105 protein-coding genes, 4 pseudogenes and 1 riboswitch (1 of these 110 running past the window's edge) are annotated in these 107,571 nt (G+C 39.9%); of the genes and pseudogenes, 62 read left to right on the forward strand and 47 right to left on the reverse strand.

Annotated features, from left to right (window positions below; translation table 11 throughout):
• From MTCD1_RS03085 to MTCD1_RS03100, 4 genes are all read left to right on the forward strand, one after another.
• A protein-coding gene (locus MTCD1_RS03085; protein ID WP_057179258.1) for a SapC family protein crosses the window boundary here: on the forward strand, positions 1 to 320 show its 3' end. It extends 460 nt beyond the left edge of the window; the window shows 320 of its 780 coding nt (coding positions 461–780); the start codon falls outside the window, past its left edge; the stop codon is at positions 318 to 320.
• Positions 321 to 456: 136 nt separating this feature from the next.
• Positions 457 to 1,941, forward strand: coding sequence for a hypothetical protein (locus MTCD1_RS03090; RefSeq protein WP_057179259.1), 1,485 nt, complete (start codon positions 457 to 459; stop codon positions 1,939 to 1,941).
• A 107-nt stretch (positions 1,942 to 2,048) separates the two neighbouring features.
• On the forward strand, positions 2,049 to 2,714 hold the full coding sequence (locus MTCD1_RS03095) for a YjaG family protein (RefSeq protein ID WP_057179260.1): 666 nt from the start codon (positions 2,049 to 2,051) through the stop codon (positions 2,712 to 2,714).
• Positions 2,715 to 2,790: 76 nt separating this feature from the next.
• Positions 2,791 to 4,383, forward strand: a complete 1,593-nt coding sequence (locus tag MTCD1_RS03100; RefSeq protein ID WP_057179261.1) for a serine hydrolase — start codon at positions 2,791 to 2,793, stop codon at positions 4,381 to 4,383.
• A 136-nt stretch (positions 4,384 to 4,519) separates the two neighbouring features.
• Here MTCD1_RS03100 and MTCD1_RS03105 read toward each other — a convergent pair whose 3' ends face one another.
• Both MTCD1_RS03105 and rsmD read right to left on the reverse strand, forming a co-directional pair.
• Positions 4,520 to 5,068, reverse strand: a complete 549-nt coding sequence (locus tag MTCD1_RS03105; protein WP_057179262.1) for a methylated-DNA--[protein]-cysteine S-methyltransferase — start codon at positions 5,066 to 5,068, stop codon at positions 4,520 to 4,522.
• A gap of 84 nt (positions 5,069 to 5,152) precedes the next feature.
• Entirely contained in the window at positions 5,153 to 5,776 is a 624-nt protein-coding gene (rsmD, locus tag MTCD1_RS03110) for a 16S rRNA (guanine(966)-N(2))-methyltransferase RsmD (protein WP_082606372.1), read from the reverse strand.
• 156 nt (positions 5,777 to 5,932) lie between these two features.
• On the opposite strand from rsmD, the gene ftsY reads away from it, so the two are divergent.
• The 12 genes from ftsY (at position 5,933) to hemB (ending at position 18,354) form a co-directional block, all read left to right on the forward strand.
• On the forward strand, positions 5,933 to 7,366 hold the full coding sequence (ftsY, locus tag MTCD1_RS03115; RefSeq protein ID WP_057179355.1) for a signal recognition particle-docking protein FtsY: 1,434 nt from the start codon (positions 5,933 to 5,935) through the stop codon (positions 7,364 to 7,366).
• Between the two features lie 135 nt (positions 7,367 to 7,501).
• The gene (gene ftsE, locus MTCD1_RS03120) at positions 7,502 to 8,194 is read left to right on the forward strand and encodes a cell division ATP-binding protein FtsE (protein ID WP_057179263.1); all 693 of its coding nucleotides are present in this window, start codon (positions 7,502 to 7,504) and stop codon (positions 8,192 to 8,194) included.
• Positions 8,194 to 9,168, forward strand: a complete 975-nt coding sequence (gene ftsX / locus MTCD1_RS03125) for a permease-like cell division protein FtsX (protein WP_057179264.1) — start codon at positions 8,194 to 8,196, stop codon at positions 9,166 to 9,168. Before ftsE ends, ftsX begins: the two co-directional genes overlap by 1 nt.
• Positions 9,169 to 9,420: 252 nt before the next feature.
• The gene (rpoH, locus tag MTCD1_RS03130) at positions 9,421 to 10,278 is read left to right on the forward strand and encodes an RNA polymerase sigma factor RpoH (RefSeq protein WP_057179265.1); all 858 of its coding nucleotides are present in this window, start codon (positions 9,421 to 9,423) and stop codon (positions 10,276 to 10,278) included.
• Between the two features lie 379 nt (positions 10,279 to 10,657).
• Complete coding sequence (locus MTCD1_RS03135) at positions 10,658 to 13,168, forward strand: TonB-dependent receptor (RefSeq protein ID WP_057179266.1); 2,511 nt, start codon at positions 10,658 to 10,660, stop codon at positions 13,166 to 13,168.
• 304 nt (positions 13,169 to 13,472) lie between these two features.
• Positions 13,473 to 13,742 carry a twin-arginine translocase TatA/TatE family subunit gene (gene tatA, locus MTCD1_RS03140; RefSeq protein ID WP_057179267.1) on the forward strand — a complete coding sequence of 90 codons (270 nt, stop codon included), beginning with the start codon at positions 13,473 to 13,475 and terminating at the stop codon, positions 13,740 to 13,742.
• Positions 13,743 to 13,745: 3 nt separating this feature from the next.
• On the forward strand, positions 13,746 to 14,243 hold the full coding sequence (gene tatB, locus MTCD1_RS03145; RefSeq protein WP_057179268.1) for a Sec-independent protein translocase protein TatB: 498 nt from the start codon (positions 13,746 to 13,748) through the stop codon (positions 14,241 to 14,243).
• Positions 14,240 to 15,004, forward strand: coding sequence for a twin-arginine translocase subunit TatC (gene tatC / locus MTCD1_RS03150; protein ID WP_057179269.1), 765 nt, complete (start codon positions 14,240 to 14,242; stop codon positions 15,002 to 15,004). The genes tatB and tatC overlap by 4 nt, the downstream gene beginning before the upstream one ends.
• Positions 15,001 to 15,510, forward strand: a complete 510-nt coding sequence (locus MTCD1_RS03155; RefSeq protein WP_057179270.1) for a hypothetical protein — start codon at positions 15,001 to 15,003, stop codon at positions 15,508 to 15,510. The genes tatC and MTCD1_RS03155 overlap by 4 nt, the downstream gene beginning before the upstream one ends.
• 90 nt (positions 15,511 to 15,600) lie before the next feature.
• Positions 15,601 to 16,404: a TatD family hydrolase gene (locus MTCD1_RS03160; protein WP_057179356.1), complete on the forward strand. Its 804-nt coding sequence runs from the start codon at positions 15,601 to 15,603 to the stop codon at positions 16,402 to 16,404.
• 6 nt (positions 16,405 to 16,410) lie between these two features.
• Complete coding sequence (locus MTCD1_RS03165; RefSeq protein ID WP_231732934.1) at positions 16,411 to 17,292, forward strand: GGDEF domain-containing protein; 882 nt, start codon at positions 16,411 to 16,413, stop codon at positions 17,290 to 17,292.
• Positions 17,293 to 17,307: 15 nt separating this feature from the next.
• Entirely contained in the window at positions 17,308 to 18,354 is a 1,047-nt protein-coding gene (gene hemB / locus MTCD1_RS03170) for a porphobilinogen synthase (RefSeq protein WP_057179271.1), read from the forward strand.
• 126 nt (positions 18,355 to 18,480) lie between these two features.
• Here hemB and MTCD1_RS03175 read toward each other — a convergent pair whose 3' ends face one another.
• Positions 18,481 to 19,137 (reverse strand): glutathione S-transferase family protein, encoded by a 657-nt coding sequence (locus tag MTCD1_RS03175; protein WP_057179272.1) that lies wholly within the window; start codon positions 19,135 to 19,137, stop codon positions 18,481 to 18,483.
• A 129-nt stretch (positions 19,138 to 19,266) separates the two neighbouring features.
• Here MTCD1_RS03175 and MTCD1_RS03180 point away from each other — a divergent pair, with 129 nt between their 5' ends.
• Positions 19,267 to 19,836, forward strand: coding sequence for a TetR/AcrR family transcriptional regulator (locus tag MTCD1_RS03180; protein ID WP_057179273.1), 570 nt, complete (start codon positions 19,267 to 19,269; stop codon positions 19,834 to 19,836).
• A 25-nt stretch (positions 19,837 to 19,861) separates the two neighbouring features.
• On the forward strand, positions 19,862 to 20,119 hold the full coding sequence (locus tag MTCD1_RS03185; RefSeq protein WP_231732935.1) for a hypothetical protein: 258 nt from the start codon (positions 19,862 to 19,864) through the stop codon (positions 20,117 to 20,119).
• Positions 20,120 to 20,154: 35 nt separating this feature from the next.
• On the opposite strand, the gene MTCD1_RS03190 is transcribed toward MTCD1_RS03185, so the two are convergent.
• Both MTCD1_RS03190 and rhlB read right to left on the reverse strand, forming a co-directional pair.
• Positions 20,155 to 21,135, reverse strand: a complete 981-nt coding sequence (locus tag MTCD1_RS03190; RefSeq protein WP_057179275.1) for a Ppx/GppA phosphatase family protein — start codon at positions 21,133 to 21,135, stop codon at positions 20,155 to 20,157.
• Between the two features lie 23 nt (positions 21,136 to 21,158).
• The gene (gene rhlB, locus MTCD1_RS03195; protein WP_057179276.1) at positions 21,159 to 22,460 is read right to left on the reverse strand and encodes an ATP-dependent RNA helicase RhlB; all 1,302 of its coding nucleotides are present in this window, start codon (positions 22,458 to 22,460) and stop codon (positions 21,159 to 21,161) included.
• Positions 22,461 to 22,646: 186 nt separating this feature from the next.
• Here rhlB and trxA point away from each other — a divergent pair, with 186 nt between their 5' ends.
• The 4 genes from trxA (at position 22,647) to fre (ending at position 26,888) form a co-directional block, all read left to right on the forward strand.
• Positions 22,647 to 22,973 carry a thioredoxin TrxA gene (gene trxA / locus MTCD1_RS03200; protein ID WP_057179277.1) on the forward strand — a complete coding sequence of 109 codons (327 nt, stop codon included), beginning with the start codon at positions 22,647 to 22,649 and terminating at the stop codon, positions 22,971 to 22,973.
• Between the two features lie 244 nt (positions 22,974 to 23,217).
• A complete protein-coding gene (gene rho / locus MTCD1_RS03205) occupies positions 23,218 to 24,477 on the forward strand; it encodes a transcription termination factor Rho (RefSeq protein ID WP_057179278.1) in 1,260 nt (419 codons plus the stop codon).
• A gap of 90 nt (positions 24,478 to 24,567) precedes the next feature.
• Entirely contained in the window at positions 24,568 to 26,049 is a 1,482-nt protein-coding gene (ubiD, locus tag MTCD1_RS03210; RefSeq protein ID WP_057179279.1) for a 4-hydroxy-3-polyprenylbenzoate decarboxylase, read from the forward strand.
• A gap of 119 nt (positions 26,050 to 26,168) precedes the next feature.
• Positions 26,169 to 26,888 (forward strand): NAD(P)H-flavin reductase, encoded by a 720-nt coding sequence (fre, locus tag MTCD1_RS03215; protein ID WP_057179280.1) that lies wholly within the window; start codon positions 26,169 to 26,171, stop codon positions 26,886 to 26,888.
• 115 nt (positions 26,889 to 27,003) lie between these two features.
• Here fre and MTCD1_RS03220 read toward each other — a convergent pair whose 3' ends face one another.
• Together MTCD1_RS03220 and MTCD1_RS03225 are read right to left on the reverse strand one after the other, a co-directional pair.
• Positions 27,004 to 27,654, reverse strand: coding sequence for a response regulator transcription factor (locus MTCD1_RS03220; RefSeq protein WP_082606373.1), 651 nt, complete (start codon positions 27,652 to 27,654; stop codon positions 27,004 to 27,006).
• A gap of 442 nt (positions 27,655 to 28,096) precedes the next feature.
• Complete coding sequence (locus MTCD1_RS03225; RefSeq protein WP_307188492.1) at positions 28,097 to 28,666, reverse strand: extracellular solute-binding protein; 570 nt, start codon at positions 28,664 to 28,666, stop codon at positions 28,097 to 28,099.
• On the opposite strand from MTCD1_RS03225, the gene MTCD1_RS22100 reads away from it, so the two are divergent.
• The 3 genes from MTCD1_RS22100 (at position 28,648) to MTCD1_RS22665 (ending at position 29,666) form a co-directional block, all read left to right on the forward strand.
• Entirely contained in the window at positions 28,648 to 28,866 is a 219-nt protein-coding gene (locus MTCD1_RS22100) for an EAL domain-containing protein (RefSeq protein WP_082606374.1), read from the forward strand. The two genes, MTCD1_RS03225 and MTCD1_RS22100, sit on opposite strands and share 19 nt — an antisense overlap.
• A gap of 28 nt (positions 28,867 to 28,894) precedes the next feature.
• Complete coding sequence (locus MTCD1_RS03235; RefSeq protein ID WP_082606375.1) at positions 28,895 to 29,359, forward strand: EAL domain-containing protein; 465 nt, start codon at positions 28,895 to 28,897, stop codon at positions 29,357 to 29,359.
• Between the two features lie 202 nt (positions 29,360 to 29,561).
• Positions 29,562 to 29,666 carry a diguanylate cyclase domain-containing protein gene (locus tag MTCD1_RS22665; RefSeq protein ID WP_369007701.1) on the forward strand — a complete coding sequence of 35 codons (105 nt, stop codon included), beginning with the start codon at positions 29,562 to 29,564 and terminating at the stop codon, positions 29,664 to 29,666.
• Between the two features lie 225 nt (positions 29,667 to 29,891).
• Here the strand turns inward: MTCD1_RS22665 and MTCD1_RS03245 are convergent, their stop codons facing one another.
• The 3 genes from MTCD1_RS03245 to coaBC all read right to left on the reverse strand — a co-directional run bounded on the left by MTCD1_RS03245 (position 29,892) and on the right by coaBC (position 33,330).
• Positions 29,892 to 31,355 (reverse strand): aminoacyl-histidine dipeptidase, encoded by a 1,464-nt coding sequence (locus MTCD1_RS03245; RefSeq protein ID WP_057179284.1) that lies wholly within the window; start codon positions 31,353 to 31,355, stop codon positions 29,892 to 29,894.
• 96 nt (positions 31,356 to 31,451) lie between these two features.
• Entirely contained in the window at positions 31,452 to 32,048 is a 597-nt protein-coding gene (gene slmA / locus MTCD1_RS03250; protein ID WP_057179285.1) for a nucleoid occlusion factor SlmA, read from the reverse strand.
• A 70-nt stretch (positions 32,049 to 32,118) separates the two neighbouring features.
• Positions 32,119 to 33,330: a bifunctional phosphopantothenoylcysteine decarboxylase/phosphopantothenate--cysteine ligase CoaBC gene (gene coaBC, locus MTCD1_RS03255; RefSeq protein WP_057179286.1), complete on the reverse strand. Its 1,212-nt coding sequence runs from the start codon at positions 33,328 to 33,330 to the stop codon at positions 32,119 to 32,121.
• A gap of 134 nt (positions 33,331 to 33,464) precedes the next feature.
• Here coaBC and radC point away from each other — a divergent pair, with 134 nt between their 5' ends.
• From radC to mutM, 8 genes are all read left to right on the forward strand, one after another.
• Positions 33,465 to 34,217 (forward strand): RadC family protein, encoded by a 753-nt coding sequence (radC, locus tag MTCD1_RS03260; RefSeq protein WP_082606376.1) that lies wholly within the window; start codon positions 33,465 to 33,467, stop codon positions 34,215 to 34,217.
• 86 nt (positions 34,218 to 34,303) lie between these two features.
• On the forward strand, positions 34,304 to 34,615 hold the full coding sequence (locus MTCD1_RS03265; protein ID WP_057179287.1) for a PilZ domain-containing protein: 312 nt from the start codon (positions 34,304 to 34,306) through the stop codon (positions 34,613 to 34,615).
• 97 nt (positions 34,616 to 34,712) lie between these two features.
• A complete protein-coding gene (locus MTCD1_RS03270; RefSeq protein ID WP_057179288.1) occupies positions 34,713 to 35,381 on the forward strand; it encodes an AAA family ATPase in 669 nt (222 codons plus the stop codon).
• Positions 35,368 to 35,802, forward strand: a complete 435-nt coding sequence (locus MTCD1_RS03275; protein ID WP_057179289.1) for a hypothetical protein — start codon at positions 35,368 to 35,370, stop codon at positions 35,800 to 35,802. The genes MTCD1_RS03270 and MTCD1_RS03275 overlap by 14 nt, the downstream gene beginning before the upstream one ends.
• 270 nt (positions 35,803 to 36,072) lie before the next feature.
• Positions 36,073 to 36,309, forward strand: a complete 237-nt coding sequence (gene rpmB, locus MTCD1_RS03280; RefSeq protein ID WP_019029297.1) for a 50S ribosomal protein L28 — start codon at positions 36,073 to 36,075, stop codon at positions 36,307 to 36,309.
• A 27-nt stretch (positions 36,310 to 36,336) separates the two neighbouring features.
• On the forward strand, positions 36,337 to 36,492 hold the full coding sequence (rpmG, locus tag MTCD1_RS03285; protein ID WP_057179290.1) for a 50S ribosomal protein L33: 156 nt from the start codon (positions 36,337 to 36,339) through the stop codon (positions 36,490 to 36,492).
• Positions 36,493 to 36,647: 155 nt separating this feature from the next.
• A complete protein-coding gene (locus MTCD1_RS03290) occupies positions 36,648 to 37,148 on the forward strand; it encodes a hypothetical protein (protein ID WP_057179291.1) in 501 nt (166 codons plus the stop codon).
• 48 nt (positions 37,149 to 37,196) lie between these two features.
• The gene (gene mutM / locus MTCD1_RS03295; RefSeq protein WP_057179292.1) at positions 37,197 to 38,012 is read left to right on the forward strand and encodes a bifunctional DNA-formamidopyrimidine glycosylase/DNA-(apurinic or apyrimidinic site) lyase; all 816 of its coding nucleotides are present in this window, start codon (positions 37,197 to 37,199) and stop codon (positions 38,010 to 38,012) included.
• Here mutM and coaD read toward each other — a convergent pair.
• Positions 38,009 to 38,482, reverse strand: a complete 474-nt coding sequence (gene coaD, locus MTCD1_RS03300) for a pantetheine-phosphate adenylyltransferase (RefSeq protein WP_057179293.1) — start codon at positions 38,480 to 38,482, stop codon at positions 38,009 to 38,011. The genes mutM and coaD overlap by 4 nt on opposite strands.
• Positions 38,483 to 38,717: 235 nt before the next feature.
• Between coaD and MTCD1_RS03305 the strand changes: the two genes are divergently transcribed.
• Positions 38,718 to 39,374 carry a TetR/AcrR family transcriptional regulator gene (locus MTCD1_RS03305; RefSeq protein ID WP_057179294.1) on the forward strand — a complete coding sequence of 219 codons (657 nt, stop codon included), beginning with the start codon at positions 38,718 to 38,720 and terminating at the stop codon, positions 39,372 to 39,374.
• A gap of 107 nt (positions 39,375 to 39,481) precedes the next feature.
• On the opposite strand, the gene MTCD1_RS03310 is transcribed toward MTCD1_RS03305, so the two are convergent.
• The 3 genes from MTCD1_RS03310 to bioH all read right to left on the reverse strand — a co-directional run bounded on the left by MTCD1_RS03310 (position 39,482) and on the right by bioH (position 41,810).
• Complete coding sequence (locus MTCD1_RS03310; protein ID WP_057179295.1) at positions 39,482 to 40,492, reverse strand: putative metalloprotease CJM1_0395 family protein; 1,011 nt, start codon at positions 40,490 to 40,492, stop codon at positions 39,482 to 39,484.
• A gap of 48 nt (positions 40,493 to 40,540) precedes the next feature.
• On the reverse strand, positions 40,541 to 40,843 hold the full coding sequence (locus MTCD1_RS03315; protein WP_057179296.1) for a hypothetical protein: 303 nt from the start codon (positions 40,841 to 40,843) through the stop codon (positions 40,541 to 40,543).
• A 130-nt stretch (positions 40,844 to 40,973) separates the two neighbouring features.
• On the reverse strand, positions 40,974 to 41,810 hold the full coding sequence (gene bioH, locus MTCD1_RS03320; protein WP_057179297.1) for a pimeloyl-ACP methyl ester esterase BioH: 837 nt from the start codon (positions 41,808 to 41,810) through the stop codon (positions 40,974 to 40,976).
• Positions 41,811 to 41,881: 71 nt separating this feature from the next.
• Here bioH and MTCD1_RS03325 point away from each other — a divergent pair, with 71 nt between their 5' ends.
• Entirely contained in the window at positions 41,882 to 42,643 is a 762-nt protein-coding gene (locus MTCD1_RS03325) for a ComF family protein (protein ID WP_057179298.1), read from the forward strand.
• A gap of 11 nt (positions 42,644 to 42,654) precedes the next feature.
• On the opposite strand, the gene MTCD1_RS03330 is transcribed toward MTCD1_RS03325, so the two are convergent.
• Positions 42,655 to 45,231, reverse strand: coding sequence for a M14 family zinc carboxypeptidase (locus MTCD1_RS03330; protein ID WP_057179299.1), 2,577 nt, complete (start codon positions 45,229 to 45,231; stop codon positions 42,655 to 42,657).
• Between the two features lie 173 nt (positions 45,232 to 45,404).
• Between MTCD1_RS03330 and nfuA the strand changes: the two genes are divergently transcribed.
• Genes nfuA through MTCD1_RS03345 form a run of 3 tightly spaced genes read left to right on the forward strand, consistent with a single transcriptional unit; the run spans position 45,405 to position 46,631 of the window.
• On the forward strand, positions 45,405 to 45,983 hold the full coding sequence (gene nfuA, locus MTCD1_RS03335; protein WP_057179300.1) for a Fe-S biogenesis protein NfuA: 579 nt from the start codon (positions 45,405 to 45,407) through the stop codon (positions 45,981 to 45,983).
• 12 nt (positions 45,984 to 45,995) lie between these two features.
• Positions 45,996 to 46,247 carry a hypothetical protein gene (locus tag MTCD1_RS03340; protein WP_057179301.1) on the forward strand — a complete coding sequence of 84 codons (252 nt, stop codon included), beginning with the start codon at positions 45,996 to 45,998 and terminating at the stop codon, positions 46,245 to 46,247.
• Between the two features lie 27 nt (positions 46,248 to 46,274).
• Positions 46,275 to 46,631 (forward strand): VanZ family protein, encoded by a 357-nt coding sequence (locus MTCD1_RS03345; RefSeq protein WP_231732936.1) that lies wholly within the window; start codon positions 46,275 to 46,277, stop codon positions 46,629 to 46,631.
• 83 nt (positions 46,632 to 46,714) lie between these two features.
• On the opposite strand, the gene MTCD1_RS21145 is transcribed toward MTCD1_RS03345, so the two are convergent.
• On the reverse strand, positions 46,715 to 46,891 hold the full coding sequence (locus MTCD1_RS21145) for a hypothetical protein (RefSeq protein WP_157447779.1): 177 nt from the start codon (positions 46,889 to 46,891) through the stop codon (positions 46,715 to 46,717).
• Between the two features lie 70 nt (positions 46,892 to 46,961).
• On the opposite strand from MTCD1_RS21145, the gene MTCD1_RS03350 reads away from it, so the two are divergent.
• Positions 46,962 to 48,035, forward strand: a complete 1,074-nt coding sequence (locus tag MTCD1_RS03350) for a polysaccharide deacetylase family protein (protein WP_057179303.1) — start codon at positions 46,962 to 46,964, stop codon at positions 48,033 to 48,035.
• A gap of 49 nt (positions 48,036 to 48,084) precedes the next feature.
• Here the strand turns inward: MTCD1_RS03350 and MTCD1_RS03355 are convergent, their stop codons facing one another.
• From MTCD1_RS03355 to MTCD1_RS03405, 11 genes are all read right to left on the reverse strand, one after another.
• On the reverse strand, positions 48,085 to 48,750 hold the full coding sequence (locus tag MTCD1_RS03355) for an SCO family protein (protein ID WP_057179304.1): 666 nt from the start codon (positions 48,748 to 48,750) through the stop codon (positions 48,085 to 48,087).
• Positions 48,751 to 48,807: 57 nt separating this feature from the next.
• On the reverse strand, positions 48,808 to 49,728 hold the full coding sequence (gene cyoE / locus MTCD1_RS03360; protein WP_057179359.1) for a heme o synthase: 921 nt from the start codon (positions 49,726 to 49,728) through the stop codon (positions 48,808 to 48,810).
• A 28-nt stretch (positions 49,729 to 49,756) separates the two neighbouring features.
• Positions 49,757 to 50,818 (reverse strand): COX15/CtaA family protein, encoded by a 1,062-nt coding sequence (locus tag MTCD1_RS03365; protein WP_057179305.1) that lies wholly within the window; start codon positions 50,816 to 50,818, stop codon positions 49,757 to 49,759.
• A gap of 4 nt (positions 50,819 to 50,822) precedes the next feature.
• Entirely contained in the window at positions 50,823 to 51,446 is a 624-nt protein-coding gene (locus MTCD1_RS03370) for a redox-active disulfide-containing membrane protein (protein ID WP_057179306.1), read from the reverse strand.
• Positions 51,439 to 52,341: an SURF1 family protein gene (locus tag MTCD1_RS03375; RefSeq protein WP_082606377.1), complete on the reverse strand. Its 903-nt coding sequence runs from the start codon at positions 52,339 to 52,341 to the stop codon at positions 51,439 to 51,441. Before MTCD1_RS03375 ends, MTCD1_RS03370 begins: the two co-directional genes overlap by 8 nt.
• An 11-nt stretch (positions 52,342 to 52,352) precedes the next feature.
• Positions 52,353 to 53,237: a cytochrome c oxidase subunit 3 gene (locus tag MTCD1_RS03380; protein WP_057179307.1), complete on the reverse strand. Its 885-nt coding sequence runs from the start codon at positions 53,235 to 53,237 to the stop codon at positions 52,353 to 52,355.
• 24 nt (positions 53,238 to 53,261) lie between these two features.
• A complete protein-coding gene (locus MTCD1_RS03385) occupies positions 53,262 to 53,825 on the reverse strand; it encodes a cytochrome c oxidase assembly protein (protein WP_057179308.1) in 564 nt (187 codons plus the stop codon).
• Position 53,826: 1 nt separating this feature from the next.
• The gene (gene ctaD / locus MTCD1_RS03390; RefSeq protein WP_057179309.1) at positions 53,827 to 55,452 is read right to left on the reverse strand and encodes a cytochrome c oxidase subunit I; all 1,626 of its coding nucleotides are present in this window, start codon (positions 55,450 to 55,452) and stop codon (positions 53,827 to 53,829) included.
• A 10-nt stretch (positions 55,453 to 55,462) separates the two neighbouring features.
• Positions 55,463 to 56,968: a cytochrome c oxidase subunit II gene (gene coxB, locus MTCD1_RS03395; RefSeq protein WP_231732940.1), complete on the reverse strand. Its 1,506-nt coding sequence runs from the start codon at positions 56,966 to 56,968 to the stop codon at positions 55,463 to 55,465.
• 926 nt (positions 56,969 to 57,894) lie between these two features.
• The gene (gene lexA / locus MTCD1_RS03400; protein WP_057179310.1) at positions 57,895 to 58,530 is read right to left on the reverse strand and encodes a transcriptional repressor LexA; all 636 of its coding nucleotides are present in this window, start codon (positions 58,528 to 58,530) and stop codon (positions 57,895 to 57,897) included.
• A gap of 53 nt (positions 58,531 to 58,583) precedes the next feature.
• A complete protein-coding gene (locus tag MTCD1_RS03405) occupies positions 58,584 to 59,189 on the reverse strand; it encodes a HutD/Ves family protein (protein ID WP_057179311.1) in 606 nt (201 codons plus the stop codon).
• Positions 59,190 to 59,706: 517 nt separating this feature from the next.
• Positions 59,707 to 59,804: riboswitch (TPP riboswitch) on the forward strand.
• Positions 59,805 to 59,918: 114 nt separating this feature from the next.
• On the opposite strand from MTCD1_RS03405, the gene thiC reads away from it, so the two are divergent.
• The 6 genes from thiC to MTCD1_RS03435 all read left to right on the forward strand — a co-directional run bounded on the left by thiC (position 59,919) and on the right by MTCD1_RS03435 (position 67,448).
• On the forward strand, positions 59,919 to 61,895 hold the full coding sequence (thiC, locus tag MTCD1_RS03410; protein ID WP_057179312.1) for a phosphomethylpyrimidine synthase ThiC: 1,977 nt from the start codon (positions 59,919 to 59,921) through the stop codon (positions 61,893 to 61,895).
• Between the two features lie 115 nt (positions 61,896 to 62,010).
• Positions 62,011 to 63,195, forward strand: coding sequence for an FAD-dependent oxidoreductase (locus tag MTCD1_RS03415; protein ID WP_057179313.1), 1,185 nt, complete (start codon positions 62,011 to 62,013; stop codon positions 63,193 to 63,195).
• A gap of 60 nt (positions 63,196 to 63,255) precedes the next feature.
• Positions 63,256 to 63,468, forward strand: coding sequence for a sulfur carrier protein ThiS (gene thiS / locus MTCD1_RS03420; protein WP_057179314.1), 213 nt, complete (start codon positions 63,256 to 63,258; stop codon positions 63,466 to 63,468).
• A 5-nt stretch (positions 63,469 to 63,473) separates the two neighbouring features.
• Positions 63,474 to 64,268, forward strand: coding sequence for a thiazole synthase (locus tag MTCD1_RS03425; protein ID WP_057179315.1), 795 nt, complete (start codon positions 63,474 to 63,476; stop codon positions 64,266 to 64,268).
• Positions 64,269 to 64,591: 323 nt separating this feature from the next.
• Entirely contained in the window at positions 64,592 to 66,211 is a 1,620-nt protein-coding gene (thiE, locus tag MTCD1_RS03430; RefSeq protein ID WP_057179316.1) for a thiamine phosphate synthase, read from the forward strand.
• Between the two features lie 130 nt (positions 66,212 to 66,341).
• Positions 66,342 to 67,448 carry a multicopper oxidase domain-containing protein gene (locus MTCD1_RS03435; protein ID WP_057179317.1) on the forward strand — a complete coding sequence of 369 codons (1,107 nt, stop codon included), beginning with the start codon at positions 66,342 to 66,344 and terminating at the stop codon, positions 67,446 to 67,448.
• 326 nt (positions 67,449 to 67,774) lie between these two features.
• Here MTCD1_RS03435 and MTCD1_RS03440 read toward each other — a convergent pair whose 3' ends face one another.
• A complete protein-coding gene (locus tag MTCD1_RS03440; protein WP_057179318.1) occupies positions 67,775 to 68,440 on the reverse strand; it encodes a PEP-CTERM sorting domain-containing protein in 666 nt (221 codons plus the stop codon).
• A gap of 339 nt (positions 68,441 to 68,779) precedes the next feature.
• Between MTCD1_RS03440 and MTCD1_RS03445 the strand changes: the two genes are divergently transcribed.
• Positions 68,780 to 69,238, forward strand: a complete 459-nt coding sequence (locus tag MTCD1_RS03445) for a methyltransferase family protein (RefSeq protein ID WP_057179319.1) — start codon at positions 68,780 to 68,782, stop codon at positions 69,236 to 69,238.
• Between the two features lie 123 nt (positions 69,239 to 69,361).
• Here MTCD1_RS03445 and MTCD1_RS03450 read toward each other — a convergent pair whose 3' ends face one another.
• The gene (locus MTCD1_RS03450; protein WP_057179320.1) at positions 69,362 to 70,213 is read right to left on the reverse strand and encodes a delta-class carbonic anhydrase; all 852 of its coding nucleotides are present in this window, start codon (positions 70,211 to 70,213) and stop codon (positions 69,362 to 69,364) included.
• Between the two features lie 505 nt (positions 70,214 to 70,718).
• Between MTCD1_RS03450 and MTCD1_RS03455 the strand changes: the two genes are divergently transcribed.
• Together MTCD1_RS03455 and MTCD1_RS03460 are read left to right on the forward strand one after the other, a co-directional pair.
• The gene (locus tag MTCD1_RS03455; protein ID WP_057179321.1) at positions 70,719 to 70,925 is read left to right on the forward strand and encodes an AbrB/MazE/SpoVT family DNA-binding domain-containing protein; all 207 of its coding nucleotides are present in this window, start codon (positions 70,719 to 70,721) and stop codon (positions 70,923 to 70,925) included.
• A gap of 44 nt (positions 70,926 to 70,969) precedes the next feature.
• Positions 70,970 to 71,677, forward strand: coding sequence for a lipoate--protein ligase family protein (locus MTCD1_RS03460; RefSeq protein WP_057179322.1), 708 nt, complete (start codon positions 70,970 to 70,972; stop codon positions 71,675 to 71,677).
• A 78-nt stretch (positions 71,678 to 71,755) separates the two neighbouring features.
• Here MTCD1_RS03460 and prsT read toward each other — a convergent pair whose 3' ends face one another.
• Positions 71,756 to 74,551 (reverse strand): XrtA/PEP-CTERM system TPR-repeat protein PrsT, encoded by a 2,796-nt coding sequence (prsT, locus tag MTCD1_RS03465; protein ID WP_057179323.1) that lies wholly within the window; start codon positions 74,549 to 74,551, stop codon positions 71,756 to 71,758.
• A 381-nt stretch (positions 74,552 to 74,932) separates the two neighbouring features.
• Between prsT and MTCD1_RS03470 the strand changes: the two genes are divergently transcribed.
• The 3 genes from MTCD1_RS03470 to MTCD1_RS03480 all read left to right on the forward strand — a co-directional run bounded on the left by MTCD1_RS03470 (position 74,933) and on the right by MTCD1_RS03480 (position 77,751).
• Entirely contained in the window at positions 74,933 to 75,739 is an 807-nt protein-coding gene (locus MTCD1_RS03470) for a PEP-CTERM sorting domain-containing protein (protein ID WP_057179324.1), read from the forward strand.
• A gap of 175 nt (positions 75,740 to 75,914) precedes the next feature.
• A complete protein-coding gene (locus MTCD1_RS03475; protein ID WP_082606379.1) occupies positions 75,915 to 76,130 on the forward strand; it encodes a cysteine-rich CWC family protein in 216 nt (71 codons plus the stop codon).
• Between the two features lie 136 nt (positions 76,131 to 76,266).
• Positions 76,267 to 77,751 (forward strand): FAD-dependent oxidoreductase, encoded by a 1,485-nt coding sequence (locus MTCD1_RS03480; protein ID WP_057179325.1) that lies wholly within the window; start codon positions 76,267 to 76,269, stop codon positions 77,749 to 77,751.
• A gap of 48 nt (positions 77,752 to 77,799) precedes the next feature.
• On the opposite strand, the gene MTCD1_RS03485 is transcribed toward MTCD1_RS03480, so the two are convergent.
• Complete coding sequence (locus MTCD1_RS03485) at positions 77,800 to 78,480, reverse strand: phosphoglycolate phosphatase (RefSeq protein WP_057179326.1); 681 nt, start codon at positions 78,478 to 78,480, stop codon at positions 77,800 to 77,802.
• Positions 78,481 to 78,699: 219 nt separating this feature from the next.
• Here MTCD1_RS03485 and MTCD1_RS03490 point away from each other — a divergent pair, with 219 nt between their 5' ends.
• The 5 genes from MTCD1_RS03490 to MTCD1_RS03510 all read left to right on the forward strand — a co-directional run bounded on the left by MTCD1_RS03490 (position 78,700) and on the right by MTCD1_RS03510 (position 84,414).
• Positions 78,700 to 79,020, forward strand: a complete 321-nt coding sequence (locus MTCD1_RS03490) for a DUF3649 domain-containing protein (RefSeq protein WP_057179327.1) — start codon at positions 78,700 to 78,702, stop codon at positions 79,018 to 79,020.
• Positions 79,020 to 80,684: a PepSY-associated TM helix domain-containing protein gene (locus MTCD1_RS03495; protein ID WP_057179328.1), complete on the forward strand. Its 1,665-nt coding sequence runs from the start codon at positions 79,020 to 79,022 to the stop codon at positions 80,682 to 80,684. Before MTCD1_RS03490 ends, MTCD1_RS03495 begins: the two co-directional genes overlap by 1 nt.
• Positions 80,684 to 81,007, forward strand: coding sequence for a DUF3325 domain-containing protein (locus tag MTCD1_RS03500; protein WP_057179329.1), 324 nt, complete (start codon positions 80,684 to 80,686; stop codon positions 81,005 to 81,007). The genes MTCD1_RS03495 and MTCD1_RS03500 overlap by 1 nt, the downstream gene beginning before the upstream one ends.
• Before the next feature lie 320 nt (positions 81,008 to 81,327).
• Complete coding sequence (locus MTCD1_RS03505) at positions 81,328 to 83,229, forward strand: methyl-accepting chemotaxis protein (RefSeq protein ID WP_057179330.1); 1,902 nt, start codon at positions 81,328 to 81,330, stop codon at positions 83,227 to 83,229.
• 426 nt (positions 83,230 to 83,655) lie between these two features.
• Entirely contained in the window at positions 83,656 to 84,414 is a 759-nt protein-coding gene (locus tag MTCD1_RS03510) for a TSUP family transporter (protein WP_057179331.1), read from the forward strand.
• 17 nt (positions 84,415 to 84,431) lie between these two features.
• On the opposite strand, the gene MTCD1_RS03515 is transcribed toward MTCD1_RS03510, so the two are convergent.
• On the reverse strand, positions 84,432 to 86,882 hold the full coding sequence (locus MTCD1_RS03515) for a cation:proton antiporter (RefSeq protein ID WP_057179332.1): 2,451 nt from the start codon (positions 86,880 to 86,882) through the stop codon (positions 84,432 to 84,434).
• 187 nt (positions 86,883 to 87,069) lie between these two features.
• On the opposite strand from MTCD1_RS03515, the gene MTCD1_RS03520 reads away from it, so the two are divergent.
• Positions 87,070 to 87,555 carry a hypothetical protein gene (locus tag MTCD1_RS03520; protein WP_057179333.1) on the forward strand — a complete coding sequence of 162 codons (486 nt, stop codon included), beginning with the start codon at positions 87,070 to 87,072 and terminating at the stop codon, positions 87,553 to 87,555.
• Positions 87,556 to 87,616: 61 nt separating this feature from the next.
• Positions 87,617 to 87,862, forward strand: a complete 246-nt coding sequence (locus tag MTCD1_RS03525; protein WP_057179334.1) for a helix-turn-helix transcriptional regulator — start codon at positions 87,617 to 87,619, stop codon at positions 87,860 to 87,862.
• A 69-nt stretch (positions 87,863 to 87,931) separates the two neighbouring features.
• Here MTCD1_RS03525 and MTCD1_RS03530 read toward each other — a convergent pair whose 3' ends face one another.
• The 3 genes and pseudogenes from MTCD1_RS03530 to MTCD1_RS03540 form a co-directional block, all read right to left on the reverse strand.
• The gene (locus MTCD1_RS03530; protein ID WP_082606380.1) at positions 87,932 to 88,330 is read right to left on the reverse strand and encodes a FixG Ig-like domain-containing protein; all 399 of its coding nucleotides are present in this window, start codon (positions 88,328 to 88,330) and stop codon (positions 87,932 to 87,934) included.
• A pseudogene (locus tag MTCD1_RS22380) lies at positions 88,330 to 88,876 on the reverse strand (sigma 54-interacting transcriptional regulator); the annotation flags it as partial. The pseudogene MTCD1_RS22380 and the gene MTCD1_RS03530, both read right to left, overlap by 1 nt.
• A 48-nt stretch (positions 88,877 to 88,924) precedes the next feature.
• A complete protein-coding gene (locus MTCD1_RS03540) occupies positions 88,925 to 89,899 on the reverse strand; it encodes a methylenetetrahydrofolate reductase (RefSeq protein ID WP_057179337.1) in 975 nt (324 codons plus the stop codon).
• 251 nt (positions 89,900 to 90,150) lie between these two features.
• Between MTCD1_RS03540 and MTCD1_RS03545 the strand changes: the two genes are divergently transcribed.
• Positions 90,151 to 90,510 carry a hypothetical protein gene (locus MTCD1_RS03545; protein WP_057179338.1) on the forward strand — a complete coding sequence of 120 codons (360 nt, stop codon included), beginning with the start codon at positions 90,151 to 90,153 and terminating at the stop codon, positions 90,508 to 90,510.
• Between the two features lie 181 nt (positions 90,511 to 90,691).
• On the opposite strand, the gene MTCD1_RS03550 is transcribed toward MTCD1_RS03545, so the two are convergent.
• The 9 genes and pseudogenes from MTCD1_RS03550 to MTCD1_RS23275 all read right to left on the reverse strand — a co-directional run.
• Positions 90,692 to 92,944: a xanthine dehydrogenase family protein molybdopterin-binding subunit gene (locus MTCD1_RS03550; RefSeq protein ID WP_057179339.1), complete on the reverse strand. Its 2,253-nt coding sequence runs from the start codon at positions 92,942 to 92,944 to the stop codon at positions 90,692 to 90,694.
• Positions 92,945 to 92,946: 2 nt separating this feature from the next.
• On the reverse strand, positions 92,947 to 93,447 hold the full coding sequence (locus MTCD1_RS03555) for a (2Fe-2S)-binding protein (RefSeq protein ID WP_057179340.1): 501 nt from the start codon (positions 93,445 to 93,447) through the stop codon (positions 92,947 to 92,949).
• A 23-nt stretch (positions 93,448 to 93,470) separates the two neighbouring features.
• The gene (locus MTCD1_RS03560; protein WP_057179341.1) at positions 93,471 to 94,133 is read right to left on the reverse strand and encodes a nucleotidyltransferase family protein; all 663 of its coding nucleotides are present in this window, start codon (positions 94,131 to 94,133) and stop codon (positions 93,471 to 93,473) included.
• Positions 94,123 to 95,166, reverse strand: a complete 1,044-nt coding sequence (locus MTCD1_RS03565) for an XdhC family protein (RefSeq protein ID WP_057179342.1) — start codon at positions 95,164 to 95,166, stop codon at positions 94,123 to 94,125. The genes MTCD1_RS03560 and MTCD1_RS03565 overlap by 11 nt, the downstream gene beginning before the upstream one ends.
• A 108-nt stretch (positions 95,167 to 95,274) precedes the next feature.
• Complete coding sequence (locus MTCD1_RS03570) at positions 95,275 to 98,358, reverse strand: PqiB family protein (RefSeq protein ID WP_057179343.1); 3,084 nt, start codon at positions 98,356 to 98,358, stop codon at positions 95,275 to 95,277.
• A gap of 2 nt (positions 98,359 to 98,360) precedes the next feature.
• Positions 98,361 to 99,047, reverse strand: a complete 687-nt coding sequence (locus MTCD1_RS03575; protein WP_057179344.1) for a paraquat-inducible protein A — start codon at positions 99,045 to 99,047, stop codon at positions 98,361 to 98,363.
• Positions 99,034 to 99,681: a paraquat-inducible protein A gene (locus MTCD1_RS03580; RefSeq protein ID WP_057179345.1), complete on the reverse strand. Its 648-nt coding sequence runs from the start codon at positions 99,679 to 99,681 to the stop codon at positions 99,034 to 99,036. The genes MTCD1_RS03575 and MTCD1_RS03580 overlap by 14 nt, the downstream gene beginning before the upstream one ends.
• Before the next feature lie 132 nt (positions 99,682 to 99,813).
• Complete coding sequence (locus MTCD1_RS23270) at positions 99,814 to 100,356, reverse strand: c-type cytochrome (protein WP_438819274.1); 543 nt, start codon at positions 100,354 to 100,356, stop codon at positions 99,814 to 99,816.
• Positions 100,357 to 100,500: 144 nt separating this feature from the next.
• Positions 100,501 to 100,770: pseudogene (locus MTCD1_RS23275) on the reverse strand (c-type cytochrome); the annotation flags it as partial.
• A gap of 244 nt (positions 100,771 to 101,014) precedes the next feature.
• Between MTCD1_RS23275 and yihA the strand changes: the two are divergent.
• Entirely contained in the window at positions 101,015 to 101,701 is a 687-nt protein-coding gene (yihA, locus tag MTCD1_RS03590) for a ribosome biogenesis GTP-binding protein YihA/YsxC (protein WP_057179361.1), read from the forward strand.
• A gap of 104 nt (positions 101,702 to 101,805) precedes the next feature.
• On the opposite strand, the gene MTCD1_RS03595 is transcribed toward yihA, so the two are convergent.
• Positions 101,806 to 103,611, reverse strand: coding sequence for an ABC transporter ATP-binding protein/permease (locus tag MTCD1_RS03595; RefSeq protein ID WP_057179347.1), 1,806 nt, complete (start codon positions 103,609 to 103,611; stop codon positions 101,806 to 101,808).
• A 1,162-nt stretch (positions 103,612 to 104,773) separates the two neighbouring features.
• Between MTCD1_RS03595 and MTCD1_RS21455 the strand changes: the two genes are divergently transcribed.
• Together MTCD1_RS21455 and MTCD1_RS03605 are read left to right on the forward strand one after the other, a co-directional pair.
• Positions 104,774 to 105,109, forward strand: coding sequence for a helix-turn-helix domain-containing protein (locus MTCD1_RS21455; protein WP_197410232.1), 336 nt, complete (start codon positions 104,774 to 104,776; stop codon positions 105,107 to 105,109).
• Positions 105,106 to 106,380, forward strand: coding sequence for a HipA domain-containing protein (locus MTCD1_RS03605; protein ID WP_057179348.1), 1,275 nt, complete (start codon positions 105,106 to 105,108; stop codon positions 106,378 to 106,380). The genes MTCD1_RS21455 and MTCD1_RS03605 overlap by 4 nt, the downstream gene beginning before the upstream one ends.
• 44 nt (positions 106,381 to 106,424) lie before the next feature.
• On the opposite strand, the pseudogene MTCD1_RS03610 reads toward MTCD1_RS03605, so the two are convergent.
• Positions 106,425 to 106,704 (reverse strand): annotated as a pseudogene (locus MTCD1_RS03610) (IS66 family transposase); the annotation flags it as partial.
• A gap of 391 nt (positions 106,705 to 107,095) precedes the next feature.
• Positions 107,096 to 107,571, reverse strand: a pseudogene (locus MTCD1_RS03615) (transposase); the annotation flags it as partial.

Consider the following 107,571-nt stretch of genomic DNA (forward strand, 5'->3'; position numbering starts at 1 on the left):
AGAACTTTATCAAAGAATTAGAAGACAATGATCTTTTACAAGAGCTTGAATTAAAAATTGACTTAAGTAGTGGTGAAAAGAAAAAACTTACCGGTCTTTTTACTATTAATGAAGATAAAGTGAAATCATTAGCCGATGATAAAGTGTTAGATTTCCACAAACGTGGTTTATTTGTACCAATCTATGCCATGTTAGGCTCTTTAGGACAAATGAACCGTTTAGTGCAACTTCGCAATCTTACGGGTAAAAATAAAATTGCCGGTATCCAAATTGCGCCATTAGCTAAACAAGAAGTGAAAGAAGAAGTTACTGAGAGTTAATCAACGGTCGAATAGTGGCTTAAATATTTTTAGAAAATGATAAAAGGGGCTTCGGCCTCTTTTTTGTTTCTTTTTGTTAAAAAAAGTTACTTTCATATTCCGGTGCTGGTGTACCTGTGGTAATTTAGGGACAGTGGTGATTTATAATAATGAGAATAATATGGTCGATAAGAGTACACTTTCTAAGGATATAGAAGAGCAAATACAAAGCCTAGCAAGTGATGTTTACATTCAAGTTGAAGAGAAATTAACTAGCTTGATAACTGCTGCAGTGAATAAGGAAATTAGCAAAAGTACCGATCAACAGAGTGAAAATCTATCAGCACAAGAGCAATCATTACAGCAAGATTTTTCTGAAAAACTAAAGCGGCAAGAACAAGAGCTTACCCAAATTAAACAAGTGTTAGCAGAAGAACAAGCTGATGCCGAGACAACTAAACAGAATTTCCAAGTAGAGTTCACGCAAAATAGCATTAACTTTAGCGAGACCATAGAGCGTCTAGAAAAAGAAGTCTCTAACTTAAAGCAGCACAGCACTCAGCAGCATGATGAAAAGCAAAGTAGCGATGATAAGTTAGAAGAGAAACTACTCGAAGTTGAACAAGATTTAAATGATAAAACTCAAAAAATTGATGGCTTAAATGGCCGTATCATGGTGCTAACAGAGCAAGAGCAAAGTCTAACTAAAAAATTGATTCAAGCAAAAGAGCAAGCGGAGACGGCTGTAGTACAACAAGTTGCGGCACTTAATGAAGCTAAAAAGCAAATAAACGCCGTTGCGCAAAAGCAAATAGATGTCTTGACGGAAAAGCTTCAGCAGGCTCATAGTGAAATTAGCCATGTTAAAACTGAAGCACTACAGAGTAATGATAAGGTCGTAGAGGGGTTACAGCAAAAAAATGCCCTGCTGACCGAGCAAGTTCGACAAGAACAAAACGGCAAGGCCGAATTACAACAACAGTTATCAGTCCAGCAAAAATCTATTGATACCGAGCAAGATAAAAACAAGCAAGCAGAGCAAAAAACATCCGATTATCAGGCGCAAGTTATTAAGTTAGCAGAGCAAGCTGAGCAAAACAGCTCAGACCATCAGGGGCAGATAGCTAAGTTAGTAGAGCAAACTGAACAACAACGCTCAGACCATCAGGGACAAATTACTAGCCTAAATGAACAAAATGCTAGTGAGAGACAGGCCCAGCTTGATGAAATAAAGCTAATGAATGAAGCGGCTGTACAAGCAGAACAATTACAAGAAATGGCGCAACAAAAAATTATCGAATTAGATAAAGCTAATGAGCTACTTAGTAAGCAAGTTACCACCGAGCAAGATGATATAAAATTATATCAGCAGGAAGTTGTTGTACTTAATGAGCAAGTTAAGGTCGCGCAAGAGGGGCAAGAAAATATCTTAAAGCGCTTTAATAGTAATCGTGATAAACAAGAATTAGAAAATGATAAAGTGAGAGAAGCCATTAAGTTTTTGCGTGATGAAAATCATGATCTGCTTGGCGCTAATACTGAGCAAGCCACTAAATTCACCGAAGAAATTAATGCGGTAGAACATAAGTTAACCGAATATCGTTTGAAATTCGAGTATGCCCAAAAACAATTAACCAGTTAATTGTTCTGCTAAAAATATAAAATTACCGCCATCAAGCCAAGCTTATTCGCATTTTGAATAAGCTTGGGTATAATCCAGTTAATTATCGCAACTGAGTATAAGTATAAGTGGCTATTTACCTTCCCTTTGTCAAATTAAGTCAATGGCAACAAATTGCTTTTTCCGCGGCGCTACTTGAGCGTATGTTACCTAATTATAAAATGTTTAGTGAGGCCGTTGATTTTGGTGATGCTAAAATATTGCGCAATCAACTCGATATTATTTGGCAATGGCTTGCCAATCGTAATACGGTAAAAATTAATATTGATGCCCAACTACTCAAGTTGGAGGCTGAAATACCTGATCCCGAAGCATTTGATTCTTTTGGTGTCTTCCCCGCACTGGATGCTTGCATGGCGTTAACCGCGTTATGGCAATTAATGCAAAGTAAGCCGCTAAAAAAATCGATAGTGTCAGAAGTGGATCTAGATGATATTAAAAGTATTAGTCGCTTATCCCATAATAGCGTCAGTTATTATGTTGAGCTGCTTTTACTTGAAGAGGCTGCAGACGTGACAGCGACTAATGCAACCACTCCGCAGCCTATTACCGACGAGCTTGTGATCACGGATGAACAAATGAATGAACATCCATTAATGCAGTGGGAAAAAGATAGCCAAAATGAGCTGTTCGACTTTCTAAAGTTTGCGGCTGAAGATAAGCGTAGCTGTCAATTAGCTAAGCAGATGAGCCTATCTGAAGGTTTATCGAATTTGGGTATAGAAATCTCTTAGTTTAATAGTGGCTAAGTAAAGCAAAGCTTAACCTAGCGCTTAAATAAAAATAATAATGTTAATAATAGGAAGAAAAATGAAGTTACTCAGTAACACATTGTTTTCAATCACCTTGATTTTCACCTTAACCTTGTTAGTGGCTACACCGCTGCAAGCAAGTAGTATGGTAGAGAAAAACACTAAGATTGAACAAGCCATTAGCCAAGCCATGAATACCTTTCAAGTGCCAGGTGTAGCGGTCGCTATTATCAAAGATAACCAGGTGGTGATGAGCAAAGGTTTTGGTGTTATTGAACAGGGTAAATCGGCCAAGGTCACTGCTGATACTTTATTTGGTATTGCCTCAAATACTAAAGCGATGACGGTGGCGTTATTAGCCAATTTGGTGGATGAAGGAAAATTAACTTGGCAAACCAAGGTGATTGATATCATTCCTGAGTTTCAAATGCCTAATGCTTATGTGACTAGCGAATTTACTATTACTGACTTATTAGCCCATAACTCAGGTTTAGGTTTAGGTGCGGGTGATTTGATGATTTGGCCGCATACTACTCTAACAAATGATGATGTTATTAAGGGTATTAAACATCTACCTGTGATATCTAGTTTTCGTAGTGAATTTGCTTATGATAATTTATTATATATTGTTGCCGGTGAAGTGATTGCACGTGTTACTGGCCAGTCTTGGAATGAGGTTGTTCAACAGCGTATATTTAGCCCGTTAGGTATGAAAAATACCCGTGCAACTTTCTCACAAATTGACAAACAGAACAAAAATGTTGCTAGAGCGCATGTGCCACTTAACGGCAAGTTAAATGTTATTGGCGGTAACTTCATCGAAAGATTTGGTGCCGCGGCTTCAGTAGCTTCAAGCGTTAATGATATGAGCTTGTGGTTACAGGCTCAATTAAATCAAGGTGTATACGGTAGCAAAACTGATGACAAATTACCTCGTCTATTTTCAGCCAAACAAAGCCGTAAGATGTGGCAGGCGCAAACATTACTGTCGGTTTCTGAACAAGCGACCCAGCAAGATAAAACCCATTTTTCTGCCTATGGTTTAGGCTGGTTTATGAAAGACTACCATGGGGTGAAATTAATTCATCACAGTGGTGGCATCTTAGGCATGGTGTCAAAAGTGGTGTTAGTGCCAGAAGAAAATTTGGCTATGGTGATTCTGACTAATCAGCAATCGGGTTATGCTCTTAATGCTATCTACCACGAAATCTTAAATGAGTACCTTGAGTTAGAAGAAAAAGATTGGATCGCTTACTATCACGCGAAACAGCAAAAAAATATAGCCAAAGAGAAAAAGCGCTTAGCTAAAATAGCGGATTCAGTTAATAAAAACTCAGCACATTCGTTGCCACTACGTGATTACGCACAAAGCTATGTTGATAGCTGGTACGGTGAAATTGATATTAGTTTTAAAAACAATAAGCTGCATATGCAATTTGCTAATACCGCAGCGTTACAAGGCACACTAGAGCACTACCAGCATAATACTTTTATTGTCCGCTGGCATGATAGAACCCTTGAGGCTGATGCCTTTGTGAATTTCAATTTAAATGAAGAGGGTGGTATTAACTACGTCACCATGAAAGCGGTATCGTTGGCGACCGATTTTAGCTTTGATTTTCATGACTTGAGGCTAGTACCGAAAAAATAACTCACTAAGCTGAACTCTGGATAATGGCTGATTGCTCCTCAGTGCAGCTTAACGAGTTTACTAATGAAAAAGGAGTGCTAATCTGGCACTCCTTTTTTGTTTTTAGCCAATAAGCTAATCCAATTCAGCGTGGATATTAGCGGAGAAATTGTGTTTTTGCTTGTCGTTTATGAATAACATTATTGATATCTAGCTGACTGTTGTCATCAGAGACTTTAACGCTGACCCCTTCATGCTTTAATAACCAGAGTTTACGTTCAATACCTCCGGCATAACCTGTTAAAGCGCCATCAGCACCAATAACGCGATGACAAGGTACTATTAAAGTAATAGGATTTCTGCCATTAGCGCCACCAACCGCCTGGGCAGCTTTTGGCTTATTGAGCATCTTGGCTATGTCGCCATAGGATTTTACTTGCCCAAAAGGAATTTCTGTTAGACAACGCCACACCGATTGTTGAAATGATGTTCCTAGTGGCGCCAACGGCAGGGTAAATACTTGCCGCTCACCGGCAAAGTATTCTGTTAATTGCTGTTTGCACAGTGCCGTGATGTCATTAGTTTTGCCTTGCGCTGGTTCACCACCACAAACTTTATCACCACAAAAAATAGCTTGGCAAATTCCTTGCTCGGAGGCCATAAATTCAAATAAGCCTAATGGCGTGTCGAGATAGTCGGTATACATACTTGTTGTTGCCAAAAGTTGCCTCCAGTGCTGTAAGTTATTATTTCAAGTTATGACTTCAAATTATTGTTAGCAATAGCGAAATTAGGCTTGATATTGATAGAGCTGATAGACAACCTGACCGGCGGTTTTTTCTTTCAATAATTGCCAGTTTGTTGGCATAAGCTGTTTACTTTCGACTTCCATTTCGACATAAATGAGTGCTTGCTCAGCTAAACCATATTGATTTAATAGCGCTGCCGCTTGCTCTACTAGCTGTTTTCTAAAAGGAGGGTCGAGAAAAACCAAATCAAAGGGCTTGTGGCTACTTGCCGTTTGCTCCGACTTAAGAAAAGCAAGTGCATCACGGTTAATCACCATGACATTGTCAGCTTTAAGTAGCTCTTTATTGGCTTGTAGTTGTTTAGCCGCTGCTTTGTTTAATTCCACTAAGGTAACTTGAGCAGCGCCACGTGATAATGCTTCAAAACCTAAGCCACCAGAGCCAGCAAAGCAATCTAAGCAATTAGCTTGATTAATGTAAGGCATTAGCCAGTTAAAGACGGTTTCTTTTACTCTATCTGTTGTTGGCCTTAGACCATCAGCCATTAATACCGGTAACTTCCTGCCTCTATATTTTCCGGCAATAATGCGGATCTTACCGGTAGATTTCCCCTGAGTCATCCCAGCAGGAGATTTTCTATTAAGTTGTTTTTTTGCTTGTTTCATATCACTGACAATTTTGCTATTAAGTGCTAATATAGCGCCAATTTTATCCTTGTTTGGCCTTTATACCAAGTAGATTAATTAATCCCATTGGTATTATCGCAAACAAATTCATACTGTAATATATTTAGGTAGCTAAAAGTGTCGAAAAAAAAAGGTATGTTGTCTTGGTTAGGCTTTGGCAAAAAAGCCAAGCAAGCAAGCGCTGAAAAAAGCACAGCAGAAAGTTCAACAGAGCATCTTCCCGATGCTAAGCTTGCACCAGCGCCCGTAGTTGAGCCACTTGTCGAACCGATAAGCGAACCGACCAGTGAGCAAGCCGCTGAACCAGAGAAAATTGTCCCAGTAGTTAATGACGCTAGCAGTGTCGAACATGAAAGTGTCGAAGAGCAAAAAGTCGAGCATGGCATTAATGTTGCTGAACCAGTCGCTGACGTTGTCGACAGCATTATTACTCTAGCTGATGAAGTGCTACCCGAGGAAAAATTATTAGCTGAAATGACCGCTAGTGAGCAAGGTGAAGAAACAGCTGCAGCTGAGCCTGCTAATGAGCCAGTGCCAAATGAAACCGTACCAGTAGACAGCACAACCACGCTTGAGCCGAGTGACATCAAGACCCTTGTTGGCCAAGATGAAGCAAAAACTGAAGCAAAAACTGAAACAAAGGCGGCAGCTAAGCTGGGTTTCTTTGCTCGCTTAAAGCAAGGTTTAAGTAAAACTAGGCAAAATTTAGGTGGCGGCTTAATTGATTTATTTCGTGGTAAACAAATTGACGATGACTTATTTGAAGAGTTAGAAACCCATTTGTTATTGGCCGATGTTGGTATTGAAACCACCATGAAAATTATCGATTCATTAACGAAAAGTGCTAGTCGAAAGCAGCTAAAAGATGCTTCAGCCTTGTATGACTTACTGAAAATAGAATTAAAGAAAATCATTGCAGATGTTAGCCAGCCTCTAGTTATCCCAGAGAGTGATGGACCCTTTGTTATACTGATGGTTGGCGTAAATGGTGTTGGTAAAACCACCACCATAGGTAAACTGGCTAAGCAATTTCAAGCTGAGGGTAAGTCGGTAATGCTTGCTGCAGGGGATACTTTTAGAGCCGCAGCCGTTGAGCAATTGCAAGTTTGGGGGGAGCGTAATAATGTCCCTGTTATTGCGCAACATACCGGTGCTGATAGTGCTTCGGTTATTTTTGATGCCATTAGTGCCGCAAAAGCGCGTAAAGTTGATGTCCTCATTGCTGATACTGCCGGTCGTTTACAAAATAAAGCCCACTTGATGGAAGAGTTGAAAAAAATCGTGCGGGTAATGAAAAAATTAGACATTAATGCCCCACATGAAGTGATGCTTACCCTCGATGCGGGCACTGGACAAAATGCTTTAAGTCAAACTAAGTTGTTTGATGAAGCGGTCGGTTTAACGGGGTTAATTGTGACTAAGCTAGATGGTACCGCCAAAGGTGGTGTTCTTTTTGCTATTGCCGATAAACATAATATTCCTATTCGTTATTTAGGTGTGGGTGAAGGCATCGATGATTTAAGACCCTTTAATGGTGATGACTTTATCGAGGCCCTTTTTAGCAAATAAATAAGCAAAGCCTCAAACGACGGCAAAACAGATTATTGCTTGGTGATGCTAAATAAGCATTTTAACGTCGTTTGAGTATATTGTGGGGAACTGTGCTAAGTTATCCTGCTAACCAGGGCAAAATATAAAAATAATATGATTAATTTCAATAAGGTAAATAAAACCTATCCCGGTGGGTTTTTGGCATTAAAACAAGTGAGTTTTAGCTTGGCAAGCGGTGAAATGGCGTTTTTAACGGGCCATTCAGGCGCTGGTAAAAGTACTTTATTAAAATTAATCTCACTGATGGAAAAGCCTAGCTCTGGCAGTATTCAAGTAAATCATACCGAGCTAGCTGACATTAAATATAAGCAGGTTCCTTATGTGCGCCGTGGTATTGGCATGATTTTTCAAAGTCATAATTTACTTAAAGACCGCACAGTTTTTGATAATGTCGCCTTACCTTTAATTATTGAAGGTGTCAGCCATAAAGAAATTAAAAAACGGGTTGCTACTGCATTGGACAAGGTGCATTTAGCCGCCAAATTAAAATGTTACCCACATATGCTTTCGGGAGGTGAACAACAGCGTGTTGGTATTGCCCGCGCCATTGTTAACAAACCGCCTATTCTGCTTGCCGATGAGCCAACAGGTAATTTAGATCCCAAGTTATCGCTAGATATTATTCGTTTATTTGAGGAGTTTAATGCCGCAGGTGTCACTGTGTTAATTGCTACTCATGACCTAGGTTTAATTGCCCGCATGAAATATCGTACCCTGACGCTAAAAGAGGGGACCATGATTAATGATGGTATTGTTGATGGCTTGCAAGTGCAGGGGGGGAGTTGATGAGTAATATTCATAGCAGTGGTTTAAAAGCACGTTCAAGCTTATTAACACGCATTTTAACCTTACCCATACGACATGTTCAGCAAGCCATAGGTAGCTTAGGTAATTTATGGCGTACACCTTTTACTACCGTGATGACTATTTTTGTTTTAGGGGTCAGTTTGGCCTTGCCCGCAACCTTGCATCTTTTTGTTAAGAATGCACAGCAAGTAAGTGAAAAATGGGATAGCGCTGCGCAAATCACCCTATTTTTAAAACTATCAACCAGTGAAAAGAGCACACAAAACCTGATAAAACGTATCAGCCTTTATAATGAAGTCGCCGAAGTTCGATATATTTCGGCCGAACAAGCATTAAAAGAGTTTAAAATTTTATCCGGTTTTGGCCAGTCACTTGAATATTTAGAGACCAACCCATTACCAGCGACATTGCTGGTGACACCAACACAAAGAGCCAGCCAAGCGCAAGCAGCGAATGCCTTATTAGCAAAACTGAATAAAGAGCGCGAAGTCGACCAAGGTAAGCTAGATTTAGAATGGTTAACACGTTTAGATGCCATAGCACGTTTAATTGAAGATATTGTTCTTGGTGTCGCCTTATTATTATGTTTATCTGTGGTGCTTATTGTCGGTAATACCATTCGCTTAGCTATTTTAAATGAAAAAGATGCTATCGCTATTATGAAATTGGTGGGTGCAACCGATAGTTTTATTCAGCGACCCTTTTTATATTCGGGTATTTGGTACGGTATTTTTGGCGGTATACTTTCATGTATTGCCGTTACCTTACTTGCTTGGTATCTAGGTTATGCGATAAGTGATCTAACAGCGCTTTATCAAAGTAATTTTCAACTACAGGGTCTTACTGGCAGTGAAGCCTTAATGCTTATTGCTTTTGCTGTGGTACTATCTTTACTGGGTAGTTACATCTCGGTAAGCCAACATATCAAGGCAATAGAGCCCAATGCGGACTAACAACGAAAAAATAACCGTACTTTCAATTAATTGTTGGCATGGTTCTATAATTAGTTATCTGTTTGTTTCTTCGCTTGTTTAAAGTTGAAAAGTAAAGCCACTTACAAAGTGTCACATTTAATTCATCAATAATTTGAAAGATCGCCTTGTGCCCCTCTTTCTATTAGGCTAATGTTCATGTCCCCGCTATCGTAAAGAGTGTCGAACTATGTTATTATCGCGGGCGAATCAAAGAGAGAAAGGAGAGTTATTATGAGTCAAACAATGCAACTTACCCTACCAAAAAGTGGTAGCATCGAAGCCTATATGCAATCAGCGTATAATATTCCTATGCTTACGGCTGAAAAAGAGCATGATCTGGCTACTCGTCTTTATAACGACAATGATTTATCAGCGGCACAAGAGTTAATTATGTCGCACTTACGTTTTGTTATTCATGTGGCTAAAGGTTATGCAGGTTATGGTTTACCTCATGCTGATCTAGTGCAAGAAGGCAACGTCGGTTTAATGAAAGCGGTTAAACGCTTTAACCCCGAAGTAGGTGTACGTTTAGTGTCTTTTGCTGTTCATTGGATTAAAGCAGAAATTCATGAATATGTGCTTAAAAATTGGCGCATTGTCAAAGTTGCCACCACTAAAGCGCAACGTAAATTATTTTTCAATCTACGTAAAAATAAAAAACGTTTAGGCTGGTTCAGCACCGAAGAAGTAAATACGGTAGCAGAGAATCTTGGTGTAACCACTAAAGACGTTATGGAAATGGAATCTCGTATGAGTAGCCATGACCAATCGTTTGAATTATCAAAAGACGATGATGATAATATTGGTGCTGGTAGTTTTTCACCTGCGCAATACTTGGAAGATAAACAATCAGATTTAGCCGTTGAAGTTGAAAATGATAATTGGGAACGTCATGCCAATCAGCGTTTATCAACCGCACTGGTGACACTGGATGACCGTAGCCAAGATATTATTAAGACACGTTGGTTAACAGAAGATAAAACCACCTTGCAAGAGCTAGCTAATAAATATCAGATATCAGCAGAGCGGGTAAGGCAGTTAGAAAAAAATGCTTTATCTAAATTAAAAAATACCATGGTATTTGATTAAGCCTTATATAAGCTTAAAAAAACCTATGTAAATAAGCCGACTTGATGTCGGTTTTTTTATGGCTAAATTTTACGGCATTGTCATATTATCAAATTATGCCCACCTTACTCGCTAGTCATTATCCCATTAGAGCGATATTTATCTTGCAAGCAGCTAAAAAATAGCCAATCTAATCACATTTAATCACATCCTACTCGTCAGAAATCACCACTTCATTACAGTCTTAACTAAATTACCACACTTGAAAACGAACTTTTTCAAATAGATCGCGCAGTATTGATGGCAATTGATTAATACCCGCTCCCATTGAAATCCTGCACTTTGAATAGGAACGGGTATATATCAGTTCCCAATAATTTACGATAAAAAGGTAGAAGTAATGAGCCTAAGAACAGCCAGAAAGAATATTGTCAGCCGTGGAGTAATGTTTGCCCTTGCCGCCACGTCTGTCACTTCAGTACAAGCAATTGCCGAAGAAGGCGCAGAAGAAATTGAACGTATTGCCGTAACCGGTTCTCGTATTAGCAGAACAGATATCGAAACCGCAAGTCCAGTCACAGTGATTTCTTCAGATTTTATTGCTAAAAGTGGTTTTACCTCAGTACAAGAAATATTAGCGATGCAACCTGCAGCTGCGGGTATGAGCTTAGGTGCCACCTCGAATAATGGCTCTGGCGGCTCTGCCACAGTTAACTTACGTGGTATGGGCAGTCAACGTACGTTAGTGTTATTAAATGGTCGTCGTATGGTGGCTTCAGGTACGGGAGCTGATTCTTCCGTAGATTTAAATACTATTCCGGTATCAATGATCCAATCCATTGAAATCTTAAAAGATGGTGCTTCTGCGATATATGGCTCAGATGCTATCGCTGGTGTAATAAACATCATCACTAAAAAAGACTTTGAAGGTACAGAAATTACCGCTGATGGCAGCATTACCGACAAAGGTGATGGTGAAAGTGGTGGTTTTAGCATTTTACACGGCAGTGAATTTGCCGGTGGTAACTTAGTACTTGGTGTACAGTACTCAAAGCGTGGTGAAGTGATTCAGTCGGATCGTGATTTTGTGCCGGCAGGGGAGTCATCATTCATTCCAGGTGGTAGTTTAGGTGGCATGATGCCAGATGGTAATGGTGACTTTAAACCACGTGACGAAAGTTATGATTACACCACTTCTAGCTATGCACAAACACCGAATGAGTTATTAAGTTTATTTACTAGCTTTAACAGTGAAATTGCTGACGATACCGAGCTTAGTATTGATCTTATGTATACCCGTCGTGAGTCAAATCAGCAAATGGCACCACAACCAGCAAATATCGATTTAATCACAAGTAAGATAGACCCGACATACATAAAGGGTATTCAAGATGTTTATGATGAGCTAAATTCAGACATTGCTGATTCTGACGATCATTATGTCATTGGTGATACCATTAACTATAGGCGTCGTATGACAGATGCTGGTCCACGTATTTATGGTCAAGAAACTGATACTTACCGTGCTTCTGTTGCTCTAACTGGTTATTTGAGTAATGATGCACAGTGGGATATGTCAGCGACCTATGGCCGTAATGATTCAAAAGACAGTGTTGCTAACTCTATCCATGCCGGTAATATGGAAAAAAGTATCTACGCCAATCCAGATGATTGGTTCAGTGGCAAGCCCATGGATAATGACTTCTTAGCAAGTGAAAAAATTATGTACACCGAAGAAAATCAAGGTGGTAACGAGCAATTTATTTTAGCCGCTGGTTATAGTGGCATTAGTGAATCGGATATTGGTTATGCTGTTGGTGTTGAAAGCCGTTTTGAAAGTGGTTACTACACCCCTGATTTAATTACTCAAGCTGGTGACAGTACTGCGGCACAACAAGCCCCAACTGAAGGTAACTATTCAGTACAATCTATTTATGGTGAGATTTCAGTACCAGTAACTGATTCCTTTACGGTAGAAGCCGCGACTCGTTACGATAACTACTCAACTTTTGGTGGCGCAGCCACGTGGAAGTTAGGTGCTACTTATACCATTATCGACGGTTTAATGTTTAGAGCAGTAGCGGCAACAGGCTTTAGAGCGCCAAATGTCAGTGAATTATACGGCGGCAACACCGGTTCATTCGATTATCTAGATGACCCTTGGGGTAACGAACTAGACCAACAAATCAAAGTTAATTATACAAGTGATGCCGATTTACAACCAGAAGAGAGTGAGTCCTTTACTGCCGGTGTAGTGTGGGAAATCGCTGACGGTTTATCTACTACCATGGATTACTGGTCGTTTGATATTACCAATGCTATTAGCCGGGTAAATGTGCAAGCTGAAATGAATAAGTGTAAAAAAGGTGACGCTGTTGCTTGTGCGACTATTAATATTAACATTATCTCAGAGGGTGATTTGTCGAACATGACGGCAATGCTAACCAATATTGGTCATCAAAAAACCTCAGGTATAGATTGGAATGTTAGCTACACTGCCGGCATATTTAGAGTAACCCTTGATACTACCTACTTACTTGAGTTTGTCGAAGATGATATCAGCTATGAAGGCACTATTGATGGCAATATGGGTGGTTACTCGCAGTTAAAGTCTAACCTAAGTATTAGTGCTGATATCAGTGAAGATTGGAACCTGCTTTATACCGCTAATTATATCCAAGGCATGGACGGTGTTAACTACGGAGACGAATTCACCACGGATGATGTGGTCTACCATAATATTTCAACGGCTTACCATGTTAATGATGCTTGGCAGGTAACTGGTGGTATCAAGAACTTATTTGATACTGAGCCAGAAGAAGTACCAAATGGTAATGACATGAATACAGTACCCAACATTTATGATGTGGTCGGTCGTATTTTCTTTGTTAATACTTCCTATAAATTCTAGCAGCTATTAATTGCTGATATTCATTATGGTGAATATCAGTCACTCAAACTCAAGGCGACGGTAAAGTCGCCTTTTTTGATCCATTTATTCGACGGCATGACTGCTATTTTGACTGGTTATTTGAGCGATTATTATCGAAACTGACTTACCGACAAAATAAATGTTGTTTTAGCTTATCATTTAGCCATTCATTTACCGCTTTTACTCGTTTCCCAGTATTATTTAGGTATATAATGTTGATACAAAAAGCATGAACTAGGCTATTGCTTAGTCATGTGAACATCAATAGCAGGAGTAATTTATTATGGGTGGCATCGGAATTTGGCAACTAGTTATTATTGCCGTGATTGTCGTGTTATTATTTGGCACTAAAAAGCTGCGTAATTTAGGTGGTGATTTGGGCTCAGCGATTAAAGGTTTCAAAAGTGCTATCGGTGAAGACAAAGAGCAAAATACTAAGGTCGAAAAGACCAGCGCCGAAAAAACATCAGATAGTTTAGCCGATAACTCTAGCAGCGCAACAGCAGAAAGTAGTAAAGCTAGCAGCAAAACTAAAGAAACTGATCAGGCTTAATTTATGTTTGATGTTGGCTTTTGGGAATTAATTCTTATTGCAATTATGGGCTTGGTAATTTTAGGTCCTGAGCGCTTACCGGTAGCAATACGTACACTGCGTGGCTGGATAACAGGGGCACGTAAATTTAGCGATACAGTGAAAGCTGAGCTAACCGAAGAGTTACGTATACATGAGTTGCATGCCAACTTAAAAAAAGCAGAAGAAAGCGGTTTGAAAAACTTAAGTCCGGAAGTCGCCGAGTCATTAAAAACATTACAAGAGGCGGCAGCCTCGGTCACTGAACCCTTTAAAAAAGTGGATAATCAAGCTTTAGATGCCATGACTTCCTCTTCATTGGCATCCTCAGCTAATACTAAAGCTGAGCAAGACGATAGTGCCGATAATGCAACGGTAGCCGAAACAAGTTCTGCAGCACAATCAGCTGAACAATCAGCTGAACAATCAGCTGAACAATCAACAAAAGTAGCTAACCCAGAAAGTGATAAACGCCAATCATGAGCACAGCCCCAGCACCTAGTGCCAGCCTATTTGATCACCTGTTAGAATTACGTAATCGTTTATTACGCGCTATTTTAGCGGTGTTAATTGTCTTTTGTTGCTTGGTATACTTTGCCCAAGATATTTACCAATATGTGGCACAGCCATTGTTAGCAACTATGCCAGAGGGCTCACAAATGATAGCAACCGATGTTGCTTCGCCATTTTTTGCCCCCTTTAAATTAACCTTAGTATTATCACTCTTTATTGCTATGCCCTTTGTCTTATATCAAATTTGGTCATTTGTGGCACCGGGTTTATACAGCAATGAAAAACGTTTGATTGTGCCGTTAATGTTTGGCTCAACCCTACTGTTTTATAGCGGTATTGCTTTTGCTTACTTTATCGTTTTTCCGGTAGTGTTTACTTTTTTTGCTTCTGTAGTACCAGAAGGGGTGATGATTGCCACAGATATCAGTAGTTATCTGGACTTCATTTTAAAGCTCTTTTTTGCTTTTGGCGCGGCATTTGAGATCCCCATTGTTATTATTTTGCTGTGTTGGACGGGTATGACGACACCTGATAGTTTAAGAGAAAAACGAGCCTATGTCGTTGTTGGTGCTTTTATTGTTGGTATGTTATTAACACCGCCTGATATTATTTCACAGACTATGTTGGCTGTGCCTATGCTGCTATTGTTTGAAGTGGGTATTATTATTGCTTCGTTTTATCATAAAGAAGACGAAGATAATTCAATTGATGGAAAAGAGAGTAAAGAATGACAGCGATGAATTTATTAACCTGTACCGCACTTATCAGCGGCTTAGTATTTCCCCTATTAGCGCAAGGTCAGACGACTAATCTCGCTGCTGACATTAAGGTTTGTCGACAAATAAGCCAGGATCAAGCAAGATTAACTTGTTTTGATGCACTTAGTCAGCAAAAACTATCAGTAAGCAAGCTAGCAAGTACCTCGGTAACCGCTGGACAAGTGGCTTTAACGGCAGAGCAAATTGATGCTTTTGCTAAAGAGCAGGTAAAAAAAACCACGGAAGAATTAGCTAATGAAATAAATAGCATTAGCCTAACCATTAGTAAATTAACGAAAACACCACGAGGAAAATGGAATATATTTTTTGAAAATGGTCAAAAATGGCAGCAAAAAGATACTATTAAGTTTAAGTTAAAAGTCGGCCAACAGGTGATTTTAACCAAAGGTGCACTTAGTGCGGTATTTTTACAAAAAGAAAATACCAATACTCGTATTAAAGTAAAAAGATTAAAATAGAGCGAGACTATTTTGAATATCGACTTATTAAAAAGTAATAATTCAAAAGCTAAGACCTCAGCAGCTAAGGCCTCATCAAGCAATGCCTTAATAGATGTAGGTGTTAATTTAACCAATAAACGCTTTGATAAAGATCGTGAAGAGGTGATTGCTCGCGCACAATCGGCAGCGCTCAGTGGCTTGCTGATCACGGGTACCAGTGTTGCCGAAAGCAAAAAAGCCTTAGCACTGTGCCAGCAATACCAAACAGATTTCCCTAACTTTTTATACAGCACAGCCGGTGTTCACCCGCACGATGCTGACCATGTTGCCGTTGACTATATAGCGCAGCTCAAACAATTAGCCATGCACACACAGGTCAAAGCTATTGGGGAATGTGGTCTGGATTTTAATCGCAATTTTTCAACACCCGCCCAGCAAAAAATAGTTTTTAGCGAGCAGGTTGCTTTAGCGGCTGAATTACAAATGCCGTTATTTTTACATCAAAGAGATGCTTTTGCACCCTGGTTTAATATTCTATCGCCATACTTAGGTAAAGTACCTGCCATGGTCGCTCACTGTTTTACCGGTTCGAAAAATGAATTAATGCAATGTATTAACGCTGATATGTATATTGGCATTACCGGTTGGCTATGTGATGAGCGCCGCGGTCAAACCCTTCGTGACATTGTCAGTTTGATCCCGTTAAATCGTTTGTTAATTGAAACGGATGCGCCCTATTTAACGCCTAGAACGATCCGACCAAAACCGAAAAGTAGCCGCAACGAACCCAGTTATTTACCTTACATACTGAAAGAAATTACTAGCATTACCGGGCTTGACCAAGAACAGATAGCTTGGCAAACTAGTCGTAATGCCGAAAAGGTGTTTAATTTTCCTACAAAAAGGAATTAATTCAAAATGAAGCCAGTCGTTATCGCTAAAATTACAGGTTATGCAGCTTTATTGATCTTGTATACTCCTGTGGCTATGGCGGTTACCGCAGAGAGTAGCGAACCGCTATATTTTACTATGGGGTTTTTTTTTGGCAGCGTCATAACCGCCATCATTACTTGTTATTTAAGTCGGCATTTTCACAAAAAATATCAACAAATGTTATTGCAGCTTAAGTTAGCAAAAAATAATAACAAAATAGCCGAGCAAACCATGAAAATCTTGACTGAAGAGCAACAAGACAGTCAAGATTTATTAGAAGAAAGGGTACAAGAGCGTACGCTAGAGCTTAATATAGCCTTACAAGAATTAGAAAGTGCTAACCAAGAGCTTGAACGAAAAAATGTCCTAGATGAACTTACCGGCTTACATAACCGACGATTTTACGATCAAAAAATATTAGCCGAGTATCGCCGTAGTCGCCGTAATCTTACCCCCTTAAGTTTAGTGTTAATTGATATTGATCACTTTAAATTAGTGAATGATAATTATGGTCATTTAGCCGGAGATCAGTGTCTTATTTGGCTATCGAAACATATTAAGCAAAGCTTGAAGCGTAGCGCTGATAAAGCATTTCGTTATGGTGGTGAGGAATTTTGTCTCATTCTCCCTAATACCGATGTAGAAGGTGCACTACTCTTGGCTGAACAATTACGCTTGTTGTTAAATGAACAAGTTTTCATTTTCCAAGAAATCGAGATAGCGCTAACGATTAGTTGTGGTATTTGTACTTACCAGCAAGAAGTGGATATTGGCCCCGAACAAATTTTCTCTGGCGCTGATAAAGCGCTATACCAAGCAAAGAATAATGGTCGCAATCAAACGCAACAATATATTTTAACAGAATAATTTTTAGGAATTTTTATGTCTCTCAATGGTAGTTTGGCTTTTGGCCAATATCCTGCTCGTCGACTGCGCCGTATGCGTGTCGATGATCATACCCGTCGTTTAATGGCAGAATCTCAGTTAACGGTTAATGATCTTATTTACCCGGTTTTTGTACTTGAAGGGGAGAATCAGCGAGAGGCTATTGCTTCCATGCCGGGGGTCGAGCGTAAAAGTCTTGATCTCTTATTAGTAGAAGCACAAGAGTTGGTTGATTTAGGTATACCGGCCATTGCAATTTTCCCGGTAACGCCCAATGATAAAAAATCACTCATGGCTGAAGAAGCATATAACCCTGAAGGCTTGGCGCAACGTACAGTGCGTGCCCTTAAAGCTAATTTTCCACAACTCGCCGTTATCACTGATGTTGCGCTTGACCCTTTTACCACTCATGGACAGGACGGTATTATAAGTGATAGTGATGACAATAAAGCCGGTAAAACTGGCTATGTTTTAAATGATATCACCACAGATATTTTAACAAAACAGGCGCTATCACATGCCCAAGCCGGGGCAGATATTGTCGCACCATCTGATATGATGGATGGCCGTGTTGGCGCGATCAGGCAAGTATTAGAAGAAAATGGTTTTGTTAATACCAAAATTTTAGCTTATTCAGCAAAGTATGCCTCTAATTACTATGGCCCATTTCGTGATGCGGTCGGCTCAGCAGGCAACATTAAAGGTGGCAATAAACATAGTTATCAAATGGATCCTGCTAATAGTAATGAGGCTATGCATGAAGTTGCCCAAGACTTGGCCGAGGGTGCTGATATGGTAATGATAAAACCGGGTATGCCTTATTTAGACATAGTCCGTCGCGTTAAAGACACCTTTCAGGTACCTACTTATGCCTATCAAGTCAGTGGTGAATATGCCATGCATATGGCCGCTATTCAAAATGGCTGGTTAGAGGAGAAACCTTGTGTGATGGAAGGTTTGCTCGCTTTTAAACGAGCGGGAGCCGATGGGATTTTAACCTATTTTGCCAAGAAAGCTGCCCGCTGGTTAAAAGAAGACGCTTAAGCTTTACATTAAAACTTAACTTAAAATTTAATATAAAACTTAACTTAAAACTTAATATAAATGCGCGATTTATTCGCGCTTTTCTTTGGCTAGCATTTGATTAAACGGGATTTATTTACGCTATTATTATAATTTTTTTGCAATTAATACTTTTTGACAAGACGGTCTGGTCATTAAGTCAGCTAAATATTGCTCTATTTTCGGATAATCCGCTATCAGGTTAAAACCTGTCGGTAGGCAAGAGATATAATGCAACATGGGTGCTAATAAGGCATCAGCAATGGTGAACTCTGCAGCAGCGAGAGCTGTTTCTTCGCCTAACATCTTTTCAATGATAGCTAAAGTAGCTGCCGCTTTAGGTTGTAGCTCTTTAACTAGGTCAAATCGTACGCTGTTGTTTTCTCCTTTTGGAAAGGCAAACTCCAGCAGATATTCGCGTATCAGTACCCTATCAATATCTATAGAAATTAGCGCACACAGAGCATCGTGTCGGGCAAAAGCAAAACTATCATCGGGCTGCAACGTCTTGTCTTTATCAAGATATCGACAAATACTGGTTGTTTCTGGCAGAACTAAGCCACCTTGAAGCGGGTTACCTGCAAGTAATACCGGTATTTTACCAAAAGGGTGCCAAATGTGGTGCTGTTCGCCTTTAAAGGTTGTTTTTTTGCCATCCACCTCAATGCCAACGGTATATGCAAGCTGCTTTTCTTCACACACTAGCATCACCGTGCGAACGAAATTAGAAAAACTTGGCCCGTAGATGTGTATTGCTGCTGTCATTTTATTATCCTTTATGTAAAATATTCACTGTATAGACAATAATCTACTCATAATGAAAATATGTTCAAGAACATATTTTAAAAATATGAAATACTATCTTTAAAATATGCAAGCAAGTGGAGCTTAGCCATGGCATGGCAAGAAACTCATAAAGAACAGTCCAAAGAAAGAATTTTAACCAGTGCAGCTATGCTCTTTACCCATCATGGTTTTGAACAGATTTCCATTGATCAAGTGATGAAAAAAGCAGAGTTAACCCGAGGTGCTTTTTATAGTCACTTTAAATCTAAGAGTGATTTATACGCCCAAGCAATCAGTAAAGCGGCCACTGTCGCTTACCAGCGTAAGCCTGAAAATTGTCCGCAGACCATGAAAAATTTTGCTCAATATTATTTAAGTACCGAGCATAGAGATGATCAAAATGAACAGGCATGCCCGTTAGCCTTTTTGCTATCAGATATAAGCCAAAAAGATGAGCAAGTAAAAGAGACTTACACCAAGACCCTACAAGCCTTTATCGGCCAAGCTCAAGCCTTAACTCCAAGCCGAAAACAAGCGCTACAAAGCGTGGTCCTGATGATTGGTGGCTTGGCTTTATCTAGAGCATTAGCTGATAAAGGCTTAAGTAATGAACTCTTAGCGGCTTGCCAAGTAGGGATTAGATCGCTAACAAGTAATGAGGAAAATGATGTCGGCTGAATTCAGTATAATATTAGTAAACGCAGTGATTATACTGATTGCTTATGTCTCTGTGTACCCGAAATTGGCCGGTAAAAACCTTAATAAAGTAGCACTATTTGATTGCGTGGCTTCTTGCTTAGCCTTGGTTATTGTGGCAAGTAAATACTGGGGCACAAGTGTTGAGTTTGATTTTTTAATGGTTGAGCTAAACTGGTTTTGGTTTACCCTACTAAGTTATAGCGTTATTGAAATACCGGTAGCCTTGTGGTATTTCAAAGCTTCATTTACTAAAGGCAGTTAAAGCTAAATAAGGCTACCAGCAAGATGAAAAGTTGTTTAGATAATTTTAGCATCGGGGACTAATTCAAAAAGTAAGCCCTCACGAAGTGCGCCGCTGGATAGAGTTAAGGTTTCAATATGCAGACACTCGAATAGGGCAATTAAAATAGCTAGGCCACTGGCTAATACCGCTTTACGATCAGCTCTCAGCCCCGGAATATCGATATTATCTATGGTCTGGCAACTTATTAGTGTTTGTTGCATTTCATTAAGAAAGGTTAAGGTGATTATAGGTGTTTGCTGACGTTGCTTAAGTATCTCTATCAAGGCTTGCATGGTGCCTGATCTGCCTACAGCAGACTGCCAACCAAGTTGCATAAAGTCTTTACTCACTGCGGTAATAACATTTGCCGCCGCGGCAATACCATGAGTAAAATTCTGCTGGTTAAGTATGCCAGCAGTAAAGTATTTTCTCATAAAGCTAACGCAGCCAATATTTAAACTCACTACTTTTTTTGCCGTACAGCCAGCGCCGACGATAATTTCAGTACTAGCACCGCCAATATCAAGGACTAATTTCTTAGCATGTGCTTGTTGGTTAATGGTGGTACAAGTGTGAGCAACCCCAGCATATATTGTTTTAGCTTCTTGCTCTCCGCTCAGTAATTTAATGTCTTTGGGCAATATTTTCTTAGCGGCATCAAAAAACAGCTGATTATTTTCGGCAATACGTAATGCTGCTGTTGCGACAATAATAATATTGTTTACTGGAATACTTTGTAGGTATAAGGAGAAGTTTTTAAGACAATCAAGGCCACGTGAAATGGCATCATCGCTGAGCAGGTTATTACTATCTAATCCTGAGGCTAAGCGAACTTTTTGCTTAACTTTATTGACGATTTTTATTGATTTACCCCTTGGTTCGGTAACCAAGCAGGTAATAAGTAGGTGGAAACTATTAGAGCCTAAATCAACCACAGCGTAATGGTTATCATCATACTGTGGTATTACCTGATTTTGGCTCACTAAGTTAGTCAATGTGCATTTATATCTAGGGGAAGTTAGCTGCGGGTGCTGCGATTAGTATTACCACTGCGGTTTCCTGGTCTAGTATTAGCGCGTCCGCCTTGTCTATTACCACCTGTTCTTGAGGTATTAGTTCTATGACGGCGTTGACGAGGTTTAGGTCTAGGTAAGTCAGTCAGTAAGGCCTCATGATCATACTTAGATACTGGTAGCTCATGTTCAATATAGCTTTCAATTTCAGGTAAATTAAAGACATATTGCTCACAGGCTAAACTGATGGCATGACCGCTTTCGCCCGCACGACCAGTACGACCGATGCGATGGACATAGTCTTCGCAATCATCAGGTAGGTCATAGTTGAAAACATGCGTTACGCTGGGGATATGTAAACCTCGGGCAGCAACATCAGTTGCCACGAGAATATCTATTGTACCTTCAGTAAATTGCTCTAATATTTTCAAACGCTTTTTCTGTGGCACATCACCGGTTAATAAACCAACACGTATTTTATCGGCACTCAGATGGTCATAAACTTTTTCACAAACATGTTTGGTATTTGCAAAAATAATGGCTTTTTCAGGCCAATCTTCTTCAATCAATGTTTGTAACAAAGCCATCTTATCCTCGTTAGAGGGATAGAAAAGCTCTTCACTGATGCGAATGTTGGTTTTTTGCTCAGGGGCAATTTCAACACTGGTTGGATCATTCATATGATCGAAGGCTAATTCTTTAACACGGAATGATAAGGTTGCCGAAAACAGCATGCTTAAACGTTCAGTAGCAGCAGGCATTTTATCAAACATATAACGAATATCTTTAATAAAGCCTAAATCAAACATTCTATCGGCTTCATCAAGTACGATGACTTCGATGTTGCTAAGGTTGTAAATGCCTTGTTTCAAGTAATCTATTAAGCGACCACAAGTACCAATAAGAATATCAACACCTTGTTCAAGTTCTAAACGTTGACTTTCATAACCTTCACCCCCATATACCACACCAAGTCGTAGGCCAGTGCTTTTTGCCATTTCTTTAGCATCACGGTGAATTTGTATCGCTAATTCACGTGTTGGCGCCATTATCAAGGCTCTAGGTTGGTTATGTGTTGGCGCTTCTTTTTGTAGCAGATGATGAAAAGTAGCGGCTAGAAAGGCAAGGGTTTTACCTTCACCAGTTTGTGCTTGGCCAGCTATATCAGTGCCTTTTAGTAAAACGGGTAAAGACATCGCCTGAATAGGCGTACAATATTCGAAGCCCATGGCTTCTAATCCGGTCACTACTTGCGGAGCAAGATTTAGGTCAGCGAATTTTGTTTCAGTTAAGTGTGTTTTTTTCATGGCGCAAGCTTAACATTTTTGATTGCTAAATAGTGGCTTAAAAATTAATTAATTAGATTTTAGGGCATTACTAGTTAATTTATCCCAATGAAACATAAAACAGTATTGGCAAAGTAGTGAATCACGGTATAATTACCTCAGATTAATTACCACAAAGGCGTTTTCGCCATAACAACGGAGAATATGATGAGCGATAAAATTGTTCAGCTAACTGATGATAGTTTTGAAGCAGATGTATTAAAAGCATCGGGTTTAGTATTAGTTGATTTTTGGGCTGAATGGTGTGGTCCATGTAAAATGATTGCCCCAGTACTTGATGATATTGCCAAAGAATACGATGGCAAAGTGACTGTTGGTAAATTGAACATAGACCAGAACTCAGTGACACCACCTAAATATGGTGTCCGTGGTATTCCAACCTTATTACTGTTTAAAGACGGTGAAGTCGCTGACACTAAAGTGGGCGCATTATCAAAAACTCAATTAAAAGAATTTTTAGATAAAAATTTGTAATTTTAAAAGTTAAAAAGCCTGACAACTACTAGCTAAGTAGCAGGCTTTTTGTTTTTAACAGAAAAATGTTCACTTACATCTTCATTCAGCCTTTACCTAATCAGATTTTAGTGCTAAATTTAGCCCCTGAGTACAAAATTACATCTCTTTATCTCTATTCTTATTGTAACAAATACATTTAATATACACTTGTGCCGGCAATCGCCTAAGACACTATCACTTAAAATAGTTTAAGAAACCCCCTATGAACCTTACCGAACTAAAAGAAAAAACCATTAATGAATTGGTTGAGCTTGCTGAGTCAATGAAGCTTGAAAACCTAGCTAGAACACGCAAGCAAGACATAATTTTTGCTATTTTAAAAGCACATGCTGAAGGTGATAATGACATTTTTGGCGGCGGTGTTTTAGAGATTTTACAAGATGGTTTTGGCTTTTTACGCTCAGCAGACTCGTCATACTTAGCAGGGCCGGATGATATTTATGTATCACCAAGCCAAATTCGCCGTTTTAGTATGCGAACAGGTGATACCATCCAAGGTAAAATTCGTTCGCCGAAAAAAGGCGAACGTTACTTTGCCTTATTAAAAGTAACTGAAATTAACTTTGATCGCCCTGAAAATGCACGTAATAAAATTTTATTTGAAAACTTAACACCGATTCACCCAACACATCGTTTTGGCATGGAGCGTGGTAATGGTTCTACAGAAGATATTACTGCACGTATTATTGATCTGGCCTCACCCATTGGTAAAGGCCAGCGTGGTTTAATTGTTGCACCGCCAAAAGCCGGTAAAACCTTATTATTGCAAAATATCGCCCAAAGCATTGCTCATAATTATCCGGATGCCGAGCTAATGGTATTACTAATTGATGAGCGTCCAGAAGAAGTAACTGAAATGCAGCGTTTGGTGAAAGGTGAAGTTATTGCTTCTACCTTTGATGAACCAGCAAGTCGTCACGTACAAGTGGCAGAAATGGTCATTGAGAAAGCCAAACGTTTAGTTGAACATAAAAAAGATGTGATCATTTTATTAGATTCAATTACCCGTTTAGCCCGTGCCTACAACACAGTTATTCCTTCGTCAGGTAAAATTCTATCTGGTGGTATTGATGCCAATGCACTACATCGTCCAAAACGTTTCTTTGGTGCAGCACGTAATATCGAAGAGGGTGGTAGCTTAACTATTATTGCTACCGCGCTAGTCGAAACTGGTTCTAAAATGGATGAAGTTATCTACGAAGAATTTAAAGGTACAGGTAATATGGAATTGCACCTGTCACGTAAAATTTCTGAAAAACGTGTTTTCCCTGCTATTAATATTAATCGTAGTGGTACACGTCGTGAAGAACTCATTACTAGACCCGATGAATTACAAAAAATGTGGATTTTGAGAAAAATAGTCCACGAAATGGATGAAGTAGGTGCGATTGAATTCCTAATCGGCAAACTAGCCATGACCAAAACCAATGATGAGTTTTTTGATTCAATGAAGCGTAAATAATCGCAGCATTAATTACTCAGCCATAATTTATGAAAACCAGTCCTAATGACTGGTTTTTTTATTTTACCTTACCTCTTACTGGTAACTTAGATGAAATATAGTGATTTAAGAGACTTTATCAGTCAACTTGAAAAAATAGGCCAACTTAAGCGTATTACTCAGCCTATATCAACTCATTTAGCAATGACTGAAATCAGTGATAGAACGCTAAAAGCAGAAGGGCCAGCGTTACTTTTTGAAAATGCGGTTAATGAAAAGGGTGAACCCTATGCTATGCCTGTGCTTACCAACCTTTTTGGTACCACAGACAGAGTTGCCTTAGCCATGGGGCAAAAAAGCTTTGGTGATTTGCGCGATGTTGGTAAGTTACTGGCTATGTTAAAAGAGCCTGAGCCTCCCAAAGGTTTTCGTGATGCGTTAGGCAAAATACCTGTGTATAAACAAGTATTGAATATGCCAGTAAAGGTCATCAAAAAGCCATTATGCCAACAAATAGTGTTATCGGGTGATGACGTTGATTTAACTAAACTACCGATACAAACTTGTTGGCCTGATGATGTCGCGCCATTAATTACCTGGGGGCTTACTATTACTAGAGGGCCTCACAAAGAGCGCCAAAATCTCGGTATTTACCGCCAGCAAGTACTCAGTAAAAACAAAGTCATCATGCGTTGGTTATCACATCGTGGCGGCGCCCTTGATTTTCAAGAATTCAAAAAAGAAAATCCAGGTGAGAGATACCCAGTATCTGTTGCTTTAGGTGCTGATCCTGCCACCATTTTAGGTGCGGTAACGCCAGTACCCGATACGCTATCTGAATATGCTTTTGCCGGTTTATTACGTGGCGCTAGAACACAAGTTGCTAAATCCATCAGTAATGATTTAGAAGTGCCAGCTAGCGCTGAAATCATTTTGGAGGGCTATTTAGATCCAGATGAAACGGCGCCAGAAGGTCCTTATGGTGATCATACTGGTTATTATAATGAAGTAGATGTCTTCCCTGTATTTACCGTTACTCATATTACCATGCGCAAAGATGCTATTTATCACAGTACCTATACCGGTCGTCCGCCAGATGAACCTGCGATTCTAGGTGTTGCTCTTAATGAAGTATTCGTGCCTATTTTGCAAAAGCAATTCCCTGAAATTCAGGACTTTTATTTACCGCCAGAAGGTTGCTCTTATCGCCTTGCTATTGTCACTATTAAAAAGCAATATGCCGGTCACGCTAAGGTAGTAATGATGGGGGTTTGGTCATTCTTACGGCAGTTTATGTATACCAAGTTTGTCATAGTCTGTGATGATGATATTAATGCCAGAGATTGGAAAGACGTTATCTGGGCGATGACCACTCGGATGGATCCTAGTCGTGATACTGTTTTGATAGAAAATACGCCCATTGATTACCTTGATTTTGCCTCACCTGTTTCAGGGTTAGGCTCTAAAATGGGCCTAGATGCCACGAACAAATGGCCAGGTGAAACAGATCGTGAATGGGGCAAACCCATTGAAATGACACAGAAAATAAAAGACCAAGTTGATGAGATTTGGGATGAATTAGATATTATTTAACTATTATATAAAGTTTGCTGACTATACTTAAATACAGTCGAAATTTTATCTTATTACCTCTTGGTAAAGACTATTAATTTGCCAAGAGAAATTACTAATAAAGTAGAAAAGGTTAAAGAATGAAGACAGTTAGTTGTCAAATAGCGTCGTTAACATCGTTAACTTCACACGTCTATAAAGTACTTTTAAAGCCCAGTGAAAAAGTAGATTTTATTCCGGGGCAGTATTTAAACTTTGTTATGAGTGAGGATGATAAACGTCCATTTTCAATAGCCAGTTCACCTAATAGTGATTTACTTGAATTACAAATAGGCGCTTTTGTTGCGGATAGTTACCCTATGCAAGTGATTGAACGTATTAAAGCGAGTCATGCTAGTGGTGAAGCGATAACCATTGAAATAGCTGGAGGTCATGCGCAATTACGTACGATGAGTGAACGACCATTATTATTACTTGCTGGTGGTACGGGTTTCTCTTATATTAAATCAATGTTTGAGTATTTGGCCGAACAAAAGTCTCAGCGTCATATTATGGTCTATTGGGGGCTAAGGGAAGAAAGCGCCATTTATGAACTAGAAAAAACTATTGCCACTATTGCTAAACTGCCGCACGCTAACTTTATTCCAGTCATCGAGCATGTGCAGGACAATGCGGCCAAGCCATGGCAAGGTAAAACGGGCTTAGTACATCAAGCCGCTATGCATGATATTGTCAGTTTTGAACCTTATGATATTTATTTGGCTGGTCGTTTCGACATGGTTGGTGCTATTCGTAGTGACTTCGTTGAACATGGTGCTCTGTTAGAGCATATGTATGCCGATGCTTTTGCTTTTATCTAAGAAGCTGATGAAATAAACTAAGTTAACAGATGAAAAAGCACGTTAATGAGCGATCATTGACGTGCTTTTTTGTTGCAGTTACCAATGGAAAAACAACCTATCACCATACATTTTATTAAAATGTAGCCTCAGATAAATTTAACTGAGCAATGGTAATAACTGCTTGTGTACGGTTGCGAACATCGAGTTTTCTGAAAATTGCTGTAGCATGGGCCTTAATTGTCGCTTCTGAAACATTTAAATCGTAAGCGATTTGTTTATTTAACATGCCTTGGGCAAACATCATTAATATACGGTATTGTTGTTGAGTTAAACTGGCAACGCGTTCAGCAACATTACTTTTACTGTTGTTACCTTGGCTTTGTTCAAAAGAAGCGGGTAACCAGATATTACCTGACAATACCGCAACAATAGCCGCATATATATCATTAACTGGGGTCGATTTGGGTACAAAGCCAGCCGCACCATATTCCATTGCTTTACTGATGGTGTCATGATCCTCATGAGCGGAGACGATAACTACAGGAATTTGGGGAAAGTGATTACGCACATGGATTAGGGTATTAAAGCCATGCGCACCCGGTATATTTAAATCCAGTAATAACAAATCGCTATCATTATGAGCAGTAAGCTGCTGATTTAGTTCTTCAATCGTTTCTGCTTCAAGCCATGTTGTATAAGTTAGTTTGGCTTTTAATGTCCCTAATAAAGCTTGTCTAAATAAGGGATGATCGTCAGCTATTATTATTTTTTCTGGCTGAATCATAACAAGTATCCTAAATAGTGATTTACCCATTCTAACGGAAAAATTTTTAATAACAAAGCTTAGTTATGAATAGCCATTAGCAGTGTTATTGAGAACGCTATTTTTGCTGAGCAGTTTTAATGAAAAGGAGGTTATCTGCAGTTATCGACTACTGTGCTATGTTCAAATAATTTCTACCACTCAGTCACTTTACTAAACCAGCCATTGTCGGGCGTCTGAGCAATTCACGTTCATCGTTGCTTAGTTCATTAAGGACGTTGCATGGATACAGTTTAATAGAGAATGCAGACGGTACAGGAAGTACCTTATATGGATAATGCCGGAGCAATTATGCTGAGCATATTCTCCTGAACAAGCATTAATGAAATACACGCCTTGATCATGAATCGCTCAGACGTTCTGAAACAAGCATCTTGAAATCGCTTGGGTAAAAAACTGAGACTTACCAATTACTTTGTGCAATGATTTCGGCCGCCCGCTTATGGTATAAAGGCAAATGAATAATGGCTTGAGTATCGGCATTCAGTTTCCCCCATGAAGCAATAAATTCGCCCGCAGGAATGTCAGCACGAACTGGGAATTTAAAGTTACTATGAGCGTATATTTTTTCCGCTTTTTTAGTGGTTAAAAATTCAATGAATTTAATGGCATTATCAACATTTTTAGCCGAGTGAGTGAGGGCTGCGCCACTAATATTTACATGGCTACCAATCTCTGTGGTTTGTGGTAAGACAATGCCAATTTTTTGATAGGTGTCACGATCACTTTGTTTAATGCTATTTGATAACATGCCATAGTAATAGCTGTTGGCTATGGCAATATCGCAATCGCCCCGAGCGACTTTTCGCATTTGATCTCTGTCGTTACCATTGGGTCGCATGGCTAAATTATGACTGAAATTTTGTATCCAATTTTTAGTCCAATCCTCACCGTAGTGATAAATAAAGCTAGCTACCATAGCGCGATTATAAAAATGGTTACCCGCTCGACTACATATTCTTCCCTGATGAATTTATTGCGGTTGCAGAAGAAACCGGTCTTATTCATATGCTAGGTAAGTGGCTTATTGAGTCAACTTGTGCACAACTAGCACTATGGCTAGCGAGATATGGCGAACAAAATTGTCCATACATTAGTATCAATGTTTCACCAATTCAGTTGGCACAAGATGAAGTGGTCGATCAAATAGCTAAAAGCCTTATGGCAATATAATGTTCCTAGTAAATTATTAGCGGTAGAACTGACGGAGTCGGCGCTTATTGATAATAAAGCTATCGTTAAAAACAACTTAGCCCGTTTGCAAAAACTTGATGTCAAAATGTTTTTAGATGACTTTGGTACCGGCTTTTCATCTTTGTCTTTATTACGCGACTTCCCCATTGATGTTTTGAAAATAGACCGCAGTTTTATCTCTGACATTGCCTTTAATGAAACACATCAAGACTCAAAAAAATTAGTTAAGGCAATGATTAACATGGTCAAAGCGCTGAATATGCAAGTGGTTGCTGAAGGTGTAGAAGACTTAAAGACGTTAAACTGGCTTAATGATGCTGGTTGTCATTTAATACAGGGCTACTACTTCTCCAAGCCAATTGCGCGAGAAAACTTAGATGATTACTTAACCAAACAAGTGAAACTCAATGCTATAATTACAACCGACAAAGAGCAGCAATACCAATTTTTAGCACTCTTGGCGGAAGCTTAATTTTTGCGGATATGGTTAGTTAATTAAAAATATCTGTGTGAGCTACTAAAAATTAATTGTCGCCAAAAGCCAACTATAGCGGTTAACGATAACCGACGCATTAACCCGCCGCTTTAATCGACGTCACTTTGATGAATACTGCCACAGCGAATGAGTAGTGCCAATAGAGGCCATGAATTATTAGCACTGGTAATCCATCGGCATTGATCATTTTAAAAGCTATAACGATGCTTTTAGCCATCCTGCCGGTGATGTTGCCCTTGTTGCACTAGCAAATTTATTAAAAATACAAATGAAGCGGGGGTAACGATGCAGTTTTCCGCTGGGGTGGCGAGGAATTCACCCTGCTATATCAAGGGAAAAGCGAATAAAAAGCATTAATATTAAGCGAAGATATTCGGGTCGCAGTGGCGTGTTTGAATGAACATGGTGCCATTGAACAAAAAATATGGTATCTGCAGGGGGGGATTGTTAATTCCGCTATGATAAACTGATAGCCTTAAGCTATCAGTTTATCAATATTGTCTTGCTGTTATTTTTTGGGAATATTAGCTAATACCGCGACTAATAATTGCCAATATAGCGCTACTGTGGCAATTTCAATTTTTTCGTCTGGTGAGTGAGGAAACTTAATTGTTGGTCCAATAGAGACCATATCCCAATGTGGATACGCGGTTTTAAATAAGCCACACTCTAAACCAGCATGAATTACCATAACCGCAGGTACTTTATTAAATATATCTTGGTAAGTATCACGTACCGTCTGCATGATGGCAGAATCGGTATTAGGCTGCCAACCAGGGTATGCGCCGGAGAATACAATGTTCGCACCAGCCAGTTCAAAAACAGATTGTACCGTGCGTTGAGTTTCTAAGCTGCCATCGTCATGCAAGCTACGAATTAATACCATGGCACTGAAGTTTTTCCCTCTGGTTCGTATTACACCTAAGTTTAGTGAGGTCTCTACAATACCTTCAATATCATCACTCATCCGCATGACACCATTTGGACAAGCATTCAGCGCTCGTAAAATGGCGGCTTGTGTTGCTTTTGTCCAACACTGCTCAAAATCTTCTGGTGAAATTAATAACATATCTATATCAGTTTCAATGGCACCAAGATTTGTTCTAATAGTTGCTAAATAGTTGGCTAGAGCGGCCTTTAAGGCGTCAACTTTATCGTTAGCAATAACAAAACTGGCATTCGCTTCCCGAGGAATAGCATTACGTAAGCTACCACCATTTAATTCAGTTAGGCTAATATCAAACTCATTAGAGGCATTTAATAGAAAACGCACTAATAACTTGTTAGCGTTGGCACGGCCAGTGTGAATATCAACACCAGAATGGCCGCCTTTTAAACCAGAGATAGATAAGTTGAAAGCTTGGTAATCGTGAGCAACATCGGTAAAAGCTAATGGAAAAGTGGCACTACCATCAATGCCACCAGCACAACCCATGTAAACTTCGCCTTCTTGCTCCGAATCAGTGTTGATTAAAATATCACCGTCAAGCCAACCCGCTTCTAAGCCAAATGCCCCGGTCATGCCCGCTTCTTCATCAATGGTTACCAGAACTTCTAATGGCCCATGAGGAATATCATCACTGGCTAAAATAGCTAAGGCTGAAGCTAAACCAACACCGTTGTCAGCACCTAAGGTTGTGCCTTCAGCCGTTACCCAATCACCAGACTCGATAATATATGGCTTAATGGGATCGGTTAAAAAATCATGGTCTGTGTCATTGTTTTTTTGTGGCACCATATCCATATGTGCTTGTAAGATAATACCTTTGCGATCTTCCATACCTTTGGTTGCTGGTTTTTTAATAAATAAGTTACCAACGGCATCTTCTTTAATGGCTAAACCAAGCTCTTTTGCCCAGCTTTGTATCCATAAAGATATCTCTTGTTCATGTTTCGACGGATGTGGAATACTGCAAATTTTTTCAAATAATTGCCACAAGCGGGCAGGTTTTAATTGAGAGAGAGCACTCATAGGTTTCCTTGGGAATATTAAGATTATTTACTGTAAAGAGCAGGTACAGCCGATGTTAGCCTGCCTACAGCTGAGATGATGACAGTATTATTACTATTATTTGTCGGCCATTAAAAATTGCCATTGTTCATTAAAGTCAGCGCTTGGTTTTTTACTATAACCTGAGCGGACAAATCGGCTCATTTTACCTTCAGCGAAAGCAACAAGTAAGCTAGCTAAAGCGGCTTCACTAATAGTAAATGTTTTACCTTCACGTAGTTTGCGTTCACGTAAAACTTGTTTGAATTGCGATTCTAATTTTTCAAAAAATTGATGAACTCTACTACGTAAGCGTTCATTTTCACCCATTAAGGCATCACCCGCTAAAATTCGGCACATGCCAGGATTACGCTCAGAAAAAATTAATAAAACATGCATGATATGATGGCATCTTACTAAGGCTTCTTTATGATCCGCTAGGATTAAATTGATACGAGAAAAAATAGATTCCTCAATAAAATCGATTAAACCTTCAAACATGCGCGCTTTTGACGGGAAGTGCCGGTATAAAGCCGCTTCTGAAAATCCGACTTCAGCGGCTAACTTTGCCGTAGTGATACGCTGCCCAGGACAGTTTTCTAACATTAACGCTAAGGATTCTAATATTTGGTGTTTACGGTTTGGCTTTTTGCTTTTACTTTGTGTGGCGACCATAGTTAAATATTCTCTATTGTTATGTCCGTTAAGCTTGAGGACCTAGCCCGATGTTAAAGTCATTAAGCTATTATGGCTTAGTACTTTTTGCTAGGTAATGCTGATTGATTAAGGACACGAGTTTTGTAGCTATAACTTGTTTATTTGCCAAAGGAATTTCTATTTCATCAAACGCACTATAAAGGGTTAAGGCGTTATCATCACTGTTAAAACCTTGTCCAGCTTTAGCGACATCATTGGCCGCGATTAAATCTAAATTTTTACGCTTTAATTTACCACGTGCATAGTGTGCTATATTTTGCGTTTCAGCAGCAAAACCAACGATAAACGGTTTATTGGCTAACTTTGCCACATCAGCAACAATATCTTGGTTTTTGACCAAGGAAAGTTGCATATGCTCATTGTCTTTCTTGATTTTTTCCTTGGCAATATCTGCAACGCGATAATCAGCAACCGCAGCACAAGCGATAAAAGTAGTGCCTTGAGGCGCGTAAGTTAGCGCTTGTTGGTACATTTGTTCGGCGCTAGTGACTTCAATAAGCTCACAGCCTCTGGGCGCGGATATATTTACCGGGCCAGAAATTAAGGTTACTTTAGCGCCCGCACGCAACGCAGCATGAGCAATGGCATAGCCCATTTTACCCGAACTATAGTTAGAAATATAACGTACTGGGTCTATCGCTTCACGTGTTGGTCCGGCAGTAATAACCCAATGTTGGTCTTGCAAGTATTTGTCGGCAAAAAAATCACTACTCAGGGTTACCAATTCATCAACTTCTAGCATACGACCTAAGCCGATATCACCACAAGCCTGTTCACCAGCACCGGGCCCCCAAATATGCAGTCCCCATTGTTTTAAGGTATTGATATTTGCTTGCGTTGCTTTGGCATGCCACATTTGCTGATTCATTGCTGGGGCAATGGCGATTGGTGCGCTGGTAGCTAAACATAAAGTAGCTAATAAATCATTGGCCATACCTGCGGCTATCCGCGCAATAATATCGGCAGTCGCCGGAGCTATGACAATCAAATCAGCCCATTTAGCCAGTTCAATATGTCCCATGGCAAGCTCAGCCTGACTATCGAGTAAGCTATCTGAAACATGATTCCCAGAGACTACTTGCAGCGTTAAGGGGGTAATAAAGGCTTTGGCACCGTCGGTCATAACTACGCGTACATCTGCGCCATGATCTTTAAGTCGACGGACTAATTCTGGTGTCTTGTAGGCTGCGATACCGCCAGTAATACCCAGCACTATTTTTTTGTCCTGAAGAGTTTGCATAACCTGCTAATCTTAAAGTTAACAATAATATCGATAAGATAACATTTATTGGCATTATTTAGAAATAACTGTTGCTAAATAATGACAGTAACTAACCGATAAAAGTAGATAAAATGTAAAGCAAGGATGCAATTATGTTAAAAGGATCAGTGTTGAAGGCATCGTCATTAAATGAAGCACCGTTAAAGTACAGTGTGTTAAAAGATTGGCCGGAACTGGAAAGGCCAAGAGAAAAGCTGCTCCACTTGGGCCCATCGAGTTTAAGTGATGCTGAGTTGTTGGCGATATTTTTACGTACTGGGGTAAAAGGCTGTCATGTGGTCGATCTGGCTCGGCAGTTATTACTTAGTTTTGGTAGTCTAGGTGCTGTTTTTTCTGCCAGTCAGGAAGACTTTTGCGCTAGGCATGGACTTGGTATGGCCAAATACGTGCAATTGCAAGCTTGTTTAGAAATGTCTAAACGTTATTTAGCTGAGAAAATGAGAGAAAGTGACTATTCTTTAACCTCTTCACAAGCAACTCGGGACTATTTATTAAGTGAGTTACGCTTTGAAAACCGTGAAATATTTGCGGTGTTATTTTTAGACAATCAACATCAAGTGTTAGCTTTTGAACGGCTCTTTTTTGGCACACTTGATGCGGCCGCCGTGTATCCTAGAGTTGTGGTGGAGCAAGCCTTAAAACACCATGCCGCGGCAGTGATTTTAACACATAACCACCCTTCTGGTATTGCCGAAGCCAGTCTTGCCGATAAACAAATAACCAATAAATTAATTCAGGCGCTACAGTTAATTGATGTGCGTGTCTTGGACCATATTATTGTTGCGGGCAATCAATGTTACTCGTTTGCAGAACACAATGACATTCCCTCGTTTAAAGGAAAATAGCGGATAATTTGCTAAAAACTGGAAAGACAATTACTTTTAATTAGGAACCCCTAGTTAAAATTTACTAAGTAAAGAAGGATCATCTGATGACTGATAGTAATGGCGAGGGAAAAGAACGTCGAAAATCATTTCGTTTAGATATGGAAAAAGAGTTGGTGGATATTGTTTGGACCGATGAAAATGGTAAAGAGCATAATAAAAAAATTGCTTGTTTAGACTTTGCCCGTGGCGGATTGAAATTAGATTGTGACGAAAGTTTACCCGCTAATACCGCAGTAACCGTGGTCTTTAAATCGACCAATGCCAGTAATAAAAAGCTGTATAGCAAAGTGCTGCGCAGTATTAAACAAGAGAATGGTTGGTTTGAAATCACCCTAGTGCTGGATAAAGATGCTTAGCCATATCGGCTTATTGAGTGAAAGCAATATGGTGAAATTGAACTACAATTAGCACGGGAAGATGTTAATTATATTGTGGTAAAGGACGGTACTAAGCATGATGATATTAGTGGGTGGCGAAAAAGGCGGCAGTGGTAAAAGCTGTTTAGCTCAAAATTTAGCGGTATATTTCGCCTCAAATAAGAAAGCAATTGTGTTAATGGTGGATTGTGATCCGCAAAGAACAACTTCAGATTGGATACAAATCAGAAATGGTGATCCCTCATTACCCTCCATTAACTGTATTCAATTGTATGGGAAAATTCGTAATGATTTACTGAGCTTAGTACAACATTATGACTACGTTATTGTTGATTGTGGTGGCCAAGATAACCTGGCCTTGCGTGCTGCTATGTCGGTTGCTGATCACGTTATTATCCCCTTAAGACCAAAAAGACGGGATTTAAAAACAGTACCTCATATGGAAGATATGCTAAGTACCTGTAAAATGGTCAATCCAAAAATGATGGCCTCTTTTGTTATTACCCAGTGCCCATCATTACCCAACCAAGCAAAGAGAATTCTTGAAGCAAAAGAAGTGTGTAGCTCATATGGCATTAACGTTTTAGATGCCGTAACCTATAATCGAAACGTTTATGATGATAGTGAAGAGCAGGGTTCTTCCGTTATTGAAATAGATCCCACAGGTAAGGCTGCCCTAGAGATGATTGCTATAGCCGAAGAATTATTGGCAATGGAACCGGATAATTTGCATGAGTTTAACTGATTTAAAGAAAAGCAAGGATGGCAAGGTAAAAAGGAAAAACTTCACTATTGATGAGTTTATCTCTGATGCTGAAGATTATGCCAAAGGTGCGCCTAAAATTGTTAGTGAGCTAACAAACGAAGGCACTTGCCATAAGTTAAACCTTAAGCAAGCTATCAGTGAAGCAAAGCGCTATGTTGAAATGACAGAAATTGAACATCAGCAAGCAGAAGGCGTTAAAGTAGGTGTTAGAAATAAGACCAATAAACCTTTTCGGCGGGCAACTTTTACTTTAAGCGAAGAGGCTATTGACCAGCTTCATGATTTATCTGAAGGTTCAGACTTGGCTAAATCACATATATTGCGTATTCTTATTGATGAATTGTGTAATAAAGAACAAAATGAGCAATTAAAGAAGTTATTACAATCAAGAATTGGTTAATTTTCCAGATTTTAACTGAAATTTGTTGACTTTTTACCCTTAAAAGAGACAATATTTAGTCGAAAGCTCACTATTTAGCTGAGCTTTTTCTTTCTATATCCTATTTAACTATATGAAACTTAGTGAAAACTACTATTTTTGTAGTATTTTTCTATTAAGACTAGTATTAGTTAATCAGTTTCTCTATAATATGCCACCTTTTTCAGGATCCCGAGACGACGGTCTTGGGGAAAATATAGCTCGAGCTGAAATTAATATTGGAGTACTCACATGTCTAAAGTTTGCCAAGTAACAGGCAAAGTGCCAATGGTTGGAAACAACCGTTCTCACGCAAGAAACGCGACTCGTCGTCGTTTTTTACCTAACCTTCAATCTCACCGTTTTTGGGTTGAGAGTGAAAATCGTTTCGTTAAATTACGTTTAACTCCGAAAGGAATGCGTATTATCGATAAAAAAGGTATTGATGTTGTTTTAGCAGACATCCGTGCCCGTGGCGAAAAAGTTTAATAACTTTATTATTCTAAGGAAAATACTATGCGCGATAAAATTCGTTTAGTTTCTAGTGCTGGTACTGGTCATTTTTATACTACTGATAAGAATAAAAGGACTATGCCTGAGAAAATGGAAATCAAGAAATTTGATCCAACCATTCGCAAGCACGTAATGTATAAAGAAGCTAAAATTAAGTAATTAATTTCTGTTTCTAGTAAAAGCCCGGTTCTTACCGGGTTTTTTTATGTCTGAATTAGGGTATTGAGCGAGCATATGGGTGTGTAGAGTTGTTATACGCGCTATTTTTTAAAAAGTTCAGTATCATACCTGCATAGTTAACTTGGAATATTTGTATGAAATTATCTCGGACCGGATGGAATAATGTCATTATTTTTTCAGTAATGACGATAATTTTAGTGATTAATGCCACTAATAACAAACTCTTCCCAAAAGAAGAACATGAAAATACGGCCGAACAATTAATACTGCCACAACATAGTGTTATTTTAACACTAGCAATAGATTTGTCAGCAAGGCAACAGGTGTTATTTGAACGTGTCGGTCGCAGTTGGCAACTAACGGCTAAAGGTATTATGTTGGTAAAAACTGAACAGCAAATTGAGCAGATGATGTTTGCTTGGCAACAGAGCACTGGCTTAGTACAAGCAGCAGAAATTGTCATTGATAGCGAGCAAGCAATTAACGTGGAAATTTCTTTAGCAGGGGAGTCGCAAGCGCGAACTTTTATGTTATATCCGCTCAATGATCAATTATTAATTTATCAGCAACAAGGTAACACTTGGTTAGCCTTACCTCCGGCACTCGCCCAGCAGTTATTACCTATTAGTTTGTAGTCGTTTAGTTTTAAAATAACGTTTGCAACTTTTTACTAAGAAGAAATTATGCCCGAATTACCCGAAGTCGAAGTATGCCGCTTAGGTATAAGCCCTCATATTATTGCTCAGACAGTCAGTAAGGTAACTATTCGTGATAGCCGCTTACGTTGGCCTATCCCTGATGAAATACACTCTGTAGTGGGCTTACAAGTGCTTGGTGTTGATCGCCGCGCTAAATACCTATTATTGCGCTTTAAAACAGGAACTTTATTACTGCACCTAGGCATGTCAGGTACGATAAGGATAATTGAGCATGATACCCCTATAGTTAAGCATGATCATTTTGATCTCGCTTTTCAACACGGCAAGGTATTGCGCTTCAATGATCCTCGACGTTTTGGTGCGGTGTTATGGTTAGCGAATGATGAAGATAAACTGGGCTTACTCAGTAAATTGGGGCCTGAGCCACTCAGTGATGACTTTTCTCAGGGCTATTTGTTTCATAAAGCTAAAAATAGAAAAGTCCCTATCAAAACCTTTTTAATGAATAATCATATCGTGGTAGGCGTAGGTAATATTTATGCCAATGAGGCGCTGTTTCAAGCCGGTATTTTACCGACAGCCAAAACTGGGGCTATTGATGAGCAAAGACTAGACCGGCTAACTAATATTATTAAAAAAGTGCTCAGTGCGGCCATTGCACAAGGTGGCACTACCCTTAAGGACTTCACCCAAGCAGATGGTCGTCCAGGTTATTTTGCGCAATCACTGATGGTCTATGGTCGTGCCGGGCAACCCTGTGTGACTTGTCAGAGTAAATTACAGGAAATTAGGCAGTCGAATCGTAGCTCCGTTTTTTGTCCTAATTGCCAACAGGATTAATTTTGCTGTAATGCTTTTTTCACTATGGGATGAACAAACTGACCAACATCACCGTGGTGGAGGGCAACTTCTTTTACCAAGGTTGACGAAATAAATGAATTTTCTTCTGCTGGTGTTAGAAATACACTCTCAAGATCAGGGGATAAGCGGCGATTCATGTTGGCAAGTTGAAATTCATATTCAAAGTCTGACACTGCCCGTAAGCCGCGAATAAGCACTTTGGCTTGATGTTGCTTAGCAAAGTCAACCAATAAGCCGCTAAAACCAACGACAGTCACATTAGTTAAATGCTTAGTTACTTGTTCAATCATAGTAACACGCTGTTTTAAATCAAAGCGTGGTTGTTTACTTGGACTGGCAGCAACACCAACAATTACCTCACTAAATAATTTACTAGCGCGAACAATTAAGTCACTATGGCCATTAGTTACGGGATCAAAAGTGCCTGGGTATATTGCTTTTATTGTCATTATCTACTGTTTTCTTAATGGTTGTTAAGCGTTATTGTAATGCTAGAGGTGACATACTGACAAGTATTTCTACCTCTCAGTATGTCGCTAAGCCATAGATAATCCACTAAAATGAATTATTAATCACAAAAAAAAGCAAAAAATCCTAAAGTATTTGCTCAAAACACTTTATATATACTGAATTTTGATAGTATTATTGTGTTAGTTTTAATCAAATCAAGTGAGAAGTTGTTGCATGAAAACCCGTGATAAAATAATCCAAGCCAGTATTGAATTATTTAATGAGCAAGGTGAGCGTAATGTCACCACTAATCATATTGCTGCTCACTTAGCCATCAGCCCTGGTAATCTGTATTATCATTTCCGTAATAAAGAAGACATTATTTTATCTATATACGAGGAGTATGCACGTAGTTTACTATTGGAAACCTTGCCGAAGGTGTCCCCGGAAGTAAAACCACTAGACTCACTTGTTTTGTATATGGATGCGGTATTCCAAACAACAATGAAATTTCGTTTCTTTTATAGCAATCTACCGGTGTTATTGGATAAAAGCCCTAGTTTGCGGGAAAAATATGTTGAAGTGCAACAGTCTATTTCAGAGCGTGTTAGTCAATTACTTCTTTCATTAAGAGCCGCAGATATCATTGATTTTTATGATGATGAATTGGCTGATATTGTCAGTATTTTACGTCTTATCAATACCTTCTGGGTTAGTTTTCATCAAACTCAGACTATCGTTAATGAAGTCAATGATTCAGTCTTTTATCAAGGCGTGCTTAAAATATTAGTGATTTTACGTCCCTATACCAAAGCTCATGCCATAAGTGACCTTAATCAAGCGCGTGATGTTTATCAGCAAAGGTACCAAAAAGCGGTAGAAATAGATTAACCTTAGCAGCACTTGCTCAATAGCTCGCTATTGGCATTGAGAGTAAGCCAATCTTGGTAGTTTTTAAACCAGTACCATAAGCAATAACCTAGTAAAATTGGTATTAGTTAAGCTGTTAATTCGAATTGAAAGTTGTCCGGTCTTTCATAACCTTGGCTTACTGTGAAGTAAAAACTTTCGATACGTAGTGCCCGTTGTTGTACCTCATTTGATTGTACGTTCTGAGTACTTTGACTAGCCGCTAACTTTTGCTTTGATGAGTTGGAAATAATAGCGTCTTGCGCAGATAAGGTCTGCTTGATGAAAGTATCGAACTCAGTACTTGTAGCATCCAGGCTCACATTAGCTGCTATATTCAGTTCTTTATTCGAATGACTTGGCTGAGCATCAGCGTTACTTTGTAACGCAAGTAACTCTGATTGTGCTACGAGTATTTTTTGTGTAGCACTGGCGGCAACCCGAGTATCTTGTGTCGACGGATTTGCTGGTGCTAATGCCGCAGAATGCACTTTTTGCATCTTAGTTATGGTTGCTTGCGGATCGCCTACGACACTGCTTAAGTCGACAGATACCTCTCCTCCTACCGCATATTTTTTTCCATCAGGGCCTACTTCAAAGGTATAAGAAGGCGTTCCTGTCACCGCCCCCCCCATTGTCGCGTGAGCTAATTCATGGGCTTTTACTTCTTTATCTCTTTGTTGTAGCTGGCTAATGAGTTTTTCATCGGCAAGTGCCTGTTTAGTGCTGTCGTTATCTTTATCATTTTCGGCGTCGCTATCCTCAGCGCCGCTGTTAGCCTTAGCATGCTGTTCTTCTTGCTTGTGTTCAGCATCCTGCTGAGAGCTCTGTTCACCTTGTTGATTTTCTTGTTCAGCAATGGAGCTAGCAGCATGCTCTGCTTGTTTTCTTAAATGAGCAAGATCGACTTGTTCGTTGACTTGGGCTGGTGTTCGGGCGCGCTCTTTATCGGTAGCGACAGCTTTTTCCGCAGCAGAAGGGTTGGTGGCCGTAACCTGGGTGATAATTTCTCGTTGATGATTATCACGACGCAAGCTTTCCGTAGGTGGGTTGATCACAGTTGCTAAGGGTAAGTTTGCTACATGAGGGGTGATATTCATAAGGACAAATGATTTACCAATAAGTAAAACGTTAACGGCTATATATTATTAGGCGGTGACATCTAGTAGGGTACCTAGAACATCATCAGCACTTTTAATAACTTCAATCGAAGCTTTTGCTTGAAATTCAGCCACTTTTAAATTGACAATAGCTTGGTTTAAATCAGGTAAATCTAAGTGGTTACTTGCCTTAGTCACCTCAGTGTTTACCTCACCACTATTGGCTGGATTTGTTTGTTGCTCAGCATTATAGGTGGTACTGGCGAAAATATCAGCAGCCGCTTGCTCTGCTGTTGCGTTAGCCTTTTGTAAGCCTTGCAAACCTGAATTAAATGCAGACGGTATTTCCATAGGTAATCTTCCACGGCTAATAAGCTTTATTGGTTAATTATTAATCTAAATGGCGAAAAAGTAAAGCTGAAATTACCACCAGGTAAGACATTATCTCATTATTATTTCGGTATTATTATTTCGGTATTATTCATTTCGCCTTATTGGCATTGAAATGTAACGCTAGCCAAGTGCATAACACCTGATAAAAATCATCAAGGTGAGAAATAAAGGGTGCATGGGAAGCATGGTCAAATACGTGTAAGTCACTATGTACGGCTAAAAGACTGATTTTTTCGATCACTGTTTTAGGTACCAAGCTATCATTCTGCCCGTATAACCTTAGAAAAGGTTGCTGGATACTTGCTAATTGCTGGCGTAGATCACAGTCACTCAATAAGGCCAGTGAATTGGCTAACGTTTCTTGGCTAGGCAGGGCATGTGCCATAACTAACTTGCTGATTAGCTTTAAATCTTGTCGAATATGTGGGCTGCCCATGGCTTGAATTTTTAAGAAAGCTTTAATCGTTTTCTCGGTATCTTGTGCTAGCTGATGATGAAAACTATCCAGTACATTGGCCTTTATACCCGGCCAGTTATTTTGCTCTTGTTCAACAAAGTATGGGCTGCTGGCAACCGTAATCAAGGCTAATACTTTTTCTGGGTAGTTGATGGACATTTGCGTGGCAATTAAGCCGCCCAATGACCAACCAAGATAAATAGCGGGTTGGTCAATTACTTGCTCAATATGATGGCAAATATTGGCTAAAGAGTAGGGCTTTATAGCAACAGCACTATTGATACCAAAGCCAGGCAAGTCCAGGGTGATTAACTGGTAGTGACTATTTTTATTTTCGCTGAATAATTTTAGCAGCGGTTGCCAAACGCCTGAGTTTAAGCCCCAACCATGAATTAACACAATAGGAATGGCATTGTTATTAAGGCTACTTTGAGGAGGGAAGGTGGAAAATGTTAAGCTTTTTGCCATGCTTACTACTGCACTATAAATATAAAAGTACTAGTGTATATCATATCATTTGATAGCAAAAGGAAAGCAAGATGGCATGGCAGCTAGAGCTAAGAAAACTTAAGGCGTGTTGTCTTTCTAGCTTAAGAAGTATTAGTTGCTGTGATCTGTGTGGTGAAAATGTCAATAACAGCTTTTTACTCGGTTACTCGCTGCCACAAGCATTACTTTGTCAAAACTGTGTCAACGATTTACCTTATTTTAATCAACAGCTAGTAGCGGGTAACTTACTCAGTTGGCCCGCTATTTATCATGCCTTACCAAACATTCATTTTGAACAACTTTTTGCCTTATCGCCTTATATTTACCCCTTTAATAAATGGCTAGCACAAATGAAATATCTAGGTCGTTTTGAGCTGGCGCATTTGTTCAGTGCCTTGCTCTGTGCTCAGTGGCAAGCCATGGTAAAACACCAAGCGTTAGCTCCTGTGGATTTAGTACTACCGGTGCCTTTGCATATTAAAAAATGGCAGCTTCGTGGTTATAACCAAGCCCACCTGATAGCAAAGTGTTTTGCTAAGCAGTTAACTTTTCCTTATGACGCTAAGTTAGTGGTGCGCATTAAAAATAATACTAGCCAAATGGGGAAAACTGGTCATCAACGGCGAAAAAATTTAGCCAATACTTTTGCTTTGCAGCGAAAATTGGCGAGCCATATCAAACATGTATTGATTATTGATGATGTAGTAACCACGGGTACCACGGTCAGTGAAATTAGTAAGTTATTAAAACAAGCAGGTGTTGAAACCGTCACCTTAGTAACTGTGTGTTTAACCCTACCTAAAAGCAATTAGCAACAATGTCCTTATTTATAAGGCGTGGAAAAAATTTTACTAAAAAACAAGCTGTTGGCGAGTAATTTAGCGCTACCATGCCAGTAACCTCTAAAAGCGAGTACCTCAGTGGTAGCAATGACCCTACCTTCACCGACGTTGTGCGCAACAATGGCAGCGTTATGTGCTAATCGATTTACTAAGTTTTTGTCGGTATAACCACTGAGTAGTGGTGAGGAGGTATATTTCGCTAACGTGACAAACGGTTGATGAGGGTGCTCGATAATGAGATTGCTATTACGAAATACTGGCAGTAAATTATGCTGATAACCGTAAGCTAGTGGATGACTAGTATCTAATTCTACTTGGAAGATAGCGCCAGCAATACGTTTGCGACTAGCGAGTTTTTCTTTATCTTGATAACTGAGATTGTCATTATCAAATAACTGGTCTATCTGTTCTTTAGTGACAAATTTAGTACGTAATATTTCTTGTTTTGCTAACCATTGGGCCGCACGTTTTTGGCCGATAATGACGCCACCTTGTTCAACCCATTGCTTTAATTGCTGCGCAGTATGTTCAGTAACATACTGATAATTACCATCAACAAGAATAATATGACTATAAGTTGATAAATCTACACGTTTTAACCTGCTATGATCGATAATTGACAGAGGAATATTTAGTGTCTCATCAAGGTAAAAGCGCACTTCACCAGCTTCATATTGAGAGATACCCATTCCGCCTATTAATAGTGTTTTAGCCTTACTGATTGGCTTTAATGAGCTACTGCCAATATCAATGCCTTTCAGGGTCAAACCTGTGTTAATACTGTCTAAGGTGATACCTGCGCTATTACTGGCAGCAATTAATAGGCTTTGCCAGTCTTGATTTTGTTGGATGCCAGCGGGCACCACGATACTGCCGGCATTAAAGTGCTTTGTTTTGCCATTAATCATGCTAGAAAAAGGCTTAGTGGCCACTCTCGCTTTGATATTATTGTTTAGTAGCTCATTGAGTAATTTCGGCGCTAAAAAGTGATGCCATTCGAAGACATAGCCATAGGCTGACTTGCTGATATTATTTGAGATAAAGGCTGGCGGCTTAGACCAAGCTTGCTGCGCCAGTTTTAGTCCACGTGTCCGGTTTATTTGAATAGCTGCAATATTCATTGCCAAAGGCATAGTCCAGCCGGAAACATCATAAAAAGTATTATCTTTAAAATTAGTTTGTCGATTAAACAACGCTTGAATCAGGCGAAATTGTGGCTGGGCAAGAGGTATATAATAGCTATAACTTTTTTGATATTTTTTATCTTTAAATTTAAAATCAGCAGTAAGCGGGTAAACTCTAATTTTATGCTGAGCGAGTGTTGATAACAATGCATTGAGGCGATAGCTATCTTTATTTTCGTGTAATAAGTAGCCGGAAAAATCTTCTTGTTTGGCCAACTTTATACTTTGTTGATAAAAATCACTACGGTATTGCTTTAGTTGCTGGCGATTTTCCCAAGCACCTTGGATAGTTGAAAGCGAGGTGGTCACGTGGTTTTCTATACTAAACTCTAACGTCAGTAAGCCATTTATCGTCTGTTGCTGCATTCCCCTAGCACTGGCTTGCTCGAATAAAACGCCAATACTGCCATTAATATCTGGATAGGTTGAGCCTTTGCCGTAGTAGAAGTCATCAAAATTCTCTTCACTATAATAAAGGCGCTGTTGCTTATCTAACGCTGCCGCATGAAAGCTTGCTAGTGTTGTGGTTAATTCGACATTTCTTTTTGGTGTCAGTGGATGAGTACGGCTTTGAATGCCCGGCTGAAAAAAGTAACTACTGTTGGCAGACATTTCGTGAAAATCACCGACAACATGAGGTTGATATTGGTGAAAGTACTTTAATCTGTGTTGGCTTTCTTGTTGAGAAAGTAATAACCAGTCGCGATTTAAATCAAACCAAAAATGATTAGTTCGTCCAGTAATCCAGCCTTGGTGATGTTCAATATGATTTGCGTCGCTATTGTCAGTGGAGTTACGGTAAGTGTTAACCCAATTAACAAACCTATCCATACCATCGGGGTTAATACTCGGCTCTAAGACGATAATGGTATTGGCCAGTAATTCAGTCATTTTTGCATCGTCATTAGCCGCCAAATAATAGGCAACTATCATGGCGGCATTAGCACCACTTATTTCATCACCATGTACACTATAACCGAGCCAGATAACTAAGGGGGCATTGTCGGACTTTTGCTGAACAAGTCGATTTTTATTTTGAGAAAAAATGTCGCGCTCACTAAGTATATTGGCTAAGTTAGCTAGATTTTTGGGGCTAGAAATGGTCACCAGCAATTGCTCACGTTGCTGAGCCGTTTTTCCCATCGAGGTAATAGCCACCCGTGCTGAGTTATGCGCTAGTGTATAGAAGTAGTTACTTAGTTGATCATGCCTGATATGTCGTTGACCAATTTCAAAGCCTAACGTGCTACTGGGTAAGGGGATTTTACTATTAAACTGAATACCTGTGGGTAAGTAATCTTGTACTGGCATGGCATTTAGCCAAGTAGAGCAGAGTAAGGTGAATGAGATAATTAGAATTCGTATAAGTAGCATCTATGTGGCCCCTTGTTAAGACTGCTCTAAAGTAGCAAACAAAAGCGTAAAAATCATTAGCACATAACTAAATAGCAGAGTAAAATGACCATACTTGAGTAAAACAGTCAGGTACTTTTCACTGTTGATTGATAAAACTGGAAGAGTATCCGAGAGCAAAGAGAGTTAAGATAATGATCAGTATTTCAGAAAATGCGCAAAAGCATTTTATTAATTTACTTTCGCAACAAGCTGAAGGTACACGAATTCGTGTTTTTGTCGTTAATCCAGGTACAGCGAAAGCTGAGTGTGGCGTTTCATATTGCCCTCCTGATGCGATGGAAGACGATGATATTGAACTCCCTTTTGACGGCTTTTCAGCAATGGTTGATGCCGATAGTAAAGGCTTTTTAGTAGACGCTGAGATTGATTTTACTACGGATCAAATGGGTTCACAGCTTACCTTGAAAGCGCCTAACGCTAAGTTACGTAAAGTTGCCGATGATGCACCCTTATTTGAACGTGTGCATTACTTTTTGCAAGCCGAGGTTAACCCTCAGTTAGCGGGTCATGGCGGCGAATGTACCTTAGTTGAAATTACCGATGATGGTTATGCTGTCTTGCAATTTGGCGGTGGCTGTAATGGTTGTGCACAAATTGATGTCACAGTAAAAGAGGGCATTGAAAAGCAATTAATAGAATTAATGGGTGATGAAATTAAAGGCGTTAAAGATGCAACTGATCATAAACGTGGTGATCACTCATATTACTAATCTTTAATTTATATGATTAAATTATTAGAAAAACTAGGTCAAAATCCACAGCGCAGTTTAACACTATTCTTAAGTGGTCTTGGCCTTTTTGTTATCGGATTACTTTTTGTTGGTTTAGGCTACTTTTATCATCACCTTTGGCAAGTGATCGGCATGGTGATACTTAGTATTGCGTGCTTAATTTCGGCCTGGGGTTATCTAGGTATGTTTGCCAATCGTTGGTTAAATATCATTTATCGCACTCGCCCTATTAACAAACAATAACCTAACAAACAGACACGCTAAATGAACATGATGATTAATTTGATAAAACACTATTGGTTTATCATTACGCTTTTTTTACTTACTGCCATTGCAACGTTATCTTTATGGCCAGCCGAATATTTACCCCAGGTCCCGGGTAGCGATAAAAGCCATCACTTTATATCCTATGGCGCTTTAATCTTGCCGCTAGCATTACGAAAACCTAAACACTGGTTGTGGATTGCCCTAGGCTTCGCTGCTTTTAGTGGTGCTATTGAGTTGATTCAGCCCTATGTTAATCGCTATGGTGAATGGCTTGATATGCTAGCCAATGTGATGGGTTTAGCTTGTGGCACGATACTGGCAAAAATTATTACTCACTTCTTCTCTGGCTCTAGCAAGTAACACTTGTTCAGATAAAGAGTACACTTGCTTGATTCATAGTGCACATAAGCCCGTCGTCGACATACATAAAAGCCATAAGCAAACTACTGAGGTATGAGCATGGCAGCTAGGGTGCTAGCAGCTAAATAGTTAGCATGCTCGGGATGGGCAATATTACCGTGTCGGCTAAGCCAAGCAAGGGGACTAATATTTGATGAAATCATCGGTAATGCTAGATAAAATAAGCGCTGGTGTTGCTTTAAATGGCTAGTTTTAAACAAAGAAATACCCTAAAGTGCTAGTGGTTTACAGACAAGACGTTATCTCATCTGATTTTTAAGGGTATATACCATGAAATATATGTGGCGGACACTATGTTCAGTTTCATTATTATTGAGCGTTGCGCTCAGCAGTCAAGCAGCGGTTATTTTACAATACCATCATGTTAGTGATAGCACCCCAGCAAGCACTAGTATTTCGCCAAAGCAGTTTGAAGTCCATTTACAGTACCTTAAAGATAATAATTTTAAAGTGTTGCCTTTATCCGAGTTAATTGAAAGCATTAAAAATCAGCAAGCCTTGCCAGATAAAAGTGTTGCCATCACTTTTGATGATGCTTATATTGATGTCTTAACTCAGGCAAAACCGCTGTTAGATAAGTTTGCTTTTCCGTATACCATTTATGTTAACCCAGGTATTATTAATCGCCATGAAAACAATAAAGCCTCACCTTATTTATCATGGCTTCAACTAAAATCGCTGTCTGATGAAGGGGTGATTATTGCCAATCATGGTTATGAACATGATTCAATGCTGCGTATGACCGAGGGTGTTACGCAAGCACAATGGCTAAGTCAACAAACAGAATTATTATTAAAAGCGGAAACTATTATTGAAGAAAACACCGGGCAAAGCTGGCGATATTTTGCTTACCCTTATGGTGAATATGATGTGGCAGTGCAAGCTTGGGCAAAAGCCAATGATTTTGTCGCTTTTTCTCAGCAATCAGGTGCTATCGATCTATCAACAGACTTAACCAGCGTACCACGTTTTCCTGCTTCTAAACCCTACGATAAACTTTCTGGCTTACGTGACAAGCTCAACTCATTGGCGTTTAATATTAGTTTAACAGGTGATCAAGCCGAAACAATCTTTAAGTACCAAGAAGCTAAAAGTATTACTTTCTCGATTGACAGTGAAGACTTCTATAAATCGGCGTTAAATTGTTATATTTCCGGTTTAGGTAAACAAAAAATTACTTGGCATGATGATCATAGTTTTACTATTAATTTCACTCAAGACCTACCCGTAGGTAGGGTTAGAGCTAACTGCACTGCCGCCAGTATTAGTAAACCAGGACGTTACTACTGGTACTCAAAGCCATGGTTTATCTTAAAAGCTGATGGCAGCTGGTATCATCTATAATAGAGCAGAATAATTTCGCTCAGTTATTTATACCCGTTACCATTCAAAATTATTGTTGATATAAAGCGACTATTTTTTGGTAGTCGCTTAATAGCTTGTCATTATTGATAGTGGGCACTTCACCAATTACTTGTTCAGCTTTAAATATTGCCGCTACTTTTCCTGCTGGATTGATTAATACTAGTGATGCACTGTGATCAACCCAGTAGCTTTCATCCGTCTCCTCAGCCCCGTCTTTACTTGACTCTTTACTAGTGATGGCATACATCATGCCTAAATTTCGAGCAAACGGAAAAAGTACATCGTGCTCTGCACGCAGCGCTTTAAAGTCAGCATTAAAATAAGCAATGTATTGCGCGAGCTTTTCCTGAGTATCTCTTTTAGGATCAACGGAGACTAATAACACTTGGCTATTGCTGGCAATAGCCATTAAATCCTCATAAATGAAATTGAGGTTTTGCAAGGTTATTGGGCAAACATCTGGGCAAGAAGTATAACCGAAAAACACCAGCGACCATTTGCCCTGTAATTGGCTGTTATTAAAAGACTGTCCTGATTCATCGGTGAAGGTAAAAGCGGATATTGGCCGTGCTTGCTGATAATGCAAGGCAAATTCAGCTGCAGGCAATGTTTTTGTTTGCTTAATAAGATGAAAACCAACCGCACCAGCACTAATTGATAGTAAGGCAATAATGCCATAGATAGCTTTATTCATTATCGATACTCTATTATTTTGTGTCATTTTACTAATATGGTTATGCAGTTATTCAGATTAACTCATGGGTAGCCAATAATGATCGATGAGCAAAATAATGAACAGCAGCATTAAATGTACGATGGAGAATTTAAAGGTGGCCATGGCTGTACCTTCGTTAGCATGAAACTTGAGTTGCCACGCATAGCCCATAAAGATTAAATTCAAGCTACAGGCTCCTATTAAGTAGAACCAATTACTCATGCCAACTAAATAGGGTAATAAACAAACCACAAAGAGTAAGATGGTATATAGCAGTATTTGCGTTTTGGTAAAACTGACACCATGGGTGACCGGTAACATGGGAATGTTCACTTTGGCATAATCATCTTTACGGTGAATGGCTAATGCCCAAAAGTGTGGCGGTGTCCAGGTGAAAATAATTAACACTAATAGTAAGGCGTTAGGCGCTACTTCATTGGTCATTGCTGTCCAACCCAGTAAAGGTGGGATAGCTCCGGCTAATCCGCCGATAGTGATATTTTGTGGCGTTGCTCGCTTTAAATACATGGTATAGACAAAGCTGTAGCCAACTAAGCCGGAAAATGTCAAAAAAGCAGTCAGTGGATTGACTAAGCTATAAAGAATAATAAAACCGAGTAAGGCTATGCTAATGGCAAAAACAATGGCATTAGTGACGCTAATTCTACCCTCTGGCAACGGTCTATTATGAGTTCTGCCCATAATGGTATCAATTCTTTCATCAACAATATGGTTGATCGCTGCTGCCGCTGAAGATAATAAAGCAATACCTAACATAGCGGGTAGTAGCACTTGCCAAGGTAAACCGCCGGGAACCGATAAACTCATCCCCACTAAGGCGGTTAGTACCAGCAAGGCGACGACTTTAGGCTTGGTTATATCATAATAGGCACGCCAATTAGTAAAGATATGATTCATGGAAAAATTATAATTGTTGTTAGCAATTGGCGAGGACATAGTATTATTAATAGTTTTATTCATGGCCTTATTCATAGAACGACTCCTTGGAATTTTGTCTTAACCTATAAGCTAAGGTGATCAAACTCAGCATTAAACAGGCGGCAACTAAGTTGTGCGCTACCGCAATCTTAAGTGGCAACGAAAACCAAATATTACTCACCCCCAAACTGATTTGAATAACTAATAAACTAAGTAAAACCATGGCGGCGTTTTTGATCGCATGAGTCTTCGCTTTGAGAAAAACCACGATGGCTAACCAAGCGAGAAACACGCCGGTAATGATGGCGCCAAAGCGATGACTCACATGGATAGTCACTCGTTCATTATGCGCTAGGTGACCAAACTCATAGCTTTCTTGTTTGGGGGGAATTAGGTCAAATGACTGCTCAAAGCTTAAATCCGCTAGCCAATTCCCCTGACAAATAGGCAACTCTACGCAGCTCAATGCCGCATAGTTTGAGGAAGTCCAACCACCTAAGGCAATTTGCGCCGTTAAAATAGTAATGCCGAGTAGAGCATAGCGGCTATATTTTTTAAGTTGAAAATCTACTAAAGTAGCCCCTTGCGCACTTACTCCCTTGGCATTAAGGCGCAAATATAATAAAAATAGCAAACATAAGGTGGTAAAACCACCGAGTAAATGCGCCAGTACCACCACGGGCATTAATTTCAATGTTACTGTCCACATACCGAGAGCGGCTTGCAAGATAACAATGCCTAAAATAAGTAACGGCAGCAATACGGGAGACCTAACGCTGGATCGCGTTGCAACGCGTAATTTAATTGAACAAAAGGCAATAGCAGCAATAAGTAAACCAAGGCTGCCGGCAAAATAGCGGTGGATCATTTCATTCCAGGCTTTAGTCGGCTCGACCGTGCTTTGTGGAAACGCTTGCTCGGCCACGGCAATTTGTAAACTGGTTTCTGGTACAGCAAGCAAGCCATAACACGTTGGCCAGTCTGGGCAACCTAAGCCAGCATGAGTTAAGCGTGTATAAGCACCTAAACCAATCACCACAATGGCTAATAATAAACTGGTCAGTACTAAACGACGCAGTGTTTGCTTGTTTTTACTCTGCTCTGTCATTTAGTTAACCCACCTTGGAATATTTCAAAAGTTTTTTCATATCATTGATAATAGCCTTACCAAAAGACGTTTGCTGCTGCTCATGCTCTGGCAGCTGATGGCTTAAAATAATGTTGCCTAGAGGATCGGCAATCAGCACTTGTGGCTCGTGTAGCAAGTTTTTCATTTGCGCTGTTAAGGCAAGTATTTGCCATTGGCTCTTGGCAAGCCGTTCACTTTGCTGGGCGGTAAATATATTTTCTTGCAGTAATACCGGTGTGACCCTTGGCATATCTTTTCCTAAAGTGACATAACTGTTGTGCACAATTTCAATGCTATGCAAACATATATCAGCACATTGCTTAGGTAGTCGATAAATAATAAGCCATTGTTGGCCAAATTTTTGTTCCTTAATGCCTAAGTCAGTCAGTGTTAACGGCTGTGTTAATAACCTACCTTCATTGGTTACGCCTAAGTCTAGCCACTGATTGTCTAAGGCTAATTTAGCTAATAATATCGGCAAGATAAAAACCGTGATTAACAATAGTAAGCTGCGGCGATTTTTATTATTTGCAGCATGCTCTGGTTTATTGCTACTGCTTAGCGTATTGCTATTATTTGCATCTAGCTGCTTGTTTGACTTAGTCATATTTTACCGCCTTATGCTTGTTGTTATTATTGAGAGTATTAATGTCAGTATTTTCCGCTGGGATATCGGCGCAAGATTGAGCTGAATGTGACGGATGACGACCGGCAAGCTTTGCTGTATTGATGCGCAAACAAATCATCAATATTAGCCAAGCAATAGCTAAGGTTGCCCATTGAAAGGCGTAGCCGAAATGTTTTTCAGCTGGCATCACTATAGGGTGCCAGTTCTTTTTATAGCCAAGGTTTTCTTCTTGGTCCACATAGATGACAAAGGGTAGCAGTGGCTTATTTAACCGTACTTTGTTTAACTGTGCTTTATTTATCAAGGTGGAAAATTTAGCTAATTCAATTTGTTGTACCCGCAATGGCCAACTGGCTTGAGTAAAGTCTTGCTCGGCCAGCATTATGCCTTGCTCGACAATGCGTACATGTCCTTTAAACGTATAGTGCCCCTGCAAAGGGATTACTTCAGGCAGTATACTGCGATCAATTGAACCTTGTACCCAGCCTAGATTAACTAATACTGCATGAGTTGCTGTTTCGACAACTTGTAATACTCGATAGCCTAAAGAAGTCTTTTCCACTTGATTATCGAGTAAAAAGATATAGTTTTCGTTAAACTGGCCGTTAATCGTGACGGGAAAATCGTTAATACTTTCTTTACCGGTGAATTGCTTTTCCTTAGAGAGTCTGACTATTTCTTTAAGGGTTAGTGGCGATTGCTGATTAAGTTGCGTAATACGGGCAGCGCGCCGCTCTTTCTCTAAGCCACGGTCATACTGCCAGAAAGATAGTTTAACCAAACCGACAAAGACAATAAGCGTGAACCCTAACCAAAGGGCGTTTCTTACTACTGATTTAGTTGATATTTTTACTTGGGTATCGACATACTGCAAAAAGTCAGACCTTATAAAATATAGACAAAAACAAAAAGTATTAGCCAAACCACATCGACAAAATGCCAATACCAACTTGCTGCTTGAAAAGCAAAATGGTTATCAGGGGTAAAATGACCTTTTAATACTCTGCACCACATAATTATCAGCATGATACAGCCCAAGGTGACATGCATACCGTGAAAGCCAGTCAATAAGTAAAAAGTGTTGCCATAGACACCGCTATCTAGAAATAGGCGCATTTCTTCAGAATAGCCATGCGCGTATTCTAGAATTTGAAAAGAGATAAAAGCCAAGCCTAGTAGTATGGTTAGGCCAAGCCACTTTTTTAAAGCACTGCGATTATTTTTGATTAATGCATTATGAGCAAAGTGGGCAGTAACTGAAGAGGTTAATAGTAAAACCGTGTTAATTAACGGTAAGCCAAACCAGCCCATCGCCGTAGTGGTGGTGCCATCAGGGGTTTTTATTAACGGCCAAGTCGCAATAAAGTCAGGCCAAAGGACCGCGCCAGTTGCGACATTATTGCCAGCGCCACCAAGCCAGGGTACTGAAAATACGCGTAAATAGAGTAAGGCACCAAAAAAAGCCGCAAAAAACATCACTTCAGAGAAGATAAACCAACTCATACCTTGGCGGAATGAATTATCCATCTGATGTGAGTATTTACCCGTTAACGATTCATTAATGACATCACTAAACCAACCCACTAGCATATAAATAACCAAGGCTATGCCTGCTAGCAGTAAATAGCCACCGTAACCACTCTCTTCATTTGCTAAATCAGTGACAAAGTTTCCCGCGCCAAAGGCAATCATAAAGAGTGCCACCGCACCCATGATTGGCCAGTGGCTTTGGCTGGGTACGTAATAACTTTCGTATGCTTTGTTAGTCATTTTCTATCCCTTTTTCAGTGAACCCTATGACGACTTCTCTGTTATGTCATACAAGGTATAAGATAAAGTTAAGGTGTTAATATCTTCGGGTAACTCTACATCGACATAAAACTGCAAGGTCATTTCAACTTCCTCTGCGGCCCTGAGCGGTTGTTGAGTAAAACAAAAACATTCAATTTTATGAAAATAATTTGCCGCTAAGCCAGGTGAAACTGACGGTACGGCTTGTGCGGTCATGTCATAACTTGCTTTGTTTTTTGCATAGAATGAAACCAGAGTAATTTCCCCTGGATGAACAGTTATTTCATTAATGACAGGCTCAAATATCCATGGAATACCTTGGGCATTGCGGGTAATAAATTGCACGGTAACGGTACGAGACTTGTCAATAGTCGTGGCGGTATAAGCCACAGCCGTTTTATTCGTTTTGCCATTTAAGCCGGTAATATCACAAAAAACATCATATAAAGGTACCAGGGCAAAACCAAAACCAAACATAGCAAGTACCACAAGTAGCAGTTTCTTTACCGTCTTGCTGTTGTTATTGCGGCTTTCAGTCGCCGCTTGGTTTTGCTCGGTATCATTCATATTATTTAATGCCCTGCGGTTCGATATTGTCTATGTCTTTTTGCGAGGGTGGTGTACTAAAAGTGTGATAAGGTGCTGGACTGGCTACTGTCCACTCTAAGCCTACGGCACCCTCCCAAGGTTTGGCGGCTGCTTTTTCGCCACCGCGAATACATTTGATCACTACCACTAAGAAAATCAATTGCGATAAACCAAAGGCAAAACCGCCAATGCTGACCCACTTATTAAAATCGGCAAATTGCAGGGCATAATCTGGAATTCTGCGCGGCATACCCGCTAAACCTAAAAAGTGCATGGGGAAAAATAATAAATTTACTGATATTAAGGAACACCAGAAGTGCCATTTACTTAAGGTATCGTTGTACATATGGCCGGTCCATTTAGGTAACCAATAATAGGCACCAGCATAAATTGAAAATAATGAGCCAGTAACCAGCACATAATGAAAGTGAGCAACAACAAAGTAAGTATCATGATATTGAAAATCAACGGGGGTCATGGCTAACATCAAGCCTGAAAAACCGCCTATGGTGAATAAAATAACAAAGGCGATGGAAAACAGCATAGGTGTTTCAAAGCTTAATGAGCCGCGCCACATGGTTGCTACCCAGTTAAAGACTTTCACCCCCGTTGGAACCGCAATGAGCATGGTGCAATACATAAAGAACAGCTCACCAAATAATGGCATGCCGGTGGTGAACATATGGTGTGCCCAAACAATAAATGACAGTAAAGCAATGGATGAGGTGGCATAAACCATTGAGCTATAGCCGAATAATCTTTTTCGAGAAAAAGTGGGGATAGTGGTGGAGACAATGCCAAAGGCTGGCAATATCATGATATACACTTCCGGGTGGCCAAAGAACCAAAAAATATGTTGAAACATCACCGGATCACCACCACCAGCGGCATTAAAAAAGCTGGTACCGAAATAGGTATCGGTCAGTAGCATGGTGACCAAACCCGCGAGTACGGGCATAACTGCAATCAATAAATAGGCAGTAATGAAAAAAGTCCAGACAAATAACGGCATTTTCATGTAAGTCATACCTGGGGCACGCATGTTCATTATGGTAACAACAATATTAATTGCCCCCATAATGGAAGATATCCCCATAATATGAATAGCAAAAACGAAAAATGCAGTACTGCCGTTAGAATAGGTGGTCGATAATGGTGCGTAGAAGGTCCAACCAAAATTGGGTGCACCGCTGTCCATAAAAAATGTACTCAGTAAAATGATAAAAGCAAAAGGTAAAATCCAAAAACTCCAGTTATTCATGCGCGGCAGTGCCATATCTGGCGCCCCTATCATCATAGGTATCATCCAGTTAGCAAAGCCGGTAAAGGCGGGCATAATTGCGCCAAACACCATAATCAAACCGTGCACTGTGGTTAATTGGTTAAAAAAATCAGGTTCAACTAATTGTAAACCAGGCTGGAATAGTTCAGCACGGATCACCATTGCCATGGCGCCGCCGGTTAAAAACATAATAAAAGAAAACCATAAATAAAGTGTGCCGATATCTTTATGGTTAGTGGTATAGAGCCAGCGTTTTATGCCAGTCATTTTATGCTCAACATGATGTTCGTCGTGCGAATCTTGTTCTATAACGTCTGTAGTCATTTTATATCCCCTACTTCGCACTAGCAGCATCAACAGCTGCAGGTTGTACTAAATCACCAGTATTATTTCCCCAAGCATTACGCTCATAAGTCACAACTGCGGCTATTTCGGTTTTGGTTAATTGACTACCAAAAGCAGTCATGGCAGCATTTTTCTTACTACCGTTAATCACCATATCTAAATGAACAGTAATATCTCCCGTCGCAATCACACTGCCTTTAAGCGCAGGAAATGCCGGAGGTAAGCCTGCCCCTGTCGGTTGATGACAGGCAACACAAGCTTTTAAGTAGACTTTTTCGCCCATTGTCATTAATTCATCATGGCTATACACTTTAGATAAATCCTCTACTGGTACTTCTTCAGTTATTATCTCTACCGCTTCTTCAACTGCAGTTTCAATTGCTAATGATGCTGTGGCCTCTTGTGCTTTACCTTCAACAGAAGAGGCAACAGCAGACTTTACATCAGATGCTTGCACTAAATCACCGGTATTATTGCCCCAAGCATTACGCTCATAAGTGATCACCGCAGCTAGCTCTTTTAAACTTAATTGCTTGCCATAGGCTTGCATGCCCGTGCCTGTTTTACCGTTAAACACTATATTGATGTGATCTTGTATTGTGCCTGTGGTAGTTATTGGACTGCCTTTTAGGGCCGGGAAGGCTGGCGGTAAACCTAAACCAGATGGCTGATGACATGCGGAGCAGTAGGCGGTGTAAGTTGTTTTGCCTAATTGCATCAGCTCTGCTTTAGACATGGCAGTAGTTAACGAGGCTTGTTCAGCACTGGCTGCTTGGGCGATACGTTGCTGTTGTTCATTAAGCCAAATGTCATAATCTTCTGCTGATTTTACTTCCACAACTATGGGCATAAAACCATGATCTTTACCACATAACTCAGCACATTGGCCGCGGTAAATACCGGGTTCATCAACCCTAGTCCATGCCTCGTTGATAAAGCCTGGGTTAGCATCTTGTTTAATGGCAAAAGCAGGTACCCACCAAGAATGGATGACATCATCTGAGGTTATTAGAAAGCGCACCTTTTTATTGGCGGGTATCACCAGAGGTTTATCAACTTCAAGTAAATAGTGCTCGCCCTTAATAGCAGTAGTTTCTTGTTGGTTTTGATACTGTTCGGGTGGGGTCGACAGGACAGAGTAATATTCGATATCTTGATCAAAATATTTGTAATGCCATTTCCATTGGGAGCCGGTTATTTGAATGGTAACATCAGAATTAGTGTTGTCTTCCATAGCGATTAAGGTGGTAGTTGCTGGTACTGCCATGGCGATTAGAATAACAATAGGTATTGCCGTCCATAATATTTCCACCTTGGTACTTTCATGAAAGTCAGCGGCTTTTGCCCCTTTAGACTTTCGATGAAAAGCCATGGACCAAAACATTGCACCAAAAACTATTACGCCAATTGCGGTACAAATCCAAAGTACCAGCATATGTAAATCATAGACATCTCTGCTAACGGCAGTAACCCCTTTTGTCAGGTTTAACTGCATTTCTGCCCAGGCTGAATTGGTAAATAGGCTGACCAACACTAGCCAAATTAGCTTATGTTTCCCCACACGGCATCTCCTCTTGGTAATCATAGAGAACAGATGTGCAGCAAAGTACTTCATAACCACTGAACTGAATATCTGTAGTTTATACCAACAAGAATAATTAACTGGTCAACTTAGAACTTCATTAGCTAGCTTAGAACAATCAAAATGACTTAAACATAGGATTCTATATTTTATTCATTTTGGGATGTTATTAGTTTGCTAATGAGCTCCCCAAGGGCGAGTTTAAAAGGCATATATGCGGCGTTATTGATTTTGACAAGGGAATAACCATTCTCTTCAATCAATGCCTTGCCTCTAAGCCTTTTAATTCTCGCTAAGTGATCACTTACTTAATCTTGTTGGTATTAATTATTATTTTTAAACTAACAATATCTCGGTTTAGCCACGGTTTCGCGATGGTGAACGATTGATGGCGAATAAACAATACCCTTGGGTATTCCTCCCGAGATCAGGTTAATTATTGACGTGAAGAGTAATCTGGCATGGCACTATAAATTTAGTGTGACAGTATTAGCACATTGACGTCTTTTTATTCTTTTTATGTTCGTTTTATATGCGTTACTGTTAATAGGATTACGCTAAAATTCGATCGAGGTCAAATATTTTATAGCTAAGTAATTATAAAAAAGTCATTCAATTCAATGGAGTAATAGCTCTAAAGCCTGTGTGAGCTATACGGGAAGTAGCTTTGTTAAAGATAAGAGGGGCATTAAAAAATAGTAGCGAGGGGGAAAATAAATTTATTAGCTTGAAGAAAAAAAAGCACCATAATTACTGCCAATGCTATTATTGGTAAGGGTAATTATGGCGCTTGTTATATTAGGGATTAAGCACACTAGCTTGCCTAGTTTTTGTGCATTTTACATCCAACTACCACTGCGGATGATACCAACGGCAATACCTTCAATATGAAACTCTTGCTTGCTTAGATCAACTTTAATGGGCGAAAACTCTGCATTTTCAGCATGTAAATAAACAATATTGCCTTCACGTTTATAACGTTTTACCGTGACCTCGTCTTCAACTCGGGCAACAATCACTTGGCCATTTTGTACATCAGTGGTTTGATGTACCGCCAGTAAATCACCATCTAAAATACCAATATCTTTCATGCTTTCGCCATTAACACGTAAGAGATAATCAGCGGCTGGGTGGAATACATTGCCATCCATTTTATAATGCTCTTCAATATGTTCTTGCGCCAAAATAGGTTCACCGGCAGCAACACGGCCAATAAGCGGTAAACCCTCGGGCTCTAAAAACTCTTCAACTAAGCGAATACCACGAGAAGTGCCGGCAAGCATTTCAATATAGCCTTTTTTTGCTAAGGCTTTTAAGTGCTCTTCAGCGGCATTTGCTGATTTAAAACCAAAAAATTTAGCAATTTCGGCTCGAGTTGGCGGCATGCCAGTGTCTTTGATTTTATCTTTGATTAAATCATAAATTTGCTTCTGGCGGTTAGTCAGCGGGCGTAATTCGGTTGTTGAATTTATCATAGCATTAGCCTGTAAATTTACACAGTATTACTGTTAGTATATACAGGATTATTTTAAAGGCAAGCATTTACTTTTAGTTGCATAATAATCATATTCTTACCGCTAATGCTGACATTTAATAACTGCGAATTTTCTGGAGAATTTTTTGCTTGTAACTTAACTAGATGACCAACAGGCACGGTGCAATCTTTACCTTCGGCGGTGTTAACCATCATGGTGTCAGTGAGGCTATAAGCAAACAGTAAGCTATCAGCTAGCAAGGCAAGGGTGACATTTTGTCGCTCACTATAGCAATTCACCTCAGCTGAAAATGCTGTTTGTTTAGTCATGATATTGAAGTCTTTTATGCCGCCATTAAGCAAAGAACCATGAGTTTTATTGGCGCCATCAAAATGGGCTATATCCAGTAATTGTATTAACTTATCTACATCGCCATTACGATGGTCTAGTGTCAAACCTGCACCTTCGATTAAGACTAAATTACGTTGATAACCAGAAAAATTTGAAAAGTCGCCGTCATTTACCACGCTGGCGATACTTAACCGCCAAGCAAAATCATCTAAATTACCACCATCGCTAATGGCTAATTCTGTGGTGTGACCTAAACCATTTTTCCAGGGGATTGTTTTGAATTCATTTGGCGAGATTAACGTTATCACTAGTATTACCTTAGGACTAATTGCTGTTGGGCAGTTATTTTATCTTATACCCGTCACCATTCAAAGTTCTCGATTTCAGTGGGAATTAATATGGCTTTAGGCAAGGCAAATAATTGCAGCATAGTCACTCTATGGTTTCATTATTTAACGCGGTATAAAGTCATGTTAAACCCATCGAAGAAGCGTTTGAGCAACATCACTTCATCGTTGCTGTGACTTATAATGACGCTGCATGGATGCAGCTTATTAGAGAATGCAGACGGTACAGGAAGTACCTTATACGGATAATGCAGGAGCAATTATCCTGAGTATATTCTCCTGAACAACCATTATTTCATCACAGCGCCTTGAATTGAAATTGCTCAAGCACTCTGAAACATGCATCTTGAATGGTAACGGGTATATGCTCAGTTATTGGCAATATTTTATCATCTTGTTTTTATATTAGTATTTGCTTGCTAACATGTGCATGCCCACGTTAGAATCAGCTCACGTTTTGTTAGCCTCGCTAGCAAAACAATACTTGTCGGAGTGCCAAAGGCTGAGATCGCGTAAGCGGGATCCGTAAAACCTGATCAGATTAATATCTGCGTAGGAAACAAGAGAGAGTAATTTTCTTTCATACAAGCCTAGTGCTTACCATGTAGAACAAAGCTCTTTTTGCCTCATCTTTAGCTAAAAAACTCCGCCTTTTTTTATTTTATTAAAAATTTTAAAACAGGTGCGACCATGAGCGAGCAAAATAACGCTGCTGTAAAAGACAAAAAAAAACCAACTAGACGTGAAAAACGTGCAGCGGCTGAAACATTTTTAAAAAATGTTTCCGACCAATCTTTTCCTAATTCAAAAAAAGTTTATGTAGCAGGTAAAATCCATGATATCAAAGTGGGTATGCGTGAAATTACCTTATCTGATACCTTAATTAGTGGTAGTAAAGATACTGCCGTTTATGAGAAAAATGAACCTTTATGCGTTTATGATACTTCGGGCTTTTACACCGATGAAAATGTTGATATTGACGTGCACAAAGGTATTCCACGTTTACGTGAAAGCTGGATTGACGCCCGTGGTGATGTCGAGCCGTTAACTTCAACTAGCTCTGAATACGCGCAACAACGCCTTGCCGATGAAGGTGTTGACAGTATTCGCTTTGAAAATTTACCTCAAATGCGTATCGCTAAAAAAGGTAAAAATGTTACGCAAATGCATTACGCTCGCCAAGGTATTATTACCCCAGAGATGGAATACATTGCTATTCGTGAAAATATAAAACGTGAAGAAGTGAAAGATGCCACCTTACTGCTGCAACATAAAGGCGAATCTTTTGGTGCTAGCATTCCGGAGCAAATCACCCCTGAGTTTGTCCGTGATGAAGTGGCTCGCGGTCGTGCCATTATTCCAGTAAACATAAACCACCCTGAATGTGAGCCTATGATCATTGGTCGTAACTTTTTAATTAAAGTTAACGCTAACATTGGTAACTCAGCAGTAACCTCTTCTATTGAAGAAGAAGTAGAAAAACTGGTTTGGTCAGCAAAATGGGGCGCAGATACGGTAATGGATTTATCTACCGGTCGTAACATCCATGAAACCCGTGAATGGATTTTGCGTAACTCACCGGTACCTATTGGCACAGTACCCATTTACCAAGCACTTGAAAAAGTAAATGGTGTCGCCGAAGATCTTACTTGGGAAATTTTCCGCGATACTTTAATTGAACAAGCAGAGCAGGGCGTGGATTACTTTACTATTCATGCTGGTGTATTACTGCGTTATGTACCTATGACAGCAAAACGTGTCACCGGTATTGTTTCGCGTGGTGGTTCAATTATGGCGAAATGGTGTTTAGCCCACCATAAAGAAAACTTCCTTTTTACCCATTTTGAAGATATCTGTGAAATCTTAAAACAATACGATGTGTCATTTTCACTCGGTGATGGTTTACGTCCAGGCTCAATCGCCGATGCTAACGATGAAGCACAATTTGCAGAATTACGCACCTTAGGTGAGCTAACTAAAATCGCTTGGCAGCATGATGTACAAGTCATCATAGAAGGTCCAGGCCACGTACCGCTTCATATGATCAAAGAAAATATGGAAGTACAACTTGAAGCTTGTGATGAAGCACCTTTCTACACCTTAGGGCCATTAACCACAGATATAGCCCCAGGTTATGATCATATTACTTCCGGTATAGGTGCGGCTAATATTGGTTGGTTCGGTTGTGCCATGCTTTGTTATGTGACACCAAAAGAGCATTTAGGTTTACCGAATAAAGAAGATGTAAAAGAAGGCTTGATGACTTATAAAATTGCTGCTCATGCTGGTGATTTAGCTAAAGGTCATCCCGGCGCACAAATCCGTGATAACGCCATGTCTAAAGCGCGTTTTGAATTTCGTTGGTATGATCAATTCAATATTGGTTTAGACCCAGAAACCGCTAGAGCTTATCATGATGAAAGCTTGCCACAAGAGTCTGGCAAAGTAGCGCATTTCTGCTCTATGTGTGGACCAAAATTCTGTTCAATGAAAATCTCACAAGAAGTACGAGAGTACGCCGCTAATCTTGATAAAAATGCCATCAAAATTCAATTGCTTGATGAGACAATAACGATAACGTCGGATGAAGCTATTGAAAAAGCCATGCAAGAGAAATCTGCTGAATTTAAAGCGAGTGGTAGTAAATTATACCAACTTGCTGATTAGCTCAACCTAGTCATATCCGAAGGTTCTGAGCGGATATCCATTGACTGCCCGAACAAATGCTTCGGGCATGTCAATACTATGCTTTAGACATAAAAAGATTTTAGGCAGATAAACCATGAATATTGCCATTGTTGGCGCAGGATTGATGGGACGATTACTCGCCCTGTCCTTACTTCGTAATGAGCAGCTTAGAGGTGAACAGCTTCGACAAAAACAGTCTCAAAGCGTAACCATTACTTTATTTGATAAAGATAATAAACTCGCCCACCAGAGTGCCGCCTATGCTGCCGCAGGTTTATTAACACCATTAGGTGAGTCACTTCATTGTTCACCTAATATTGTTAGTATGGGTTTTGAGTCATTAGGTTTATGGCCGACTTTGCTTGATAGTTTGCATGAACATACCTTTTTTCAACAAACTGGCGCCATCATGGTCAGTCATGAGCAAGATAAAGGTGACTATCAGCGCTTTGTTAGGCACTTAAAAAACAACTATCCGGAGCAAGTATCATATTCGCTAAATCGAGCTGAATTACTTGAATTAGAACCTGAAATAGGCCGTAGTTTTAACCACGCTTTGTACCTGCCACAAGAAGGGCAACTGGGTAATCGCCGTTTATTAGTGGCTCTGCGTAAGCAGTTGGCAAAAGAAAGCCCACACGCCAGTACAGGCAATAGGCTTAACTGGTTAAGTGAATGCCAGGTGGTAGGTATTGATGTCGGTGAGCACAGGAGTAAAGTGACCTACCTTCAAGGAAGTGAAAAGCACAGCCAGAGTTTTGATTTAGTGATTGATTGTCGAGGTACCGGCGCAACGAACAATAATAGTAATAGTGCTTGTGCTCCATTAGCGGACTTACGTTCGGTTAGGGGCGAGCTGTTTCAGCTGTTTGCACCCGAGGTCAATATTTCTCGGCCAGTAAGGTTGATGCATCCTAGATATCAGCTTTATATTGCGCCCAAGGGCAAAGGTTTTTATGTGGTGGGTGCAACTGAAATTGAAAGCGATGATGATTCACCTATGACAGTACGCTCGGCAATGGAACTATTAAGCGCAGCTTATAGTGTGCACCCTGGTTTTGCTGAAGCGAATATTCGTCAACACGTTAGCCAATGCAGGCCAGCCTTTAGTGATAATCAGCCTAAAATCACCGTGCAAGATACACTTATTCAAGTAAATGGTTTGTTTCGCCATGGATTTTTGATAGCCCCCGTGGTGCTTAAACAAACACTGGCGGTTATTGAAAACAGCATAAATAATACCGAAACAGCTTTACCTTATGCTGACTTATTCTCATGAATAGTTGCCGGTAAATGTTACCTATAATAACTAGACAAGAATCAATATAAAGAATCTCCTATGAACATTCATATTAACGGAAAAGCGTACGCGTTAGGCCATGAAAACCATATTAGTATTACTTCGGCGTTAACTTTGCATTTTATTGAGCCGCAACAGAGCACTTTTGCCGTGGCACTTAACGGTGATTTTGTTGGTAAAACAGATTACGACACCACCATGGTGAAAAATGGTGATAGTCTCGATGTCTTACAGCCTATTCAAGGAGGCTAAATTCAATGTCATTGAATATCTACGGACAAAAATTAGAGAGTCGTTTACTGATTGGCAGCGCCTTGTATCCGTCACCACAAGTGATGAAAGAAGCGATTTTGGCCAGTGGCTCACAAGTGGTGACACTGTCGCTAAAGCGACAGAACCCAGCGGAAAAGTCGGGTCAACAAATTTGGCGTTATTTACAAGAAATAGTAAAACAAACTGATGGGCATTTACTGCCAAATACAGCCGGCTGCAAAACAGCGAAAGAAGCGGTCACCTTGGCACATATGAGTCGTGAAATTTGTCAAACTGACTGGATTAAGTTAGAGGTTATTGGTGACGATTATAACTTACAACCTGATCCTATTGAATTATTGTATGCCGCAGAACAGTTGATAAAAGATGGCTTTAAAGTACTGCCGTATTGCACCGATGACTTAGTCGTATGTCAGCGTCTGTATGACTTAGGCTGCCAAGTTATTATGCCTTGGGCCTCTCCCATTGGCACAGGAAAAGGCTTGATGAACCCTTATAACCTAGAGACCATTCGCTTTCGATTACCTGATGCTACCTTGATTTTAGATGCCGGTATCGGTAAACCCTCTGATGCATGTTTAGCGATGGAAATGGGCTATGATGGCGTATTACTCAATAGTGCGGTGGCACTGGCAGATAACCCAGTATTGATGGCAAAAGCTTTTGGCCAAGCACTGCAAGCAGGTGAGCAAGGTTATGTCGCCGGTATCATGGAGCAAAGACAGACCGCCCACCCGTCAACGCCGACGCTCGATACTCCATTCTGGCATCAGAATTAAATAACTTTTTGCTGTAATGCCAAATTAAGGCGTCAAAAGGACTCATTGATTAACGTCAACTCCGTGCTTTTCCTTGTAATTGAGAACTACAACTGCAAGCCGTGTAACTCGCTAGTAAGCTATTTTTTCGTTATTTAAAAAGCAGAAATAAAGTTGAAAAATAATTTGATTTTTGCTGATGTGATTACACAAGCTTCAACATCAGGGATGATGTTGTAGAGCGTCCATGGATGGATTTACCGCGTCTTGTGGGTTCACTTAGCAATACTCAAATACATGAACCCCCTTTTATTTAAAATAATTAACAGCAGAAAATAATAAAAATGACTATAAAGCCAAAACCAATAATCTGGACTATTTCTGGCAGTGACTGCTCTGGTGGTGCGGGTATAGCCGCCGATATTAAAACCGGTCATGCTTTAGGGGTTGAAGTTTGTCATCTTATTACCGCTAATACCGTGCAAAATTCTCAGCAGCTGCTCTCGGTGAACGCTGTTTCTGTTGAAATATTACAGCAACAAGCGACACTACTTATTGATGACAAACCGCCGTCAGTGATCAAAATAGGCTTAGTGGCTAATGTTGAGCAAGTTCATTGGCTAGCTAAATTGCTTAAGCAATTTAAAGTCATCATGCCCAACTTAATCAGTGTTTATGATCCTGTTGGCCAAGCCAGTGTTGGTGGTAGTTTTAGCTGCCTTAGCCTAGAGCAACTTACTCCTTTATTGATGATAGTTGATGTCATCACCCCTAACTTGATGGAAGCAAAAATCTTAGCCCGTGTTGATAAGTTAGCTAAGCTAGCAGAGGCAAATGATGTCGAGGTGTTAGCAAAAAAAATCTATCAAGACTTTGCCATTAACAGCATCATTATTAAGGGTGGTCATAGCCATGCTGATGACAAACACGCCCGTGATTATTGTTATCATCAACTCAATCAACTCAGTGACGAGAAGCAAGACAACCAAGAAAAACTGCATCAAACAATTAGTTATCAACTGAACTCACCACGATTAGCGACGCATTATAGTCATGGCGGCGGTTGTAGTTTTGCCAGCGCCTTAGCGAGTTTTCTTGCCCAAGGTTATCTAATGCGTGATGCCTTTATGCTAAGCAAAGCTTTTATTAACCAAGGTTTGGCGGCAACAGTACCAGTAAGTGCTAGTCAAAAACATCAATATTACGGCGCCTTTGAGCAACAAGCATGGCCGCTTAATGGCAGCGATAGGGCGCAACATTTCGCCGAAGTTGTTGATGACTTAAGTGGGCAATACCAAGAGTTACCAGCGTTTAGCTCACTTGATTTGAACGGAGAAATACTCGGTCTTTATCCGGTTATTGACTCATTATATTGGTTAAAACGCTTGTTACCACTAGGTTTGAAAATCATTCAGTTACGGGTGAAGAACTTGACTGAAAACGAGTTAGAGCAAGTGATTATTGCGGCGGTAGCGTTAGCGAAAAACTATGGTACTCGCCTGTTTATCAATGATTATTGGCAACTGGCGATAAAACATGGTGCTTATGGTGTCCATATTGGCCAAGAGGATTTAGCTGATGCTGACTTAGTTGCCATTCAACGGTCTGGCATACGTTTAGGTATCAGCACTCATGGTTGTTATGAGTTTATATTAGCGCAACAATTACAGCCGTCTTATTTAGCCATAGGGGCAATTTTTCCGACCAAAACTAAAGACATGACTGGGCAAATCCAAGGGCTAGATAACTTAAGGCAAGTGTTAAGTTTGCGACCAGCAGAAAATGCTTGGCAGATCCCAGTGGTTGCCATTGGTGGTATTAATCTTGAACGGGCAATAGACGTAGTTGCCACTGGTGTCGAGAGCATTGCCGTAGTTACTGCGATCACTGAAGCGGAACAATCACACGGCATAACTCCAGAGCAAGCAGTAGCAGCATTTGAACAGATCATTGTTAAGGGGTAGAACGTTGAGTTTACCCCGCACCCTAGCTTACTTGGGCATATTTATGCTTTAACAGTTTATAAAGTACTATTGATAATTATTCGTATTTGCTATTATGGGGGCAATTCTAATTAATTAGCAGTATAAATAGATGAATACCATCATATCTCTTCTCTGTCGTTTGACCGTGATTTTAGCGACTTTATTTTCATTTCAAGCCGTTGCTGTTGAGCGACTTTATTATGTCGCTGCCGACGAAATTGAATGGCAATATGCAGAAAAACATCATAATTTAATGATGGATATGCCGTTAATGCCAGAGCAGCAAGTATTTGTTAAAGCGAGTGAAAATACCATTGGTAGCAAGTATAAAAAAGCGCTTTATCGTGAATATACCGATGCTTCTTTTAGCCAGTTAAAAGCACGCCCAGCCAGTGAGCAGCATTTGGGTTTATTGGGACCATTGTTTCGTGCCGAAGTGGGCGATACCATCAAAGTCGTCTTTAAAAATAACGGCACCCGTCCGTATACCATTCATCCCCACGGCGTATTTTACGACAAGGCCAATGAAGGCTCTCCGACCAACGACGGTACCTCGGGCAAGGATAATTTAGATGATCGAGTGATGCCAGGGCAAACTTATACGTATAACTGGCAAGTGCCAGAAACTGCAGGTCCAGGACCAGCAGATACTAGCTCGGTAGTCTGGGTTTATCATTCTCATGTTAACAGCATCAGAGATTCTAATACCGGCTTGATTGGCGCTATTGTCATCACTGCTAAAGGCATGGCTAAGGCTGATGGCTCACCTAAAGATGTTGACCGTGAGTTTATCAATCTATATACAGTGATGAATGAAAATGAAAGCTGGTTTTTAGCCGATAATATCAAAAATTACCTGACCGCTCCGGCCAGCGATGACATTACTGAGGATGAAGATTTTGTTGAAGGTAACCTGATGCATATGATTAACGGTTACCTGTTTGCGAACTTACCTGGTTTAACCATGGTTGAGGGTGAAAAAGTGCGTTGGCATTTAATTGCCTTAGGCACAGAAGTTGATTTACATACCCCGCATTGGCATGGTCATACCGGTTTGATCAATGGCCATAGAACTGATGTGGTGGAATTATTGCCAGCGTCGATGAAAACCTTAGATATGACGGTTAATAATCCGGGCATTTGGATGTATCACTGTCATGTTAATGATCATATCGCTGCCGGTATGACGGCACTTTATCAAGTGTTGGCAAAATAACAGGTATTATATAACTAGTGGGGCAGCAGCGATTTTTTATTGCTACCGTCCTACTTACCGTGAGCTACTACTGGCTAACATACGCATAGTGCTTTGTGAAAAACTGAGTGAGAAAAATATTAAATGACAGCTTTGCTCTATAACTAGCTTATTGCGAGTAACAGGAGTAAATAGTATTACTGTAGTTACTGCGATAACTGAATCCGAAAACTCACCAAAAGGTATTTTTTTTGATGCTTGCTCAATCTAAGTAGAGTGGTTAAATTTGCTACGTAAGCAAAAAAGCACCTGACAAATGGCAGATGCTTAAAAGGACCGGAAAATATTTAAGCGTTATTTTTTAATTTTCGTGATGCTAAACCCATAAGGCTTAATGCAAAAATAGCAAGTGTAGTTGGTTCAGGTATATCTGTTACTGAATTTGATGCCGGTGCTATAACTGCACTTACACCAAAATCCCATGGATGTCCCTGAATATCAAAGGCCCATGCTCCATCTTGTCCAAAGTGAATATCCATATTAGATGGGTAAGCATTTAAACCTTGTTGATATTCGTAATATGTTGTGCCGGATTTTTCCCATATAGTGTGGGAAAAGTCTAGCTCAAAGCTAGATTGATCAGCAGCTATCGAGCCTGAAACAGCAAAAATACCAGATTCCAAAATACTATTACTAGCCGCAGTATTGTTATTATTAAATAATGTAAAGGCGTCTATATGAATAGATGGACCATCGTAAGAGAATGATACAAGGTTGTTATTGTCTATAATAAACGCTTCCCCTGGGGTATAACCATTTATTACAATAGAGCCAGACACTTCGATATTTTGAGTTGGATCAGTTAGGCCCATCGTTGAATTACAATCACCACAAATTGCAGTCCAAGTAAAAGTGAAATCAGTGTCACTAGGTAGGATGTTTGCATGTGCTGCCTGAGATAACGATGCAATAACTAGAGCACTTTTTAGTAGGTTAGAAAAAGCTTTGTTCATTTATATATATCCTTATTAATAAAAATAATGGCATTAAATTATAATGCCATTGAGCTTGTAAAGCAAAAAACGTACCAAGTGTTTCGTTGTGTGCTGTGTACTACTGGAATTGGCTATTTAACAGAGATATCCAAATTAATAACGAATACTTTTATAGGTGTTGTAAAAAATCATGACACCTTTTTTATATAATTGATAAAGTTGAATAGCATAGGTAGGGCCTTGCTTCTCATTATCAATAAAGGCATTCATTATGGGGTGAAAACAATGGAACTACTGAAACATAAAGTTGCTATGAAATATCATCTGAATAGACAGTAATAAATATTAAGGATAATAATGAAGTTTTTAGAGAACAAGATACCACCACCATTAGTTGCACTATTAATTGCTGTGGCTATGTGGGGCTTAAGCAATTTTACAGCTACTGTAGCGCTACCTGCTACAGTATATTCGATGGTTACGGGCTTTGTTCTCGCAGGCGTATTCTTTGCTTTATCTGGTGCAATATCTTTTCGATTAGCTAAAACAACGGTAAATCCGCTCAAGCCTGATACCGCCAGTTCACTGGTTACTTCGGGTGTTTATCAATTTACTCGTAATCCCATGTATGTGGGTTTTGTTGCATTATTATTTGTTTGGGCTAGTCATTTAGGATCAGCTTGGGGCATAGCGTTAATTGCCTTGTATATCGTTTACATTCAACGCTTTCAAATTGTGCCTGAAGAAAGAGCGCTTGTGGCGATATTTAAAGTAGAATTTTCTGACTATAAAGCAAAGGTTAGTCCGTGGTTATAATGACTACATGTAACGAATTTAGGGCTATAATTTAGTAAATAAACTTCCTTATTAATAGCAAAAAAAAGGGGAAGTGCATCACTGCAATTCCCCTATAATAGAAAATATAATAACTTCCTTATTCTACATTGCCGATAATAACTTAGTATTGGTCACTAGGTTTCTTACACCATGAGCGTGATCTTCATTAAAGGCATTACCTTCACACCACTTGCCAACGGTGGCAATGTTAACCTTGGCAACTTGTGGGCGTACGCTCCAAGAAACTTGTAACGGTGAACCTTTTTCGTTGTAGCCAGGACCCGTAGTTGAACCCGCATATTGAATGGCACTACCGGTATTGTTTGGAATATTAAATGCTTGTTGATAGCCATTTTTAGCACCATGTTTAGTGAGTTTGCTAAAATCTAAAGCATTTTTATCATTCACCAATACATATACTTGCGTTTCTACGCGTAATTGTGGGTTCATGATTGATTCACTTAAACAAGCACCTAATGTTGGCCCAGGCATTACTTGCGCGCTTGAATGCACGTAATGAACTTCAATGGTATCACCTGAATATAAGCCGCCATGTTTACTTGGACAAACTTTACTTTTATAAGTACTGCTTTCTTTTGCTGTTAGCTTACCAGTGTAAACGAAACCGCTTTGAAAACCGTGACCATCACCATTACCCGCGTATTTAGCAAACTCACCCCCTTTATGCTCAGCATTTTTATGGAAGTGAATATTACATAAATTCATAGCAGTATAAGCGGGGGCAGTAGTAAACGCGCGAGCATTACTACCCTTGATGGTATCGATATCTCGTGGAGATTGTGGGCCAAAGCCTTTACCGTCAGTATTTTTCTCAAGCATGGCGCGTTGCTTTTTAATGACGCTGTCGGCAACGTTGTCATGGCCACTACCAGCACAAGCTATTAGTGGTATTAAGGTTGTGGCGATAGCCAGTGCAATAATATTTGTTTTCATGTCTTCCCTTAAGATTGTTGATTAACAGGTTACTTACGACGAATAGTACTACTGGAGTATTTTCCTACGCGCTAAAGTCAGCAGAGGAGTAGTTTTACGGATTATTGTATGAAAACAAAACTATTCTTCGTTTTTATTATATAGCTGGTAAATAACAAAATCACAAGTCATTTCCTTTAGTAAATTATCCAGATAAACAATGTTACGCTTTGTTTTTACTTGCTTTTCATCATAAGTTTCCCACTGACTATGCTACAGTAAAACTGGATACTAGACACTAGCACAAGCCAAGCATACCCTGCCTAACGTGTTAAAATTTGTAACCGACTTTTTGATGGCTGTAAGGCTACTGCTCAAAAGTAGTTAATGCCTTTCGTGATGTTAGCTCGGGTTTGTGCCCCGACAATAGCCAGCTATAATTTTAATTACATCGAGTGCCCAGCATTGAGTTATAGCATTGCTCTATAACCGTGATAATGTCTGGCAATTAAGCGGAAGTATTATTATGATTGAACTAAAAATACAAAGAGTTGGCGCTAGTTTGGGGGTTGAACTTCCTTATGAAGTGTTAAAACAGTTACAGACCAGTGAAGGGGAAAGTATCTTTTTGGAAAATATGTTTGATGGCAGTTATAGCCTGACTAAACATAATGAGAAGTCTGCTGAGCAAATGATGTTAATTGACGGTCAAATGCATGAGGAAGACTCCTGAAGATATCCGGTTAAATATGAAGAGCAATACCAGAAGAAGTAAATATGAGTCCTAATAAGCTGCTACGCTATCAACAAATTTCAGTTGCTAATGTTTTTGATAAAGAAACACAGCTTATAAAACAAATACAAGCTGGCGAACTTAAGCAGTGCTTAATGTTATGGCAAGCTAAGCAAGCTACCTTGGTGTTACCTGCCGGAAAAAAATGGCCTGAATCTGATGCGCTTAAAACGGAATTATTAGCCGATAAATGGCTTTTGCATGCGCGTAAAACCGGCGGTGCACCTGTGCCGCAATGCCCAGGTGTGATTAACCTATCGCACCTTTATCTGTGGTCAAGTGATACGCCGTATTCGATCCCCCAAGCCTATGAAAACTTATGTACAGTTTTACAAGGTTTTTTCCAGCAATTTAACCTAGTAAGCCATACCCATGCTACTGAGTTTTCCTACTGTGATGGCGATTACAATATGAATATTAACGGTAAAAAAATTGTTGGCACCGCGCAGCGGGTTATCTTGAAAAAAGGCGGTGGCAAGATAGTGTTAGCGCAAGCCTTTATTCTTATTGATGTGTTATTAGATGAGATCATCAAGCCAGTTAACTTGTGTTATCAACTATCTGCTAAAACAGAGCGAGTAAAAGCGCAGGTTCATACCACGCTTTTTGAACAGATTACGGGGCGACCGACAATAGATAAATTATATCAGCAGCTTACGCAAGCTTTTGTCGATAGTGCTTTATATCGATAAAACCGTCAGGTTAATTAGCTTTATGCTGTGCTAAGTGCCATTTTTTAGCTGTAAATAAAGCTCGGTAAAGTTAACGCGCTACCATTGTTTTAACAGAGCACCAGCAGCTGTTTTTTCCGGGAAAGTTTGTTCACTATCAATGGCTTCAATTAAATACTTCTTTGCTTCTACTTCTCTTGATAAGGCATAGAGGGTTACTGCAATGTGGTATTTTACTTCGGCGTTATCAAAGTCTTTGCTAAGGGCGAGACGAAATAAGGCAATCGCTTGTTGGTGTTCACCCAACCGACTTTTAATCCAAGCAAGGGTATCAATAATAGCGACATTTTCGGGTAAATAATCATAGGCTTGTTGAGCATATTGCTTGGCTTTCTCGGTATTGCCGAGAGTAAATTCAATGCTGGCGGCATTATTTAATAAAATAGGTAATGGCCCAAACTTCACCATTAATGCCTGGTAATGTTCAGCCGCCTTGGTTAATTGTTTACTGCCTTTATAGCTATCCGCAAGAGCGATGGCGACTAACATGTCATTGGGGTAGCTCTTTAACCATTGCTGCAATGGCTTGATGGCTTTACTTACTTGCTCTTGTTGCTGATAGTTGCGGTATAAACCCAGTATGGCTTGCTTTTGAGCAGATTTATTTAGCGCACTTTGATAAAATTTTATCGATTGTTTGTGATCACCTAAGGCAAGGTATAAATCACCTTTAAATACTGCTGTTAGGCTAGTACTCTGGGTTATATCGCCAATGGATGAGATCAAACTTAAGGCAAATGCTTTATTTTTGTTTTTAATAGTCAGGTTAACCAACCCTATATAAGCAGGTAGATATTTATCATCGGCGATGATGGCCTTTTTATAAGACCTTACTGCGCCAATATTATCTTTGGCTTGTAATTGCGCTTTCGCTAAAACAATCAGTGCTTTTTCTTTACGACGAGATTTTTCCACATATTCTCTTAATGCCAGTACCGCTTGCGGGTGTTTATTTTGTTGTTGATACAATTTTGCTAGGGTAAGTAGCGCTTGTGGCTCTTTAGCGTTATGACCAATAAATTCATCAATTAAATCTATGGCTGCATCAAGCTGGTTTTGTTTAACTAAAATTCGGCTTAACTTGAGCACCACATAAAAATCATTAGGATCTTGTGCGTATGACTTTTGTATCCAAAGTTGGGCATTTTCAATATCTTTTTTGAATAAATAACTGTCAGAAATTTCGGTCATCAGTAAAATATTTTTATCAAACAAGGCTAATTTAGTTTCCAAGAAGCTCAGTGCTTTATCATAGTCACCCATAATATTATCCATGCGAGCTAAATGCACCATAGCAATAATATTTGCCTTATCTAACACCAAAGCTTGCTCAAAGGCCGCTCTTGCTGACGCGAGTTCTCTGTTTAAGCCATAGAGCATGCCTAGGCGTTGCTGAAAAAAGCTATCTTGGGGGAATTCTGCTACCAAGGATTTGGCAATATCGATAGCTAAAGGATATTTTTGGGTATTTTGATAGGCATCAATCAAGAGTAATTTTATTTGTGTGCCATTAATTTTATTATCTTTAATGGCTGATAAGGCCTCTATGGCTGCTTTATAATCGCCAGATTGCATTTTACTGCGCGCCAAGTTACTTACGCTAACGGTAGAATTGGGGTAACTATCCACTACTTTTTCAAAGTAAAATTGTGCCTTGGCACTATCTTCTAATTGTAAGTAGGTTAAGCCAAGCAGTGTTAAAATATCAGCATTACCTGGACGAGCAACATTGGTTTTGATGAGTAAGTGACGGGCAGAATTTAAATCGCCTTGTTGTATTTCAATACTGGCGAGCATGCGTACAGTATCAATATCATACTCAACATAATTAAGGTAATAGCTTAGGTAGCGATGGGCATCATTTAAGTTACCAAATTGAAAATTGGTCAGTCCAGCTAAAAAATAATAATCAGGGGTGTTTTTCATCACCTCAGGTGGTACTGCGGATAAGGTGGCGATTACCTCGGTGAGTTTGTTGTTAGCAGCATTATTATTATTCGGCATGCTGGCATTGATAATGGCTTTTAAATAACCCGCTCTCGGTTCATTGGGAATTTCCGCCAGAATAAAATCCACATGGGCAACGGCTTGTTGATACTCTTGCAACTCAATGTGCAGCATAGCTATGGTTAAACGAGCGGACAAGTGTTTATCATTAATCTTGAGCGCTTCATTAATAGCAAGTAATGCCCCTTGGCGATCGCCTAAGCGATGTAATATTTTAGCTTTTAATACCCAACCATTGATAAATGGTTTAACACTGCTAAGAGATAAATCAATGTAAGCGAGTGCTTTATTAACGTTGGACTCTTGAAAAGCAATTTGTGCTCTACCTAATAAGGCTATCTGGTTTTTAGGTTTCATACTGAGTGCGGCAATAAACGCTTTATCAGCTAGTTTATATTGTTTTTTGCCAATAAATGCTTGTCCTCTAATGAGTAATAACTCATTTTCAATTTGCTTGTTACGCTGACCAAGTTGCGCTATTTCTAACGCTTGGTCATATTTTCCTTGTAAAAGGTAAGCTTGCCCGTACAAGGTAATTAATCGGTCGTTATCAACCTTGCCATCTCTGGCTCGATCGAGTTCTATTTGTGCTGCCGAGCCATTGCCTTGAGTTATGAGTATTTGTGCCATTAACACCCGCGATGGCATATGTGTAGGGTTGGCTTGGATAATATTTTTTAAATGGATAATAGCACTAGCAAACTCATCATTTTGAAAAGCAATTAAGGCTTGTTCATAACTGGCATCAAGATTTTCGTTTGCCAATGTTAAAGGTGTAATGAACGAGAGAGAGAGTAAAGCAACTATTAAGCTATTATTTATATTCATGTTATACCGATTTTAATAATCTGTTTTTAGGGGGGTATGCATACTAGTTTACTTTACTAGGTGCTTTGCCTGAGGTTTAACTGTAAATCTATTGCAAGACATTAATTATTAAAATAGTAACATTGATAGTGACTTAGTTAAAAAACATTTATATAAATTAATTAGCAAAAATTTAACAATGATTGTCGGTTTTTTTTACACCAGAAAACTTTACCCGCTGAACTCAACAAGGTAACATGCTTAAGGTGTTGTTAAATGGCGACATTGAATTTATGGTACGATAATTGCTTACTGTATTATGTAATATAAGAAAATGGTTAAACTGCTATAAATGGCGGGTTAACCGGTAATTAACTCTCAAAGCGATAAAGTATTAAGACTATGACTTTAATTAAAAATGTATTTAAAATTCTTGCAGTAACTGCTTTATTTTCATCGGCTAATTTATTCGCCGCTGATTTTTTTGTTAATACCACGATTGATGATGCAAATAATGATGCCGTTGGTGGTTGGAAATATGAAATTGACAAAATGGATGTAAAATGGGCAAGTGACGGTTTAATTACTATTGATATTTATACCAACTTTGTTGATTACAATAATGAATATAGTACTGGTTCAAGTTGGCAATATGATTCAGATTGGCAATGGAAATCTAATGGCAACATTGTTTTAGGTGATTTACTTATTGGCACTGATGGTGCTAATTCACCTTTTGACTATGCTTTTGTTTTGTCTGATGCGGATAGACAACGTCAGAAATATTGGGAAAAGAGTCACTGGGATAATACCGGTACTTTAACTGAAATCAGCTCTACGTTAACGGCAAAAGAATTTCATAATAATTCTAGCAGCGTACAAGAGGGCCAAGTCATGGCTGGAGATATCGTTCCAGGTACAGGTCAACAAAGTGCTTGGTCTGTTGATAGACAAAACACGGGTGCTAATTATGATAATTATGATGTGATCAGTTTTAGCTTTAACGTCAGTGGCATTGATGCTTTTCAAAATGCTTCACAATTAGCCTTTAGTTGGGCCATGTCTTGTGCCAATGATATCGTTGCTGGTGTAGTTAGTGTTAATCGTCCTACTAGTGTGCCAGAGCCAGCAACAGGGTTACTTATGTTATTAGCCTTTGCTTTTATGGCTAAAATCCGCAGCAAAAAAGCAAATGATTTTTCTGCCTAGTTCATGAGTGTATGTAGCTTAGGTAAGTTGTAGATACAAAAATGAATGAAAAAAAACGACCTAAGGGTCGTTTTTTTATGCGCTAAAATACGCATTAAAACACGTACTAACACGGGTAAAGCTGTTAATATCACCGTTTGCTATTACCCCTAACACACATATTTACTGAACTTTTATGACATCTAAAAATGATGATAGTATTTGCCCTTTATGTCAGCAAAATAATCGTTGCGATGTTAACGCTAACAGTGGTTGCTGGTGTATGAATAGCCAAGTAGCTGAAGCACTTTTGGCAAAGATTCCTACTCATCTTAGAAACATAAGTTGTGTCTGTAATGCTTGTATTAGAGGTCATCTACAGCAACAAACGTTAAATCATAGTGCCGAGTAACAGTTTTTATGACACCTGTTTTATTCGCTGTAAAAATAAAAACACCTACGAATAATAATTATTTATCTTTTAGCACTACGAAAGTAACGCTCAGGATAGTAAAATCCCCCTATGAAAGCATTATCTTGTTACCTTTATGAATAAATCCCAAGCAAGCCCAGCAGTAAATCAATCAATACTAAGCTCAAAGGCTAAAATTGCCATTATTGGTGGTGGTGTTGCTGGCTCCACCATAGCTTTACGATTTGCTGAACTCGGCTTAGACACCACACTGATAGAAAAAGGCCCCAGTTTAGTCAATGGCCCACCTATTTGCCATTTACATGCTGGCGGTAACTTGTATCGTGAGATTTGTGATCAGCAGTGTCTTACTTTATTACAGCAATCGATAGATACCGTGAAAGTATATCCACACAGTGTCAATATACGCCCGACACTTATTGCGCTGCCTAAAACGGATCATGGCCAACCAGAAGATCTATTACCTCGCCTAGAAAAATTACGCGCCAGATATGCTGAGCTAGTGGCTCAAGATGAGAGCAACAAGGTACTAGGTGAACCAGAGCATTACTTTCGGTTTTACTCGCGGGCAGAGCTTGATGCACTGCTTGATATACCATTACCAAGCGTGGCAAAAAATGACAGTGATTGGTTAGTCGCCTTTGCCCAGCATGTTGAATTAGACAGTCTTAAATTTCCAGTGCTGTTAGTACAAGAATATGGCTTATCAGCATTTCGTTTTGCTGCTATTACCAATTTAGCGATAGCGCGTTTGCCCAGCTGTCATTTACATACTAACAGCCAAGTTATCGCTATTACTAAGCAAGAAAATTCTTTAGGTTGGCAAGTGTCAACTCAGCACCAACAGAGCCAAGTTATTAGCCATCAGTATTATGATTATGTGATTAATGCCTGTGGTTTTAAAAGTGGTGAAATTGATGACATGGTAAGTGCTAAGCGGCAACGTATGGTGGAGTTTAAAGCCGCTTATGTTGCTCATTGGTCTAAATGCCAAGGCTTATGGCCTGAGGTTGTCTTTTATGGCGAGCGCGGTACTCCGCAAGGGATGGCGCAATTAACGCCATACCCAGATGGCTATTTTCAACTACATGGTATGACCCAAGACATTACCCTGTTTGACCAAGGCCTAGTGGCCAGTTGTCAGCAAAGTGCCCAGCCAAAATTAGCACCACGATTTATCGAAAAAATTGATAAACAGTGGCCTGAGCAGCTGATAAGTAATAGAACCTTAGGGTCTATTGCCCATATTGCCCAGTTTATCCCCGCTTTTAGCACAGCAGTGGTAGCGGCAAAGCCGTTATTTGGTGCTCAGCAAATCCCAGGAGAAGATGCAGATTTACGTACTGCTGATGTCTCTTTTTATGGTCAACATTACGCCCGCGCAGAAATTGTTAAAGCCTCATCGGCCTTAGCCGCTGCCGATGCTATATTGAAAAACCTAGTCGAGTGCGGCTTAGTTGCCGAGTTAGAGCTGGGCAAATATTTAACGGAACACTATTTCCCCATAAGCCTGCAATGTTCTGCTGCCGAAGTCACTGAACATGCTATAGCCTTAGCCAAACAGCGTGATTACCCTATTGCTTTGGCAAAGAACCTGTAGCGCCCTGCCTAGAGTAAGTTAACGTAAGTAATAGTAAATTAGCGAGTGTTAACGCTGCAGGGCTGCCAGTAGTTCGTTAAAAGTGTCAAAGCACCACTGTGGCTGATATGTAGCAATATCTTCACCATAGTTATAACCATAAGTTAAGCCGACACTGTCTATGTTGGCAGCTTTCGCCGCTAAGATATCGTTTTTAGAATCGCCAATCATTAAACACTGCTCGGCGGTCACTTTAAGTTGCTCTAAGGCATAATTTAACGGGGCAGGGTGGGGTTTTCTCTCAGTCAAAGTATCACCACCAATGAGGATTTCAAAGAGTCCACCTATACCTAAAGCCGATAAAATAGGTTGGATAAAGACGGCGGGTTTGTTGGTAATGATAGCCAAGCGAAAACCCGAGCTTTTTAATATTAATAAGCCTTCTTTTACATCGTCATACAGGGTTGACTCAATGCACAAGCCATCTTGGTAATGCTGGAGAAAAATGCCTAAAGCGTCATTTACCAGTGCCGGCTCTAATTGCTCACTAATATTTGCTGAGCCAGATAATCCCCGTTCAACTAATGTCTTGGCACCATTACCGACCCAATGACGAATCGTTTGTTGACTATATTCAGTCTGTTTTAACTGTCGTAGGGTTTTATTTAGCGCTAAGGCGAGATCTGGCGCACTATCAACTAAAGTGCCATCAAGGTCGAATAATAGGACGTTTTTTTGTTGAATATTCACTGGCAGCTCTTTTCAATGATAATTGTCCACTAATGTACCATAAATTGCATTTTTACATGAATCTAGCAAGCAATTTGTTGATTCCATCAAGCGAGTGTGGTTTTTCGACGTCACCCTGATAATGAGAATGGTTTCTATTTATATTTGTGTGTATGATGTGGCAATAACTTGTCTAGTTTATCGAAGAACATATCTTCGCTCAATGACTATGGAATAATTGTGCCTTACCTTATCAATAAATTACATTTATCTAGTCCGCATTGGCCCTTGGTCTCTCGGGTATTCGCCGCTCTTTTTGGCGGCTATGTCTTAGCAACATCCAGTTCACTTTTTGTTAGTCAGATACTTTTGCATGCAGTAGGGAAATACCAAGCCATTCATATAGGCTTGATGCTGACTTTTATCGTTTATGCCTGCGCCGCTATGTGGGTTTTTTCAGTCGCAAGTGTAAGTAAAGCCTGGTTAGGCTTAATCAAGTTAACTATTTTCTTTACCGTCGCAACTTGGTTTTTGATGCAGTTTACTGGTGTAACTAGCTGATGAAAGATAACTTTAGACAATCAATGAAGTGGTTGCATACCTGGGTTGGCCTTATTGTCGGTTGGATGTTATTTTTTATGTTTCTAACGGGCACTTTGGGTTATTTCTATCAGGAAATCACCCGGTGGATGGAGCCTGAAAGACCATTTATTGTACATAATATTAGCAATGAAAAGTTAATCGACACTGCGCAGAGATACCTTAATAAACATGCTGCAGGTATTGATGAATGGGATATTTATTTACCCAATTCCCGTGATCAAAATTTACGTGTCGGTTGGCGACATGAGCCTGAACCAGGAAAAAAAAGAGGTCAATACATAACAAAAGTATTGGATATAACGACAGGAGAAAAGGTCGAAAGCAGAGCTACGGGCGGTGGTCGGTTACTATATCGAATGCACTATCGCTTGCACTATTTATCAACCGATATCAGCTATTGGTTAGTTGGCTTTTGTTCTATGCTGATGTTACTTGCGGTTATTACCGGCGTGGTTATTCATAAAAAAATATTCAGCGACTTTTTTACTTTCAGAGCGAAAAAAGTCTTACCTGGCTGGTTAGATATTCACAATGTCTTAAGTGTTATAGCCCTACCATTTCACTTTATGATCACCTATAGCGGTTTACTGTTCTTCCTCTTTACTTATATGGTGTTAAGTAGCAACTTACAAACCAATGAAGATGAATATAGTGCAATGCGCAAAGAGATATATCCGCGTACCGCCCATTTAGAAAAAGCAAACCAAGCTGCTGATATGTTAGATATTTCAACACTATATCAGCAGGTCAAAACGGCTTGGCAAGGGGATGAATTAAGTTACGTAGAAATGTTTGCTGCTAACGATGTTAATGCTCAGGTATTGTTTGTTCGTCATGAAACCGACATTACTTATAATCCTGCCGATGAAGTGATGATAAGCGCTGTTACTGGCGAAGTTATAACGCAGCAACCTAAAGAGTATACTGCCGCAGGTATGATTCATAATGGCTTTATCTCTTTGCATGAAGGCCAGTTTGCTGGAGCCATAGCCCGCTGGATATATTTCTTCACCGGCCTTATCGGCACAGCGATGATTGCTTCAGGTTTAATCTTGTGGACCACCAAGCGTAAACCTCAACAGATGAAAAAGCCTAATGGCCCTGATTTTGGCTATCGCCTGGTTGAGCAATTAAATATCGGTACCATTGTTGGTTTACCTATTGCCATCGCCTTATATTTTTATGCCAATCGCTTATTACCCCTTGATATGGTTGGACGTGCGGCCTGGGAAGCACATGTGATGTTTATTAGCTGGGCAATATTATTAAGTTATCCAGCGTTTCGGCCAGCGGCTAAAGCTTGGTCTGAGCAATTACAATTGGCGGCCCTAGTTTATTTGGCGCTACCGTTAGTGAATGCACTAACCACAGATAAGCACTTATTTAATAGCCTTAGTAAGCAAGACTGGAATCTAGCCGGCTTTGATTTAACCTTACTATTGGTTGGTAGCTGTTTTGCCTTTGCCGCTTATAAAGTTAAAGCCTTACAAGTAAGTAACAATTCAAGTAAGCGGCCAAGTACGCAGTCAAGTAAACAAAGAGTAAAACAGGGTAAAGCGCAATTACCTGCAACTAGTGGCAGCTTATTGCCAGTGCAGCAAGCGCATAAGGAACAGTGCTAATGTTAGTGTTAACCAGCTTAAGTTTTTCTGCCATGGTGCTGTTTTGTTTAGCCATGAGTAAACATAGAGAGCAGGTATTAGCGCATCAGGTTTCTAGCCTTGTGGTGCGATTTTTACGACCATTGGCTTGGCTATTATTGTCGTTCACGGCCTATTTAAGTGTCGAACTGTTTGGTTGGTCTATTGGCCCAGCATTGTTATTTGGCGCACTGACCATAGCGATTTTATTACTGATATTGTTATTAACCTACCGAGCGAAAATAGTGCCGCCATTAGCCATTGTTATCTCGTTACTCGCGAGCATTAGTATCTTCATCGGCTAGCCGTAATGCTTTTTATCAAGCTTGGTCTTTGCCAGTGACTATGCCATTAACTTAAAGCGTTTTAACATCTCTTGTCATTGCTTTGCCTGATGGGATAACTCTTTTGCAGCAGCAGCGGCGCCGCCTTGTTTGATCATTACCACTAAGTCTAATTAACTTCATTTTAACTGTACTAAAAACACGGCAGTTATTTGTTACTTTTAGATAAAATTATATAAATCCTGAGCTTGTGGTGTAATAAAACTGTAACAAAACTGTCGTATTATCGAAACACAATAATCATCATTCTGTAACAAATACAGATCCTTAAGGAACTTGCTATGGATCGTTTGAATATAAAATGGAAGTTGGGTTTATTAGCAATATTAGCGGCAATAGGTTTTGTGATATTGATCACTTATAATTATTTAGCCACGGCAACCTTGGTAAAATTCAACAATATCTCTCGACAAACCGTGCAACTTGAAGCTGAAATGTTAATGTTGCGGCGCCATGAAAAAGATTTTATCGCCAGAAAAAATATTAAATATTTAACCAAGTTTACGCAAACATTCAGCAAAATCACCCTTACTCTCGCTCAAGTAGAGCAACAGCTATTGTCCGTTGATATTGCGAATCAACAGATTGATGAGCTTAAAAGGGTGTTAGTAAGTTACCGCGACAAATTTTCTATGCTGGTGAAGCAGCAACAAATAGTTGGCCTTCATGCTAAAGACGGTTTGTATGGTTCATTAAGAAATGAAGTACATCACATTGAAAATTTACTGATAGCGCGTGAAAAATTAGCAGGTGAAAGTTTACAGATCCATAGCTTAATGCGCACTATGTTGATGCTACGCCGACATGAAAAAGATTTCATGTTAAGACGCGATATCAACTATGTTGAAAAGTTTAATAAACGTATAGATATTATGCGTACTAAACTAACCAATAGCAGAATTGACCGTGATTTTAAGGAAGAAGCAAATATAGCCTTAGATAATTATCAACAACAATTTATCCAGCTAGTGCGGGCTGAACAGAAATTTGGTTTAACGAGCAATCAAGGTGTTCTTGGGGAAATGAGGGCGATCATTCATCAAAGTGAAACCCTATTAAAATCATTTAGACAATTTTCTATTGAAAATATTGAACAATATATGGCTAAAAAACAGTTAAACGACATAGTAGTCGGTCTTTGCTTAATCATATTAGTCATGTTGGCACTAATTATTATAGCCAATGGTATTTCAAAACGTATTACTGATTTATCTAAGCTAATGACTTTAGCGGCAAGTTCAAAAGATTTAAGCTTGCGGGCGTCGATTTCGGGTAATGATGAAATTAGCACAATGGCAAAAACTTATAATGACATGATGGCTGAGTTTGATTGCTTGATGACGGAAGTAAAAAACTCCTCGCTAGAGCTAGCACAAGCATCTAAAGATTTAAAAGTATCAAGCGAGCATACTTTAGCCGGTGTTAATCGCCAGTTAAGCGACAGCGAACTGGTCGTATCGGCCATGACTCAAGTCAGTGATTCTGTTGCTGAAGTTGCGTTTAATGCTTTAGAAGCCGCTAAAACCTCATCGTCTGCCGAGCAAGCTTCATCTCGTGGGCATCAACTGGTCAAAGAAAATAGAAAAAGTTTTAGCAAACTTGTCGCTGACATTGAAAATTCTGGCACGATAATTCAAAATTTAAGTAAAGAAAGTAATAATATTGAGGCCATGCTCAACGATATACGCAGTATTGCCGATCAGACCAATCTACTTGCCCTTAATGCTGCTATCGAAGCCGCCAGGGCGGGAGAGCAAGGGCGTGGTTTTGCCGTGGTCGCCGATGAAGTAAGAACTCTCGCCAAACGTTCAGCTGAATCAACACTTGAAATAGAAAATGTGGTAACTCGCTTACAATCATTAGCAGCAGATGCGGTAACCGCAATGCAATTAGGCAAAACTCAGGCAGAAACCAGTGTTGAAAATACCAATAACGTCGAGCTAGCATTAACTGACATAAAAAATTCCAGTGAAGCTGTTAATAATATGAATCGACAAATAGCGAGTGCCGCTGAGCAGCAGTCTAGGGTTGTACACGAAATTAATCGTAATTTGATGTCAATTGCTGAAGTAGCAAGGAATACGGCTAACTTGTCTGAGACAATATCAGTGTCTAGTGAGCAATTACAACACTTGTCTGATCAACTTGGCCTTCGTGTCTTAAAGTTTACCCTCACAAGTTAATGAACTACAACTCAAGGACTGAGTGTGTGCCTAAGGCTCAAATATTTCGGGGTGGTTAACTCAAATCAATTCCCCCTGTGTTAGGTTGCTTGGATGTATTTGAGGGCAGGGGGCTTTATCGTATAAATATGCTCTTGGTATTCAATCTTCTGTGGTGATTGATAATCTCAAACCTTAGGCTAGTCACACTTCATTGGTTAAGTCTTAGTTCATCATAGTTAAGCTAAAACCGGCACTTTATTTTCCTCGGTGAAATCGATTATTGCCCCCTAGTGTGTTGCTAATTGTTGAGCACTTGCTTAACATATGCGGCTATTGGTTGATGTATTGCCAAGCTGATTGAAAATGTGTCCTCGTTGGACAGGTAGGAACCAGTATCTTCAGGTGGTTTGGCTCGATACTTAGTTGAAATTTAGAGGACCTGTTGTGGAGTTTGCCAGCTTAACTATTGAAATGTATTTCTTTTTATTTACCATCGCCATTGTTGCCGGTTTTCTTGATACCTTGGCAGGTGGCGGTGGTTTATTAACCCTGCCGGCGTTAATGATGACTGGCATGCCGCCTTTAGCTGCATTGGCAACGAATAAATTGCAATCAAGTATGGGCGCAGCTACGGCCAGCGTGATGATGTTACGTGGTAGACGAGTGCGCTGGCATCAGGTGAAATACTTAATGCTATCTGCTTTCATTGGCTCGGTGATAGGTACTGTTATTCTTCAGTTTATTGATGCACAAATGCTGACGGTTATTATTCCCGTGGTGATTACTTGTATCGGTATATATTTTTTAATCACACCAATGGTTGATGAAGCGAATAAGCCGGTGAGAGTATCATCAGCAGGTTATAAGAAGTTTGTTGTACCGCTCATTGGTTTTTATGACGGGATTTTGGGTCCTGGAACTGGCTCGTTTTTTACCTTGGCAGGTCGAGCTTTACGTGGTCAGAAATTTCTTGAAGCAACGGCTATCGCAAAAACCTTGAATTTTGCCAGTAATATTGCCTCACTGCTGGTGTTTTTGTTTGCTGGTCATGTAGTCTGGTTACTGGGCATGCTCATGATGGTGGGGCAATTTATAGGTGCTTGGTTAGGTTCTCATTGCTTATTCAAAATACCGGTGAGCTATTTACGTTATTTAGTGGTATTTATGTGTTTTGCCATGCTAATTAAGTATGTTGCTACTTAATTATTGTGTGGGGTAATTTATTGCATCATTTTACCAATAGCTTGTGATAATTCAGGCTCAGTGGCTAAGATAGGTTTTATTTTTTCACCAGGCAACCAAATAATATCCACCAAGGAAGTCGCTTTAATAGTATCAGCAGAAAAGCCAGAGAGTAACGATATCGCACTCACTGTTTCGCCCATACCTAAGACACTGGTAATTGTTTTGCCATCTTGTTCTCGTACTAGTTCCACTGTACCTCGCGTGATAATGCCTAAGGCACAAAAGGCCTTGCCAGCCTTGGTTATTTCTTCATTGGAGTTATAAATACTGTGCTGCATTATGGCGTTAACTTTATCTTGCGTGCTTTTGGGCAGTTTTTGTAACCAAGCGAGCTGTTTGATTAACTGCTCGCCAGAAATTGAGCTTTCAATATTGGTCGCTTTATTGAGTGCCGCCATGCGTTTTTCCACCGCCATTATCATGCGCTCTGCTTCGGGTTTATCAAGTACCGCTTGTTTTAGTTGCTGCGTTATAACCGCTCGCTCGCGATACAATAGCAATCGACAAGCAGAGTAAGTTTCTAAGCTATGGATGATCTCTGGAAAGGCTTCGCGCAAACTGGTGATATAACACATTGTCGTTTTTTTGTTATCTTCGACCATAACATGTACATCTTCAGCGGCTATATCGTTGGGCGCTAACTCATCAATATGTGATTTAAGTTCACTTTGAGCCTGAATAAAGCCCCGGGCAACCTCATAACTTAATGACAAACGATTAAAGCTAAGTTTTAGGGCGAATTTTTTCATTGTTTTAATATTTTTTAAAGCATTTAACAGTGGCGGTGTTTGCCATAAACTTTCTAGTTCAGTACGTGGTGCTATGGTGGGTGTGCCATCAAGGGCATGTTCAACCGAGGCTACGAGTTTGTTGGTCGCCCCTTCCCCCAAGGTGCCTTGTTCAAACTGAGTCCAATAATGTTTACGTTCAGTTTCGAGCAAACGTCGCTGGTAGGCAGTGATTAACTCTTTCTCACTGATTTTATCTACTTGGGTTTGGATGCTGACCGCATGAATACCGGAAATTTTTTTAACTTGTGGCCAATTGGCGCCTTTTAAAAACTCATCGGCCATCATCTCGGGTAAGATAGCCGATAGGGTTTTATTTATTTCGCCACTGGCTTTATCTACTGTGGCTTGTTTTGCTTCGGGTAAACGATTAAGGGCTAACTTTTTAAGTAGCCAACCCATGCTGCCACCATTAATTAACATGGTTAGTACGACAATGCCGGCGCATAAAAACAGGATCTGATCACCTATTTCTCTAGGTATGAGTTCATTTTGTGCCACGGTTAGTGCCAAAGCTAATGATACCGCACCGCGTAAGCCGCCCCAAACTAACACAATGGCTTTTTCTCGGGTGATACCTATGCCAATACGTTTAAGTAATGGCATAAATAGCGCCACCGAAAGACTACGAATAACTTGTACACTAATATATAAAATCAGCAAAGCAAACCACATTTGGCTATTATCTAGTTGCACTCTACCGGCGATGAGGGTGCCCACCAGTAAGAAGATAATAGTATTGGCAATATGAGCCATCATCTCCCAAAAGTGATGTAAAAAACCACTGACCTCAGGAGAAATTTTAGTGCGGCCTAAGCTGGCAAACATTAACGCCAATACCACCACAGCGACTACACCGGAAACATGTAACGCTTCGGCGACCATAAAGGCCAGGTAAGAAACCACGATAGATAGCGTGATTTCAATCATGGGGTCGTTGAATATTCGGCCAATCCAATGAATGACAATAAGACCAAAGAAAGCGCCGATAAAGCCGCCAATAAATACTACCCGTAAAAAATCCCAAGCAATGAATAGTGGATTTATGTTTACTTCACTCGGGCTGACCACCATAGACAGAAATAGCATAAAAAAAACTATCGCGGTGCCATCGTTAAATAATGACTCACCTTCAATCAAGGTCTCCAGTCGTTTACGCGAGCTTAATTCTCTCAGTAACGCCACCACAGCCACGGGGTCGGTAGCACTAATGAGGGCGCCAAACATAAAACATAAGGGCCAACTCCAATCCCAAGGAAAAGCATATTTTGCCAGTACGGCGGTTAACAGGGTTGCTACCATCAAACCTGGCACCGCTAGTAGTGCTATTTGGGAAAAAATACGGCGAAATAAATGCACCTCCATGGCGAAGGCACTTTCAAAAATTAGGATAGGTAGGAACAACCACAGGATTAAATGTGGATCGACTTCGGCGATCATCAGCACAGTTTGCTCCATTAACGGTATATATTGCGCGAAGATGCCACTACGTTGGAGCAAACCGAGCGCTAAGCCAATAACCAATAGCGCCACTGAATAGGGAATGGGGGTGTTTTTTAGGACATCACGGGTGATAGCACCAATTATTAGCGATAGCACCACAAATACCAGTACTAAAATGCCGGTATCAAAATGCATAATCCTTACCTAGTTGTTACGGGCGGATTCACTAAGTATAGTAAAAATTAGTGTAAAACCTGATTGAGCGACTTACTAAGTAGTGTTAACTTAACATAATGCAATGTTAATAATATTTGACATTATGTTTGTTTAAACTTACTCTGTGTTAAGTTTACTTAACATTGTAAAGGTAGGAAGGTTAGCTATGATTTTTAAAAATAGTAATTTTAGTGAGCAAACCGCATGGATTAGTGTGACTTTTACCCTATTCATCGCCTGGTATTATGCCAATGGTATCACTCAGCTTGAGGGAAACTTTGCCAGCCATGCCGAACAAATAGTTGCCTTATGGGCGAGCACAATAATCGCCAGTATCATTTTTGTTATCATTGCTTTTACCATTTTAGCTGTTATTAGCAAGGTGAATGGTGACGGTGAAGACATCTCTTTGATTGATGAAAGAGACGAAGTGATTGAAGCTAGAGCGACTAGATGGGCTTACTATAACTTGAGTACTTGCATCATTATTTTGTTTGTCCATATATTTTGCCAAGGCGTTATTACTAATTACCCCTTTTTCACTAACGTCCCTCCCATCGACTTTCTCATTCACGGCTTAATGTTTTCAGGCCTATTGGTTGAGTTTGTTTTACGGGCGACACAAATTTATCGGTACCGCAAAGCTGCTTAGCAGAAGAGTTAATGTGCCTAGTACAGGTAAACAGTAAAGGTAAATAGTAAAGGTGAAAAACATGAGTAAAAAAGCGAAAGGCGTTATTAGTAATCAGCTAAGAAAAAAGCGTTTTGAAAAAGATGAGATGACTCAACAACAATTAGCTAAAGCCATAGGGGTAACCCGTCAAACGATTGCGGCTATCGAGGCTGGCAAGTACTCACCGTCATTAGAAGTAGCATTTTGTCTAAGCGATATATTTGCCAGCCCTCTTGATGAGTTATTCCAGTGGCAAGCCAATGACAGTGACACTAGCAAAGTGTAAGTGAATGAAATTAGCCTATCATCTTAAATTAATGTAATCAATTCTCATTTGCTTTGGCTTGGGTGTGAGTTAGTTGCGAAAAAAGACGCTACTTTTTTGCAAGACAATGTCTGCTTGCTCGATAGCCTGAATAATAAAGTTAAAACGAGTTATCTTTTGCGGCAACTTATCGCCATCAATAGCCAGGGTGATAGGGAACTCTGGCATAATACCAGCGCCAATAAGTACTTTTTTATCAAGCTTTACTGCTGTCCCCGCTAAATTATCGACATTAATAGTAAAGTGCAGTGGCAGCTGACTTTTATTTAAAATTTTTAAAGTGAAAGTGTTTTCGACCACACCGGCAAAATTAACGCGGTACAAAGCCGTTCTATCACGAATAACATTGGCTTCTAGGGGAATTCGGCTATCTATTGCCCAGACCAGTAAGGCAGTAAAAATTATGCTTAAGCTGGCGTAAGAGACCAGTTTACTTTTACTAGGGGGGAGTTATGGCGTTGACTGAGTTGGTGTACATTACGGGCGACTACTTCTTTACCTGTGCCATTTTCTCCGAGAATTAATACCGTACTGTCGGTTTTTTCGACTAAATTTATTTGTTTGAGCATAGCTCGAAATGGTTTACTGTTACCCTCTAAGCCCGAGCCACTCGAGCTTTCATTAATTTCATCTTGCAGCTTCTCGGTAAGATCTTTTACTTTTTTCAATGCCGCTCTGAGATTGTCATCCGCTAGCTTTTGTTGGCTAACATCTCGAAAAACAGCTACCGTCTTTACGCCAAAATACTTCATTGGTAATTTTACGCTCAATACCGTCATGCATAGTTTGGGAAATATGGCATTCTTCTTTAGGGTAGTGCTCACCATTGGCATGACTATGGTGATGATATTCATGAATGTTCTTACCGAGTAACTCTGCTGATTGCCAACCGGTCATTTTCTCAGCGGCGGGGTTAACAAACAAGGCTATCGCTGAAGCGCTTAAGGACAATGAATAGCTTAAATAACTCATCATAACGATGAGTTATTTTGGAAAAATAGCGGGGTGTTATATATTTATTATTTATTTATTTAAAGCCGCCAATTCTTTTTTCGCTAAAAAATTGTCCATTTTTGAACGTAATAACTTATATAACAAAATTGAGCCGTCTATTTCTTCTTTACGATTAGTTAAGCTCTCAATATTTAAACCTAAAGGTAAGTCATAAGGGATGACGGCATCTAAAATTTGCTGCAAGCTATTGACACAAATACGAATTGATTCATACAAAGGGTTTTTGGCATTAAGAATACGTAAACTGGTCGCCTCGGGAACATTGACGCCTAACCAGTCAATAAATTCTAAGGTCTTTTCACTACCACAGGGGGAGAATGTTAAGATCAAGCGTTGTGGTTTTAAGCCTTGTTTTTGGCATTCAATGGCATAACGGGTAAGCAAGTCTATGGTTGCTTGTGGGTTGTATATGGCTTGAGAAATAAAGAAACTACAGCCTTGTTGGTGTTTGGAAATTAAGCGCTGATGTTCATCTTTCTTATTAGCATGGCGCTCAGCAATAGTAACACCACCAATGAAAAAATCATGGGGGTTATCGACTAACGTTTGATATGCACTAGCCAAAGATAAGGAAACTTTATTATCCTTTGATGGGCTACCTACCAGCACTACATCTCTGACGCCATATTTCTGCCACGCCTCGTTTGCCCATTCATTAAAGTCATCACTATTGGATTGAGTCACGCTTTTATAAGTAATGACTGGACGATTAGATTTTTTATTCAATATAGAAGAATAAAGCCTAGTGTCATGGGTTGATTTGAATGGGAAAGGTCTGGGTTTACTAATACGCGAATTTTCATCTTGAATGTCATAAACAATCAGGCCATCAAAGTCGATATCACTAACACGTTCAAGTAGCTTATCGGCAATTTCAGCCACTTTATCAAGTGGGGTATCACTTTTGGGCGGTGTGGTGCCGATAAAGTAGACACCGCGATTAATATCATTATATCTGGCTTGTAGCTCTGAGTGCGTAGTCAAAATATTTCTTCTTTATTTATTTTTGGGTGTTTGGGCGTTTAGATGGCTATATGTTCGGGCAAATAGCCGCTTTTGTCAACCATTGAGTGTCTTATAAAGTGAATTTTATGCATTTTTATTATTTGGGCGGTTTTCTTTGGGCAGAAAAAAGCGAGTGCTGTATCGCGCACTCGCTGTTACTTACTTAATAACCTTGGCTCAGCTAGGCCAAGGTTATTAATGAAACCCTGTATGAATACCACTCAGGTGGTATGGTACTAGCGGGTGAGCCAAGCGATATTTTTTGGCAATGGCGTGGCCTTCTTGATAGTAAAGATCGTAATGAAAAAGATGCAAAAACGCGCCAGTTAAGCGTGATTATGGCGCAGCGTAGCGATGTTTTAATAAAGTTAATCCCTGAAAATAAAGGTTACTCTTTTACAGAGCTGGTTGCCGGGGGTAGTCGTTTTTTTAGCAAGGCGAAGCATGAAATGCCTTTACAACAACCCAGAGCTATTAATGCCTGGTTGCAAGTATTGGCGAGCGGGATTATGGGCTTTGTTTTAGAGCGTAAGTTATTCAAGTTAAGTAATACCAATTTCATTAAATTATTGCCCACTTGTGCTGGTTAAAATACTCCAAGGCGGCGTTGCTCTCAATCCCAATAGCCCGCTATTGGTCAATTGAGCGCCTTGCCCTGATTTATTTTCCCTACACACAACAAAATCACAAACTTAATGAAAATGGTATAAGTAATTATTTAATTGATAAAATAAATGGCGCTAACAGCATTTGTGTTAACACGATTTTTTCCTAAACGCTAAAGACTTTATTCACCGGTAAATCCCTAATGCGCACTTTACTGGCATGATAAATAGCGTTAGTAATGCTCGGCGCTATCGGTGGCACACCAGGCTCACCAATACCACCCGGCGGTGCGTCAGATTCAACAATATGCACATGCATTTCCGGTACTTGGCCAATACGTGCTACCGGGTAATCATGAAAATTACTTTGCTCAACACGGCCGTCTTTTATTGAGATCTCATTCATCAAAGCAATGGATAAACCAAATACCATGGCGCCTTCCATTTGCGCTTTCACCCTATCAGGGGTAATGACAATGCCACAATCTACCGCGGTATGCATTTCAAGTACGGTGACTTTATTGTTAACAACTGAAACTTTCGTTGCTGCGGCCACAAAAGAGCCAAAGCTACGTAAAAAGCTGATGCCCCAACCTTGGTTTTCCGGTAGTGCTTGTTCAATATTGGCCTTATCACTAACTAAGTTGATTAGGTCTTTCATCCGCTTGGTATCAATTGGATGAGCAGTTAAGTCTAAATCATAATTAGCGTAGTTGAAGCCATTTTTATTAGGGTCGACATGGCGATCGATACCGAGTAAATTTAGCCACATCTGCCTAGTGGATAACTTTGCTTTTACCGCGAGTTCATCGACAAAAGAGCCCAGTGCAAAGCCGTTATTAATACAAGCAACTGAGCGTACCCAACCCGGTCTGACAAAAGAGTCGACCGCATGTTTTTCGATGCTTAAATTGTTCAAGGCAAAGGGAATATCACCAAAGCCAAGGGCCAGTTGGCTATCACTGGGAACTTTAGCTTCGGCATTCCATAACCAGCCAATAGGTGGGTAGGCATTACGACTTATCCAATGATCAGCACTGCCATTAGTGGTTAGTTCCGCTTTGCAGTAATTGGCTGAGATTGAATGATAATAGCCATGCTGAATATCATCTTCACGACTCCAAATTACTTTTACCGGCCGTTTACTGGCCTTCGCTAATTCAACCGCTTCCACAATAAAGTCAGCCTTAGATTTACGACCAAAAGCGCCGCCCATTAGTGTGACATTAAGCTCAATATTGTCGTGCTCATCCTCGCTTAGTCCTAACTCACGGGCAACAGTACTCTTAGCCCACTGTGGATTTTGTGTGCCGGCCCAAATAGTACATTTATTACCGTTAACAATGGCGGTAGCGGCAGGTGTTTCCATTGGCGCATGGTGTATGTAAGGCACAGTATAAGTCGCCTCTAAGGTGTTTTTGTCATTATATTTATGGCTATAAACATTGCCTTTACTGGCAACGGTTTCACCTTGTTGATGCACTTGTTTAACCAGCTGTTTACTAAATTCACTGCTGTTGTGGCTTTGCTTATCACCATGTTGCCATTTTATTTTTAACTTTTTACGACCTTCAAGGGCAGCCCAAGTATTGTTGGCTAATACCGCGACACCACCTAAGGGATTAATAGCCACCGGGATACTTCGCGGCTTAAGGGCGATAACATCAACCACGCCGGTTACTTTTAAGGCTTCGCTGGCGTCAAAAGAGATAACTTTACCGCCAACGACTGGCGGTCTGACAATCGTAGCAATAAGCATATTAGGCAGTTGCATATCTTGGGCGTATTGCGCTTTACCAGCAACAATATCGTCTAAGTCGGTTAATTTGACGTCTTTACCAATGAGTGAAAAATCACGATTGGCTTTTAACTTAATGGTTTTGCTATCCGGCGGGGTGAGTTTGGCGGCGTGACTGGCAAGTTCACCAAAGCTAATTTTTTCACCGGTAGCGTTATGAACAACAAAATGCTGTTGCGCTTTAACGGCGCTGCGTTGTACTTGCCAAATATTAGCGGCAGCTTGCTCTAACATTTCACGAGCGACTGCGCCTATTTGACGAATACTGGTGAAATGATTACGAATAGACGCTGAGCCTGCGGTACCTTGCGAGCCGTATTTTGCATCGGCTTTAGCTTGTACCACAATCACTTTTTGCCAATCAGCTTCTAGCTCTTCGGCAATAATTTGCGGCACACTGGTGCGAATGCCTTGGCCCATTTCACTGCGATGACAAACTAAGGTCACCATAGAGTCGCTGGCAATACTGACAAAGAAATTTAATTCATGACTGAGTGTGCTGCTCGAGGATTTGGTTTGTGCGCTAGCCAGGGGTAAGTTAATACCTAAAACAAAGGCACCAGTTGAAATACCGGCAACTTTTAAGAAGCCACGACGACTGACATTTTTAATAGAGTTCATGGTTATGCTCCTTGCTTTTTGTTAGCAAACTGACGGGCGGAAGAGTGAGTCGCCGCTGACTTTATTGCCGCTTTAATGCGTTTATAGGTGCCACAGCGACAAATGTTACCTTGCATGTGTGCAATGATTTGCTCATCGGTTGGCTGAGGAATATCTTGCAATAACGCCGCAGCACTCATCATTTGGCCACTTTGACAATATCCACACTGGGGTACTTTGAATTCGCGCCAAGCAACTTGTACGGCACTTTCACCTAAGTTACCGTTTTTATCGGCTAAGCCTTCAATAGTGGTAATTTCTTGCTCAGCAATAGCCGATACCGGGGTCACACAAGATCGAATAGCTTTACCATTAACGTGCACGGTGCAAGCGCCACATTGTCCAGCACCGCAACCAAACTTGGTGCCGGTGAGTTTTAGCTCATCACGCAGGACGTAAAGTAGTGGCATTTGTGGATCAACATCAAGCTCAATAGGCTTTTTGTTTAGGGTTATTTTGATCATACTGGCTCCAGGTTTTTACAGTGTTAAGATGTTGTTTCACTTAAGTTATTCTCTGCTTGAGCGTTTTGTAAGTATTGTCTGACTTGCTCTAAATCAGCCAAGGTATCAATATCGAATTTTGCCTCTGCACAAGTGATGGCATCAAATTTATTGGCATGTTGTTGTAATAATTTACCTGCGCCCTTATCTCCTTGCAGTTTTAGCAGTTGCGGAAAGTATTTTTCCGGGAAAATAGCAGGTGCCATTAATTGTTCATCGCATCGGGTGGCAATAATTTTATTAGGTTGGGCTTTGCTGGCGTTAAGTAACGCTTGATAATGCTCAGTGGTGACTAATGCTTGATCCGCCAGCGCAATTAACACATGACTACTATGAGCTTTAATCGAGTGCACTGATTCTGCTAGGGTATGACCCATGCCCTGTGACCAATGTTGACTGGCAATGACTGAAACCTCCGCGGGTAATCTGGACTTTATTACATTTTTATTTGCCCCTAAGGTGACATATAAAATGTTAACGCCAGCATGCTCAAGTAAAGGTTGTAATTTTTCAATGCTATAGGTAATTAGTGGCTTACCATCAATTTGAGCAAGCTGTTTAATGCTCCCGCAGCCTACTTGATTAGGAACTGATTGTTGAAAGCGTAGGCCTTTTCCTGCTGCTAATAAAATTATATTAACTTGCATGCTTAACTACTTTCGTGATGCTGCTGATGTTGTTAGTGCTTAACTGACTATGGAAGTAACCCAAAGACTTGCCAGAAGCGTTTTCTATACTGGCATGTGCTTGCGATAAGATGGCTAGCGCAATGGACTCGGGTAGCTCACCACCAAGATCAAACCCCATAGGACTGGCTAACTTATTAGCAAAGTCAGTTGAGTTTAATCCTGCTTTTTCCAGTACTTGTTCTGTGCGATGCTGAGGACCTAATAAGCCCAAGTAACTAGCTGAGGCAAGATTAGCTTGGCTTGCAACCAATTGTAAGGCGTGAGCATCGAGGCAAACGTTGTGGTGCATAATCACCACAGCATCGGCTTTGGGTAACAACAGGTTTTGCGCTAGGCTAGCATAATCTTGATTGATGAGTAGATCCGCCTTGCTAAAATAGGCAGCTCTAGCATAAGCGGTTCTACTATCGACTAAACAAATAAACCAACCTAGGGTATGTGCTATGTCAACCAGGGGCTGAGCATCTAAGCCACCACCAAAAATAACCAAGGCAGGTGCTGGTTTAATGGCAAGTAAAGGTTCAAGGCAGCTGACTGGTTTTGATAAAACTTGGTTCTTACTTTGGTAGGTGCTTGGGGTATTGCCGGTATCAATATGGTAAAAACAAGCGTTTCGATTATCAAGTTGGCTTTTTAAAGTGACTAAGTCGAGGTAATTATTATCGGCAGTGATAGGCTGTAGTAATACTTTCACTAAACCGCCGCAACCTATGCCTAGCTGCCAGGCAATATCACTGTCATCTTGCATATCGTAACAGACAGTAATACTGATGTTTTTATGCCAACACTTTTGCGCTTGGCGCATTAAATCTGCTTCAAGACAGCCACCGCTTAATAAACCATAGCTTTTGCCTTGGCTGTTAATAAGCATCATGGCACCAGCTTTACGATAAGAAGATCTTTGCGTTTCAATAATGCTAGCCAGTACCCACTGGCATGAGTCTTTTTCTGGCAGCCAGTTAGCTAATAATGCGGTAAGGCGATTACTCATTGGTGTTTTATTTCACTTAACTTAACAGGAGTTAAGTTAACATAAATGAGAAAGTCGCCAAATTAAACCGTTGTCGGCAATAAAAATGTAAGCAATTAAGTAATGCTTTTACTCAACTTTTGCCGCTTGTTGGTTAAGGGCTATCCTAGGCTGCCACTCCAACCAATCCTGATCAAGATCTTGATGCAAAATAAAGCTTAGTGGCAACTTGCTACTTTCATCCTCAAACTCCGGTGTTGCAAAGGCGACACCACCAGCAATCAGGGTTTCTATTGATTCAGAATCAATAGAAATGCCAGAGAAAATTCCGGCTTCAATCTTGATACCACTGGTGTTCCAAAATTGGCTTTTACCGTTCACCAGCGACGTGTAACGTTTGGCAATGTTAATAAAAACATTTACCTCATCCGCGCTAGGTGATAAATCAATACCAATCACTTTGCCGACTTTAATTTGACGATACAAAACAGGATTACCAACACGTACTGAGCCAAGACGGGTAGCGGTTAATTTTATATTTAAACCGTAAGCTAGTTGCTCAACGGTAGGTGCGAGTTCAAGTGCGGCAAACTCAAGTTGTTTAGCCTGAGATGAATGAGCGGGTAATAAACCAATAAAAGCACCCTCAAGTAAGGCGGCAATATTTTTTGAGCCGACTAAGCCAATTACTGGTTCTATTTTCCAAAACTTAGTGCCTTGTCGCGCATATTGGCTACCTAGATCATTTAATAACACCAGTGCGGTAACGCCGGCCTTATCTTCACTAAAAATCAAACGCTCAATTATGCCCATGGTTTGTTCTTGATAAACCACCTTGGTATTAACTTTTAAGCCGGAAAAATCGTTAAAATGTATGCTTATGCTTTGGCCGGCATCTTTTGCCTGCTCTTCATGTTTAAATAAGGTGAAGCTGGTCAACTCTGCAACGGGCGCACTGGTTGTTATCGAGCTAGTAAGCGCATTTTCAGGAGTATAAAAACTGATAGCGCCACGTAAAATAGCATCAAGAGATTCAGTTTTAACCACGAAGTCGCTTATGCCGCCAGAGATAGTAATACCGCTGGCATTATAAAAACGGCTGGTGCTTTGCACTAGGTCTTTATGCTCTTCATCTATGGTAATGCTGACTTTAATATTATCGGCCGCTTTATCTAGGCTGACATGGTCTACTTGACCAATGGTTATGCCGCGATAACTAATAGCACTACCCGGTGTCGCCACATTGGCGTGATCAGTGGTTAAGGTAAGCTGTAAACCTGGGGCGCTGGCTAATTTTATCGGTGGTTTGTTAAACAAGGTGAACTGCGTTTGTTTTGCACCTTGGCCAAGGTTAAAAGTGATGTAGCTACCGCCGAATAATGCCTCGGTATCGCTAGCACCAGAAAGGCTTAAGCTGGGTTTAACTAAATAAAACTGGGTATCTGTTGTTAATATATACTGATATTTAGCTAATAAGCCTACTTGCAGCTGCTGGTATTCACCGAGGATATTAATGTGGTGAATTGCGCCGATTTCAACACCACGATATAAAACTCGGGTATTGGTGGTGATTTTTTCACTTAGCGCGATACTTAGCGTGAAAGCAATATTTTGTGCAGCCAGTTTTTCATTGGCATAGAGGGTAAAACTATCACCATTATCAACAGCATTTTTCGGCTTAACCTGACTGCCATCCGTATTAGTAAAGGCAATACCACCGGTTAAGATAGTTTGTAATGACTGCGCTTGAATATCAATGCCCAGTAAACTTGCCGAGATTTTAATGCCGGAATTATTGTAAAAACGACTGCTGTTATTCACATAATGACTAAATTCTTTTTGCAGATGTATATGTATTAAATGCTGTTCAGGGGCCGTAGTTTCAATGGCTTGTATGTTACCAACTACTTGTTGCTTGTAATAAACATTGCTACCGACCTGTAAAGAACGGCGATCATTGCTTTTTAGTATTAAGTGCAAACCCGGTTCACTATATTTATAAGGCGGTTTACTATTAAAAACTTTAAATTTATTACTGGCTTTACCTGCTAATGAGGGTCTGATACTAATGTAGCTACCTGTTAATAAGGTTTTAGCGTTAGATAAGCCGGTAAGACTAATTTGTGGTGAAACAATATAAAATTGTGACTGCTCCGTTAAGTAAGGCACCACACGGGGATTCACTTTAGCGATGGCAGTAATTTTTCTCCTGACAGGGTCTATTTTACTGAATGACTCTATCACGCCTATGGTTAATCCTTGAAATAAAATGGCCGCATTGTGATCTATGCCGGAATTCCAATCTAGGATTAACTCGATTTCATGACCCATTTCCGCTGATTGAAAGTCAGCATGTAAGGGGTATTCTTGGCCATTCTTTGCTGGCGATAATTCTTCTTGGTAACTTAGGGTATCTACGGCAATGCCCCCGGCCATAATGGATGCTAAAGAATCGGTAGTGATCTTAAGGCCACCAGAGAGTGAGGCTGTAACTTGTATGCCACTGGTGTTATAAAATAGCGAGTTCTCTTTTACTAAGTGAGCAAAATCAGGCTTGATAAAAATATTGATGGCAATTTTTTTACTGCTTTCAATATAGTGATACCCTGTAACATAGCCAATAGGGATCTGTTTAAAGCTTATCGGTGAATTTTCACTAATAGAACCTAAAACGTCAGTATGTAAGATCAGGTGTAAACCCGGGGTCGACATATCTAATGTCGGGGCTTCAGCTAAGGCAATAAAGTGCTTCTGACTCGCCATGTTTTTCCGGGTATCCGGTAATATAGTAATATAGCTACCGGAAATGAGGGTATCTAAGCCCGAGACACCTTGCAGGGAAATATCGGCACTGACTAACCAAAAACGGGTGTTTTCGGTTAAATATTCGGCGAAGTCTTTCGAGATTTCCACTTCGGCAATAACACTTTGTAAGTCTGGCGAAGGCACAACTTTTTTCACCAAGCCAGTGACTAAACCTTTATAGCGTACTTCGGTTTTATTGGGCACTATACCAGAGCCATTATCAAATTCTATGGTGATAATGGTGCCTTGTTCAGCAACCACTTTTACCGTAAGCCATATGCCAAAAATTAGCGCAATAAAAGGCACAAACCAAATAATAGAAATCCCCTGACGCGGAACAACTTCTGCACGGTTATTCTTGGGTTGTTGATTATGCTCAGAGGCGGCAATATCTTTGTTATTGGTCATTGCTATCCTTTTTCTTCTGGTAAAGTGGCTGGTAGAGTGTCGGGCAAGTTTGCTGACGGTAAGTGTGCTTGTTTTGCTGTATTCTTATCCGCTGCTTTATCCCATAATAAGCGTGGATCAAAACTGTTGGCAGCAAACATGGTGAAAATCACCGTAATGGTAAAATAATTTATCGCAGGACCTGCAGCTACCGAGGTAATAAAGCCAAGCTCTACCACGGTAACCATTAAAGCAACAACAAAGACATCAAGCATTGACCAAGGGCCTAAAAACTCAAGTATATGGTAAATTTTACTATGTCTATTTGGTTTTAAACGGATCCCTGTATGTGCTTTATAAACTAACACAAATAAACCAATAATTTTTATTAGCGGCACTATGATACTGGCGGTAAATATTATAATCGCTATCGGGTATAAACCCAGATCAATAAATTCGCCTATGCCTGACAAAATGTTGGCTTCACTAGGAATACCAAATTGATAGACAATCATTATCGGATAAAGGTTAGCCGGAATAAAAGCTAATAGGGCGGCAACATTCCAAGCCAAGGTGTATTGTAAACTGTTGCGCTTACGTTGGTAAAACATACCATGACAGCGACTACACTGCTGAGGTTCGGCTTGTAAACTATTTAACTTATGGCATTTAGGACATAAGGATAAACCATTGCTTTTAGCTGTGTTCATTAGCACAGTTCCTTGGAAAAGCCCGCTCTAACTTATCCCAAATATAGTCTTGGTCGAGTGCTGCAGCAGACATAGTGGAGCAAATTAACCAGAAAACAAAAGCAAATAAACCCAGATTTATCGATAGTTCAGTATCATCAATTAATTTATACATAGAAACGACGATACCTAGCATAAAAACATTGAGCATAGCCCAGTTATCAAGATGATGATAAGCACGGAAAAAATTCAATAAAGATGGCTTTAGTTTATTAAATTTAAAGCAGTAGGAAATATAAAGTGCACCCGCTAGACGGACAATGGGCACGGCAATAGCAAAGAGAAATACTAAGCAAGCAATCATAAAAAAGCCACGATCAATCAATACCAAAATACAATCAAATAATGAGGCTTGATGAAATTGTCCTGCCAAGGTAATACCCATGAGCGGTAACAAAATTGCCGGTAACATTAACATTAAACCAGCAAGAGACCAGTGAAAGCTACGTTCAATGGAATCAACCTTACGTTCTATTAAGGTACTGCCGCAATGATTACATTTGGCTATTTGTCCTTGTTTTAATTGCGGCTTGTCATAAAGTGCATCACATTGTTGGCAAGCGACAAAGAAAGCTGGGTTTATTTTGTGGTCCATTTAATTGCTAGTTGTCCATTCACTTGCTCGCTGGCTATTTAATTGTCAGTTATGAAAAAGTACCATGAAAAAAAAAGCAGCGATAAACGCTGCTTTTTTTAGAAACTGGCTAATGAAGCAACCAAGCCATTATTATTTTAATGACGTGATGTATTGTGCAACAGCTTCAATATCAGCATCTGATAATTTAATGGCGATGTTACGCATAATGCCATTGTTATCATTACTACGGCTGGCGTCACGGAAGCTAGCAAGTTGCTTTTTCAAGTAATCTTTACTTTGGCCGGTAATGCTTGGAAAACCAGCTTGTTTCATACCTTTACCCGCTACACCATGACAAGCAATACAAGCGGTCACACCTTTTTTAGCATCACCGCCAAAATATAATTTATGGCCTGCTTCATTTGACTCACCAGTACCAGCATTAGTACTTTGCACCGCGAAAAATGCGGCTAAGTCGTTGATGTCTTCTTTCGATAACGCGGCAACCATACCCGCCATTACTGGGTCTTTACGAGCCCCTGATTTGAAATCAGCTAATTGTTTGGCAAGATAGTTAGCACTTTGACCGGCAAGGCTTGGGTACATAGGGGCTGGGCTGTTACCGTCAGCGCCGTGACAGGCGGCACATGCTACCGCTTTGTTTTTACCTGCTGCGACATTACCTGCGTAAATGGCTGCTGCTGGAGTAGAAGAAAGAACTTCAACATTACCTGCAACGGCTGCACTGCTTGGTGCTGTTTCTGCGCTAGAGCCTGTACTTGCTGATGCTGCAGCTTGTTCGTTGGCACTAGGTAAGCCGGAGAAGTGAGCTGCTAAATCAGCCATATCTGCATCAGATAGGTTAGCCGCCATAGGCGCCATCATGGCATCGGTACGAGCGCCTGATTTGAAATCTTTTAATTGCTTAATGATATAAGCGTCATTTTGACCGGCAAGGTTAGGAAATATTGGACTTGCACTAACGCCTGTAGGGCCATGACAGGCGCTACAAACAGCTGCTTTTTCTTTACCTGCGTTAGCATCTGCGGCTTGTGCAGCACTGACGGAACTTAAGGCTACAAGTAGCGAAAAGATAATTTTTTTCATTGAGTTGCTCTCTGCTTGTCATTAATTACCTAGCTGCTCGAATAATATAATCGCTATGTAATTAAAAAATGATAAAAAAGTATGATGGATGTGTCGGCATTTTACACGAATATTAGCACCTTGTAATAGTGGTGAGGCGAAATCCAGCAAAAAAATAGCTGTTTTCACTGATTTGTGCATTTTTTTGATAATAAAAGCGGTAAAAAAACGCTATAATGGCGAAAATTTTAAACGAGTTAAGCCCTTGTCTTCTACAAAGATACATTTAAGTAAAGCCACCTTTACCATTAGCGCTCCAGATATTCGTCGTTTACCAGCTGATTCTGGTATCGAAGTCGCCTTTGCGGGTCGCTCTAATGCCGGTAAATCAAGCGCTTTGAATACGCTAACCAATCAACGAGGTTTAGCGCGCATAAGTAAAACCCCAGGTCGAACTCAGCTGATTAACGTATTTGAAGTGGCGGAGAATCGACGCCTTATTGATTTACCTGGTTATGGTTTTGCCAAAGTGCCATTAGAAATGAAGAAAAAATGGCAAAAAGCATTAGGTGAATATCTAGAAAAACGTAAATGCTTAAAAGGTTTAGTTATTTTAATGGATATACGTCATCCGCTAAAAGACTTAGATATGGATTTAATCCAATGGGCGGCAGATAGTGAATTAGCTGTGTTAGTCTTGTTAACTAAGTGTGACAAGTTATCACAAGGTAAACGTAGTGCTGAGGTGCTTAGCGTTAAAAAAGCATTAGCGCTATTAAATGCCGATATTAGAGTACAAGCTTTCTCATCACTAAAATATACTGGCAAAGAACAAGCTGATACCATTATTTGTGATTGGCTTGAACAAGAAGCCCAAGATTATGACTTGCCTGAAGCTGGTGATTTAGACGATGAAGATGAAAATATCTTACCCGAAGATTTTCAAAATTAATAAAACCAACTCAATCGACTAATCTAAAATGAAAAAAGGAGAACGCTTTAGCGGTTCTCCTTTTTTTTTGCATAGGTGTCTCGTCCTGAATTTTTTAAGTGAAGTTAGCTTATTTTTTTAAACTGTAACTCCACTAATCGCTGATATAAGTCACACGTTTGCAATAATGATTGGTGATCACCGATATCAACTAACTGCCCTTGATCTAATACGGCAATTTTATCAGCGTGTTGTATGGTTGAAAAGCGATGAGCAATAATAATGGTAGTACGGCCACGCATTAATTCCTCTAAAGCTTGTTGCACATGATGTTCACTTTCACTATCAAGGGCACTAGTCGCTTCGTCTAATAATAAAATATCTGGGTCTTTTAATATTGCACGAGCGATAGCTATACGCTGACGTTGCCCCCCAGACAGACGTACACCGCGCTCACCTAAAAAGCTATTGTAGCCTTGTGGTAATTGACTTATAAATTCATGAGCATGGGCTTTTTTAGCCGCTGAAATCACTTCTTCATCGCTAGCATCAGGTTTGCCGTAGCGTATATTATGAAAAACATCACTGCTAAATAGTGCGGGTTGTTGCGGCACTAGTGCCATTTTTTGGCGAAGATCTTTTGGATCAAGTTGACGTATATCAATCCCGCCCAAGGTAATACGGCCAGCTTGTGGATCATAAAAGCGCTGCAGCAGTTCGAATAATGTGGTTTTTCCTGCGCCGGAGGGACCCACTAAAGCCAATACTTTTCCTTGTTCAGCAATTAAATTTAGCCCCCTGGTTGCAGATTGATCTGGCCTTGAAGGGTAATTAAAGCTCACTTCCTCAAAGGCGATTTCTGCGGAGAGTTTTTTTGCTGAGATAATATTGTCAACAGGGGGAAGAATATGGCTTTCAACTTGTAAAATCTCAATTAATCTCTCGGTCGCACCGGCGGCACGTTGTAATTCCCCTAAAACTTCTGAAATAGTTGCTAAAGAAGATGCAACTAAAATAGCATAAAATACAAAAGCGCCTAAATCACCACCGCTCATTTTACCTTGAATAACATCGCTGCCACCGACCCATAACATGCCGGTAATAGCGCCAAAAACAATAATAATAACACCGGCTATTAACGTGGCGCGTTGCTGTATGCGGCTACGGCCAATCTCAAATGACTTTTCAACTTCCACAGCAAACGCGCGTCTTTCATGCTGTTCATGGGTATAACTTTGCACTGTTTTAATATGTTCAATGGCTTCACCAGCATAGCTGCCAACATCGGCCATGGAATCTTGGCTTTTACGTGATAATTTTCTTACTTTACGGCCATAAAATAAAATAGGCACCAAAATAAACGGCACGGCTATTAAAACAATAACGGTTAATTTAATATTGGTGGCAAATAGCATTACCAAGGCGCCAATAAGCATTAATACACTGCGAATCGCCATGGAAAATGAAGAGCCAATAATACTTTGTAATAAAGTGGTGTCAGTGGTGATACGCGACATGATATCGCCGCTGCCATGGGTCTCAAAGTAGCTCGGGTGCAAGGTTATGACATGATTAAACACCGCCAAACGCATATCAGCACTCACTCGCTCACCTATCCATGAAACTAGATAAAAACGGGCAAAGGTACCGCCGGCAATTAATACTATGATGGCTAAGATAAAGAGCACCGCGTGCTGTAATTGTTCAATTGACTGTTGAGCAAAGCCCTCATCAATAAGCATTCTAACGCCTTGCCCAACGGACAACATTACCCCAGCAGTAAAAATAAGGGCGATAAAGGCCGCTAACACCTGACCATTATAGGGACGAATAAATTGCAAAAGTTCAAAGAGTATGGCTATTTTTTTATCTTGATGCTTTGGTCTTGAGTCTGTGTCTTTTAGTGCGCTGTTTGAGGAATGTTCAGACATAAGGTCCCTTAGTTTCTGCTAGTTAGATGTAAGTAACATAACTAGCTGATGAATATAGTGCCTATAGTTTACGTGGTTAGCTAACGCTGAACTAGGCAGTTGTATTTTAATATGGGGGCATTAGCGAAAAATAACGCTAACTTACCATTAAAGATGTAAGAGCAAGTTACCCCATTAAGGTGATTTTACCCGTGGTGTCGGGGAAGTTATCTATTAAAGGGCTCACCTTAGCAGGGCTTAAAAGAGCAAACAGTACTATTTGCTAATTTTAAGACATAAAAAAGCCGATGATAATATCTCCACTAATAAATAGTTAAGAATTACATCGGCATAGTTAGCTTATGGGGAAGCTACAAAAAATTATTACAATAAGTGTTCGCTTAAGAACAAGTGTACTATAGAGCAAGAACTCTATATAAGTAAAGCTATTTATAAAGTATAAGCTCTATTTTATTTGTTCTGGATGATTATTCGTGCGTTTGTACCTGTGTGGATAGACATTACTAATGAAACTTTTGGACACAAAATGAGCTTGATGTGTTTTGCACAATATTCACTAATGCCACGAGCAAGCATGACCGCATTTACCACAGAGCCGACTAAAGCAGAAATCTAGGTAAAGTCAGGTATATGATCTGAAAGCGGACTCTGGGCTACCTTAATCACTGCGCCTTGTTGCTCTGGGGTCAAAGCAATGACTTCATCACTACCAAATGTGTTTATACGATCGATAACGCCAGTAGCTAAACTATCAATAACAGATGGGTCGAGATTATGGCTTTTGGCACAGCGAGCGGCTAAGGCTCTGATTGATGTTTGTACTTTTTCACTGAGGTGTTTACGGAATTCGTACTTGATTTCATGATGGTACCTTGATTGTTTAGCGTGGGATAATTATGTCAAAAGTGGGATTATTGGCAGATAACTAAGCTGCGAACCGGTTATTTTCTTTTTGACTTTTTGAGTGGTTTTATCAAACTTATCAATAACCTTGTGAACTACTTGGAGATAAATTCACACGAACGGGTGAAAGATACTAAAATACACATGTTTTCTGATTAAATTAAGTCGATCGGCTGAATTCACTTGAACGAGTGAAAACAATTGATCTTTTTGATTGTAAGGCTATAATTCATGCATACGCGTGAAATATAGGTGGTTTATGGAAATTCAAATACAGTCGGTTAAACAGCTTGGCTCTGTCAGTAAATTGATCAGGAAAAGCCAAGGTTTTGATCAAGCGACATTGGGTGCATTTTCGAGTAATGGGATCAACTTTGTCAGTCAATTTGAAAACGGCAAGACAACGGTTGAAATAGGCCGTGTATTAGAAGTGTTGGATACGCTAGGTATAAAGTTGTCTATCGATATTCCAATACCCCATGATAATAATTTGAAACGCAGGTTATATAAATCCTTACATGACGCTGGCGTGAATGTAGAAAAGGCAACAAGTAAAGACGGTAAGAATACATTTGTAATGAGAGCGTTTCAATGACAGTTAGAAAGCTAAACGTTTATGCTAACGACAGTCTGATGGGAGTACTCTTTGATGAGAAAAATATTTGGGCTTTCCAATACGAGCTGTCATGGTTAGAAACAGAAGGTTCTTACGCGCTTTGTCCTGACATACCACTTAATGTTGAAAAGCAAATTGATGGCAGTTCAACGCGCCCTATCCAACACTTTTTTGACAACCTACTGCCCGAAGAAAATGCTCGTCAGTTGCTTGCCAATGATCTAGAAGTAAAAGATATATACGATACTTTTTTAATTTTGCAAAAATCTGGTAAAGAGTCAGCTGGTGCTTTGACGATCACTTCAGAAGATATGTTACTTCCAAAACGAACGATGGAGTTGCTTTCAAATGAAGAATTAAATGATCGGATCAAGAATCTACCAAAGTATCCTTTAAATAATAAAAAGACTAAGCGAATGTCACTTGCCGGTGCCCAACATAAAATGTTGGTGATCATGCAAGGTGATGAAATTTTCGAGCCGAATTTCTCGATGCCTTCAACTCACATTTTAAAGCCTGATCATTCAGTTCCAGAAGAATATTGGCAAACTACAATGAATGAGTGGTTTGTAATGATGTTAGCTGATGCCGTTGGTCTTGATGTGCCACCTGTTCGTATACTCTATACACCTGAACCCATTTATTTAATTGAAAGGTTTGATAGACAGGGAGAGTTTCCTAAACATGAAAGAATTCATATTATAGATGCTTGTCAATTAATGGGGGTGGGTAAAGGTGGCAAGTACACGTTATCAAACGTGGAGACCTACAAAAAGGTGATTGCTGCGTCTAGGCCAAAGGCAATAACAATAATGAGGCTTTATAAGTGGGTATTATTTAATCTGCTTATTGGTAATGGTGATGCACATCTAAAGAACTTGAGTTTTTATCAAGTGGGGAAAGGTTCAGTATTGTCACCATTTTATGATTTATTGAGTACTGTCATTTACGCAGAACCTCATAAGACATTAAACGAAAAGTTATCTATTGCCATTGGTGGTAAAGAGAGGTTTGAAGACGTTGCATATGCTGACCTTGAAGTTTTTGCTGGCGAAATTGGTTTGCCATTAAAGATCATGAAAAAAGAGACTGCTAATATGGTCGATATAATTGAACGTGAGTTTGATGCTCTCTACGATCTGGTGGTTAAAGCTCCAGTGAACGATCAAAAAGCAGGAGAACTACGTATGCTTAGAGAGATAAAGTATAGAGTATTGATACCGCTCCTAAAGAATATAGCGATCGATTAGCAAGTTACATTTAGAATGTTGAGTAAGCGTATAGGGAACGGCACCTAGCCGCGCTCAATATTCCATGGTAACAGCGGTTCAAGGTTGTTTGGTTGCTCAACAATATGTTGCAAGCATCTTGAGATATAATCATGCACGACTAGGCCATTAGCCTTAGCCGTTTCAACGAGACTATAGAGAATAGCACTCGCATGAGCGCCATTGCATGTATTTGAACAGCCATGCCTTGCGACCTATCACAAACGGTTTTGTTGCCCGCTCTGCTCGATTGTTATCAATCGATAGTCTGCCATCTTCAAGGTAGCGTTGGAATTTATCAAACTGATTTAAACTTTAGCTCAAACGTAAGCGTATAGGGATCGGCACCTAGCCGCGCTCAATATTCCACCACCAAAACACCAGACACCCACTCAAAAAACACCAGACACCCACTCAAAATAATTAATACATAAGTTCAATAAATCATCGTTTCCACCAAAACACCAAAACACCAGACACCCACTCAGAATAATAAAAACACCAGACACCCACTCAAAATAATTAATACATAAGTTCAATAAATCTGCGTTACTGATTTACATTGAGAAGTGGTTTCTTTGATTTTTATTGTGTCGAATAGAATATTAATAACAATGCACAAAAACAGAGAATTCATCAAATTAAAGGCACAACTAGCCTTAAGTGAGTAATTTATCCCGATGAGTTATATGGATTATTAAGCAAGCAACTTTTGGCAAATTGACACCGTTGCGCGTTTTTTTAAGTGCTGATGCTCACAAAAATCCGTGAGTGCTTGCGCTCTACCCACTGCGCCATGGAAACACTGCCTAAATTGTGTAGTTAACACCAACCAGTTTTCGTGACTTATGCCTAAGCGGGTTAATATTTCAGGTTGATCTTTGTCAATATAACCGCGTTTATCGGCTCGAATACAACGACCAGTTACATCAACCAATTGTATATAGTCACTTAATTCAAACGGTAAACCTGTAGGCATGTTCTTTCTTGGGTTACCGATAAAGGGCAGTAGTTGTTGGGCTTGTTGCCCTTTAATTTCGGCTTTTATCCGTCGTTGAATACTGGTGTAGTTTGATGTTTCTGGGGTTTTAGCACTCTTAGCTCTAATTGGATTTAAATCAACATAAGCCATACAAGCTATTAACGCGGCTTCATCAAGCAAGGCTTGAGATT

Source organism: Colwellia marinimaniae (genome assembly GCF_002207865.1).
In the GTDB taxonomy this organism is placed as follows: Bacteria; Pseudomonadota; Gammaproteobacteria; order Enterobacterales; family Alteromonadaceae; genus Colwellia; species Colwellia marinimaniae.

Excerpts from the sequence above, each read along its gene's own strand:
- MTCD1_RS03100 (WP_057179261.1), top strand. The coding sequence starts at position 2,791 with ATGAAGTTACTCAGTAACACATTGTTTTCAATCACCTTGATTTTCACC.
- MTCD1_RS03105 (WP_057179262.1), bottom strand. The coding sequence starts at position 5,068 with ATGTATACCGACTATCTCGACACGCCATTAGGCTTATTTGAATTTATG.
- rsmD (WP_082606372.1), bottom strand. The coding sequence starts at position 5,776 with ATGAAACAAGCAAAAAAACAACTTAATAGAAAATCTCCTGCTGGGATG.
- ftsY (WP_057179355.1), top strand. The coding sequence starts at position 5,933 with ATGTTGTCTTGGTTAGGCTTTGGCAAAAAAGCCAAGCAAGCAAGCGCT.
- ftsE (WP_057179263.1), top strand. The coding sequence starts at position 7,502 with ATGATTAATTTCAATAAGGTAAATAAAACCTATCCCGGTGGGTTTTTG.
- ftsX (WP_057179264.1), top strand. The coding sequence starts at position 8,194 with ATGAGTAATATTCATAGCAGTGGTTTAAAAGCACGTTCAAGCTTATTA.
- rpoH (WP_057179265.1), top strand. The coding sequence starts at position 9,421 with ATGAGTCAAACAATGCAACTTACCCTACCAAAAAGTGGTAGCATCGAA.
- MTCD1_RS03135 (WP_057179266.1), top strand. The coding sequence starts at position 10,658 with ATGAGCCTAAGAACAGCCAGAAAGAATATTGTCAGCCGTGGAGTAATG.
- tatA (WP_057179267.1), top strand. The coding sequence starts at position 13,473 with ATGGGTGGCATCGGAATTTGGCAACTAGTTATTATTGCCGTGATTGTC.
- tatB (WP_057179268.1), top strand. The coding sequence starts at position 13,746 with ATGTTTGATGTTGGCTTTTGGGAATTAATTCTTATTGCAATTATGGGC.
- tatC (WP_057179269.1), top strand. The coding sequence starts at position 14,240 with ATGAGCACAGCCCCAGCACCTAGTGCCAGCCTATTTGATCACCTGTTA.
- MTCD1_RS03155 (WP_057179270.1), top strand. The coding sequence starts at position 15,001 with ATGACAGCGATGAATTTATTAACCTGTACCGCACTTATCAGCGGCTTA.
- MTCD1_RS03165 (WP_231732934.1), top strand. The coding sequence starts at position 16,411 with ATGAAGCCAGTCGTTATCGCTAAAATTACAGGTTATGCAGCTTTATTG.
- hemB (WP_057179271.1), top strand. The coding sequence starts at position 17,308 with ATGTCTCTCAATGGTAGTTTGGCTTTTGGCCAATATCCTGCTCGTCGA.
- MTCD1_RS03175 (WP_057179272.1), bottom strand. The coding sequence starts at position 19,137 with ATGACAGCAGCAATACACATCTACGGGCCAAGTTTTTCTAATTTCGTT.
- MTCD1_RS03180 (WP_057179273.1), top strand. The coding sequence starts at position 19,267 with ATGGCATGGCAAGAAACTCATAAAGAACAGTCCAAAGAAAGAATTTTA.
- rhlB (WP_057179276.1), bottom strand. The coding sequence starts at position 22,460 with ATGAAAAAAACACACTTAACTGAAACAAAATTCGCTGACCTAAATCTT.
- trxA (WP_057179277.1), top strand. The coding sequence starts at position 22,647 with ATGAGCGATAAAATTGTTCAGCTAACTGATGATAGTTTTGAAGCAGAT.
- rho (WP_057179278.1), top strand. The coding sequence starts at position 23,218 with ATGAACCTTACCGAACTAAAAGAAAAAACCATTAATGAATTGGTTGAG.
- ubiD (WP_057179279.1), top strand. The coding sequence starts at position 24,568 with ATGAAATATAGTGATTTAAGAGACTTTATCAGTCAACTTGAAAAAATA.
- fre (WP_057179280.1), top strand. The coding sequence starts at position 26,169 with ATGAAGACAGTTAGTTGTCAAATAGCGTCGTTAACATCGTTAACTTCA.
- MTCD1_RS03220 (WP_082606373.1), bottom strand. The coding sequence starts at position 27,654 with ATGATTCAGCCAGAAAAAATAATAATAGCTGACGATCATCCCTTATTT.
- MTCD1_RS03245 (WP_057179284.1), bottom strand. The coding sequence starts at position 31,355 with ATGAGTGCTCTCTCTCAATTAAAACCTGCCCGCTTGTGGCAATTATTT.
- slmA (WP_057179285.1), bottom strand. The coding sequence starts at position 32,048 with ATGGTCGCCACACAAAGTAAAAGCAAAAAGCCAAACCGTAAACACCAA.
- coaBC (WP_057179286.1), bottom strand. The coding sequence starts at position 33,330 with ATGCAAACTCTTCAGGACAAAAAAATAGTGCTGGGTATTACTGGCGGT.
- radC (WP_082606376.1), top strand. The coding sequence starts at position 33,465 with ATGTTAAAAGGATCAGTGTTGAAGGCATCGTCATTAAATGAAGCACCG.
- MTCD1_RS03265 (WP_057179287.1), top strand. The coding sequence starts at position 34,304 with ATGACTGATAGTAATGGCGAGGGAAAAGAACGTCGAAAATCATTTCGT.
- MTCD1_RS03270 (WP_057179288.1), top strand. The coding sequence starts at position 34,713 with ATGATGATATTAGTGGGTGGCGAAAAAGGCGGCAGTGGTAAAAGCTGT.
- MTCD1_RS03275 (WP_057179289.1), top strand. The coding sequence starts at position 35,368 with ATGAGTTTAACTGATTTAAAGAAAAGCAAGGATGGCAAGGTAAAAAGG.
- rpmB (WP_019029297.1), top strand. The coding sequence starts at position 36,073 with ATGTCTAAAGTTTGCCAAGTAACAGGCAAAGTGCCAATGGTTGGAAAC.
- rpmG (WP_057179290.1), top strand. The coding sequence starts at position 36,337 with ATGCGCGATAAAATTCGTTTAGTTTCTAGTGCTGGTACTGGTCATTTT.
- MTCD1_RS03290 (WP_057179291.1), top strand. The coding sequence starts at position 36,648 with ATGAAATTATCTCGGACCGGATGGAATAATGTCATTATTTTTTCAGTA.
- mutM (WP_057179292.1), top strand. The coding sequence starts at position 37,197 with ATGCCCGAATTACCCGAAGTCGAAGTATGCCGCTTAGGTATAAGCCCT.
- coaD (WP_057179293.1), bottom strand. The coding sequence starts at position 38,482 with ATGACAATAAAAGCAATATACCCAGGCACTTTTGATCCCGTAACTAAT.
- MTCD1_RS03305 (WP_057179294.1), top strand. The coding sequence starts at position 38,718 with ATGAAAACCCGTGATAAAATAATCCAAGCCAGTATTGAATTATTTAAT.
- MTCD1_RS03310 (WP_057179295.1), bottom strand. The coding sequence starts at position 40,492 with ATGAATATCACCCCTCATGTAGCAAACTTACCCTTAGCAACTGTGATC.
- MTCD1_RS03315 (WP_057179296.1), bottom strand. The coding sequence starts at position 40,843 with ATGGAAATACCGTCTGCATTTAATTCAGGTTTGCAAGGCTTACAAAAG.
- bioH (WP_057179297.1), bottom strand. The coding sequence starts at position 41,810 with ATGGCAAAAAGCTTAACATTTTCCACCTTCCCTCCTCAAAGTAGCCTT.
- MTCD1_RS03325 (WP_057179298.1), top strand. The coding sequence starts at position 41,882 with ATGGCATGGCAGCTAGAGCTAAGAAAACTTAAGGCGTGTTGTCTTTCT.
- MTCD1_RS03330 (WP_057179299.1), bottom strand. The coding sequence starts at position 45,231 with ATGCTACTTATACGAATTCTAATTATCTCATTCACCTTACTCTGCTCT.
- nfuA (WP_057179300.1), top strand. The coding sequence starts at position 45,405 with ATGATCAGTATTTCAGAAAATGCGCAAAAGCATTTTATTAATTTACTT.
- MTCD1_RS03340 (WP_057179301.1), top strand. The coding sequence starts at position 45,996 with ATGATTAAATTATTAGAAAAACTAGGTCAAAATCCACAGCGCAGTTTA.
- MTCD1_RS03345 (WP_231732936.1), top strand. The coding sequence starts at position 46,275 with ATGATGATTAATTTGATAAAACACTATTGGTTTATCATTACGCTTTTT.
- MTCD1_RS03350 (WP_057179303.1), top strand. The coding sequence starts at position 46,962 with ATGAAATATATGTGGCGGACACTATGTTCAGTTTCATTATTATTGAGC.
- MTCD1_RS03355 (WP_057179304.1), bottom strand. The coding sequence starts at position 48,750 with ATGAATAAAGCTATCTATGGCATTATTGCCTTACTATCAATTAGTGCT.
- cyoE (WP_057179359.1), bottom strand. The coding sequence starts at position 49,728 with ATGTCCTCGCCAATTGCTAACAACAATTATAATTTTTCCATGAATCAT.
- MTCD1_RS03365 (WP_057179305.1), bottom strand. The coding sequence starts at position 50,818 with ATGACAGAGCAGAGTAAAAACAAGCAAACACTGCGTCGTTTAGTACTG.
- MTCD1_RS03370 (WP_057179306.1), bottom strand. The coding sequence starts at position 51,446 with ATGACTAAGTCAAACAAGCAGCTAGATGCAAATAATAGCAATACGCTA.
- MTCD1_RS03380 (WP_057179307.1), bottom strand. The coding sequence starts at position 53,237 with ATGACTAACAAAGCATACGAAAGTTATTACGTACCCAGCCAAAGCCAC.
- MTCD1_RS03385 (WP_057179308.1), bottom strand. The coding sequence starts at position 53,825 with ATGAATGATACCGAGCAAAACCAAGCGGCGACTGAAAGCCGCAATAAC.
- ctaD (WP_057179309.1), bottom strand. The coding sequence starts at position 55,452 with ATGACTACAGACGTTATAGAACAAGATTCGCACGACGAACATCATGTT.
- coxB (WP_231732940.1), bottom strand. The coding sequence starts at position 56,968 with ATGCAGTTAAACCTGACAAAAGGGGTTACTGCCGTTAGCAGAGATGTC.
- lexA (WP_057179310.1), bottom strand. The coding sequence starts at position 58,530 with ATGATAAATTCAACAACCGAATTACGCCCGCTGACTAACCGCCAGAAG.
- thiC (WP_057179312.1), top strand. The coding sequence starts at position 59,919 with ATGAGCGAGCAAAATAACGCTGCTGTAAAAGACAAAAAAAAACCAACT.
- MTCD1_RS03415 (WP_057179313.1), top strand. The coding sequence starts at position 62,011 with ATGAATATTGCCATTGTTGGCGCAGGATTGATGGGACGATTACTCGCC.
- thiS (WP_057179314.1), top strand. The coding sequence starts at position 63,256 with ATGAACATTCATATTAACGGAAAAGCGTACGCGTTAGGCCATGAAAAC.
- MTCD1_RS03425 (WP_057179315.1), top strand. The coding sequence starts at position 63,474 with ATGTCATTGAATATCTACGGACAAAAATTAGAGAGTCGTTTACTGATT.
- thiE (WP_057179316.1), top strand. The coding sequence starts at position 64,592 with ATGACTATAAAGCCAAAACCAATAATCTGGACTATTTCTGGCAGTGAC.
- MTCD1_RS03435 (WP_057179317.1), top strand. The coding sequence starts at position 66,342 with ATGAATACCATCATATCTCTTCTCTGTCGTTTGACCGTGATTTTAGCG.
- MTCD1_RS03440 (WP_057179318.1), bottom strand. The coding sequence starts at position 68,440 with ATGAACAAAGCTTTTTCTAACCTACTAAAAAGTGCTCTAGTTATTGCA.
- MTCD1_RS03445 (WP_057179319.1), top strand. The coding sequence starts at position 68,780 with ATGAAGTTTTTAGAGAACAAGATACCACCACCATTAGTTGCACTATTA.
- MTCD1_RS03450 (WP_057179320.1), bottom strand. The coding sequence starts at position 70,213 with ATGAAAACAAATATTATTGCACTGGCTATCGCCACAACCTTAATACCA.
- MTCD1_RS03455 (WP_057179321.1), top strand. The coding sequence starts at position 70,719 with ATGATTGAACTAAAAATACAAAGAGTTGGCGCTAGTTTGGGGGTTGAA.
- MTCD1_RS03460 (WP_057179322.1), top strand. The coding sequence starts at position 70,970 with ATGAGTCCTAATAAGCTGCTACGCTATCAACAAATTTCAGTTGCTAAT.
- prsT (WP_057179323.1), bottom strand. The coding sequence starts at position 74,551 with ATGAATATAAATAATAGCTTAATAGTTGCTTTACTCTCTCTCTCGTTC.
- MTCD1_RS03470 (WP_057179324.1), top strand. The coding sequence starts at position 74,933 with ATGACTTTAATTAAAAATGTATTTAAAATTCTTGCAGTAACTGCTTTA.
- MTCD1_RS03475 (WP_082606379.1), top strand. The coding sequence starts at position 75,915 with ATGACATCTAAAAATGATGATAGTATTTGCCCTTTATGTCAGCAAAAT.
- MTCD1_RS03480 (WP_057179325.1), top strand. The coding sequence starts at position 76,267 with ATGAATAAATCCCAAGCAAGCCCAGCAGTAAATCAATCAATACTAAGC.
- MTCD1_RS03495 (WP_057179328.1), top strand. The coding sequence starts at position 79,020 with ATGAAAGATAACTTTAGACAATCAATGAAGTGGTTGCATACCTGGGTT.
- MTCD1_RS03500 (WP_057179329.1), top strand. The coding sequence starts at position 80,684 with ATGTTAGTGTTAACCAGCTTAAGTTTTTCTGCCATGGTGCTGTTTTGT.
- MTCD1_RS03505 (WP_057179330.1), top strand. The coding sequence starts at position 81,328 with ATGGATCGTTTGAATATAAAATGGAAGTTGGGTTTATTAGCAATATTA.
- MTCD1_RS03515 (WP_057179332.1), bottom strand. The coding sequence starts at position 86,882 with ATGCATTTTGATACCGGCATTTTAGTACTGGTATTTGTGGTGCTATCG.
- MTCD1_RS03520 (WP_057179333.1), top strand. The coding sequence starts at position 87,070 with ATGATTTTTAAAAATAGTAATTTTAGTGAGCAAACCGCATGGATTAGT.
- MTCD1_RS03525 (WP_057179334.1), top strand. The coding sequence starts at position 87,617 with ATGAGTAAAAAAGCGAAAGGCGTTATTAGTAATCAGCTAAGAAAAAAG.
- MTCD1_RS03545 (WP_057179338.1), top strand. The coding sequence starts at position 90,151 with ATGGTACTAGCGGGTGAGCCAAGCGATATTTTTTGGCAATGGCGTGGC.
- MTCD1_RS03550 (WP_057179339.1), bottom strand. The coding sequence starts at position 92,944 with ATGAACTCTATTAAAAATGTCAGTCGTCGTGGCTTCTTAAAAGTTGCC.
- MTCD1_RS03555 (WP_057179340.1), bottom strand. The coding sequence starts at position 93,447 with ATGATCAAAATAACCCTAAACAAAAAGCCTATTGAGCTTGATGTTGAT.
- MTCD1_RS03560 (WP_057179341.1), bottom strand. The coding sequence starts at position 94,133 with ATGCAAGTTAATATAATTTTATTAGCAGCAGGAAAAGGCCTACGCTTT.
- MTCD1_RS03565 (WP_057179342.1), bottom strand. The coding sequence starts at position 95,166 with ATGAGTAATCGCCTTACCGCATTATTAGCTAACTGGCTGCCAGAAAAA.
- MTCD1_RS03570 (WP_057179343.1), bottom strand. The coding sequence starts at position 98,358 with ATGACCAATAACAAAGATATTGCCGCCTCTGAGCATAATCAACAACCC.
- MTCD1_RS03575 (WP_057179344.1), bottom strand. The coding sequence starts at position 99,047 with ATGAACACAGCTAAAAGCAATGGTTTATCCTTATGTCCTAAATGCCAT.
- MTCD1_RS03580 (WP_057179345.1), bottom strand. The coding sequence starts at position 99,681 with ATGGACCACAAAATAAACCCAGCTTTCTTTGTCGCTTGCCAACAATGT.
- MTCD1_RS03595 (WP_057179347.1), bottom strand. The coding sequence starts at position 103,611 with ATGTCTGAACATTCCTCAAACAGCGCACTAAAAGACACAGACTCAAGA.
- MTCD1_RS21455 (WP_197410232.1), top strand. The coding sequence starts at position 104,774 with ATGGAAATTCAAATACAGTCGGTTAAACAGCTTGGCTCTGTCAGTAAA.
- MTCD1_RS03605 (WP_057179348.1), top strand. The coding sequence starts at position 105,106 with ATGACAGTTAGAAAGCTAAACGTTTATGCTAACGACAGTCTGATGGGA.